This is a genomic window from Streptomyces sp. NPDC050504 (assembly GCF_044458065.1).
Lineage (GTDB): Bacteria > Actinomycetota > Actinomycetes > Streptomycetales > Streptomycetaceae > Streptomyces.
Genome location: NZ_JBITHO010000007.1, coordinates 264,109 through 376,434 on the forward strand (window position 1 = coordinate 264,109; position 112,326 = coordinate 376,434).

The 112,326-nt window shown below is 72.5% G+C and carries 100 protein-coding genes and 1 tRNA gene (2 of these 101 cut by a window edge); 40 read left to right on the top strand and 61 right to left on the bottom strand.

The features are described 5' to 3' along the window. The 5 genes from ACIBNE_RS27100 to ACIBNE_RS27120 all read right to left on the bottom strand — a co-directional run. Positions 1-614: the 5' portion of a helix-turn-helix transcriptional regulator gene (locus ACIBNE_RS27100; protein ID WP_399275906.1), read on the bottom strand. It extends 343 nt beyond the left edge of the window; only the first 614 of its 957 coding nucleotides appear in the window; the start codon lies at positions 612-614; its stop codon lies beyond the left edge, outside the window. 258 nt (positions 615-872) lie between these two features. Further along, the gene (locus ACIBNE_RS27105; RefSeq protein WP_399275908.1) at positions 873-1,253 is read right to left on the bottom strand and encodes an FKBP-type peptidyl-prolyl cis-trans isomerase; all 381 of its coding nucleotides are present in this window, start codon (positions 1,251-1,253) and stop codon (positions 873-875) included. A gap of 72 nt (positions 1,254-1,325) precedes the next feature. Further along, positions 1,326-2,285, bottom strand: a complete 960-nt coding sequence (locus tag ACIBNE_RS27110) for an FKBP-type peptidyl-prolyl cis-trans isomerase (RefSeq protein WP_399275910.1) — start codon at positions 2,283-2,285, stop codon at positions 1,326-1,328. 105 nt (positions 2,286-2,390) lie between these two features. Beyond that, positions 2,391-3,752, bottom strand: coding sequence for a Pup--protein ligase (gene pafA, locus ACIBNE_RS27115; RefSeq protein ID WP_399275912.1), 1,362 nt, complete (start codon positions 3,750-3,752; stop codon positions 2,391-2,393). A gap of 9 nt (positions 3,753-3,761) precedes the next feature. Then, positions 3,762-5,021, bottom strand: coding sequence for an MFS transporter (locus tag ACIBNE_RS27120; protein WP_399275914.1), 1,260 nt, complete (start codon positions 5,019-5,021; stop codon positions 3,762-3,764). Between the two features lie 118 nt (positions 5,022-5,139). Here ACIBNE_RS27120 and ACIBNE_RS27125 point away from each other — a divergent pair, with 118 nt between their 5' ends. Next, positions 5,140-6,141, top strand: a complete 1,002-nt coding sequence (locus ACIBNE_RS27125) for a LacI family DNA-binding transcriptional regulator (protein ID WP_399275916.1) — start codon at positions 5,140-5,142, stop codon at positions 6,139-6,141. Positions 6,142-6,265: 124 nt separating this feature from the next. Here the strand turns inward: ACIBNE_RS27125 and prcA are convergent, their stop codons facing one another. The 6 genes from prcA to arc all read right to left on the bottom strand — a co-directional run bounded on the left by prcA (position 6,266) and on the right by arc (position 12,208). Next, a complete protein-coding gene (prcA, locus tag ACIBNE_RS27130; protein ID WP_399275918.1) occupies positions 6,266-7,033 on the bottom strand; it encodes a proteasome subunit alpha in 768 nt (255 codons plus the stop codon). Between the two features lie 49 nt (positions 7,034-7,082). Further along, positions 7,083-7,925 (bottom strand): proteasome subunit beta, encoded by an 843-nt coding sequence (gene prcB / locus ACIBNE_RS27135; protein WP_399275919.1) that lies wholly within the window; start codon positions 7,923-7,925, stop codon positions 7,083-7,085. Then, entirely contained in the window at positions 7,877-8,194 is a 318-nt protein-coding gene (locus ACIBNE_RS27140; protein ID WP_399275920.1) for an endonuclease domain-containing protein, read from the bottom strand. Before ACIBNE_RS27140 ends, prcB begins: the two co-directional genes overlap by 49 nt. Positions 8,195-8,332: 138 nt before the next feature. After that, complete coding sequence (locus tag ACIBNE_RS27145; RefSeq protein ID WP_011027899.1) at positions 8,333-8,551, bottom strand: ubiquitin-like protein Pup; 219 nt, start codon at positions 8,549-8,551, stop codon at positions 8,333-8,335. A 129-nt stretch (positions 8,552-8,680) separates the two neighbouring features. Continuing rightward, on the bottom strand, positions 8,681-10,192 hold the full coding sequence (dop, locus tag ACIBNE_RS27150; protein ID WP_399275922.1) for a depupylase/deamidase Dop: 1,512 nt from the start codon (positions 10,190-10,192) through the stop codon (positions 8,681-8,683). A gap of 249 nt (positions 10,193-10,441) precedes the next feature. Next, positions 10,442-12,208 carry a proteasome ATPase gene (arc, locus tag ACIBNE_RS27155; protein ID WP_399275924.1) on the bottom strand — a complete coding sequence of 589 codons (1,767 nt, stop codon included), beginning with the start codon at positions 12,206-12,208 and terminating at the stop codon, positions 10,442-10,444. A gap of 240 nt (positions 12,209-12,448) precedes the next feature. On the opposite strand from arc, the gene ACIBNE_RS27160 reads away from it, so the two are divergent. Beyond that, positions 12,449-12,727, top strand: a complete 279-nt coding sequence (locus ACIBNE_RS27160) for a ferredoxin (RefSeq protein WP_399275926.1) — start codon at positions 12,449-12,451, stop codon at positions 12,725-12,727. A gap of 15 nt (positions 12,728-12,742) precedes the next feature. On the opposite strand, the gene ACIBNE_RS27165 is transcribed toward ACIBNE_RS27160, so the two are convergent. From ACIBNE_RS27165 to ACIBNE_RS27175, 3 genes are all read right to left on the bottom strand, one after another. Then, entirely contained in the window at positions 12,743-13,330 is a 588-nt protein-coding gene (locus ACIBNE_RS27165) for a hypothetical protein (protein WP_399275927.1), read from the bottom strand. Positions 13,331-13,521: 191 nt separating this feature from the next. Next, positions 13,522-14,421, bottom strand: a complete 900-nt coding sequence (locus ACIBNE_RS27170) for a tRNA (adenine-N1)-methyltransferase (RefSeq protein ID WP_399275929.1) — start codon at positions 14,419-14,421, stop codon at positions 13,522-13,524. Between the two features lie 61 nt (positions 14,422-14,482). Beyond that, a complete protein-coding gene (locus ACIBNE_RS27175) occupies positions 14,483-15,730 on the bottom strand; it encodes a site-2 protease family protein (protein WP_399275931.1) in 1,248 nt (415 codons plus the stop codon). A gap of 207 nt (positions 15,731-15,937) precedes the next feature. Between ACIBNE_RS27175 and ACIBNE_RS27180 the strand changes: the two genes are divergently transcribed. Next, on the top strand, positions 15,938-16,798 hold the full coding sequence (locus ACIBNE_RS27180) for a RecB family exonuclease (RefSeq protein ID WP_399275933.1): 861 nt from the start codon (positions 15,938-15,940) through the stop codon (positions 16,796-16,798). A 13-nt stretch (positions 16,799-16,811) separates the two neighbouring features. Next, on the top strand, positions 16,812-17,483 hold the full coding sequence (locus ACIBNE_RS27185; protein ID WP_399275935.1) for a response regulator: 672 nt from the start codon (positions 16,812-16,814) through the stop codon (positions 17,481-17,483). A 68-nt stretch (positions 17,484-17,551) separates the two neighbouring features. On the opposite strand, the gene ACIBNE_RS27190 is transcribed toward ACIBNE_RS27185, so the two are convergent. From ACIBNE_RS27190 to metH, 3 genes are all read right to left on the bottom strand, one after another. Beyond that, complete coding sequence (locus tag ACIBNE_RS27190) at positions 17,552-19,147, bottom strand: ABC transporter substrate-binding protein (RefSeq protein WP_399275937.1); 1,596 nt, start codon at positions 19,145-19,147, stop codon at positions 17,552-17,554. A gap of 526 nt (positions 19,148-19,673) precedes the next feature. Continuing rightward, positions 19,674-20,375, bottom strand: coding sequence for an HAD family hydrolase (locus ACIBNE_RS27195; RefSeq protein WP_399275939.1), 702 nt, complete (start codon positions 20,373-20,375; stop codon positions 19,674-19,676). Positions 20,376-20,472: 97 nt separating this feature from the next. Continuing rightward, positions 20,473-23,985, bottom strand: coding sequence for a methionine synthase (metH, locus tag ACIBNE_RS27200; protein WP_399275941.1), 3,513 nt, complete (start codon positions 23,983-23,985; stop codon positions 20,473-20,475). A gap of 239 nt (positions 23,986-24,224) precedes the next feature. Between metH and ACIBNE_RS27205 the strand changes: the two genes are divergently transcribed. The 6 genes from ACIBNE_RS27205 to ACIBNE_RS27230 all read left to right on the top strand — a co-directional run bounded on the left by ACIBNE_RS27205 (position 24,225) and on the right by ACIBNE_RS27230 (position 31,142). Next, positions 24,225-24,989: an IclR family transcriptional regulator gene (locus tag ACIBNE_RS27205; protein ID WP_399275943.1), complete on the top strand. Its 765-nt coding sequence runs from the start codon at positions 24,225-24,227 to the stop codon at positions 24,987-24,989. A gap of 239 nt (positions 24,990-25,228) precedes the next feature. Then, positions 25,229-26,005, top strand: a complete 777-nt coding sequence (locus ACIBNE_RS27210) for an MIP/aquaporin family protein (RefSeq protein WP_399275945.1) — start codon at positions 25,229-25,231, stop codon at positions 26,003-26,005. Positions 26,006-26,075: 70 nt separating this feature from the next. Next, positions 26,076-27,602 (top strand): glycerol kinase GlpK, encoded by a 1,527-nt coding sequence (glpK, locus tag ACIBNE_RS27215; RefSeq protein WP_399275947.1) that lies wholly within the window; start codon positions 26,076-26,078, stop codon positions 27,600-27,602. 5 nt (positions 27,603-27,607) lie between these two features. Then, positions 27,608-29,224: an FAD-dependent oxidoreductase gene (locus tag ACIBNE_RS27220; protein ID WP_399275949.1), complete on the top strand. Its 1,617-nt coding sequence runs from the start codon at positions 27,608-27,610 to the stop codon at positions 29,222-29,224. Between the two features lie 150 nt (positions 29,225-29,374). Then, positions 29,375-30,436, top strand: a complete 1,062-nt coding sequence (locus ACIBNE_RS27225) for an LLM class flavin-dependent oxidoreductase (protein WP_399275952.1) — start codon at positions 29,375-29,377, stop codon at positions 30,434-30,436. 34 nt (positions 30,437-30,470) lie between these two features. Beyond that, the gene (locus tag ACIBNE_RS27230; protein ID WP_399275954.1) at positions 30,471-31,142 is read left to right on the top strand and encodes a FadR/GntR family transcriptional regulator; all 672 of its coding nucleotides are present in this window, start codon (positions 30,471-30,473) and stop codon (positions 31,140-31,142) included. Positions 31,143-31,245: 103 nt separating this feature from the next. Here ACIBNE_RS27230 and ACIBNE_RS27235 read toward each other — a convergent pair whose 3' ends face one another. Further along, positions 31,246-32,022, bottom strand: coding sequence for an SDR family NAD(P)-dependent oxidoreductase (locus ACIBNE_RS27235; RefSeq protein WP_399275956.1), 777 nt, complete (start codon positions 32,020-32,022; stop codon positions 31,246-31,248). Beyond that, positions 32,019-33,425 (bottom strand): enolase C-terminal domain-like protein, encoded by a 1,407-nt coding sequence (locus tag ACIBNE_RS27240; RefSeq protein ID WP_399275958.1) that lies wholly within the window; start codon positions 33,423-33,425, stop codon positions 32,019-32,021. The genes ACIBNE_RS27235 and ACIBNE_RS27240 overlap by 4 nt, the downstream gene beginning before the upstream one ends. 291 nt (positions 33,426-33,716) lie before the next feature. Between ACIBNE_RS27240 and ACIBNE_RS27245 the strand changes: the two genes are divergently transcribed. Continuing rightward, positions 33,717-34,856 (top strand): PAC2 family protein, encoded by a 1,140-nt coding sequence (locus ACIBNE_RS27245; RefSeq protein WP_399275960.1) that lies wholly within the window; start codon positions 33,717-33,719, stop codon positions 34,854-34,856. Between the two features lie 178 nt (positions 34,857-35,034). Here the strand turns inward: ACIBNE_RS27245 and ACIBNE_RS27250 are convergent, their stop codons facing one another. Beyond that, a complete protein-coding gene (locus ACIBNE_RS27250; RefSeq protein ID WP_399275962.1) occupies positions 35,035-35,994 on the bottom strand; it encodes a superoxide dismutase in 960 nt (319 codons plus the stop codon). 249 nt (positions 35,995-36,243) lie between these two features. On the opposite strand from ACIBNE_RS27250, the gene ACIBNE_RS27255 reads away from it, so the two are divergent. Both ACIBNE_RS27255 and ACIBNE_RS27260 read left to right on the top strand, forming a co-directional pair. Further along, complete coding sequence (locus ACIBNE_RS27255) at positions 36,244-38,046, top strand: S8 family peptidase (RefSeq protein ID WP_399275964.1); 1,803 nt, start codon at positions 36,244-36,246, stop codon at positions 38,044-38,046. A 52-nt stretch (positions 38,047-38,098) separates the two neighbouring features. Then, positions 38,099-38,752, top strand: a complete 654-nt coding sequence (locus ACIBNE_RS27260) for a hypothetical protein (protein ID WP_399275966.1) — start codon at positions 38,099-38,101, stop codon at positions 38,750-38,752. Between the two features lie 95 nt (positions 38,753-38,847). On the opposite strand, the gene ACIBNE_RS27265 is transcribed toward ACIBNE_RS27260, so the two are convergent. The 5 genes from ACIBNE_RS27265 to ACIBNE_RS27285 form a co-directional block, all read right to left on the bottom strand. Next, positions 38,848-41,913, bottom strand: coding sequence for an NPCBM/NEW2 domain-containing protein (locus ACIBNE_RS27265; RefSeq protein WP_399275967.1), 3,066 nt, complete (start codon positions 41,911-41,913; stop codon positions 38,848-38,850). 103 nt (positions 41,914-42,016) lie between these two features. Beyond that, positions 42,017-43,246 carry a cysteine--1-D-myo-inosityl 2-amino-2-deoxy-alpha-D-glucopyranoside ligase gene (gene mshC, locus ACIBNE_RS27270; protein ID WP_399275970.1) on the bottom strand — a complete coding sequence of 410 codons (1,230 nt, stop codon included), beginning with the start codon at positions 43,244-43,246 and terminating at the stop codon, positions 42,017-42,019. Positions 43,247-43,369: 123 nt separating this feature from the next. After that, positions 43,370-44,194 carry an SCO1664 family protein gene (locus ACIBNE_RS27275; RefSeq protein ID WP_399275972.1) on the bottom strand — a complete coding sequence of 275 codons (825 nt, stop codon included), beginning with the start codon at positions 44,192-44,194 and terminating at the stop codon, positions 43,370-43,372. Further along, positions 44,161-44,748 carry a DUF3090 domain-containing protein gene (locus ACIBNE_RS27280; RefSeq protein ID WP_399275974.1) on the bottom strand — a complete coding sequence of 196 codons (588 nt, stop codon included), beginning with the start codon at positions 44,746-44,748 and terminating at the stop codon, positions 44,161-44,163. Before ACIBNE_RS27280 ends, ACIBNE_RS27275 begins: the two co-directional genes overlap by 34 nt. Positions 44,749-44,816: 68 nt before the next feature. Further along, positions 44,817-45,536 (bottom strand): histidine phosphatase family protein, encoded by a 720-nt coding sequence (locus tag ACIBNE_RS27285; RefSeq protein ID WP_399275976.1) that lies wholly within the window; start codon positions 45,534-45,536, stop codon positions 44,817-44,819. An 83-nt stretch (positions 45,537-45,619) separates the two neighbouring features. Between ACIBNE_RS27285 and corA the strand changes: the two genes are divergently transcribed. Beyond that, the gene (gene corA / locus ACIBNE_RS27290) at positions 45,620-46,612 is read left to right on the top strand and encodes a magnesium/cobalt transporter CorA (protein WP_399275977.1); all 993 of its coding nucleotides are present in this window, start codon (positions 45,620-45,622) and stop codon (positions 46,610-46,612) included. A gap of 75 nt (positions 46,613-46,687) precedes the next feature. Here corA and ACIBNE_RS27295 read toward each other — a convergent pair whose 3' ends face one another. Together ACIBNE_RS27295 and ACIBNE_RS27300 are read right to left on the bottom strand one after the other, a co-directional pair. Further along, a complete protein-coding gene (locus ACIBNE_RS27295; RefSeq protein ID WP_399275979.1) occupies positions 46,688-47,473 on the bottom strand; it encodes a ferritin-like domain-containing protein in 786 nt (261 codons plus the stop codon). Positions 47,474-47,699: 226 nt separating this feature from the next. Next, entirely contained in the window at positions 47,700-48,749 is a 1,050-nt protein-coding gene (locus tag ACIBNE_RS27300) for an LLM class F420-dependent oxidoreductase (protein ID WP_399275981.1), read from the bottom strand. 142 nt (positions 48,750-48,891) lie between these two features. On the opposite strand from ACIBNE_RS27300, the gene ACIBNE_RS27305 reads away from it, so the two are divergent. Both ACIBNE_RS27305 and ACIBNE_RS27310 read left to right on the top strand, forming a co-directional pair. After that, positions 48,892-49,875 (top strand): aldo/keto reductase, encoded by a 984-nt coding sequence (locus ACIBNE_RS27305; protein WP_399275983.1) that lies wholly within the window; start codon positions 48,892-48,894, stop codon positions 49,873-49,875. Beyond that, positions 49,872-52,226, top strand: coding sequence for an AAA family ATPase (locus tag ACIBNE_RS27310; protein WP_399275985.1), 2,355 nt, complete (start codon positions 49,872-49,874; stop codon positions 52,224-52,226). Before ACIBNE_RS27305 ends, ACIBNE_RS27310 begins: the two co-directional genes overlap by 4 nt. A 49-nt stretch (positions 52,227-52,275) precedes the next feature. Here the strand turns inward: ACIBNE_RS27310 and ACIBNE_RS27315 are convergent, their stop codons facing one another. Next, the gene (locus tag ACIBNE_RS27315; protein WP_399275987.1) at positions 52,276-52,956 is read right to left on the bottom strand and encodes a hypothetical protein; all 681 of its coding nucleotides are present in this window, start codon (positions 52,954-52,956) and stop codon (positions 52,276-52,278) included. 47 nt (positions 52,957-53,003) lie between these two features. On the opposite strand from ACIBNE_RS27315, the gene ACIBNE_RS27320 reads away from it, so the two are divergent. Then, the gene (locus tag ACIBNE_RS27320; RefSeq protein ID WP_399275989.1) at positions 53,004-53,192 is read left to right on the top strand and encodes a DUF5703 family protein; all 189 of its coding nucleotides are present in this window, start codon (positions 53,004-53,006) and stop codon (positions 53,190-53,192) included. A gap of 126 nt (positions 53,193-53,318) precedes the next feature. Here ACIBNE_RS27320 and ACIBNE_RS27325 read toward each other — a convergent pair whose 3' ends face one another. The 3 genes from ACIBNE_RS27325 to ACIBNE_RS27335 all read right to left on the bottom strand — a co-directional run bounded on the left by ACIBNE_RS27325 (position 53,319) and on the right by ACIBNE_RS27335 (position 56,020). Continuing rightward, positions 53,319-54,170: a chaplin family protein gene (locus ACIBNE_RS27325; RefSeq protein ID WP_399275991.1), complete on the bottom strand. Its 852-nt coding sequence runs from the start codon at positions 54,168-54,170 to the stop codon at positions 53,319-53,321. A gap of 142 nt (positions 54,171-54,312) precedes the next feature. Next, entirely contained in the window at positions 54,313-54,546 is a 234-nt protein-coding gene (gene chpH / locus ACIBNE_RS27330; protein WP_399275993.1) for a chaplin ChpH, read from the bottom strand. A gap of 142 nt (positions 54,547-54,688) precedes the next feature. After that, on the bottom strand, positions 54,689-56,020 hold the full coding sequence (locus ACIBNE_RS27335; RefSeq protein ID WP_399275995.1) for a M20/M25/M40 family metallo-hydrolase: 1,332 nt from the start codon (positions 56,018-56,020) through the stop codon (positions 54,689-54,691). Between the two features lie 185 nt (positions 56,021-56,205). On the opposite strand from ACIBNE_RS27335, the gene ACIBNE_RS27340 reads away from it, so the two are divergent. Next, positions 56,206-56,293, top strand: a tRNA-Leu gene (locus tag ACIBNE_RS27340). Between the two features lie 50 nt (positions 56,294-56,343). After that, positions 56,344-57,294 carry a pseudouridine synthase gene (locus ACIBNE_RS27345; RefSeq protein ID WP_399275997.1) on the top strand — a complete coding sequence of 317 codons (951 nt, stop codon included), beginning with the start codon at positions 56,344-56,346 and terminating at the stop codon, positions 57,292-57,294. A 51-nt stretch (positions 57,295-57,345) separates the two neighbouring features. On the opposite strand, the gene ACIBNE_RS27350 is transcribed toward ACIBNE_RS27345, so the two are convergent. From ACIBNE_RS27350 to ACIBNE_RS27375, 6 genes are all read right to left on the bottom strand, one after another. After that, positions 57,346-58,545 (bottom strand): GDSL-type esterase/lipase family protein, encoded by a 1,200-nt coding sequence (locus ACIBNE_RS27350; RefSeq protein ID WP_399275999.1) that lies wholly within the window; start codon positions 58,543-58,545, stop codon positions 57,346-57,348. A 22-nt stretch (positions 58,546-58,567) separates the two neighbouring features. Continuing rightward, complete coding sequence (locus ACIBNE_RS27355; RefSeq protein ID WP_399276001.1) at positions 58,568-59,134, bottom strand: TetR/AcrR family transcriptional regulator; 567 nt, start codon at positions 59,132-59,134, stop codon at positions 58,568-58,570. A 195-nt stretch (positions 59,135-59,329) separates the two neighbouring features. After that, positions 59,330-59,959: an MBL fold metallo-hydrolase gene (locus tag ACIBNE_RS27360; protein WP_399276003.1), complete on the bottom strand. Its 630-nt coding sequence runs from the start codon at positions 59,957-59,959 to the stop codon at positions 59,330-59,332. Further along, positions 59,959-61,044 carry an S-(hydroxymethyl)mycothiol dehydrogenase gene (locus ACIBNE_RS27365; RefSeq protein WP_399276005.1) on the bottom strand — a complete coding sequence of 362 codons (1,086 nt, stop codon included), beginning with the start codon at positions 61,042-61,044 and terminating at the stop codon, positions 59,959-59,961. Before ACIBNE_RS27365 ends, ACIBNE_RS27360 begins: the two co-directional genes overlap by 1 nt. Before the next feature lie 45 nt (positions 61,045-61,089). Next, positions 61,090-62,733, bottom strand: a complete 1,644-nt coding sequence (locus ACIBNE_RS27370) for an amidohydrolase (RefSeq protein ID WP_399276007.1) — start codon at positions 62,731-62,733, stop codon at positions 61,090-61,092. Between the two features lie 82 nt (positions 62,734-62,815). After that, entirely contained in the window at positions 62,816-64,375 is a 1,560-nt protein-coding gene (locus tag ACIBNE_RS27375) for an APC family permease (protein ID WP_399276010.1), read from the bottom strand. Positions 64,376-64,445: 70 nt separating this feature from the next. Between ACIBNE_RS27375 and ACIBNE_RS27380 the strand changes: the two genes are divergently transcribed. After that, positions 64,446-65,159, top strand: a complete 714-nt coding sequence (locus ACIBNE_RS27380; protein ID WP_399276012.1) for a TetR/AcrR family transcriptional regulator — start codon at positions 64,446-64,448, stop codon at positions 65,157-65,159. Positions 65,160-65,221: 62 nt separating this feature from the next. On the opposite strand, the gene ACIBNE_RS27385 is transcribed toward ACIBNE_RS27380, so the two are convergent. Both ACIBNE_RS27385 and ACIBNE_RS27390 read right to left on the bottom strand, forming a co-directional pair. Then, a complete protein-coding gene (locus tag ACIBNE_RS27385) occupies positions 65,222-66,679 on the bottom strand; it encodes an amino acid permease (RefSeq protein WP_399276014.1) in 1,458 nt (485 codons plus the stop codon). Positions 66,680-66,874: 195 nt separating this feature from the next. After that, on the bottom strand, positions 66,875-67,576 hold the full coding sequence (locus tag ACIBNE_RS27390; protein ID WP_399276016.1) for a FadR/GntR family transcriptional regulator: 702 nt from the start codon (positions 67,574-67,576) through the stop codon (positions 66,875-66,877). A 137-nt stretch (positions 67,577-67,713) separates the two neighbouring features. On the opposite strand from ACIBNE_RS27390, the gene ACIBNE_RS27395 reads away from it, so the two are divergent. After that, positions 67,714-68,232 carry a gluconokinase gene (locus ACIBNE_RS27395; RefSeq protein WP_399276018.1) on the top strand — a complete coding sequence of 173 codons (519 nt, stop codon included), beginning with the start codon at positions 67,714-67,716 and terminating at the stop codon, positions 68,230-68,232. A 12-nt stretch (positions 68,233-68,244) separates the two neighbouring features. Further along, the gene (locus tag ACIBNE_RS27400; protein WP_399276020.1) at positions 68,245-69,642 is read left to right on the top strand and encodes a gluconate:H+ symporter; all 1,398 of its coding nucleotides are present in this window, start codon (positions 68,245-68,247) and stop codon (positions 69,640-69,642) included. Here ACIBNE_RS27400 and ACIBNE_RS27405 read toward each other — a convergent pair. The 6 genes from ACIBNE_RS27405 to ACIBNE_RS27430 all read right to left on the bottom strand — a co-directional run bounded on the left by ACIBNE_RS27405 (position 69,628) and on the right by ACIBNE_RS27430 (position 76,596). After that, the gene (locus ACIBNE_RS27405; protein WP_399276022.1) at positions 69,628-70,248 is read right to left on the bottom strand and encodes a cytochrome b/b6 domain-containing protein; all 621 of its coding nucleotides are present in this window, start codon (positions 70,246-70,248) and stop codon (positions 69,628-69,630) included. The genes ACIBNE_RS27400 and ACIBNE_RS27405 overlap by 15 nt on opposite strands. Beyond that, entirely contained in the window at positions 70,190-70,909 is a 720-nt protein-coding gene (locus ACIBNE_RS27410) for a molybdopterin-dependent oxidoreductase (protein WP_399276024.1), read from the bottom strand. Before ACIBNE_RS27410 ends, ACIBNE_RS27405 begins: the two co-directional genes overlap by 59 nt. Positions 70,910-70,973: 64 nt before the next feature. Next, positions 70,974-72,512: an APC family permease gene (locus ACIBNE_RS27415; RefSeq protein ID WP_399276026.1), complete on the bottom strand. Its 1,539-nt coding sequence runs from the start codon at positions 72,510-72,512 to the stop codon at positions 70,974-70,976. Between the two features lie 81 nt (positions 72,513-72,593). Then, a complete protein-coding gene (locus ACIBNE_RS27420) occupies positions 72,594-73,535 on the bottom strand; it encodes a hypothetical protein (protein ID WP_399276028.1) in 942 nt (313 codons plus the stop codon). A 247-nt stretch (positions 73,536-73,782) separates the two neighbouring features. Continuing rightward, entirely contained in the window at positions 73,783-74,679 is an 897-nt protein-coding gene (locus ACIBNE_RS27425; RefSeq protein WP_399276030.1) for a TIGR03619 family F420-dependent LLM class oxidoreductase, read from the bottom strand. Between the two features lie 243 nt (positions 74,680-74,922). Beyond that, positions 74,923-76,596: an FAD-binding dehydrogenase gene (locus ACIBNE_RS27430; RefSeq protein ID WP_399276032.1), complete on the bottom strand. Its 1,674-nt coding sequence runs from the start codon at positions 76,594-76,596 to the stop codon at positions 74,923-74,925. A gap of 134 nt (positions 76,597-76,730) precedes the next feature. Here ACIBNE_RS27430 and ACIBNE_RS27435 point away from each other — a divergent pair, with 134 nt between their 5' ends. The 3 genes from ACIBNE_RS27435 to ACIBNE_RS27445 are packed head-to-tail and all read left to right on the top strand — an operon-like array spanning position 76,731 to position 78,003. Beyond that, entirely contained in the window at positions 76,731-77,285 is a 555-nt protein-coding gene (locus ACIBNE_RS27435; RefSeq protein ID WP_399276034.1) for an NUDIX hydrolase, read from the top strand. Then, positions 77,282-77,674, top strand: a complete 393-nt coding sequence (locus ACIBNE_RS27440) for a YidH family protein (RefSeq protein ID WP_399276036.1) — start codon at positions 77,282-77,284, stop codon at positions 77,672-77,674. The genes ACIBNE_RS27435 and ACIBNE_RS27440 overlap by 4 nt, the downstream gene beginning before the upstream one ends. A gap of 11 nt (positions 77,675-77,685) precedes the next feature. After that, on the top strand, positions 77,686-78,003 hold the full coding sequence (locus ACIBNE_RS27445; protein ID WP_399276038.1) for a DUF202 domain-containing protein: 318 nt from the start codon (positions 77,686-77,688) through the stop codon (positions 78,001-78,003). A gap of 76 nt (positions 78,004-78,079) precedes the next feature. On the opposite strand, the gene ACIBNE_RS27450 is transcribed toward ACIBNE_RS27445, so the two are convergent. Then, positions 78,080-79,015: an NADP-dependent oxidoreductase gene (locus tag ACIBNE_RS27450; protein ID WP_399276040.1), complete on the bottom strand. Its 936-nt coding sequence runs from the start codon at positions 79,013-79,015 to the stop codon at positions 78,080-78,082. Positions 79,016-79,155: 140 nt separating this feature from the next. Then, positions 79,156-80,445, bottom strand: coding sequence for an enolase C-terminal domain-like protein (locus tag ACIBNE_RS27455; protein WP_399276042.1), 1,290 nt, complete (start codon positions 80,443-80,445; stop codon positions 79,156-79,158). Positions 80,446-80,603: 158 nt separating this feature from the next. On the opposite strand from ACIBNE_RS27455, the gene ACIBNE_RS27460 reads away from it, so the two are divergent. Beyond that, entirely contained in the window at positions 80,604-81,635 is a 1,032-nt protein-coding gene (locus ACIBNE_RS27460) for a phosphotransferase family protein (protein WP_399276044.1), read from the top strand. 5 nt (positions 81,636-81,640) lie between these two features. After that, positions 81,641-82,858 (top strand): acyl-CoA dehydrogenase family protein, encoded by a 1,218-nt coding sequence (locus ACIBNE_RS27465; RefSeq protein WP_399276046.1) that lies wholly within the window; start codon positions 81,641-81,643, stop codon positions 82,856-82,858. 255 nt (positions 82,859-83,113) lie between these two features. On the opposite strand, the gene ACIBNE_RS27470 is transcribed toward ACIBNE_RS27465, so the two are convergent. Genes ACIBNE_RS27470 through ACIBNE_RS27480 form a run of 3 tightly spaced genes read right to left on the bottom strand, consistent with a single transcriptional unit; the run spans position 83,114 to position 86,353 of the window. Next, complete coding sequence (locus tag ACIBNE_RS27470; RefSeq protein WP_399276048.1) at positions 83,114-83,746, bottom strand: TetR/AcrR family transcriptional regulator; 633 nt, start codon at positions 83,744-83,746, stop codon at positions 83,114-83,116. 58 nt (positions 83,747-83,804) lie between these two features. Next, complete coding sequence (locus tag ACIBNE_RS27475) at positions 83,805-85,556, bottom strand: class I adenylate-forming enzyme family protein (protein ID WP_399276302.1); 1,752 nt, start codon at positions 85,554-85,556, stop codon at positions 83,805-83,807. Positions 85,557-85,579: 23 nt separating this feature from the next. Then, positions 85,580-86,353: an SDR family oxidoreductase gene (locus ACIBNE_RS27480; protein ID WP_399276050.1), complete on the bottom strand. Its 774-nt coding sequence runs from the start codon at positions 86,351-86,353 to the stop codon at positions 85,580-85,582. A 166-nt stretch (positions 86,354-86,519) separates the two neighbouring features. Here ACIBNE_RS27480 and ACIBNE_RS27485 point away from each other — a divergent pair, with 166 nt between their 5' ends. From ACIBNE_RS27485 to ACIBNE_RS27495, 3 genes are all read left to right on the top strand, one after another. Beyond that, on the top strand, positions 86,520-87,773 hold the full coding sequence (locus tag ACIBNE_RS27485; RefSeq protein WP_399276052.1) for an exo-beta-N-acetylmuramidase NamZ domain-containing protein: 1,254 nt from the start codon (positions 86,520-86,522) through the stop codon (positions 87,771-87,773). Between the two features lie 122 nt (positions 87,774-87,895). After that, positions 87,896-89,248: an erythromycin esterase family protein gene (locus ACIBNE_RS27490; protein ID WP_399276054.1), complete on the top strand. Its 1,353-nt coding sequence runs from the start codon at positions 87,896-87,898 to the stop codon at positions 89,246-89,248. A gap of 100 nt (positions 89,249-89,348) precedes the next feature. Beyond that, the gene (locus ACIBNE_RS27495) at positions 89,349-90,677 is read left to right on the top strand and encodes a serine-threonine protein kinase (protein WP_399276304.1); all 1,329 of its coding nucleotides are present in this window, start codon (positions 89,349-89,351) and stop codon (positions 90,675-90,677) included. Positions 90,678-90,726: 49 nt separating this feature from the next. On the opposite strand, the gene ACIBNE_RS27500 is transcribed toward ACIBNE_RS27495, so the two are convergent. Next, the gene (locus tag ACIBNE_RS27500) at positions 90,727-93,507 is read right to left on the bottom strand and encodes a penicillin acylase family protein (protein WP_399276056.1); all 2,781 of its coding nucleotides are present in this window, start codon (positions 93,505-93,507) and stop codon (positions 90,727-90,729) included. Between the two features lie 226 nt (positions 93,508-93,733). Between ACIBNE_RS27500 and ACIBNE_RS27505 the strand changes: the two genes are divergently transcribed. The 3 genes from ACIBNE_RS27505 (at position 93,734) to ACIBNE_RS27515 (ending at position 96,544) form a co-directional block, all read left to right on the top strand. Then, a complete protein-coding gene (locus ACIBNE_RS27505; protein ID WP_399276058.1) occupies positions 93,734-94,348 on the top strand; it encodes a hypothetical protein in 615 nt (204 codons plus the stop codon). 263 nt (positions 94,349-94,611) lie between these two features. Then, complete coding sequence (locus ACIBNE_RS27510; RefSeq protein ID WP_399276060.1) at positions 94,612-95,343, top strand: 3-keto-5-aminohexanoate cleavage protein; 732 nt, start codon at positions 94,612-94,614, stop codon at positions 95,341-95,343. 127 nt (positions 95,344-95,470) lie between these two features. Further along, on the top strand, positions 95,471-96,544 hold the full coding sequence (locus ACIBNE_RS27515; protein WP_399276061.1) for an RNA ligase (ATP): 1,074 nt from the start codon (positions 95,471-95,473) through the stop codon (positions 96,542-96,544). Positions 96,545-96,702: 158 nt separating this feature from the next. Here the strand turns inward: ACIBNE_RS27515 and soxR are convergent, their stop codons facing one another. After that, on the bottom strand, positions 96,703-97,167 hold the full coding sequence (gene soxR, locus ACIBNE_RS27520; RefSeq protein ID WP_399276063.1) for a redox-sensitive transcriptional activator SoxR: 465 nt from the start codon (positions 97,165-97,167) through the stop codon (positions 96,703-96,705). Positions 97,168-97,282: 115 nt separating this feature from the next. Between soxR and ACIBNE_RS27525 the strand changes: the two genes are divergently transcribed. Then, the gene (locus ACIBNE_RS27525) at positions 97,283-97,744 is read left to right on the top strand and encodes a MaoC family dehydratase (protein WP_399276065.1); all 462 of its coding nucleotides are present in this window, start codon (positions 97,283-97,285) and stop codon (positions 97,742-97,744) included. Positions 97,745-97,756: 12 nt separating this feature from the next. Here ACIBNE_RS27525 and ACIBNE_RS27530 read toward each other — a convergent pair whose 3' ends face one another. From ACIBNE_RS27530 to ACIBNE_RS27540, 3 genes are all read right to left on the bottom strand, one after another. Next, positions 97,757-98,446: a TetR/AcrR family transcriptional regulator gene (locus ACIBNE_RS27530; protein WP_399276068.1), complete on the bottom strand. Its 690-nt coding sequence runs from the start codon at positions 98,444-98,446 to the stop codon at positions 97,757-97,759. Between the two features lie 94 nt (positions 98,447-98,540). Further along, positions 98,541-98,831, bottom strand: coding sequence for a YiaA/YiaB family inner membrane protein (locus tag ACIBNE_RS27535; RefSeq protein ID WP_399276070.1), 291 nt, complete (start codon positions 98,829-98,831; stop codon positions 98,541-98,543). A gap of 73 nt (positions 98,832-98,904) precedes the next feature. Further along, entirely contained in the window at positions 98,905-100,056 is a 1,152-nt protein-coding gene (locus tag ACIBNE_RS27540) for an acyl-CoA dehydrogenase family protein (RefSeq protein ID WP_399276072.1), read from the bottom strand. 65 nt (positions 100,057-100,121) lie between these two features. Between ACIBNE_RS27540 and ACIBNE_RS27545 the strand changes: the two genes are divergently transcribed. The 3 genes from ACIBNE_RS27545 to ACIBNE_RS27555 are packed head-to-tail and all read left to right on the top strand — an operon-like array spanning position 100,122 to position 102,519. Then, positions 100,122-100,793 (top strand): TetR/AcrR family transcriptional regulator, encoded by a 672-nt coding sequence (locus tag ACIBNE_RS27545; protein ID WP_399276074.1) that lies wholly within the window; start codon positions 100,122-100,124, stop codon positions 100,791-100,793. Positions 100,794-100,807: 14 nt separating this feature from the next. Then, entirely contained in the window at positions 100,808-101,542 is a 735-nt protein-coding gene (locus tag ACIBNE_RS27550; RefSeq protein WP_399276076.1) for an ArsR/SmtB family transcription factor, read from the top strand. A 32-nt stretch (positions 101,543-101,574) separates the two neighbouring features. Further along, positions 101,575-102,519, top strand: a complete 945-nt coding sequence (locus ACIBNE_RS27555; RefSeq protein ID WP_399276078.1) for a DMT family transporter — start codon at positions 101,575-101,577, stop codon at positions 102,517-102,519. Between the two features lie 42 nt (positions 102,520-102,561). Here the strand turns inward: ACIBNE_RS27555 and ACIBNE_RS27560 are convergent, their stop codons facing one another. The 6 genes from ACIBNE_RS27560 to ACIBNE_RS27585 all read right to left on the bottom strand — a co-directional run bounded on the left by ACIBNE_RS27560 (position 102,562) and on the right by ACIBNE_RS27585 (position 108,779). Further along, positions 102,562-103,041 (bottom strand): VOC family protein, encoded by a 480-nt coding sequence (locus ACIBNE_RS27560; protein WP_399276080.1) that lies wholly within the window; start codon positions 103,039-103,041, stop codon positions 102,562-102,564. A 91-nt stretch (positions 103,042-103,132) separates the two neighbouring features. Then, on the bottom strand, positions 103,133-104,212 hold the full coding sequence (locus ACIBNE_RS27565) for a Zn-dependent alcohol dehydrogenase (protein WP_399276306.1): 1,080 nt from the start codon (positions 104,210-104,212) through the stop codon (positions 103,133-103,135). Between the two features lie 32 nt (positions 104,213-104,244). Then, positions 104,245-105,639: an aldehyde dehydrogenase family protein gene (locus tag ACIBNE_RS27570; protein WP_399276082.1), complete on the bottom strand. Its 1,395-nt coding sequence runs from the start codon at positions 105,637-105,639 to the stop codon at positions 104,245-104,247. A gap of 171 nt (positions 105,640-105,810) precedes the next feature. Then, positions 105,811-107,265 (bottom strand): CitMHS family transporter, encoded by a 1,455-nt coding sequence (locus ACIBNE_RS27575; RefSeq protein WP_399276084.1) that lies wholly within the window; start codon positions 107,263-107,265, stop codon positions 105,811-105,813. A 151-nt stretch (positions 107,266-107,416) separates the two neighbouring features. Beyond that, positions 107,417-107,992: a TetR family transcriptional regulator gene (locus ACIBNE_RS27580; RefSeq protein ID WP_399276086.1), complete on the bottom strand. Its 576-nt coding sequence runs from the start codon at positions 107,990-107,992 to the stop codon at positions 107,417-107,419. A gap of 223 nt (positions 107,993-108,215) precedes the next feature. Continuing rightward, positions 108,216-108,779 (bottom strand): hypothetical protein, encoded by a 564-nt coding sequence (locus ACIBNE_RS27585; RefSeq protein WP_399276088.1) that lies wholly within the window; start codon positions 108,777-108,779, stop codon positions 108,216-108,218. Between the two features lie 249 nt (positions 108,780-109,028). Here ACIBNE_RS27585 and hmgA point away from each other — a divergent pair, with 249 nt between their 5' ends. From hmgA to ACIBNE_RS27600, 3 genes are all read left to right on the top strand, one after another. Beyond that, positions 109,029-110,390, top strand: coding sequence for a homogentisate 1,2-dioxygenase (hmgA, locus tag ACIBNE_RS27590; RefSeq protein WP_399276090.1), 1,362 nt, complete (start codon positions 109,029-109,031; stop codon positions 110,388-110,390). Between the two features lie 50 nt (positions 110,391-110,440). Then, positions 110,441-111,190 carry a GntR family transcriptional regulator gene (locus ACIBNE_RS27595; RefSeq protein ID WP_399276092.1) on the top strand — a complete coding sequence of 250 codons (750 nt, stop codon included), beginning with the start codon at positions 110,441-110,443 and terminating at the stop codon, positions 111,188-111,190. 66 nt (positions 111,191-111,256) lie between these two features. Beyond that, positions 111,257-112,326 carry the 5' portion of a type ISP restriction/modification enzyme gene (locus tag ACIBNE_RS27600; RefSeq protein WP_399276308.1) on the top strand. It continues 82 nt past the right edge of the window, so only the first 1,070 of its 1,152 coding nucleotides appear in the window; its start codon is at positions 111,257-111,259; the stop codon falls past the right edge of the window.

Here is a 112,326-nt window from a genome sequence, read left to right on the forward strand (position 1 = left end):
ACCCGCTCGGCCCTGCGCTCGCGGTCCCATCCGGCGAGGTACCAGTGGCCCCGCCAGCACTCCAGCGTCCAGGGCTCGACCTGCCGCTGCTCGGGCTTGGCGGCGTTGCCCTTGCGGTAGTCGAAGGTGACGGGGCGCCGGTCGCGGCAGGCCAGCATCAGCGGCTCGAAGGCGGCCTCGTGGACCGGGATGCGCGGCTCGATGGCGCTGTGCTGGGTGTCGTACTCGTCGACCGCCTCGGGCATTCCGGCGGCGCGCAGCTTCTGCAGGGCGCCGCTGGCCGCGCCCGCGAGCCGGGCCTGCTGCCAGACGCGGGCGGCCAGGCCGAGGGCGGCGGCCTCCTCGGCGTCGAGGGTGATGGGCGGGAGGCGGTTGGAGTCGCGTCGGGCGAGGTAGCCGATGTCGCCGTCGAGGCTCTCCACGGTCTCGATGACCAGGCCGAGCTCGCGCAGGTCGTCCTTGTCGCGCTCGAACATCCGGTTGAAGGAGTCGTCGGACCCGGCTTCCAGGTACGCCTCTATGGAGCCCCGCAGTTCGCGCTTGCTCAAGGGGCGCCGCGTTCCGAGCAGGCACAGCGCAAGGTTCATCAGCCGCTCGGCCTTGGCAATCGCCATCGACGCCCTCTTTCTTCCTCGCTCTACGACCGTTGACCGTACCGCCCCGGGGTGTCGTGGCAAAAGCCAGGGGCAAAGGGTGGACGCCCCCGGGATCCCGCCGGGGAGCGCGGGACGGACCTCGGTGGAAAAGCGAGGGGGCCCGTGCCGGTTCAGGCACGGGCCCCCGGTCGGTCCCGGCGGCCGTGACGCGATCGGATCCGCGGCCGGAAACGGCCGGAATTCAGTCGCGAAACGGTCGGCCGGAGCCGTACGGCGTCAGCGCTTGGCCACGCCCACCAGGTCGCAGACGAAGATCAGCGTCTCGCCCGGGGCGATCTTGCCGCCGGCGCCGCGGTCGCCGTAGGCGAGGGCCGCGGGGATGATCAGCTGGCGGCGGCCGCCGATCCGCATGCCCTGCACGCCCTTGTCCCAGCCCTGGATGACCTGGCCGGCGCCGAGCTGGAAGTCCAGCGGGGTGCCGCGGTTCCAGGAGGCGTCGAACTCTTCGCCGGAGGAGAAGGACACACCCACGTAGTGGACCTTCACGAAGTCGCCGGCCTCGGCGACCTCGCCGTCGCCCTCCCAGATGTCCTTGATCTCAAGGTCGACGGGCGGCTCGCCGCCGGGGAAGTCGACCTCGGGCTTCTCGATGCTCACAGCAGTGTGCTCCTCATACAGTGAAACTGGACAACCGGGACAGTCTCGCATCCCGTGCGCGCGTCCGTGCGCTCAGTTGGCGGCCAGGATGTCGACGGTGAAGACGAGCGTCGACTTCGCGGGGATCTGGGCGTTGCCCTGGTCCCCGTACCCCTCCTTCGGGGGCACGACGAGCAGCACGCGGCTGCCGACCTTCTTGCCCTCCAGGCCCTTCTGCCAGCCCGGGATCACCTGGGCGAGCGGGAAGGAGGCCGGGGCGCCGCGCTTGTAGCTGCTGTCGAACTCCTTGCCGTCCTTCCAGAGCACGCCCTGGTACTGGACGGTCAGCGTGTTGGTCGCCTTGACCGCGGCGCCCGAGCCCTCGATCACGTAGTTCGAGACGAGCTTGGTCGGCGCGTCCTTCTTGGGGACGGTCAGCGAGGGGGCCTTGCCGTCGGTGTTGGTGCCGACCTTCGGCAGGTCGATGTCGTCCTGGGCGACCTCGGTGCCCTTGGCCGCGACCGGGATGGTCTGGCCCTTGACGATGTCCATCACGAACACCAGCGTGGCGTTGGGCGGGATCTCGCCCTGGCCCTGCGCGCCGTAGCCGAGCTCCGGCGGGATGGACACCTCCAGGCGGCTGCCGATCTTCTGGCCGTCCAGGGCCTTCTGCCAGCCCTCGATGACACCGCCGCCGCCGATGTTCACGTCGAACGGCTGGCCGCGGTCGAAGCTGTTGTCGAAGGGCTTGTCGCCGTCCCACAGCTGACCGAGGTAGTTGACCTGGGCCTGGTCGCCCTTCTTGAGCGCGGCGCCCTTGCCGGGGCTGATCACGCTGACCTTCAGCTCCTTGGGCGGCTTGCCCTCGCCCTTGGCGAGGGTCGGCTTCTCCCCGAACTTCGCGCCCTTGGTGATCGCGGGCAGTCCGTCCTTGCTCGTGGAAGCGGACGAAGCGGAGTCGGAAGCGTTGTTGTCGTCCTTCTTCTCGTCCCCGCAGGCCGCTGCCGACAGCAGCAGGAGCGGGACGACGAGCAGGCCTGCGAGTCGGCGCACGTGTTCCTCAGATCTCAGACATCACGGTGGTCGCCCGCCACTCTAGGGTGTGCGACGGGCCCCGCACGAGAACGTGCGGGGCCCGCGTCACGTTCCGCGGAGCCGCTACATGCCCGCGATCAGCTTCTCGACCCGGTCGTCGACCGAGCGGAACGGGTCCTTGCACAACACCGTGCGCTGCGCCTGGTCGTTCAGCTTCAGGTGCACCCAGTCGACGGTGAAGTCCCGCCGCTGCTCCTGCGCGCGGCGGATGAAGTCGCCGCGCAGCCGCGCCCTGGTGGTCTGCGGGGGCACCGACTTGCCCTCGAAGATCTTCAGGTCGTTGCAGATCCGCGTCGCCTGACCGCGCTTCTCCAGCAGGTAGTACAGCCCCCTGCGGCGGTGGATGTCGTGGTACGCGAGGTCGATCTGCGCGACCCTGGGGTGCGACATGGTCATGTTGTGCTTGGCCCGGTACCGCTCGATGAGCTTGTACTTCATGACCCAGTCGATCTCGGTGGCGATCCGGTCCAGGTCCTCCTGCTCGATCGCCTCCAGCGTGCGGCCCCAGAGCTCCAGGACCTGGGCGACCGTCCCGGTCCTGATGCCGCGGCGCTCGACGAAGTCGACCGCCTTCTCGTAGTACTCGCGCTGCACTTCGAGCGCGGACGCCTCGCGCCCGCTGGCGAGGCGCACCTTGCGCTGGCCCGTGATGTCGTGGCTGACCTCGCGGATCGCCCGGATCGGGTTCTCCAGCGTCAGGTCACGCATCACCGTGCCCGCCTCGATCATGCGCAGGACGAGGTCGGTCGCGCCGACCTTGAGCAGCATGGTCGTCTCGGACATGTTCGAGTCGCCGACGATGACGTGCAGCCTGCGGTAGCGCTCCGCGTCCGCGTGCGGCTCGTCGCGGGTGTTGATGATCGGCCGGGAGCGGGTCGTCGCCGAGGAGACGCCCTCCCAGATGTGCTCGGCCCGCTGGCTCACGCAGTACACGGCGCCGCGCGGCGTCTGGAGCACTTTGCCCGCACCGCACAGCAGCTGCCGGGTCACCAGGAACGGAATGAGAATGTCGGCGAGCCGGGAGAATTCTCCGTGGCGGGCCACCAGGTAGTTCTCGTGGCAGCCGTAGGAGTTTCCCGCCGAGTCGGTGTTGTTCTTGAAGAGATAGACGTCGCCCGCGATTCCCTCCTCGTGCAGGCGGCGTTCGGCGTCGACGAGCAGTCCTTCGAGAATGCGCTCGCCCGCCTTGTCGTGCGTGACCAGTTCGGTCACGTTGTCGCATTCGGGAGTTGCGTATTCCGGATGCGATCCCACGTCCAGGTACAGGCGGGCGCCGTTCCGCAGGAAGACATTGCTGCTGCGGCCCCATGACACAACACGGCGGAAGAGGTAGCGCGCCACTTCGTCAGGAGACAGCCGGCGCTGTCCCCTGAACGTGCACGTGACGCCGTACTCGTTCTCCAGCCCGAAAATGCGGCGGTCCATGACTGAACATTACGCCTGATGGCCTGAGCTGAAACCGGGTTCGACGGCTCGGCTTCGATCATTTTCAGAACCCGACCGCACGGTTTCCGCGGCGACGGGGGCCTTCAACACCCCTCCCGTGGCCAGCAGAACGAGCAGCGCCGCCACTCCCGCGGCCCCCGCGACCGCGAAGCCCCAGGCCGTGGAGCCCACTTCGACGGCGGGCCCGGCGGCCGCGGTCCCGACAGCGGCGCCGACGCCGAACGTGGTCACCAGCCAGGAGAACGCCTCCGTCACCGTGCCGCGCGGCGCGTGACGGTCCACCACCACGAACGCACAGGCCAGCGCGGGCGCCAGGAACACGCCCGACACCGCGGCGAGCACCGCCATCAGCGGCACGCCGGGCACCAGCGCGAGCGGCAGGTACCCCACCGCGAGCAGTCCCACGATCACCCGCAGCCGCCGCTCGGGCTCCCCGGCCCACTCGCGCGCCCCGTACACCACGCCGCCGAGCAGCGCGCCCAGGCTGAGCGCCGCCATCAGCGCGCCGTACACCCACTCGCGCCCGCGGTCGTCCGCGTACGCCACCCCCGCCACGGTGATCGACCCCAGCGCCATCCCCACGAAGAAGAACGACCCCAGCAGCACCAGCAGCCCCGGTGAGCGCAGCGCCCCCAGCCAGTGCGCCTCGCGCGGCGCCGAGCGCCAGGCCCTGGACGGCTCGGAGACCACCACGGACAGCGCGCCCAGCACGCCTATCGCGTTGACGACGACCAGCGCGGCACCCGGCGACCAGAGCGCGACGAGCACCGTCACGAGCAGCGGCCCGACGGTGAACATGACCTCCTGCGCGACGGCGTCCAGCGCGTACGCCCGGTGCACCTGATCCTCGCGGCCCAGCACGCCCGGCCACAGCGCCCGCAGGCCGCCCTCCAGGGGCGGCGTGAACAGGCCCGCGACCGCCACCGCGACGTACGCGGGCGCCACCGGGTCGATCCCCACCGCGCACAGCAGCACCATGCCGAGGCCGGACACCACGGCGGCGGGCAGCTGCACCCTGGGCTGCCCGAACAGGTCGACGGCCCGCCCGAGCAGCGGCTGGCCGACCGCGGTGGCCACTCCGTACACCGCGGCCAGCGCGCCCGCCAGGCTGTAGCCGCCGCCCTCCGCGCGGGTGAAGAGCACGATCGCGATCGAGGCGGTGGCGTTGGGCAACCGCCCGACCAGCGTCCCCGCGAGCAGCCGCGCGGCGTGCCGCGCCCGCAGGACCTCCAGGTATCCCGAAGCCATCGGGCTCCCGTCCCTTCCAGCGGCACGCCGTCCGGTGCCACACCTTTAGTGTTACGTATAACTTCCGAGGTCATACGTACCATGAGCGCTGTACCCAGGTCCATCCAGGAGGCCCGACTTGACCAGGCCCACCAGCCGTGACGTGGCGGGCGCAGCGGGCGTCTCGCAGGCCACCGTCTCCCTCGTGCTCGGGGGCAAGTGGCAGGGCCGCGTCTCCCCCGCCACCGCCGAGCGGGTCCGCGCCGCGGCCGGCACCCTCGGCTACCGGCCCAACCTCGCCGCCCGCAACCTGCGCCTCGGCCGCACCAGGACCGCACTGCTCGTGGTCCCCGCGCTCACCAACGAGTTCTTCGCCCGCGTCTACACCGGGGCCGCCGACCTCGCCGCCGCGCACGGCTTCGGCGTCGTGCTCTACCCCTCGCCCGACGGCGTCGGCCCCGCCAGGGACCCGTTCGCCTCGGCGGGCGCCGCGCTGGACGGCGTCATCGCCTCCTCGATGGCCGCGGGCGCCGTCGGGGAGCTGCGCGGCGCGGGGCTGCCGCTGGTCATGCTCGACAGCGACCCGGCCGACACCTCGTCGGGCGCGGCGGCCCACGTCAACCTCGACATCGCCGACGGCATGCGGCAGGTGACGGACCATCTGCTGGCCCTCGGCCACCGCCGCTTCCTGCACCTGGCGTCCGGCGTCCCGTCCTGGACCTTCGACGTCCGGGCCGCCGCCCTCGCCGACGCGCTGCGCGGCGCGCACGTCACGACCGCGCGCTCCGCCCACGACGTCCACGAGGCGAGCCGGGCCGCGCTCACCGCGCTCACCCTGTCGGGGCCCCGGCCCACCGCCGTGGTCTGCGACGACGACATCCTGGCCGCCGGGGCCTGCAAGGCGCTGCGGCGGCTGGGGCTGCGCGTCCCCGACGACGTCTCGGTCACCGGCTTCGACGACCTCGCGCTCGCCACCGCGGTCGAGCCCGAGCTGACCACCGTACGGCTGCCCGCCGAGCGCATCGGCGAGCGCGGCATGGCCGCCCTGCTGGCCGTTCTCGCGGACGAACGGCCCGATCCCGCTGTCCTGCCCGTGAGCCTCGTCGCACGCGCCTCCACGGCCCCGCCACCGCCCTCCTGACGCACCGGCGGCGAACCCGCGCCCGGCGGGCGCGCCGGGGCCCGGCGCCGCGCACGGAGAAGCCCCGGCCGCCCGAAGGCGACCGGGGCACGTGGGGAACGGCTCGGCGGGAAAGGCCCGGGGGCTACTCCCCGCCCTCCTCCGCCGTCTCCTCGACGTCCGACGGCGCGTCCGTCGGGGACGCCGCCGCGTCCTCCTCGCTCAGCAGGCGCGACAGCTGCCGGCCCACGATCCGCTTGAACTTGCGCTGCTGCGGGCGCGTGCGGTCCAGGACCGCGACCTCCAGCCGCTCGGCGGGGATCTCCCGGTCGCTGCCGTTGGGGTCGCGCGACAGCGCCTGTACGGCCAGCTTCAGCGCCTCGGCCAGCGTCATCCCGTCCCGGTGCCGCTGGTCCAGGAAGCCGCTGATCTGCTCCGCGTTGCCGCCGACCGCGACCGAGCCGTGCTCGTCCACGATCGAGCCGTCGTGCGGCAGCCGGTAGATCTGGTCGCCCTCGGGCTCGGCGCCGACCTCGGCGACGACCAGCTCCACCTCGTAGGGCTTCTCCGCGTTGCTGGAGAAGATGGTGCCCAGCGTCTGGGCGTAGACGTTGGCGAGCCCGCGGGCCGTCACGTCGTCGCGGTCGTAGGTGTATCCGCGCAGGTCCGCGTAGCGCACACCGCCGATCCGCAGGTTCTCGTACTCGTTGTACTTGCCGGCGGCCGCGAAGCCGATCCGGTCGTAGATCTCGCTGAACTTGTGCAGCGCGCGGGACGGGTTCTCGCCGACGAACACGATGCCGTCGGCGTACTGCAGCACGACCAGGCTGCGGCCGCGGGCGATGCCCTTCCGGGCGTACTCCGCCCGGTCGGCCATGGCCTGCTGGGGTGAGACATAGAACGGCGTCGACACCGGCTATCCGTCCCTTTCTGTCAGTGGCAAGAGGGTCATCGGAAGGGACTCAGAGCAGCGCGGCGCGCGGGCCGTCGGGGTTCTCAAGCCGCTTGTCGATGATCGACCGCGCGATCGCCGCGGTCTCCTCCTCGGACAGCCGCTTGAAGCCCTCGTCCGTGATGACGGTGACGATCGGGAAGATGCGGCGCGCCACGTCGGGCCCGCCGGTCGCCGAGTCGTCGTCGGCGGCGTCGTACAGCGCCTGCACCACCAGCGTGGTGGCCTGTTCCTCGGTGAGGTCGGCGCGGTACAGCTTCTTCATCGCGCCGCGGGCGAAGACCGAGCCGGAGCCCGTCGCCGCGTACCCCTGCTCCTCGGAGCGGCCGCCCGTCACGTCGTACGAGAAGATGCGGCCCTTCTCCTTGGCCGTGTCGTACCCCGCGAAGATCGGCACGACGGCCAGGCCCTGCATCGCCATGCCGAGGTTGCCGCGGATCATCGTGGAGAGCCGGTTCGCCTTGCCCTCCAGCGAGAGCTGCGCGCCCTCGACCTTCTCGAAGTGCTCCAGCTCCAGCTGGAAGAGCTTCACCATCTCCACGGCGAGACCCGCGGTGCCGGCGATGCCCACCGCCGAGTACTCGTCCGCGGGGAAGACCTTCTCCATGTCCCGGGAGGCGATCACGTTGCCCATGGTCGCCCGCCGGTCACCGGCGAGCACCACGCCGCCGGGGAACGTGACGCCGACGATCGTGGTGGCGTGCGGCGCCTCGATGTGCCCCTCGGGCGGCAGCGTGCGCGCGCCCGGAAGCAGCTCCGGGGAGTGATCGGACAGGAAGTCCAGGAAAGAGGACGACCCGGGCGTCAGGAAGGCAGCCGGTAGACGCCCGGTGCTACGAGTGTTGGCTTCCACACGTTTCCTTCCACGTAAGCGGCGGCCCGCCTCATGGCATCGGGCCGATCCTTGAACTGCCCCAGTGCCGCGTCGCAGCTGAAGCACAGTACGTCACGGACCCTACCCGTCTCGTGACAGTGATCCACATGCTCTGCCGGAGCGGTGGGGCAGATACAGCAAATTCGATGCCGCCCGGCAACCGTCCCGGCCAATTCGGCTGGCGGGAGGCCGTACTTGCGCCGGAAACAGCTGATCCGATTCCGCTCCCGCCGCACGTGCGGCTTCACTCCTCCGCACTGCGGGCAGCGCTCGCGCGCCCGCGGAACCCGTCCCTCATGGACTGGTTACCGGCAAAGGAGTCTCGCGGCAGCGTCCGCCCGCACCGCGAGCGCTCCTTCCCGAAAGGAGGGTTCGGACATAAAGTCCTATTCTCCACCCTTTTGAACAAATGACCTCACGAAATCCTCGGCGTTCTCTTCCAGGACGTCGTCGATTTCGTCGAGCACGGAGTCCACGTCGTCGCTCAGCTTTTCCTGGCGCTCCTTCAGGTCCTCCGAAGCCTGCGCGTCCTGCGCCTGCTCCTCGACCTCCTCGGTGGAGCGCGTCGCCTTCTGCTGTCCGCCGCCGGTGTCCTTGGTCGCCATCTACCTCACCCCGCTCAGATCGATGCACTTGATCAGACCCTACAAGTGAGGTCTGACATCCGCCCCGCACTTTCCTTCACTTTCCCAAAGCGCGGGGCACACCTCGATGATTCCCCCGCACCGGGCCTTTCAGCCGCCCGACAGGACCCGGACGAGGTCTTCCGCCGTGCGGCACCTGTCCAGCAGCGCCTTCACGTGGTTCCTGGTCCCGCGCAGCGGCTCCAGGGTGGGCACCCGCTGGAGCGAGTCACGGCCCGGGAGGTCGAAGATGACCGAATCCCAGGAGGCCGCGGCCACGTCGTCCGCGTACTGGTCGAGACAGCGGCCCCTGAAGTAGGCCCTGGTGTCCTCCGGCGGCGCCGTCTCCGCCCGTTCCACGTCCGCCTCGTCCAGCAGCCGCTTCATCCGCCCACGCGCCACGAGACGGTTGTACAGGCCCTTCTCGGGCCGCACGTCGGCGTACTGGAGGTCCACCAGGTGCAGCCGCGCCGCGTCCCAGTCGAGGCCGTCGCGCCTGCGGTAGCCCTCCAGGAGCTCCCGCTTGGCGATCCAGTCCAGCTCGCCCGCGAGGCTCATCGGGTCGTGCTCCAGCCGGTTCAGCACGTCCTCCCAGCGCGCGAGGACGTCCTTGGTCTGCTCGTCCGCGTCGGCCCCGAAGCGCTCCTCGACGTACTTCCTGCTCAGCTCGAAGTACTCCATCTGGAGTTGTACGGCGGTGAGCGTGCGGCCGCTGCGCAGCGTGACCAGCCGCTGGAGCGTCGGGTCGTGGGAGACCTGGTGCAGCGTGCGCACGGGCTGGTCGACGGCGAGGTCGACGTTGATGAAGCCGTCCTCGATCATGGAGAGCACGAGGGAGGTGGTGCCGAGCTTGAGGTACGTCGAGATCTCGGAGAGGTTCGCGTCCCCGATGATGACGTGCAGCCTGCGGTACTTCTCGGCGTCCGCGTGCGGCTCGTCCCGGGTGTTGATGATGGGGCGCTTGAGCGTGGTCTCCAGGCCGACCTCGACCTCGAAGTAGTCCGCGCGCTGGCTGATCTGGAACCCGTGCTCGCGGCCGTCCTGGCCGATGCCGACGCGGCCGGCGCCCGTGACGACCTGGCGCGAGACGAAGAACGGCGTGAGGTGGCGCACGATGTCCGAGAACGGGGTCTCCCGCTTCATCAGGTAGTTCTCGTGCGTGCCGTAGGAGGCGCCCTTGTTGTCGGTGTTGTTCTTGTAGAGGTGGATCGGCTGGGCGCCGGGCAGCTGGGCCGCGCGCTCGGCGGCCTCCGCCATGATGCGCTCCCCCGCCTTGTCCCAGAGCACCGCGTCCCTGGGGTTGGTGATCTCCGGCGAGCTGTACTCGGGGTGCGCGTGGTCGACGTAGAGCCGTGCGCCGTTCGTGAGGATGACGTTGGCCAGGCCGATGTCCTCGTCGGTCAGCTGGCTGGAGTCCGCGGCCTCGCGGGCGAGGTCGAAGCCGCGCGCGTCCCGCAGCGGGTTCTCCTCCTCGAAGTCCCAGCGGGCCCGGCGCGCCCGGTGCATCGCCGCCGCGTACGCGTTGACGATCTGGGACGACGTGAGCATGGCATTGGCGTTGGGGTGGCCTGGTACGGAGATTCCGTACTCCGTCTCGATGCCCATTACTCGCCGTACGGTCATGCGGCCCTCCTTGCCCGGCGGAGCTCCCCGGCGGGAGCGGCGCTCAAGTACCGCTGTTCTTCCGGTGCGTGTGCGGTGCCCGTCCCCGCACTGCGCGACTCGGCGGTACCGAAGAGCGTAGAACGCCTCTGCGCCGGTGGGGAGATCAATTGCGGCATTGCTCTGCTGTCGTGTGCGTACCGGTCCGGGGACGGCAGAAAACAGTCGGCTGCGGATGCCCGCGCCGGGCACCCGCAGCCGATCCGCGCCCTACAGGTACTGACCGGTGTTGGCCACCGTGTCGATGGAGCGTCCGGTGTCCGCGCCCTGCTTTCCGGTGACGAGCGTGCGGATGAACACGATCCGCTCGCCCTTCTTTCCGGAGATCCTGGCCCAGTCGTCCGGGTTGGTGGTGTTGGGCAGGTCCTCGTTCTCCTTGAACTCGTCCACGCAGGCCTGGAGGAGGTGGGAGACGCGGATGCCCTTCTGGTTGTGGTCGAGGAAGGCCTTGATGGCCATCTTCTTGGCCCGGTCGACGATGTTCTGGATCATCGCGCCGGAGTTGAAGTCCTTGAAGTACAGGACTTCCTTGTCGCCGTTGGCGTACGTGACTTCCAGGAAGCGGTTCTCCTCGGACTCCGCGTACATCTGCTCGACGACCGACTGGATCATGGCGTGCGCCGCGCCCTCCTTCGACCCGTTGTGCTCGGACAGGTCGTCCGAGTGCAGCGGGAGGGTGGCGGTGAGGTACTTGGCGAAGATGTCCTTCGCCGCCTCGGCGTCCGGGCGCTCGATCTTGATCTTGACGTCGAGCCGTCCGGGACGCAGGATCGCGGGGTCGATCATGTCCTCGCGGTTGGAGGCGCCGATGACGATGACGTTCTCCAGCCCCTCCACGCCGTCGATCTCGGCGAGCAGCTGCGGGACGATGGTGTTCTCCACGTCCGAGCTGACACCGGATCCGCGGGTGCGGAAGAGGGATTCCATCTCGTCGAAGAAGACGATGACGGGGGTGCCCTCGCTCGCCTTCTCCCGCGCACGCTGGAAGACCAGGCGGATGTGCCGCTCGGTCTCGCCGACGTACTTGTTGAGGAGCTCGGGGCCCTTGATGTTGAGGAAGTAGGACTTCCCCGCGGGCTGGCCGGTCACCTCGGCGACCTTCTTGGCGAGCGAGTTGGCGACGGCCTTCGCGATCAGCGTCTTGCCGCAGCCGGGCGGGCCGTAGAGCAGGATGCCCTTCGGCGGCCGCAGTTCGTGCTCCTTGAAGAGGTCGGGGTAGAGGTACGGCAGCTCGACCGCGTCGCGGATCAGCTCGATCTGGTTGCCCAGACCGCCGATCTTGTCGTAGTCGACGTCCGGCACCTCTTCGAGGACGAGCTCCTCGACCTCGCTCTTGGGCACCACTTCGTACACGTACCCGGACCGGGGCTCCAGCAGCAGGGCGTCGCCGGGGCGGATGGTGATGTCCAGCAAGGGCTCGGCGAGCCTCACCACCCGCTCCTCGTCGGTGTGCCCGACCACCAGGGCGCGCTCGCCGTCCTCCAGGATCTCCTTGAGGGTGACGATGTCCCCGGCGCGCTCGAACTCCATGGCCTCGACCACGTTGAGCGCTTCGTTGAGCATGACTTCCTGGCCGCGCCTGAGCTCTTCGAGCTCGACGCTTGGGCTGACGTTCACCCGGAGTTTGCGACCGCCTGTGAAGATGTCGCACGTGCCGTCCTCGTTCGCCTGCAGGAAGACACCGAAGCCGGCCGGCGGCTGCGCGAGCCGGTCGACTTCCTCCTTGAGGGCCACGATCTGGTCGCGGGCCTCGCGGAGCGTGTTGGCGAGCCGCTCGTTCTGCGCGGACACGCCTGCCAGGTTGGTCTGCAGCTCGACGATCCGCTCTTCGAGAATCCTCGTATGACGCGGAGAGTCGGCGAGCTTGCGGCGCAGGACGGCGATTTCCTGCTCGAGATAGGCAACCTGGCCCGCAGGGTCGTCAGACCCTCGCGCGGGCCGGATGCCGCGGTTGATGTCGTCGTCGTGGGCTGCCACGGTCCTCACCTCCTCCAAGGGGAGCTGGACGCTTCCTGACCCTACCTGGGTGGGTGTCGATTGAAACCCCTAGATCAAAAAGACGGTCGGGTGTGTCCGATCTTCACCCTTGCGCTCTCCCTCACGTCAGGGGAATACCCACCCTTCAACATCGGAAAGCGGGCGGTTGTATCGTCGAGTTGGTCAACACCCGTCAGGGCTGGCACCGATTGATACATCCGCGCAGGAACGGCAGGCGAAATGAACGAGGCTCTTGAAGTCTGGATCGACCAGGACCTCTGCACTGGCGACGGCATCTGCGCGCAGTACGCGCCCGAGGTGTTCGAGCTGGACATCGACGGTCTCGCGTACGTGAAGGACTCGTCGGACGAGCTGCTCCAGGACAAGGGAGCGACGACTCCGGTGCCGCTGCCGCTCCTCCAGGACGTCGTGGATTCCGCGAAGGAGTGCCCCGGCGACTGCATCCATGTACGACGCGTTTCGGACAGGGTCGAGGTGTACGGACCGGACGCGGAGTAGCGCGCGGGGCGTGGTTCAGACGCTCCGCGGCTCCGCGGCGGAGGAGCGGACGAACGCGCCGCCCCGCCACTGCCACTTGGCTGGGTCTCGACGGTCCGGGCAGCAGCGCGGCACGTCGGACGAGGAGTAGCCGAGGAGCGTCGCGCTGACCGAGCCGTCGCGCACGGCGAGGTCCAGCACGCCCAGCTTGTCCTCGGGGTCCACCAGCGTCGCCACGACGCGGGAGGGGGCCCCTTCGGCGTTCTTGGCGCGGGTCAGGACGTAGACGCCGGTGGGCGGGGTGCCCGAGCCGGCCTCGCAGCGGGCCGTGACCACGGTCTCGGGGGCGCCGTCGCCGTCGAGGTCGCCGGTCGCCCTGCCGGTGACCTCCGTCTTCGCGCCGCCGCAGTCGAGCGGGAAGACGGCGGTGGCGGGGTCGGGAGCGGGTCCGGGGGCCGCCACGATGCCCGCGCGGGGCTTCGGGGCGTCCGGGGACGCCTTGGCCGCGCCGGGGCTCAGGAGGGCGGCGAGGGCGACGACCCCGGACATCGCGGCGGCGGTGGCCAGCCAGTGCACGGGGCGGGTGACGGTGTGCGCGAGGTCCGGGGCGGCGGGGTTCTGCACGCGGGGGTCTCCTGTGAAGCGTGGTGAGCCTGCATCGTGCCACACGTCACACGCGGGGTGGAACGGGGGGTGCGCGCGAGCAGCGGGCGTGCGCTTCGGCCGCCGGTCCCCCAACAGCCGGACGCCGCCGCCCGGTTCCCCGTGGTGTACGGGAACCGGGCGGCGGCGTCGGTCGGTTGGCGGGGCGGGTGTCAGCCTTCGCGTCCGCCCTTGTTGGGGCCCTCGTAGTCCTCGCCGTACGCGCCCTTGGCGGGGCGGCGGCGGCGCATGGGCGGCTCGACGCCGTCCGCGAGGCGGCGGGCGGTGACCAGGAAGCCGGTGTGGCCGATCATCCGGTGGTCGGGGCGGACCGCGAGGCCCTCCACGTGCCAGTTGCGGATCATCGACTCCCACGGCTGGGGCTCGGCGAAGCAGCCGATCTCCCGGATGGACTCGACGGTGCGCGCGAGCTGGGTGGTGGTCGCCACGTACGCGCAGAGGATGCCGCCGGGGACGAGCGCCTTGGAGACGGCCTCCAGGCACTCCCAGGGGGCGAGCATGTCCAGGATCACACGGTCGACGTCGGTGTCGCTGAGGTTGTCCTGGAGGTCGCCCACGGTGAGCTGCCACGCGGGGTGCGGGCCGCCGAAGTAGCGCTCGACGTTGCCCCTGGCGATCTCGGCGAAGTCCTCGCGGCGCTCGTAGGAGTGCAGCATGCCGTGGTCGCCGATGGCGCGGAGCAGGAACGCGCTGAGCGAGCCCGAGCCGACCCCGGCCTCCACGACGCGCGCGCCGGGGAAGATGTCGGCGAAGGCCAGGATCTGCCCCGCGTCCTTGGGGTAGACCACGGCGGCGCCGCGGGGCATGGACAGGACGTAGTCGGGGAGCAGGGGGCGCAGCGCGAGGTAGGCGACATTGCCCGTCGTGCGGACAACGCTGCCCTCGGGAGCGCCGATCAGCTCGTCGTGCGGGAAGGAACCCTTGTGGGTGTGGAAGTTCTTTCCCTCTTCGAGCGTGAACGTGTAGTGGCGGCCCTTGGGGTCGGTCAGCTGTACCTGGTCCCCGACCTTGAAGGGCCCGCGTCGGCGGGCGGCACCGGTCGGTTCGGACATGTGGACAAGAGTACCGGCCCGTGGCGGGGGCGCCGACCGGGGGCGTCCGAGGTCAGAGCGGTCAGGAGGGGCGGGCCATGGCCTGGACGAAGGCGCGCTCGACGTCGGACGTGGACAGCACGCCGTAGATCTCGCCGGTCTCCTCGACGACCAGGTACTCGGTGGCGGGCGTGGCCTTGAGGCGGTCCAGCAGGGCCTCTCCGGCGAGCTCGGCCGAGATCCGCATGCCGTCGTTGAGGTCCTGGGCGAGGGTGCTGACCGCGACCCAGGGGCGGCGGTGCTCGGGGACGGAGACGATCGCGGCCTCGCGCACGACGGCGACGGGGTCGCCCTGGCCGTCGACCACGACGAGGGCGCGGGCTCCCGCCTCGTTGGCGCGGCGCAGCGCCTCGGAGAGCGGGGTGGCGGCCTCGACGGGGACGGCGCGGCGGGTGAGGCTGCGGGCGCGGAGCTCGGGGAGGTGTTCGCGCAGCCGGGCGACGCGCAGGCTGTTGCCCGCGCCGGTCCAGATGATCGCGGCCAGGATCGCGGCGAGCAGCGCGTCGGTGACGGTCTCCATGCCGCCGATGTCCTCGGTGGCGTTCCCCAGGGCCCCGGTGTGGGTGAGCATCGGCAGGCCGATGAGGACGGCGACGGCCAGCGCGCGGCCGACCCAGGCGGCGGCGATCGTGCCGGTCATGGGCTTGCCGCTGATCTTCCAGACGACGGCGCGGAGCATCCGGCCGCCGTCGAGCGGAAGGCCGGGCAGCAGGTTGAAGACCGCGACGATCAGGTTGGAGATCATCAGTCCGGCGAGCAGGACGCCGGGCACCGTGCCCGGCTCGACGGCCTGCATGCCGAGGTAGAAGAGGCCCGCGAGGACGAGGGACAGCAGTGGTCCCACGAAGGCCAGGACGAATTCCCTGCCCGGGGTGTCGGACTCCTTCTCGATCTCCGAGACGCCGCCGAAGAACTGGAGCTGGATGCGGCGCACCGGCAGTTTGAAGCGGAGCGCCGCGACGGTGTGGGCCAGTTCGTGGACGAGTACGGAGGCGTAGAAGGCGACCGCGAAGAAGAGGGAGACCAGGTAGCGGGCGCCGCCCAGTTCGGGCAGGACGCGGTCGAGCTGGCCGCCGAAGACCCAGGTGATGAGGGCCGCGACGACGAACCAGCTGGGGGCGACGTAGACCGGGACGCCGAAGGGGCGGCCCATGAGGATGCCGCCGCCGGGCTCTTCGGGCGGCTGCGGCTTGCCGTCGTGGGGGGCGGCGTCCGGGTCGCTTCCGTCCGGTCCGGACCGCGGCCGCCTGCTGTCGCCGCTCTCGTCCACGGGGTCCCTTCGGTCGTCGGTGGGGGTTTGGCACGATCTTCACGATCATGCAGTGTTCGTCGCTCTGCCGTCGATGGTATTCCGGCTGCTCCGCTCCGCTTCGCCTCGCCTCCCCTGTTTCCGCCCTCGCGACTCCTGCGAATTCTCCCGGGGGCGGGTCCTTCGGGCGGCTCCCGGGTGTCGGTGGCGGGCCGTAGGGTCTTGGACATGACCTCCGCGCAGCAGCCCTCCTCCCTGTCGCCCTCGCGGGCGAGCGACTTCATGCAGTGTCCCCTGCTCTACCGGTTCCGGGTGATCGACAAGCTGCCGGAGAAGCCGAGCGAGGCGGCCACCAGGGGGACGCTGGTGCACGCGGTCCTGGAGCGGCTCTTCGACAACCCGGCGGTCGAGCGGACGGTGCCGCGGGCGAGGGCGCTGGTTCCGGGGCAGTGGGACCGGCTCCTGGAGTCGAAGCCGGAGCTGGCCGAGCTGTTCGCGGACGATCCGGACGGGCAGCGGCTCGCGCGGTGGCTGTCGGAGGCCGAGGGCCTGGTGGAGCGGTGGTTCTCGTTGGAGGACCCGACGCGTCTTGAGCCCGCGGAGCGCGAGCTGTTCGTGGAGACGGAGCTGGACTCGGGGCTGCGGCTGCGCGGGGTGATCGACAGGATCGACGTGGCGCCCTCGGGCGAGGTGCGGATCGTGGACTACAAGACGGGGAAGGCGCCGCGTCCGGAGTACGCGGAGGGCGCGCTGTTCCAGATGAAGTTCTACGCGCTGGTGATCTGGCGCTGGAAGCACGTGGTGCCGCGCCGGTTGCAGCTGGTGTACCTGGGCAGCGGGGACGTCCTGACGTACGACCCGGTCGAGGCGGACCTGGAGCGGGTGGAGCGCAAGCTGCTGGCGCTGTGGGAGGCGATCAGGGAGGCCACGGAGACGGGCGAGTGGCGGCCCCGGCCGACGAAGCTGTGCGGCTGGTGCGACCACAGGGCGGTGTGTCCGGAATTCGGCGGCACTCCCCCGGTGTATCCGCTTCCGGTGCGCCCGAGGGAGGGCGGCGACGGGGACCAGGGCAGAATGGGGCCGGTCTAGCGAAGGAGTTCCCGTGGCGATCCGCGTCCTACTGGTCGACGACCAGCCGTTGCTGCGCACCGGCTTCCGGATGATCCTGGAGGCCGAGCAGGACCTCGCGGTGGTCGGTGAGGCCGGGGACGGCCTGCAGGCCCTCGAACAGGTGCGCGCGCTCCAGCCCGACGTGGTGCTGATGGACATCCGGATGCCGCGCATGGACGGGGTGGAGGCGACGCGCCAGATCACCGGCCCCGGCCGGGACGGGCCCGCGAAGGTGCTGGTCCTGACGACGTTCGACCTGGACGAGTACGTGGTGGAGGCGCTGCGCGCGGGGGCCAGCGGCTTCCTGCTGAAGGACGCGCCCGCCAATGAGCTGGTGCAGGCGATCCGGGTGGTCGCGGCGGGCGAGGCGATGCTGGCGCCGAGCATCACGCGCCGGCTGCTCGACAAGTACGCGGACCACCTGCCGTCGGGCGACGAGCCGGTGCCCGACACGCTGAACACGCTGACCGAGCGCGAGGTCGAGGTGCTGAAGCTGGTGGCGCGCGGCCTGTCGAACGCGGAGATCGCGGCGGACCTGTTCGTCAGCGAGACGACCGTGAAGACGCACGTGGGGCACGTGCTGACGAAGCTGGGCCTGCGGGACCGGGTGCAGGCCGCGGTGTACGCGTACGAGAGCGGTCTGGTGCGCCCCGGGGCGCAGTAGCCGACGGCGGGTGCCCCGGGGGGCGTGGGCGGAGGTCCGCCCACGCCCCCCGGCGTGTGCGGGGCGGCTCAGTCGCCCTTGCCGAGTTCCCAGAGCTGGAGGTCGGCCGAGGTGTTGACGGACCACTCGACGCCGGTGAGGCCGACGCGGCTGGCGACGTACTGCTTGGCCTGCCAGATCGGGAGGACCGGGACGTCCTGGGCGACGATGTCCTGGAGCTGCTCGAAGGTCTTGGCGGCGGCGCTGCGGTCGGCCTCGCGGCGGGACTGCGGGATGAGGACCTCGCGGACCTTCTTGTTCGCGTACGGCGTGTTGAGGAAGTTGTCCTTGTCGAGGAAGGGCGCGATGAAGTTGTCCGGGTCCGGGAAGTCGGGGAACCAGCCGAGGCCGTAGACGGCGTAGTCGCCGCGCTTCTGGGCCTCGCGGTAGCTCTTCCAGGGGGTGCCCTTGATGTCGGCCTCGAACAGCTTGGACGCGTTGAGCTGCTTCTTGAGCAGCTCGAACTCCTTGACCGTGGCGGGGCCGTAGCGGTCGGTCGTGTAGTTGAGCGTGACCTTGACCGGGGTCTTGACGTCCGCCGCGCGCAGCAGGTCCGCGGCCTTCTTGACGCTCGGCTCGCCGTAGCGCGTGTAGAAGGAGTTGGTGTGGGTGGGGATGGTGGTGGGGATCAGCGAGTAGAGCGGCTCGGCCGTCGAGGCGTACGTCTGGGAGGCGATCTGACCCCGGTCGATGACGGAGGCCATCGCCTGGCGGACCGCCTTGTCCTTCACGGACGGGTCCTCGGTGTTGAAGCCGAGGTAGCGGATGGAGAGTCCGGACAGCACGGTGAGCTTGACGTCCTCCCGGGTGGAGGTCCGCAGCGAGGTGACCTGTTCGGGGGACATGGTGCGGCTCATCATGTCGATTTCGCCCTCGTCGAGCGCCTTGCCCATGGCGTCCGCGTCGGCGAAGGAGCGCAGCTCGACCTTCTCGTTCCGGACCTTCAAGTCGCCCTTGTAGTGGGGGTTCTTGGTGAAGACCGCGCTGGTCATCTGGCCGTCCTCGACCTTGGCCTCCATGGTGTAAGGACCCGAGCCGTCGACCTCGAAGCCGTCGCGCAGCTTGTCCGGCAGGTAGTCGTCGCGGCTGACGATGCCCGACGTCGGCGTGGAGAGCTTGTACGGGAAGGTGGCGTCCGGCGCCTTGAGGTGGAAGACGACTTCCTTCTCGCCCTTGGTCTCGACGGTGTCGATGTTGGAGAGCAGGGAGACCGGGCCGTTCTCCGACTTGATCTTCAGTACCCGGTCGATCGAGTACTTGACGTCCTCGGGCGTGATGGCCTTGCCGCTGGCGAACTTCAGGCCCGAGCGCAGCTCGCAGCGGTAGCTCTCGTTCTCGGCGTCGCTGAAGCCGCAGCTCTCGGCCGCCTCGGGGACGGGCAGGCCGCCGCCGCGCGGTATGTGCATCAGCGTCTGGACGGTCTGGCGCAGGACGTTCCAGACGCCGGAGTCGTAGGCGTAGGCCGGGTCGAGCGGGGCGGGGACTTCCTTGGACGCGGACAGTTGGTCCGTGGTGCCGACGACGATGTCCTTGCCGCCGTCCCCGTCCGAGCCCCCGCAGCCCGCGAGCGCGGGCGCGAGCAGGCCGAGCACGGCCGGGAGCAGCACCATGGTCTTACGCTTCATGCTGGACGTTTCTCCCTCTTCCCCCACCGGGGGCACAGCTGGCTTGGCGCTCCGCCGCGGCCCGCCCGGTCGGGGCGGTGGGATCGGGCCGGTGTGGCCGTGGCGGCCGGGTGCCGAGGGCGATCGGTCCTGCGCGTGCGACGTGGTGGAGCGCGGGGCGCAGCGTGCGGTGCGGCGGAGTTCTCGCGACGAGATTAGTGGGCGGCGGCCCCCGTCGGGGAACGGGTCTCAAAGGCGCCGCGACCCCCGGGGGACGGGAATTGGTCGCTTGGCTCTTTCGCGTCACCGGAATGTTTGGGGTGGCGCTCGATGAATCGGGACACAAGGTCTCGGTTCTCGGCTCCGGGGGCGGTTCGGCGCGGGGCGGCGGGCCCCGGCCGCGAGCACGGTGGGTGACCAAGGTCACTCGCAGTCGCGGCGGCGGGGTCCGTCGTCGCAGGTCGCAACCGACCGATTGGGCCGGGTCCGGTGCCATCGGGCCGATTGCGCCGGTCCCGGCCGCAACGGCCCGATTGCGCCAGGAGCGTCAGATCAGGCCGCGCAGGAAGGCGAGGTCGACGGCTTCGAGGGAGTCGACGACGACCCGGCCGGGTGCGGCGGCGATGGGGGCGACGGAGGGCACGGCGACGACGCGGCAGCCCGCGGCCTCGGCGGCGGCGACACCGGTGGCGGTGTCCTCGACGACGGCGCAGCGGGCGGGGTCGGCGCCGAGCCCGGAGGCGGCGACGAGATAGGGGTCGGGGTGCGGCTTCGTACGGGCCACTTCGTCGCCCGCGACGGTCAGCCGGAAGTGGTGCGGGCCCAGCGAGCGGACGATGCGGTCGATGATCCGCCGGTGCGATGCGGAGACCAGGGCCGTGGGCACGGAGTGGGCGGCCAGTTCGGCCAGCAGCCGTTCGGCGCCCGGCATGAGGGGCACGTCGCGGCCGATGCGCTCCTCGAAGCGGGTGTTGAGCAGGACGGTGAGCTCGTCGACGGTGATGTCGGCGCCGGTCGCCTCGATGAGGTAGCCGGCGCTGCGGGTCATGGGGCCGCCGACGACGACGTCCCGCCAGGCCTCGTCGAGGCGGTGGCCGAGGTCGGCGAAGACCTCCACCTCCGCGTCCCACCAGAAGCCCTCGGTGTCGACGAGGGTGCCGTCCATGTCGAGGAAGACCGCCTGGAGCGCGGAGCCTTCGCCCGCGCCTCCGCCGGTACGGGTACTGGTCACGGGGACCGTGCTGGTCATCCGGGCACACCTCCTGAGGGACGAGAAGGCCGGCCGCCGCTCCCCGAGGGGAGGGCGACCGGCCTGCACTGGGCCGACCAGTGTACGTCCGGGGCGGTTAACGCGCGTTGAAGTATTTGGCCTCGGGATGGTGAATGACGATCGCGTCCGTCGACTGCTCCGGGTGGAGCTGGAACTCCTCGGAGAGGTGCACCCCGATCCGCTCGGGCCGGAGCAGTTCGGCGATCTTCGCCCGGTCCTCCAGGTCGGGGCAGGCGCCGTAGCCCAGCGAGAAGCGCGCGCCGCGGTACTTCAGCGCGAACATGTCCTCGACGTCGGCCGGGTCCTCGGAGCCGAAGCCCAGCTCGGCGCGGACGCGGGCGTGCCAGTACTCGGCCAGGGCCTCGGCCAACTGCACGGACAGGCCGTGGAGTTCGAGGTAGTCGCGGTAGGAGTTCGCCTCGAAGAGCTTGGCGGTCTCCTCGCCGATCCGGTTGCCGACGGTGACGACCTGGAGGCCGACGACGTCGGTCTCCCCCGAGTCCTCGGGGCGGAAGAAGTCCGCGAGGCACAGGCGGCGGCCGCGGCGCTGGCGCGGGAAGGTGAAGCGGGTGCGCTCCGAGCCGTCCTCGCCCAGCAGGATCAGGTCGTCGCCCTTGGAGACGCACGGGAAGTAGCCGTAGACGACGGCGGCCTCCAGCAGGTTCTGGGTGTGGAGCTGGTCCAGCCAGCCGCGCAGGCGCGGGCGGCCCTCGGTCTCGACCAGTTCCTCGTACGTCGGTCCGTCGCCTGCCCTGGCCTGCTTGAGTCCCCACTGGCCCTTGAACAGGGCGCCCTCGTCGAGCCAGGAGGCGTAGTCCTTGAGCCCGATGCCCTTGACGACGCGGGTGCCCCAGAAGGGCGGCGTGGGCACGGGGTTGGTGGTGGAGACGTCGGAGCGGACCGCGCCCTCGGGCTCGTCGACCTCCAGGACGGCGGTGTCGCGCTTGGCGACGCGGCGCTGCTTGAGCTCGGGGAGGGTCGCGCCGGGGACGCCGCGCTTGACCGCGATGAGCGCGTCCATCAGGCGCAGGCCCTCGAACGCGTCGCGGGCGTAGCGGACTTCGCCCTCGTAGATCTCGTGGAGGTCCTGCTCGACGTAGGCCCGGGTGAGGGCGGCGCCGCCGAGGATGACGGGGTAGTCGGCCGCCATCTTGCGCTGGTTGAGCTCCTCCAGGTTCTCCTTCATGATCACCGTGGACTTCACCAGCAGGCCCGACATGCCGATCACGTCCGCCCGGTGCTCCTCGGCGGCGTCCAGGATCGCCGAGACCGGCTGCTTGATCCCGAGGTTGACGACGTTGTAGCCGTTGTTGGACAGGATGATGTCCACCAGGTTCTTGCCGATGTCGTGGACGTCGCCGCGCACGGTGGCGAGCACGATGGTGCCCTTGCCCTCCGCGTCGGACTTCTCCATGTGCGGCTCCAGGTAGGCCACCGCCGACTTCATGACCTCGGCGGACTGGAGCACGAACGGCAGCTGCATCTGGCCGGAGCCGAACAGCTCGCCGACCACCTTCATGCCTTCGAGCAGGGTGTTGTTGACGATGTCGAGGGCGGGGGTGTCCTGGAGCGCCTCGTCGAGGTCGGCCTCCAGGCCGTTCTTCTCGCCGTCGATGATGCGGCGCTGGAGGCGCTCGTCCAGCGGCAGCGCCAGCAGTTCCTCGGCCTTGCCCGCCTTCAGCGACTTGGTGCTGACGCCCTCGAAGAGCTCCATCAGCTTCTGGAGCGGGTCGTAGCCCTCGGCGCGGCGGTCGTAGATGAGGTCGAGGGCGGTGTTGACCTGCTCCTCGTCGAAGCGGGCGATCGGCAGGATCTTCGAGGCGTGCACGATCGCCGAGTCGAGTCCGGCCTTCACGCACTCGTCGAGGAACACCGAGTTCAGCAGCACCCGGGCGGCCGGGTTGAGGCCGAAGGAGATGTTGGACAGGCCGAGGGTCGTCTGCACGTCGGGGCGGCGGCGCTTCAGCTCGCGGATCGCCTCGATCGTGTGGATGCCGTCCTTGCGGGACTCCTCCTGGCCGGTGCAGATGGTGAAGGTCAGCGTGTCGATGAGGATGTCGGACTCGTGGATGCCCCAGTTGCCCGTCAGGTCCTCGATGAGGCGCTCGGCGATGGCGACCTTGTGCTCGGTCGTGCGCGCCTGGCCCTCCTCGTCGATGGTCAGCGCGATGAGCGCGGCGCCGTGCTCGGCGGCCAGCTCGGTGACCTTCGCGAAGCGGGACTCGGGGCCGTCGCCGTCCTCGTAGTTCACGGAGTTGATGACGGCCCGGCCGCCCAGCTTCTCCAGGCCCGCCCTGATGACCGGCAGTTCGGTGGAGTCCAGCACGATCGGCAGCGTGGAGGCGGTGGCGAAGCGGCCCGCCAGCTCGGCCATGTCGGCGACGCCGTCGCGGCCCACGTAGTCGACGCAGAGGTCGAGCATGTGCGCGCCCTCGCGGATCTGGTCGCGCGCCATCTCCACGCAGTCGTCCCAGCGGCCCTCCAGCATGGCCTCGCGGAACTTCTTGGAGCCGTTGGCGTTGGTCCGCTCCCCGATCGCCATGTACGAGGTGTCCTGTCGGAACGGGACGGTCTGGTACAGGGAGGCGGCGCCCGGCTCGGGGCGCGGCTCGGGGCGGGAGGGCACGAGGCCCCGTACGCGCTCCACGACCTGGCGCAGGTGCTCGGGGGTCGTGCCGCAGCAGCCGCCGACCAGCGAGAGGCCGTACTCGCGGACGAAGGTCTCCTGCGCGTCGGCGAGCTCGGGGGCGGTGAGCGGGTAGTGGGCGCCGTCCTTGCCCAGGACCGGCAGGCCCGCGTTGGGCATGCAGGAGAGCGGGATGCGGGAGTGCCGGGCCAGGTAGCGCAGGTGCTCGCTCATCTCGGCGGGGCCGGTCGCGCAGTTGAGCCCGATCATGTCGATGCCCAGCGGCTCCAGGGCGGTGAGCGCGGCGCCGATCTCGGAGCCCAGCAGCATCGTGCCGGTGGTCTCGACGGTGACCGAGCAGATCAGCGGGAGGTCGAGGCCGCTGGCCTCCAGGGCGCGGCGGGCGCCGATGACGGACGCCTTGGTCTGGAGGAGGTCCTGGGTGGTCTCGACGAGGATGGCGTCGGCGCCGCCCGCGATCATGCCCTCGGCGTTCTGCTGGTAGGCGTCGCGGAGGGTGGTGTACGGGGCGTGGCCGAGGGTGGGGAGCTTGGTTCCGGGGCCCATCGAGCCGAGCACCCAGCGCTGCTGTCCGGTCGACGCGGTGAACTCGTCGGCAACCTCGCGGGCGATGCGGGCGCCGGCCTCGGAGAGCTCGAAGTTGCGCTCCGGGATGTCGTACTCGTTCAGGGCGGCGAAGTTCGCGCCGAAGGTGTTGGTCTCGACGCAGTCGACGCCGACCGAGAAGTACGCCTCGTGGACCGACCTGACGATGTCGGGGCGGGTGACGTTGAGGATCTCGTTGCAGCCTTCGAGGTTCTGGAAGTCCTCGAGGGTGGGGTCCTGCGCCTGGAGCATCGTGCCCATGGCGCCGTCGGCGACCACCACACGGGTGGCGAGTGCCTGGCGGAGGGCTTCGGCCCTGGTGCGGCTGTCAGCGGAGGGGGTTGGCGACGAGGCCATGGAAGAGCTCCCTGGGATGCGACGGCTGTCGGCTGTGCGGCCCCGACGGGAGCCGCATGCGGCCCAGGGTAGCGGTGCGGGGCCCCGTACGGGGGCGGAGGGCCGCGCCGCGAGACGGTCGGCAGGGGCGGGGCCGCCCGGTCACGGGCTGTGGGACCGTGGTCGCCGCTGTCACACTAGGTCGGCATGGACCGATACTGTTCAGCATTGTCGAACCGGTATGTGAGGAGGGTTGAGCGGTGGCGAAGAACATCCAGTCGCTCGAACGGGCGGCCGCGATGCTGCGGCTGCTGGCCGGTGGCGAACGCCGGCTGGGACTGACGGACATCGCCTCTGCGCTCGACCTCGCGAAGGGCACGGCGCACGGCATCCTGCGCACCCTTCAGGCCGAGGGCTTCGTCGAGCAGGACCCGGCGTCGGGCCGCTACCAGCTGGGCGCCGAGCTGCTGCGCCTGGGCAACAGCTACCTGGACGTGCACGAGCTGCGGGCGCGCGCCCTGGTGTGGACGGACGACCTGGCCCGCTCCAGCGGCGAGAGCGTCCACCTCGGGGTGCTGCACCAGCAGGGCGTGCTCATCGTGCACCACGTGTTCCGGCCCGACGACAGCCGCCAGGTGCTGGAGGTGGGGGCCATGCAGCCGCTGCACTCCACGGCGCTCGGCAAGGTGCTGGCGGCGTACGACCCGGTGGCGCACAGCGAGGCGCTGGAGAGCGAGCGCGGCACCTTCACGCCCCGTACGCTCACCGCCCCCGAGGAGTTCGAGCGGGTGCTGGACCTCACCCGGGCGCGCGGCTGGGCCTCGGACGTCGAGGAGACCTGGGAGGGCGTGGCCGCGGTGGCCGCGCCCGTCCACGACCGGCGGCGGATGCCGGTCGGCGCGGTGGCCATCACGGGCGCCGTCGAGCGGGTCTGCGCGGACGGCGACCTGCGGCCCGAATTGATCGCGGCGGTGCGCGACTGCGCCCGCGCGGTGTCCCGGGATCTGGGCGCCGGACGCTTCTGAGGCGGTACGGGTCCGGCCGTGGTGACTGGCCGGTAACGATCGAATATCCGGCCGCCGAACTCTTGACGCGGCATTGACCCGGGACGAAGACTGCCGTTCATCGGTCGGCATTGTCGAACACCTAACGGCAATACGCGCTAGAGTGTGACAACGCCAGCAGGCCGGCAGCGCGATCCCCGGCGGGACCGGGATTCCCCGGAGATCGCATTTCCCCTGGACGAAGGACAAAGGAGTCGCGGGTGTCCAGCTCCGACATCTTCATCGGCGAGACCATCGGTACCGCCGTGCTCATCCTGCTGGGCGGCGGCGTCTGCGCCGCCGTCACGCTGAAGCGCTCGAAGGCGCAGAACGCCGGCTGGCTCGCCATCACCTTCGGGTGGGGCTTCGCCGTACTGACGGCCGCCTACCTGGCGGGGGGCGTCTCCGGCGCCCACCTGAACCCGGCCGTCACGATCGGCCTGGCCATCAAGGGCGGCACCGAGTGGGGCGACGTACCGCTCTACCTCGCCTCCCAGCTCCTCGGCGCGATGATCGGTGCCCTGCTGGTGTGGGCCACCTACCTGGGCCAGTTCCAGGCCCACCTGACCGACCCGGAGCTCGTCGAGCGCTCGAAGTCGGTCGAGGCGCGCGAGAGCGCCGCCGGCCCCGTGCTCGGCATCTTCTCCACCGGACCCGAGATCCGGCACACCGCGCAGAACCTGCTGACCGAGGTCATCGCCACGGTCGTCCTGGTCCTCGCGATCCTCACCCAGGGCCTGAACAACGAGGGCAAGGGCCTCGGCGTCCTCGGCGCCCTGATCACCTCGCTCGTCGTGGTCGGCATCGGCCTCTCCCTCGGCGGCCCCACCGGATACGCGATCAACCCGGTCCGTGACCTCGGGCCCCGCATCGTGCACGCTCTGCTTCCACTGCCGAACAAGGGCGGCTCCGACTGGGGCTACGCCTGGATCCCCGTCGTGGGTCCGCTGATCGGCGGCGCCATCGCGGGCGGGATCTACGAACTCGCCTTCGCCTGACCGGGCCGCACCGCCCGATCGGACGGCACACCAGAGCCGTACGACACACCGAGACTTCCGGGAGCACACAGTGACCGACGCACACACCGCAGGGCCCTTCATCGCGGCGATCGACCAGGGCACCACCTCCAGCCGCTGCATCGTCTTCGACCGCGACGGACGCATCGTCTCCGTCGACCAGAAGGAGCACGAGCAGATCTTCCCCAAGCCGGGCTGGGTGGAGCACAACGCCACCGAGATCTGGGAGAACGTCCAGGAGGTCGTCGCCGGGGCCGTCGTCAAGGCCGGGATCACCGCGGCCGACGTCAAGGCCATCGGCATCACCAACCAGCGCGAGACCACCCTCCTCTGGGACAAGAACACCGGCGAGCCCGTCCACAACGCCATCGTCTGGCAGGACACCCGCACCGACGCGCTCTGCAAGGAGCTGGGCCGCAACGTCGGCCAGGACCGCTTCCGCCGCGAGACCGGCCTGCCGCTGGCGTCCTACTTCGCGGGACCCAAGGTCCGCTGGCTGCTCGACAACGTCGAGGGCCTGCGCGAGCGCGCCGAGGCCGGGGACATCCTCTTCGGCACCATGGACTCCTGGGTCATCTGGAACCTGACCGGCGGCACCGAGGGCGGCGTGCACGTCACGGACGTCACCAACGCCTCGCGCACCATGCTGATGAACCTCCACACCATGGAGTGGGACGAGAAGATCCTCACCTCGATGGGCGTCCCGGCAGCCGTACTGCCGGAGATCCGCTCGTCGGCCGAGGTCTACGGCGCGGCCAGGGGCGGCGTCCTGGACGGCGTCCCCGTCGCCTCCGCGCTCGGCGACCAGCAGGCGGCCCTGTTCGGCCAGACCTGCTTCTCCGAGGGCGAGGCCAAGTCGACGTACGGCACCGGCACCTTCATGCTGATGAACACCGGCGACCAGCCCGTCAACTCCTACAACGGCCTGCTGACGACCGTCGGCTACCGCATCGGCGACCAGAAGCCGGTGTACGCGCTCGAAGGCTCGATCGCCGTCACCGGCTCGCTCGTCCAGTGGATGCGCGACCAGATGGGCATGATCAAGACGGCCGCCGAGATCGAGACCCTGGCGTCCTCGGTCGAGGACAACGGCGGCGCGTACTTCGTGCCCGCCTTCTCCGGCCTCTTCGCCCCCTACTGGCGCTCCGACGCCCGCGGCGTCATCGCCGGCCTGACCCGGTACGTCACCCGGGCGCACATCGCCCGCGCCGTGCTGGAGGCGACGGCCTGGCAGACCCGCGAGATCACCGACGCCATGACCAAGGACTCCGGCGTCGAGCTGACCGCGCTCAAGGTCGACGGCGGCATGACCTCCAACAACCTGCTGATGCAGACCCTCTCGGACTTCCTGGACGCGCCCGTCGTGCGTCCGATGGTCGCCGAGACGACCTGCCTCGGCGCCGCCTACGCCGCCGGTCTGGCCGTCGGCTTCTGGCCGGACACCGACGCGCTGCGCGCCAACTGGCGCCGGGCGGCGGAATGGACCCCTCGCATGGACGCCGACAAGCGTGACAGCGAGTACAAGAACTGGCTCAAGGCCGTGGAGCGGACCATGGGCTGGATCGAGGACGAGGAGTAATCGACATGACCACCCTGCAGAGCGTCCCTGCCCTCGGGACGCACCCGGCCTCCGGCTCCACCCAGAGCCGCGCCGAGACTCGGGAGCAGCTTTCCAAGGCGACGTACGACCTCCTGGTGATCGGCGGCGGCATCCTGGGCATCTCCACCGCCTGGCACGCCGCGCAGTCCGGGCTGCGGGTGGCCCTGGTGGACGCCGGCGACTTCGCCGGCGCCACCTCCTCCGCCTCCTCCAAGCTCCTCCACGGCGGCCTGCGCTACCTGCAGACCGGCGCGGTGAAGCTGGTCGCGGAGAACCACTTCGAGCGGCGCGCGGTCACCCGCGACGTGGCCCCCCACCTGGCCAACCCGCTCACCTTCTACCTGCCGGTCTACAAGGGCGGCCCGCACGGCGCCGCCAAGCTCGGCGCGGGCGTCTTCGCGTACAGCGCGCTGTCCGCCTTCGGCGACGGCGTCGGCCACCTGCTCTCCCCGGCCAAGGCCGCGCAGGACGTGCCGGAGCTGCGCACCGACAACCTCAAGGCCGTCGCGGTCTACGGCGACGACCAGATGAACGACGCGCGCATGGCGCTGATGACGGTGCGCGCGGCCGTGGAGTCGGGCGCGACCGTCCTGAACCACGCCGAGGTCACGGGCCTGCGCTTCACCAAGGGCCGCGTCACCGGCGCCGACCTGCGCGACCGGCTCTCGGGCGACGAGTTCGGCGTGAGCGCCCGCCTGGTGCTCAACGCGACCGGCCCCTGGGTGGACCACCTGCGCAAGATGGAGGACCCGAACGCGGCGCCCTCCATCCGCCTCTCCAAGGGCGCGCACCTGGTCCTCAAGCGCACCGCCCCCTGGAAGGCCGCGCTGGCGACCCCGATCGACAAGTACCGCATCACCTTCGCCCTCCCCTGGGAGGACATGCTGCTCCTCGGCACCACCGACGAGGAGTACGAAGGCGACCCGCGCGACGTCGCCGTCAACGACAAGGACGTCACGCAGATCCTCGACGAGGCGGCGTTCTCGATCCGCGACCAGCAGCTGTCGCGCGACCTGATCACGTACTCCTTCGCGGGCCTGCGGGTGCTGCCCGGCGGCCCCGGCGACACCTCCAAGGCCAAGCGCGAGACGGTCGTCACCGAGGGCAGCGGCGGCATGCTGTCGATCGCGGGCGGCAAGTGGACCACGTTCCGCCACATCGGCCGCACGATCATGAAGAAGCTGGAGTCGCTGCCCGGCCACCCGCTCGGTGCCTCCGACGAGGACTTCGTGCCGGTGTCCGCGCTGCCGAAGCGGCTGCCGCTGCCCGGCATCGCCAACCCGCGCGCCGTCGCCCACCGCCTGCTGGTGGACGGCCCGGCTCCCGGCCCGCGCATGTCGGCGGACACCGCGCGGCACCTGGCCACGCACTACGGCTCGCTCGCCTTCGACATCGCGCGCCTGGCGAACGAGAACCCGGAGCTGGCCGAGCGCGTCCACCCGGACGCGCCGGAGATCTGGGCGCAGGTCGTGTACGCGCGCGACAACGAGTGGGCCGAGACGGCCGACGACGTGCTGCGCCGCCGTACGACGCTGACGATCCGGGGCCTGGCCACGGACGAGATCCGCGGCAAGGTCGAGGACCTGCTGAAGAAGAAGTAGCCGGTACGGAGTGCCGGTAAGGGGCGGTCGCCATGGGCGGCCGCCCCTTACTCGTGCCCGGGGCGCTGCCACACGGCGTACACACGGGCGCAACGTCCCGCGCGGACAGTGGGACCAAGTCGCCCAGCCGCGGGCCGGTAAGGAGTCGCCGTGAAGTTCCAGGTCCTGTCGATCATCAATCACGCCCCGCACCCGCTGACCGGTGAACTCGCCCCGGCAGCCGACCGGTTCGCCGACGTCGTCGCGGTGGGCGAGGAGGCGGAGCGGCTCGGGTTCGAGGCGTACGCCGTCGGGGAGCGGCACGCGGGCGCCTTCCTGTCGTCGAGCCCGACCGCGGTGCTGGGCGCCCTGGCCGCCCGTACCAGCAGGATCAAGCTCCTGACCGGGGTGACGGTCGTGGCGATCCTGGACCCCGTGCGGGTCGCCGAGGACTACGCGACGCTCGACCAGATCTCGCGCGGCCGGATCGAGCTGGTCGTCGGCAAGGGCGCGGAGGCCGGGCACTTCGACCTCTTCGGGCTGGACGAGTCCAGGCAGTGGGACCTCCAGAAGGAGAAGTACGAGCTGCTGCGCAGGCTGTGGCGCGAGGAGCACGTGGACTGGGAGGGCGAGTTCAGGCCCGCGCTCAAGGACGTCACGACCGTGCCGAGGCCCTACGCGGGCCCGCCGCGCGTCTGGCACGGCTCCGCCACCAGCCTCAACTCCCCCGAGCTGGCCGCCGAGCACGGCGACCCGCTGTTCACCGCCAACGCCATCCAGCCGCGCGAGGCGTACGCGAAGCTCATCGCGCACTACCGCGAGCGCTTCGAGGCGCACGGCCACGACCCGGCAGAGGCCCGGGTCGCCGCGGGCTCGGGCGGGCTGCTGATCGCCGACACGGCCGAGGAGGCGGTGCGGCGCTACAAGGACCTGTACGAGGCGCGGGTGCGGCAGAGCTTCAAGCCGCAGCTGGTCGGGAAGGCGGGGTACAACACGCCGTTCCGCACCATCGAGGACGCCATCGCGGGCGGACCCCAGCTGATCGGCAGCCCGCAGCAAATCATTGACAAGATTTTGGGCTACCACGAGCTGTACCGGCACGACCTCCAATCGGTCACCGTGGACTCTTTCGGGCTGTCCCGGGCCGAACAGGTCGAAACCCTCCAGAGATTCGCCGAGGAGATCGCCCCGATCGTGCGGAAGGAGGCCCCCACGACCCTCTGGGACGCATAATGAGGGCGATACATCCGATGTCTGGAGGTCGTCCATGGCTGTCACCGACGAGGCGATCGAGAAGATCAAGGAAATGATCGTCTCGGGGGCGCTGCGGCCGGGCGACCGGCTCCCCAAGGAGAGCGAGCTCGCCGCCGAGCTCGGCCTGTCGCGCAACTCGCTGCGCGAGGCGGTGCGGGCGCTGTCGCTCATCCGGATCCTGGACGTGCGCCAGGGCGACGGCACGTACGTGACCAGCCTGGACCCGCAGCTGCTCCTTGAGGCGATGAGCTTCGTCGTGGACTTCCACCGGGACGACACGGTGCTGGAGTTCCTGGCGGTGCGCCGCATCCTGGAGCCCGCCGCGACCGCCATGGCCGCGATCCGCATCGGGGACGCCGAGCTGGACGCGCTGGACGCCCAGCTCAGCGCGCTCGGCCCCGCGCCGTCGGTGGAGGAACTGGTCGCGTCCGACCTGGACTTCCACCGGGGCATCGTGCAGGGCTCGGGCAATTCGGTGCTCTGCTCGCTGCTCGACGGGCTGTCGGGGCCCACGACCCGGGCGCGCATCTGGCGCGGGCTCACCCAGGAGGACGCGGTGAGCCGCACGCTGCACGAGCACCGGGCGATCCTCACGGCGCTCAGGGACCGGGACGCGGAGGCGGCGCGGTCGTGGGCGACGGTGCACATCGCGAGCGTGGAGCAGTGGCTGCGCTCGACGCTGTGAGGGACCCGTGACCGGGGCCGTACGGGGTGCTCCCGTACGGCCCCTCGTACGGCCTCTCGTGCAGCCTCCCGTACGGCCCCGTACGGTCCCGTACGGGTTTTCCCTAGCGCTCGGGGCGCAGCCGCAGCCCCTGCATGCCGCCGTCCACCGCGAGCGCCGTGCCGGTGACGGACGCCGCCGCCGGGCTCGCGAGGTACGCGACGGCCGCCGCGACCTCGTCCGCGCCGACGAGCCGCCCCATGGGCTGGCGGGCGTCGAGCGCGGCGCGCTCGGCCGCCGGGTCGTCGGCCCGGTCCAGCAGGCGGCCGATCCAGGGGGTGTCCGCCGTGCCCGGGTTGACGCAGTTGACCCGGATGCCCTCGCGGACGTGGTCGGCGGCCATGGCGAGGGTCAGCGAGAGCACGGCGCCCTTGGTGGCGCTGTACAGGGCGCGCTGCGGGAGCCCCGCGGTGGCCGCGATGGAGCAGGTCTGGGTGATCGAGACGCGGCCCGGACTTTGCCGTGCGGCGGCGCGCAGGTGCGGCAGGGCGTGCCGGGCGGCGCGGACCATGCCGAGGACGTTGACGTCGATGACCCGGTGCCACTCCTCGTCGGTGTTGTCGGCGACGGTGCCGACGGCGCCGACGCCCGCGTTGTTCACCAGCGCGTGCAGGCCCCCGAGTTCGGCGGCGGCCGCGTCGACCGCCGCGCGCACGGCCGCGTCGTCGGTGACGTCGGCCTTGAGCGCGAGGACGCCGTCGGGGGCGCCTTCGGTGTCCCGGTCGAGCACGGCGACGCGTGCGCCGCGCGCGAGCAGCAGACCGGCGACGGCGGCGCCGATGCCGGACGCGCCGCCGGTGACGAGGGCGGCCGTGCCGTGGAAGTCCTGGGCGGCGCTCATGCGGGGATCTCCTCGTTCGTGCGCGGTTCGGCCCGACCGGCGTGCGGACCGGGCTCGTCGGTGTGCGGCTCGGCCCGGTTCGTGCGCGGACCGGGCTCGTTCGTGTGCCGGCCGGTCCGCCAGACCGGTCCATCGGGGTAGCGGTGGGCGGTCAGGGACTCGGGCCGCATGCGGGCGGAGAAGCCGGGCGCGGCGGGCGCGGCGTACCGGCCTTCGGTGACGACGACGGGCTCCTCGAAGTGCTCGTGGAGGTGGTCGACGTACTCGATGACGCGGTCCTCCCAGCTGCCGGAGACGGCGACGTAGTCGAACATCGCGAGGTGCTGGACCAGTTCGCACAGGCCGACGCCGCCCGCGTGCGGACAGACGGGGACGCCGAACTTCGCGGCCAGCAGCAGGATCGCCAGGTTCTCGTTGACCCCGGCGACTCGGGCGGCGTCGATCTGCACGAAGTCGACCGCGCCCGCCTGGAGGAGCTGCTTGAACAGGACGCGGTTGGCGCCGTGCTCGCCGGTGGCCACGGGCACGGGCTGCCCGGCGCGCACGGCGGCGTGGGCCAGGACGTCGTCCGGGCTGGTCGGCTCCTCGATCCAGTGCGGCGCGTAGGGCGCGAGGGCGGACATCCAGCGGACCGCGTCGGGCACGTCCCAGCGCTGGTTGGCGTCGACCGCGATGCGCACGTCGGGGCCGACCGCCTCGCGGGCCAGCCTCATGCGGCGCACGTCGTCGTCGAGGTCGGCGCCGACCTTGAGCTTGATCTGGCCGAAGCCGTCGGCGACGGCCTGCTTGGCCAGGCGCACCAGCTTCTCGTCGGAGTAGCCGAGCCAGCCGGGCGAGGTGGTGTACGCGGGGTAGCCCAGGGCGCGCAGCCGCTCGGCCCGCTCGGCGCGGCCCGGCTCGGCGGCGCGCAGGATCTCCAGGGCCTCCTCGGGGGTGAGCGCGTCGGTGAGGTAGCGGAAGTCGACGAGGGAGACCAGTTCCTCGGGGGTCATGGCGGCCAGGAACTCCCAGACGGGCAGGCCGGCGCGGGTGGCGGCCAGGTCCCAGGCCGCGTTGACGACGGCCCCCGCCGCCATGTGCATCACGCCCTTCTCCGGTCCGAGCCAGCGGAGTTGGGAGTCGTGCGTGAGGCGGGTGTGCAGGTCGGCGAGGTCGGCCGCGGTACGGGGGGCGGGGCGCCCCACGACGTAGGGGCGCAGCGCCCCGATGGCGGCGGCCATCACGTCGTTGCCCCGGCCGATGGTGAAGCAGAAGCCGTGGCCCTCGGTGCCGTCGTCGGCGCGGAGCACCACGTAGGCGGCCGAGTAGTCGGGGTCGGGGTTCATCGCGTCCGAACCGTCGAGCTCCGTCGACGTGGGGAAGCGGATGTCGTGGACCTCGAAATCCATGACGGTCGGACTCATGCGGTGCCCCCCAGGGAAAGAACAGCGAGAGAGAACATCGGACCTCTACGCGGTCATCGGATGTATTCCGATGTATAGCGCCGCACGAGCGCCAGAGTCCAGCGATTCGGCAGAATTTCTGGCCCACAGCTCGGATGAATCCGGTGGTCGGTGCCCCGCTGATGCCCCGCTTTCCTTCCGAATGCACCTGCGAACGGCAGGTTCACCCGGCCGTGCGCAGGGGCTGCGGCGGGGTGCCCGGTTGGCCGTAAGGTTGGGGCGTACGCAAGGGAACTTCGGAAGGAGGCCTGGGTGATCGAGCTCGACGGGGTTCCCGAGCTGATCGACCCGGTCATGGTGGCCGCGTTCGAGGGCTGGAACGACGCCGGCGACGCAGCCTCCACAGCGGTCGCACATCTGGACCGGGAATGGAAGGGCGAGGTCTTCGCGGCGCTGGACGCCGAGGACTACTACGACTTCCAGGTCAACCGCCCCACGGTCTGGCTGGACGGCGGGGTGCGCAAGATCACCTGGCCCACCACCCGGCTCTCCGTGGTCCGGGTCGGCGGCGACAAACCGCGCGACCTGGTGCTGGTGCGCGGCATCGAGCCCTCCATGCGCTGGCGCTCGTTCTGCAACGAACTGCTGGGCTTCGCCCACGAACTGGGCGTGGAGATGGTGGTCGTACTGGGCGCGCTGCTCGGCGACACCCCGCACACCCGCCCCGTGCCGGTCAGCGGCGTCACGTCCGACCCGGACCTGGCCCGCACCATGGACCTGGAGGAGACCAGGTACGAGGGGCCGACCGGGATCGTCGGCATCCTCCAGGAGGCGTGCACGCACGCGGGGGTGCCCGCGGTGAGCCTGTGGGCCGCCGTGCCGCACTACGTCTCGCAGCCGCCCAACCCCAAGGCCACGCTGGCCCTCCTGAACCGCCTGGAGGACCTGATCGGGCTGCGCATCCCGCTCGGCGAGCTGGCCGAGGACGCGCGGGCCTGGCAGCTGGGCGTCGACCAACTCGCCGCCGAGGACAGCGAGGTGGCGGAGTACGTGCAGACGCTGGAGGAGGCCAGGGACACCGCGGAACTGCCCGAGGCGTCCGGCGAGGCGATCGCCCGGGAGTTCGAGCGGTACCTGCGGCGCCGCGACGGCGGTCCCGGGCAGGGCCCAGGCGGAATCGCCACGGAGAGCGGCGACGGGGCGTCGTACCTGCGGGACACGTCGAGCGGCCGCACGCGCCCGCCGAGGCGCCCGAAACCGGAGACGGAGACGGAACCCGGGCCGGAGGCGGAAACGGAAGCGGGGCCGGAAGCAGGGCCGGAGACGGAAGCAGGGCCGGAAGCGGAAGCGCCCGAGGCCAAGGGCACGGATGCCACGGATGCCGCGGGCACCACGGACGGCGCCGCGGGCGAGGAGGGCGGCGACGCCCCCGAGGACCCGTCCGAGCACTGACCCGCACGGTCCCCCGCACGGCACAGGAGGGGGGGGGGGGGGCCCCCCCCGCGCCCCCCCCCCCCCCCCCCCCCCCCCCCCCGGGCCCCCCGGGGGCCCCGGGGGGGGGCCCCCCCCCCCCCCGGCCCCCCGCCCCTCTCCCGTACCGAGACGACGCGCACCGGACAGAAGCCCCGCGTCAGACCTGCGGCACGGACACCACGTCGTACTCCGTGTCCGGCAGCGGGTCCACGTCGAACCGCGCGTTCGGCAGGTAGATCCGGTCGCCCCATGCTGCGGCGGTCGTCGGGATCCGGAAGTTCCCCGGGTCGGTGATCCGGGTGACCGCCCGGCCCTTGGTGCCCGACGCGTTCAGCCGGATCACGTCCACGGCGTTCTGTACCTGCTGCACCACGTACAGCAGCCGCCCCAGCCGCAGCAGTCCGTCCGCGTTGGGCAGCTTGAGCGCTCCGATGTCGACCGCGCGCGCCCGACCCGTACGCGGGTCGACGCGCATCAGCCCGCCGCCGCCCGCCACCGTGTTGGCGACGAGCAGCGCCCGTCCGTCCGGGGTCCGCTCGATGCCGTTGGCCGTGAAGCCGGTTCCCTGCTCCCACTCGCCGGTCAGCGGCACGGTCGCGAGCTCGCCCGGCCTGCCGTCCTTGCCCACCGGCAGCCGGTACAGCTGGGGCTTGAAGGAGTCCGTGAACCAGGCGGCGCCGGGGGTCAGGATCACGTCGTTGACCATGGCCGCCTGTGCCGGGGCGTACTGCGCGACGTACGCGCCCGTGCGGACGTCGGCGACGCGGATCTCCCCGCTGTACCCGCCCGCGACGAACAGCCGTCCGCGCGCGTCGATTTTGAGACCGACGGCCGAGCGGTCGGGACCCGTCCCCCTGACCACAACCCGTCCGGTGCCGCTGGCCAGCGACGCCCGGTAGATGTCGCCCGTGCCGAGGGAGCCGAAGTAGGCGTACGGTGCCGGGCCGATGGCGATGCCCTCGGGCCTGAACCCGTTGGGCAGCGGGAACCGGGCGGGCCACGGGTCACCCGCGGTTCCGGCCGCGCGGGCGGTCCCGGCGAGCGGTGCGACCAGTGCGGCGCCGCCCAGGGCCGCCGCGCCCCGCAGAAGTCTTCGACGTGCGAAAGAACCGTGCATCGGTCCTCCTCCTTACGAAGAGCACTCGTGTCCAGTTGTCCCCCACCACCCCACCACACGCCCCCTCCCTCCGCAGTGTTTGGCCGAATTGCGGCGTGACATCGCTTTCAGGACGGAATGCAGGGGCTTCCCAAGCATCTTGATTTCAAACCCAGTTCACGCAAGCGGGGTGGACGGACCCGCGAACCGGTAGCAGGGTGTGCCCCGAAGAGCCGTAGGCACGAAGATCCGAAGGGAGCGGTCACCGCGATGACCGATCAGAAACTCCCCGGCCAGGGCCCCGGCACGGCGGGCCCGGGACCCGACGGAGCAGGATTCACCTACCAAGGAGCCGAACCCGAGCTGATCGTCGTCGCTCGCGCGGAACCCCGGCTGCGGGCGGGCGCGGAGGGCGTGCGGTCGGCGGCCGGCGCCGACGTCTCCGCCCTGAGCATGTTCCTGAGCGACCAACAGCTTTCCCTTGAGCCGCTGTTCGGCAACGAGGAGCGGCTGCGCGCGGCCGCTTCCCCGCAGGCCCCGCAGGCCTTCACCGGCTCCCCGGGCCCCGCCCTGCCCGACCTGTCGCTGTTCTACCGGGTGCGCGGCGGCGGGGAGAGGTCCCACGAGCTGACCGCCCGGCTGGCCGCGCTGCCAGAGGTCGACACGGCGTACGTCAAGCCGGGCGCCGTGCCCGCGACGATGCCGGGCCCCGTGCACCACCAGGGGCCGGGTGCCGAGTCCGGCGGCGCGGGCCCAGGCGAGGAGGCCAAGCGGCTCAAGGAGGGCGCGCCCGCGACGCCCGACTTCACCGGGCGCCAGGGCTATCTGGCCGCCGCGCCCGAGGGCGTGGACGCGGTGTGGGCCTGGCAGCGCCCCGGCGGCACGGGCACGGGCGTCTCCGTCGTGGACGTCGAGGGCGCCTGGCAGCTGAGCCACGAGGACCTGGTCGAGAAGCTGTCCGGGATCCTGATCGGCAGCCCGGTCCAGGACGTCGCCTGGCGCAACCACGGCACGGCCGTGCTCGGGGTCATCGGCGGCGACCGGGACGGCAAGGGCGTCACCGGCATCGCGCCCGGCGCCTCCTGCGCGGCCGCGTCCTTCCAGGGCGTCGGGACGGCGGCGGCGATCCACGCGGCGGCGGACCGGCTCCGGCCCGGCGACGTCGTGCTGGTCGAACTGCACCGGCCAGGGCCCCGGTTCGACTTCGAGGCGCGCGACGACCAGCGCGGCTACATCGCCCTCGAATGGTGGCCCGACGACTACGCGGCGATCAGCTGGGCGACCGCCAAGGGCGTCCTCGTCGTCGAGGCGGCGGGCAACGGAGCGGAGAGCCTGGACGACGCGGTGTACGAGCGCAGGCCCGACAGCTTCCCGGAGACCTGGCGCAATCCGTTCAACCCGTCGAACCGTTCGTCGGGCGCCGTCCTGGTCGGCGCGGGCGCCCCGCCGCCCGGCACGCACGGCCGCGACCACGGCCCGGACCGCTCGCGCCTGGCGTTCTCCAACTACGGCGCCCGGCTGGACGCCCAGGGCTGGGGCCGCGAGGTCACCACGACCGGCGGCTTCTGGGACCGGGCGGGCGACCTCCAGGGCGGCGCCGAGGAGATCGCCTGGTACACCGACACGTTCTCCGGGACCTCGTCGGCCTCCCCGGTCGTGGTGGGCGCCCTGGCGGCCCTCCAGGGCATCCTCAAGGCAGCGGGCCTCGGTCCGATGAGCCCCGAGCGCGCCCGCGAGGTGCTGCGCCGCACGGGCTCCGCGCAGCAGGACGCACCTGACCGCCCGGCCTCGCAGCGGATCGGCAACCGCCCCGACGTCAGGGCGGCGGTGGCCCTGCTGGTCCCCTCCACGATCGGCTCGGGACAGGCCGAGAGGTACTGGGACGAACTGCTCCCCTACCCCCGTGAGCTCCCGCCCCGCCTGCGGCTGTTCGTCGCGGGCGCGTGGCGGAACCTGAACCACCCCGCCCCCGACGTCCGCCAGGCGGTGCACACCGCCTTCGCGGGGGGACGGCCGGACGTACGCGTCTGGTACTCGGACGACGAGGTCGTCGGCCTGGTCGTCTCCGGCTGAACCGATCGGCCGGAAATCCGCTGGATGAGTCAACAGGGAAGGTGAACAGCGAATGAGCACCACCCCGCAGATGAGCCAGATGAGTCAGCTGGGCCAGTCGGGCCAGCAGGGCCAGCAGGGCCAGCAGGGCTACGGGCAGGCCTACGGCCCCCAGCAGTTCGCCCCGCAGCAGTACGGGCAGCAGCTCGGCCAGCAGGGCCCCAGCACTTCCCCGCCGCAGGGCATCGGCCAGCAGGGCATCGGCCAGCAGTACGGCCAAGGCATCGGCCAGCAGTACGGTCAGGGCATCGGTCAGCAGCAGCTCCCGCCGCACCTCCAGCAGCAGCTCCAGCAGCTCGGCCAGCAGCAGCCCTACCAGCAGCTGCTCCAGCAGCTCGGCCAGCCCCAGTTCCCGCAGCAGTACGGGCAGCAGATCCAGCAGGGTCAGCAGATCGGCCAGGGCCAGCCGCTGGTCATCCCCAGCTCGATCGACGCCCAGGCGCTCGTGAGCGGCATCGCCACCAAGTACTGGGACGTCGTGACGCCCCTGCCCGGCCAGCCGTCGATCCTCTACCTGTTCGTCAACAACAACTGGCGCCAGCTGGTCAACCCGAACGCCGTCACCCATGACGAGGTGCAGGAGGCGTTCGCCTTCGGCCACCAGGTGATCGGGTTCTACGACGACACCAACAGCGTGATCCAGGCAGTCGTGGTCAACAAGCAGTAGCCGCTCCTCCCGCGCAGAGGGCGCCGGGTGGGCAGTGCCCACCCGGCGCCCGGCCGTGCGGCCGTGCGGCCGTGCGGCCGAAGGGTGCGGCGGTGTCAGTCCGCGCAGTGGAAGCGCGCCGCGGCCCAGTCGCCGTGGTCACCGCTCTTGGACCCGTTGGTGTCCGTGACCTTCAGGCGCACGTGCCGCGCGCCGTCCAGCCGCACGTCCACCGGCACGGTCGCCGAGGCGCCGGTCAGCTTCGGCGAGGTCCACAGCACCTTGCCGTCGGCCTCCACGGAGAAGGCCGCCTCTCCATAGCCGTTGATCTCGTCGTCGATGCCGACGTCGGCGGTGAACGCGGTGCACTTCCCGCCGAGGTACACCTCGATGTCGGAGTCCGCGTGCACCCCGATGCCCTTCTCGTACGTCTTCCCCGCGAGCGTCAGCGTCCGGCCGTCGGCCGCGCCCGACTCCCCGTTGCTGCGGTCGCGTTCGGCCGGTCCGTACCCGTTGGCCGACTTGAGCCACACCAGGTCGCTCGCCCAGGCCTGTCCGCTCGGCGCGGGCGGCATCAGGGCGATGCCGAAGCGCTGCGTGGAGGTGCGCTCCTGGCCCGCGGAGCGGTACCGGGCGAGCGCGGTGAGCCGGGTGTCCCCGGCCGTCGCCCCCGCGTCGGGGACGACGCCGACCTCGACGCGGCGCGTGGTGCCCGCCGCGAGCCTCTCGACGACCGGCGCGTCGGTGACCCGCCAGCCCTCGGGAGCGGCGAGCGAGACCCGTACGCCCGTGGCGTCCCTGTCGCCCGCCGTCACGTCCACGGCGACCCTGCCCTCGGCGCCCGCGCCCAGTTCCTGCCCCGCCGGGACGGAGAGCGACGCCTGCGCGCCGGGCACCGCGCCGCCGACCGCCGCGGTGTCCTCCAGCTCCAGGGTGAACGCCCGGTCCGTGCGCAGCGGCGCGGTCTTGACCTTCACCACGCCCCCGCGGTCGTCGCGGTCGTACCACCAGCCCTGCGCGGCCCTGTCGTACGCGCCCTTCGACGTCAGCCTGGGCAGCTCACGCCCGCCCAGTTCGACCTCGCTGGGCGCGTCGCCGGTGTGCACGGTGAACTGGTAGGGACGGGCCTTCTGCTTGCCCGCGAACTGTCCGACGCTGGCGCCGATCCGTACGGTCACGTCGCCCGCCCCGCTCTTCGGGGCGTGCACGCGCGCCTGCTGCGTGGCGTACTTCCCGGCCCTGTGCTGCCGGGTCACGCCGTCGTCCTCGTACAGCGTGAAGTCCGACTTCCCCTGCGGGTAGACGTCCCAGGCGAGCGGCGATCCGGCGGTGCGGTCCGCGTACGAACGGATGCCCGGCCACATGGGCACGGCGGCGCCCGCCTTCACGAAGAGCGGCAGGGTGTCGAGCGGCGCGCTGTAGTGGTCGACGGTGGTCGGGCCCTGGTAGGTGCGCCCGCTCCAGTAGTCGACCCAGGTGCCCTTCGGGAGGTAGATGCCGCTGCGTACGGCGCTGTCCTGGTAGACGGGCGCGACGAGGAAGTCCTCGCCGCTGAGGAACTCGTACTTGGCGGCGTCCGTCGCCGCCTTCGGGTCGTCCGGGTATTCGAGCGCGAGGGGGCGGACCATGCCGACGCCGGTCTTGGTCGCCTCGTGCGCGTAGGAGTACTGGTAGGGCAGCAGCGACTCCTTCAGCTTGAGGTAGTCGCGGTTGATCGAGGTGTACGGCTCCCCGTACCGGAAGGGCTGCTTGTCGTTCGCGGCCCAGCCGTCCATGGTCATGGTCGTGCCGAGGAACATCTTCCACTGGAGGTCGCGGGTGTACGTCTTGGCGCTGCCGCCGAAGATCCCGTCGACGTCGCCCGTGGTGTAGGCGAGGCCCGACATGGTCGCGCCCGCGTAGGTCGGGATCTGCCAGCGGATGTACTCCCAGCTGCCCGACTGGTCACCGGACCACTGCACGCCGCAGCGCTGCGCGCCCGACCAGCTCTCCGGGGCCCAGGTGAAGCCGCGCGCGTCGCTGTTGGCCTCGATGCCCGCGTACGCGTCCTTGCAGCCGTCGAGGGCGAACTTGTAGCCGTCGCCGACCCAGGCGACGTCCAGCTTGGCGACCCGCTGTCCGGCCTTGACCTGGTCGGCGAGCTTGTCGATGCCGTCCTCGGTCCACAGGCCGAGCTGCATCTTGCGGTCGTTCAGGCCCTCGGCGGTCTCGGCCAGGTCCTCGTAGCCGCAGCCGTAGCCGTCGTTGACGAGCATCCAGCCGTTCGGCATGTCGTTCTCGACGTACCCGTCGGCGACCTTCAGCGCGTCCAGGGTGCGGCGCTCGCCCCGGTTGGCGTTGTGCAGGTAGCAGTCCGCGTCGCCGATCTCCATGCCGTAGATCGGCGGGAGGAAGGGCTTTCCGGTGAGCTTGGTGTACTGCCCGATGACGTCCTTGGCGCCGGTGCCGGCCGCGCCCGCGAAGTAGTAGGCGTCGAAGCGCCGTTCCTTCGCGGAGGTGGTGACGGGCTCGGCGAAGGAGTAGGTGTTCGGGGCGTAGGTGTTGCGGTAGACGCCGTACCCGGCCGACGAGAGGTAGAACGGCACGGAGTTGGGGTGGCCGCCGTCGTTCCAGTTGTAGTCGACGCCGACCTCGACGGTCTTGCCGCGGTGCGAGGTGTTGCCGCGCCCGTTCTGCATTCCGGCGCCGTAGAACTGCTCGTCGGCGCCGCGCGCGAGGGTCTGGGTGGTCTTGTCGCCGTCCCAGGTGAGGCCCTTGGCCTCGGACCAGAGCAGGCTGCCGTCGGCCCGGTGGAGCGCGAAGCGCAGCGGGGACTTGAAGGCCTTGAGGGTGACCTCGGAGGTGGAGAGCTCGTAGCGGTCGCCCCTGTCGCGCCAGCGGGTGGCGGGCGGGGCGCCCTGCGGGAGGACGATGTCGGTGCCGGTCGGGTCGGCGTACGAGCCGTCGGGGGCGAGTTCGATGCGGAAGGTCCCGGCGGAGACGAAGCTGACGCGCGCCTCGGCGGCGCCGGCCCTCAGCCGGTAGACGGGACCGTCCGCGGTGAACCCGGTGACGTCGCCGACGGTCGTGCCCGCGGGGGCGGCGGGGCCGTCGGCGCTCGCGGTGCCGGGGCCCGCGAGCGCGGCGCACAGCCCCAGGAGCGCGGCGACGGCGGCCGCTCTGAACCGTGTGGGTGATCTCATGGAGCCGTATCTAGCGGTACGGCACCGGCGGGGACCATGGACTGACGGGGTCCGCTCCTGGACTTACGTGCCGGGAGCGGACCCCGCCGGGGCCGTCGGACCGTTACAGCGCGACGCCGAGCAGCGCGTCCACGGCACGGGAGACGACGCCGGGCGCGCCCTCGTCCTCGCCGCCGCTCTCCTCCTGGAGCGCGGCCCAGCGGTCGACGGCGGCCAGGGCGCGCGGGGCGTCCAGGTCGTCGGCGAGCGCGTCGCGGAGCTCCTCGACCAGCGCGTCGGCGGAGGGGCCGTCGGGGCGGGAGACGGCGGCGCGCCACCGGCCGAGCCGCTCCAGGGCGTCTTCGAGCACCTGGTCGGTCCACTCCCAGTCGGCCCGGTAGTGGTGCGCGAGGAGGGAGAGGCGGATGGCCGCGGGGTCGACGCCGTCGCCCCGGAGCTTGGAGACGAAGACCAGGTTGCCCTTGGACTTCGACATCTTCTCGCCGTCGAGCGCGACCATGCCCGCGTGGACGTACGTCTGCGCGAAGGGGTGCTCGCCGGTCAGCGCCTGGGCGTGCGACGCGCCCATCTCGTGGTGCGGGAAGGCGAGGTCGGAGCCGCCGCCCTGGACGTCGAAGCCCATGCCCAGGTGCTCCAGGGCGATGGCCACGCACTCGATGTGCCAGCCGGGGCGACCGCGCCCGAGCGAGCCGCCGTCCCAGCTCGGCTCGCCCTCGCGGGCGGCCATCCAGAGCATGGGGTCGAGCGGGTTCTTCTTGCCGGGCCGCTCGGGGTCGCCGCCGCGCTCGGCGGACAGCGCCCGCATCAGCTCGGCGTCGTAGCGGGAGACCTCGCCGAAGTGCGGGTCGGCCTCGACGGAGAAGTAGACGTCGCCTTCGAGCTCGTACGCGGCGCCCGCGTCCCGCAGCCGTTCCACCAGCGGAACGATCTGGGGTATGGACTCGACGGCACCGACGTACTGCCGCGGCGGGAGCATCCGCAGGGCGGTCATGTCCTCGCGGAAGAGCGCGGTCTCGCGCTCGGCGAGGCCGGTCCAGTCGACGCCGTCACGGATGGCCCGCTCCAGCAGTGGATCATCGACGTCCGTCACGTTCTGGACATAGTGAACCTGCCGCTTGGTGTCGAGCCACACGCGCTGAACGAGGTCGAACGCGTTGTAGGTCGCCGCGTGACCCATGTGGGTCGCGTCGTACGGCGTGATGCCGCAGACGTAGATACGGGCGACGGGACCGGGGGTGAGGGTGACCAGACCGCCGGTCGCGGTGGAGTGGATCCGGAGGTCGCGGCCCTTGCCGGGCAGGGCGGGGACCTCAGAAGCGGGCCAGGCATGCATGTCATGAGCGTAACCGGATGCGGCTTCCGGATACGAACCGGATACCCGATCTTTGTCCGAAGACGCGCTCTTGCGCGCGAGTGCGCGGTGTGCCGGGGTGCTACACCGGCGGGTCGGCGGGGCCTACACCGGCGGCCAGGGGATCGCCGGCCACTCCCCCGAAGGCACCCGGTGCAGCCCGCTCCGCAGCAGCCCGTCCACCCGCTCCCGCAGCGCGACGACCTCCGCGCCGGTCAGCAGCTCCGCCAACCGGGTGGCGAGCGCCGCCCCCGGCTCCAGCTCCCGCGCGAGCCGCCCGAGCGCGACCACCGCCTCCTCGGGCAGCGGCTCCCCCGCCCACCCCCACAGCAGCGTCCGCAGCTTGTCGTCGACGTTGAAGGTCACCCCGTGGTCGATCCCGTACAGCCGCCCGTCGGGGCCCGGCAGCAGGTGCCCGCCCTTGCGGTCGCCGTTGTTGATGACCGCGTCCAGGACGGCGAGCCGCCGCAGCCGGGCGTCGTCCGCGTGCACGAGCAGCGCGGTGCGCCCCTCTGCGACCTCGGCCCTGGCCACCGCCTTCCAGCCGTCCCCGGGCCGCCCGCCCTCCGGCACGTCCGCGAGGGCCAGCAGCTCGGGCACCGCCCCGTCCGCGGGAGCCTCGATCCACAGCTGGACCGCGCCCTCGCCGTACGGCCCGTCGCGCAGGACGGTCGGCGGGACCAGGCCCCAGCCGAGCGCGTCGGACACCTCGTACGCCGCGACCTCGCGCTGCGCCAGGGTCCCGTCGGGGAAGTCCCACAGCGGGCGCTCGCCCGCGACCGGCTTGTAGACGCACTCGGCGCTCTCGTCCTCGTAGGACACCGAGCACAGCAGCACCGCGTTGGACGCCTCGCGGATCTGCCCGCGCACGGTCAGCTCGCCCTTCGTCAGAAGGGTCAGGAGCGCCGGTATCCGTTCTGGCGCGGGCATACGTGTCCTTCCGGGTCGAGCGGCAGGCTGCACAGCGGGCAGGGCGGGCGCCCCGCGTTCACTACGTCCAGGGCGCGCTTGGCGAAGGCCCTCGCCTGCGCGCCGGTGAGCCGCACCCGCAGCATCGGCGGGCCGTTCTCCTCGTCCTGCAGGAGCCGCTCCTCGGCCTCCGCCAGGTCCTCCTCGGACTCCGCGTCGAGCTCGACCAGCGCCTGGGCCTCGACGATCATGCGCTGTTCGTCGCCGTCCCAGGCCAGCGCCATCGTGCCGACCCGGAACTCCTCCTCGACCGGCGCGTCCAGCGGCGCGGTGTCGGCGATCTCGACGGGCGCGACGGCGGGCACGGACGCGTTGCCGCCGGTCCTGCGCACGACCTCGTCGAGCAGTTCGTCGATCCGCTCGGCCAACGCGGCGACCTGGGTCTTCTCCAGCGCGACGCTGGTCACGCGCGGTCCGGACGAAGCCTGGAGGAAGAACGTGCGGCGGCCAGGCAGCCCGACCGTGCCGGCGACGAATCGGTCCGGCGGATCGTAGAGGAACACCTGACGGGACACGTCCGGTTCTCCCTTGAGTCGTCGATGGGGCCGTCGGTTGACGGCCCGTCCACCCTACTGCGTGACGATCACGGTGCTCCCGCGCCGCCGCCCACCTCAGCCGCGCCGCCGTCCCGCCCCGCGCCCTTGCCGTGCGCCGCGCCCTGTTCCTTGTCGCGCGGAGCGAGGGAGGCGAAGTCGCCGGTGTCGCCGAGCCTCAGGAGGAAGGGTCTCAGCCGGGTGTAGCGGATCGCGGTCAGGGAACACGGGTCGACCGAGATGCGCTGGAAGAGGTCGAGGTGCATGCCGAGGGCGTCCGCGACGAGGGACTTGATGATGTCGCCGTGCGAGCACATCACGTACACGGCGTCGTCGCCGTGCTCGGCCGTGACGCGCGCGTTCCACTCCCGCACCGCGTCGACCGCGCGCGCCTGCATGGCGCGCATGGACTCGCCGCCGGGGAACGCGGCGGCGGACGGGTGCTGCTGGACGACCTCCATCAGCGGCTCGTCGGACAGTTCGGCGAGTTTGCGGCCCGACCAGTCGCCGTAGTCGCACTCGCTGATCCGCTCCTCGGTGTGCAGCGCGAGTCCCGGGCGGGCGTCGAGCAGCGGCCGCAGCGTCTCCCGGCAGCGCTGGAGCGGGCTGGAGACGGCGGCGGCGAGCGGCACCCCGGCGAGGCGCGCCGGCAGGGCGGCGGCCTGGGCGGCGCCGCGCTCGTCGAGGCGGACGCCGGGCATCCGTCCGGCGAGCACCCCTTCGGTGTTGGCGGTGGAACGTCCGTGGCGTACGAGGATCAGCGTGGCCATGCCCGCCAGCCTAGGCGCTGGCCCCTGGTTCCCGGCGGGCCGCCGGGAACCAGGGGGTGCGCCGCGCCCGCCGCCGGGGAAGAATGCACGCCGTGATTGTGGACAGTGCCATTTACCGGGACGGGCGCCGCACCGAGGGCCCCGACGACCTCTCCGACGCGCTCGGCGAGGCGCGGGCGACGGGCGACGCGTTCCTCTGGGTCGGGCTCCACGAGCCGACGGAGGACGAGTTCGAGCTGGTCAGCAGCGAGTTCGGGCTGCATCCGCTGGCGGTCGAGGACGCGCTGACGGCGCACCAGCGGCCGAAGCTCGAGGTGTACGACGACTCGCTGTTCATGGTGGTCAAGCCGGTGGTGTACGAGCCCGAGCACGACACGGTCGCCACGGGCGAACTGATGATCTTCCTCGGGGACTCCTTCGTGGTGACCGTCAGACACGGCGAGGGCGCGCCGCTGACCGCCGTGCGCAAGCGCCTCGAAGCCGAGCCCGACGTGCTCAGGCACGGCCCGACGGCGGTGATGTACGCGCTGTGCGACGCGGCCGTCGACCACTACGTGGACGTGGCGGGCGAGCTCCAGACCGACCTGGAGGAGCTGGAGACCGAGGTCTTCGCGCCGAACGGGTCGACGAAGAACACGGCGGCGCGGATCTACACCTTCAAGCGGCAGGTGCTGGAGTTCCGCCGGGCGACGGGCCCCCTGGCCCAGCCGGTGAACCGGCTGGCGGGCGCGGCTGGCGTGCCGTTCGTCCACGACCAGTCGCGGCCGTTCTTCCGGGACGTCAGCGACCATCTGACCCGGGTCAACGAACAGGTGGAGGGGCTCGACCGGCTGCTGTCCGACATCCTCTCGGCGCACCTGGCGCAGATGGGCGTGCGCCAGAACGACGACATGCGGAAGATCTCGGCGTGGGCGGCGATGGCCGCGGTCCCCACGATGGTCGCGGGGATCTACGGGATGAACTTCGACCACATGCCCGAGCTGAAGTGGGCGTGGGCGTACCCGACGGTGGTGCTGCTGATGGCGGGCGCGGTGCTGGGCCTGTACCGCCTGTTCAAGCGCCGCGGCTGGCTCTGACCGCGCCCGTCCCTTTCACCCGTCGACCGCGCCCGTCCCTTTTGTCTGCTGTCGGACGTTTGGGAGCGGTACCGCTCAGAAGGCCGGGGCCGCCGGGGCCGGGCCGCCCATCGGGTCGTGCAGCTCGGGCTGCTTCAGGGAGACCATCCGCCGCCAGCCGCCCGCCCGCTCGTACGCGTACATCGCGTTGATGCCCGCGGCGAGCGCCGCCGCCTTCGGTCTCGACCAGCCGAGGACGCCGCCGAGGTGGCCCATCACGGCGAGGCTGACGTCACGGTAGACGCGGACCTCGGCGCGGGCGCACTCGTGGAGGGTGTCCAGGATGGTCCTGCCGTGCCCTTCGGCGGCGAGGCGCAGCAGTTCCTCGTGGCAGTACGCCAGGTGGTTGTCCTCGTCGTGGCAGATCATCCTTATGGCCCGGCCGACGTCGGGGTGGTCGCCGAAGTACTTGACCAGCATGTCCATCTGGTCGGCCGCGCGCTGTTCGGTGACCCTGCTGTGCGCGAGGTAGACGATGACGTCGTGCTCGGTCAGCGGCTCCTCGCGGCGCAGCTTGTCGTGGGCGAGGCCGATGCCGCGCTGTTCGAGCAGCATCGTGTAGTCGGTGTCGGGCGGTACCGGCACCGGTTCGAGGCCGCGCTTCTTGAGCAGTGCGTTGAAGATCCGGCCGTGCTTGTCCTCGTCGGCGCCGTGCCGGGTGACCTTCGGGGCCAGGGCCGACATGCCCTCGGGCAGGAGGGCCGCGATCCGGCCGTTCTCCCAGCCGCCCTGGGCCTCTCCGCTGGCCGCGATGGAGCAGAAGAGCCGGAACGACGCGTCGTTGTCGATGATCTCCTGGAACAGGCTACGGGCCGAGAGCATCACTGCCACCTCCGAACGGGCCGGGCACGTATCCGCAAAGAATTAGTCAAGTGCGGTACGGGGTGACAGGCAACAGCTACGTCGGACTTCTCCGCCAAAAGGCGGATCGGAAGGCGCTCTTCCCGCGTAACCGGGGGGCGCGCCACGCGTTGTTCCCCGTGACGGCCGTGGCGGGGAAGACCCCCGAGCCCCCACCACGGCCGCTGATCTCCCGCCGGGGTCCCGGCTACGCCAGTCCGGCCCGCTCCAGCGCCTCCGTGCCCGCGCGCAGCGCGGTGATCCGCTCGTCGAGCGTGAAGCCGGCCGGGGCGAGGGTGAGGGTGGTGACCCCGGCCTCGGCGTAGCCGGTCATCCGCTCGGCGATCCGGTCGACGGAGCCGAGCAGCGTGGTCTGGTCGATGAGCTGGTGCGGTACGGCACCGGCGGCGCCGTTCTTGTCGCCCGCGAGGTACTTCTCCTGGATCTCGGCCGCTTCCTTCTCGTACCCCATGCGCTGGGCGAGCTGGTTGTAGAAGTTCTGCTTGGCGCTGCCCATGCCGCCGACGTACAGCGCGGTGTACGGGCGGAACATGTCGGCGAGTCCCCGGACGTCGTCGCCGACGGCGAGCGGCACGGTCGGGCAGACGTCGAAGCCCTCCATGGTCTTGCCGACCTTCTCGCGGCCCGCGCGGACGTGCCGGAGCGCGGTGTCCTCCAGGTGCTCGACGGAGGGGAAGATCAGCAGGGCGCCGTCGGCGATCTCGCCGGTCTGCTCCAGGTTCTTGGGGCCGATCGCGGCGATGTAGAGCGGGATGTACTCGCGCTCGGGGTGCACGGTCAGCTTGATCGGCTTGCCGGGGCCGCCGGGCAGCGGCAGGGTCCAGTGCTCGCCCTCGTGGGTCAGGCGCTCGCGGGACATGGCCTTGCGGACGATCTCGACGTACTCGCGGGTGCGGGAGAGGGGCTTGTCGAACTTGACGCCGTACCAGCCCTCGGAGACCTGCGGGCCCGAGACGCCGAGGCCGAGGCGGAAGCGGCCCTTGGAGAGCGAGTCGAGGGTGGCGGCGGTCATCGCGGTCATGGCGGGCTGCCTGGCCGGGATCTGGAAGATCGCGGAGCCCACGTCGATGCGCTCGGTCTGGGCGGCGACCCAGGTGAGCACGGTGGCCGCGTCGGAGCCGTACGCCTCGGCCGCCCAGCAGACGTCGTAGCCGAGCCGGTCGGCCTCCTGTGCGACGGCGAGATTGTCGGCGTCCATTCCGGCGCCCCAGTAACCGAGGTTGATCCCGAGCTTCATGGCCGAATCCCCTAACCGTCTACCCATGAGTAACGTCTCTCTGCCGCGGACTGTAGCGCGTGGGGGTACGGAGTTGTCCACACGTGCGGGTTTGTCCACAGCCTCACGCGCCGCACAGGCCGGGCCAGTAATCTCAGCGCCCATGGAGCAGAGGCATCTCGGCCGCACCGGCCTGCGCGTGTCCAGAATCGGGCTCGGCACCCTCACCTGGGGCCGGGACACCGACGAGCACGACGCCGCCGACCAGTTGAAGGCCTTCTGGGAGGCGGGCGGGACCCTCGTCGACACCGCCGACGTGTACGGCGGGGGCGAGGCCGAGTACCTGCTGGGGCAGCTCGTCGGCGGGTTCGTGCCGCGCGAGGACCTGGTCATCGCGACCAAGGCGGGCAGCGTGCCCGACCCCGACCGGCGCTTCGACGGCTCGCGGGGACACCTGCTGGCCGCGCTCGACGCCTCGCTCCAGCGGCTCGGCACGGACCACGTGGACCTGTGGCAGGTCCACGCGTACGACGTGGGGACCCCGCTGGAGGAGACGCTCCAGGCGCTCGACCTCGCGGTGACCAGTGGGCGCGCGCGGTACGCGGGCGTGTCGAACTTCTGCGGCTGGCAGCTGGCGAAGGCCGCGACCTGGCAGCTCGCCGCGCCCGGGACGCGCACCAGGCTGGCAAGCACACAGATGGAGTACTCCCTGCTCCAGCGCGGCGTGGAGCGCGAGGTGCTGCCGGCCGCGCTGGACCTGGGCGTGGGGCTGCTGCCCTCGTCCCCGCTGGGGCGGGGCGTGCTCACCGGCAAGTACCGGAAGGCCACGCCCGCGGACTCGCGGGGCGCGTCCGAGCACATGGCGCCGTTCGTCGAGCCGTACCTGGACGAGGTGTCGGGGCGGGTCGTGGACGCGGTCTCCATAGCGGCGGACGGACTGGCGGCGACGGCGCTCCAGGTGGCCCTGGCGTGGGTCAGGGACCGGCCGGGCGTGGTCGCCCCGATCGTGGGCGCGCGCAACGCGCAGCAGCTCGTGGCCGCGTTGTCAGTGGAGACGCTTACGCTTCCAGACGAGATCTGCCGAGCGCTCGACGACGTGTCCGCGCCCGTGCACCGCTACCCCGACCAGGACTGGAGCACCCTGTGAGTACGGACCGCGCCGAGGCCGCCCCCGAGGGGCAGCCCGCCCCCGAGGACCCGACGCCCGAGGCCGCCACGAGCGGGGAGGACACCGGGACGGCCCCCGAGGAGGGGGCCGCGGCCCGGGACGGGGCGCCGGAGGAGGACGGCTCCGACGAGGACGGCGCGGGGGACGCCCCGGTAGAGGGCGCAGCGCCCGATGCGGACAACGCACCCGACGCACCCGACGCTGACGCCACGGGCGGGGCCGGGGTCGAGGACGGCACCGAGGACGGCGCCGAGGACGAGGGGTCCACCGGTACGGACGGCGCCGCGTCCGGAACCGCTGTCGAGGCCGGTGGCGAGCAGTTGTCCGAGGCCCAGGCCGAGCTCGCCGCCCAGCGGGAGCTGCGGGAGCGCATCGCGCGCCGCAAGGCCGACAAGGACGGGCCCATCGCCGCGGGCACCGCGCTGAGCGGCACGGCCGCCGATCTGCTCGCGGCCGTGCGCGCCGTGGAGGGCGGTGGGAAGTCCACCGGGTCCTCCGTCTTCGACGCCCCCGCACCGGCCGCCCCCGAGCCCGCCGAGCGGGCGGTGCCCGCGTCGGCGCGTCCTCTGATCCCCGAGCCCTCGCGGGAGCCGGTCGCCGGGCCCGAGGCACTGGCCGCCGCGCGCGCCGCGCTCACCGCCGGCGGGGCGCCCGACGCGCTGGCGCCGCAGGCCGTCGCCGCGCTCGGCGAGCAGGCGGGCGACGTGCTGCGCGCCGACCCCTGGCAGCTGCTCGCCCTGGCGGGCGTGCGCCCCGAGCAGGCGGACGGCTACGCCCGCGCGCTGCTCGGCGCGGAGTGCGGCCCAGGCGACGAGCGGCGGACCGCGGCGCTGGTCGGCCACTTCCTGGAGCGTGCCGCGCTCCAGGGGCACACGGCGCTGGACGCGGACCAGGTGCGCGCCTCGCTCGCCGCGCACGCGGTGCCCGACCCGGACGAGGCCCTTGAGCACGCCGTCGCGGAGGGCGTGGTGCTGGCCTTCCGGGAGGACGAGGACGAAGAGGCGGCCGAAGGCGAAGCGGACGGCTACGACGAGGAGCGGCCCGAGGGCGAGCAGGGCGCCGTCGCGGACGCCGCCCCGGCCGCGCCCGTGCAGGTGCTGCTGGGACTCGACCGGTACGCGCTCGCGGAGGAGAGCCTCGCCGACGGCCTGGCCAGGCTGGTCAACTCCTGTGAGAGCGACGAGGAGTGGGGCGGACAGGACGGCGGGCTGGCCGGCGCGCTCGCGGCGAACGGCCTGGTGGTGCACACGGGCGGCGAGGCGGCGAGGGCCGAGGCCGCCGCGCTGGTCGGGGCGGCGCGCTCGCGCGGGCTGCGCGCGTGCGGCGCGGCCCACACCGCGAACGGCCGCCGCAGGCTCGCCGGGTCGCTCGGCGACGCGGCGGTCACCGTGGCCGGGCTGCTGTCGGGCGCCGAGGGCCCCGGACGGGACGGCGAGGGCGCGCTCGCCCTGGACCTGCTGGTGGTGCTGGACGCCCCGCAGCTGGACGTGGAGTCGGCCGCGATGCTGGTGGAGGCGCTGCCCGACGGCTGCCGCCTGGTGCTGAGCGGCGACCCCGGGGTGCTCGGGGCGGCGGGCGCGGGGCGGGTGTTCGGCGACGTGCTGGCTTCCAGGGCGTGCCCGCAGATCGCCTCGCGCGTGCCGGACCCGGGCCCGATCGGCGAGTTGGTCTCCGGAATCGGGATCGGTGAGCTGAACCGGGTGGAGGCGCCCGGCAGGGAAGTGGTGATCGTCCCCGTGCGCGACGCGGGAGAGGCGGTGCACCGCACGGTCCAGCTGGTCGCGGACTCCGTGCCGCGGGCGATCGGGGTGGCATCGGCGGACACCCAGGTGATCACGGTGGGCCACGGCGGTTCGGCGGGGACGCGCGCGCTCAACGCGGCGCTGAAACAGCGGCTGAACCCGGGCCCCGGCAGGTTCGGCGGCTTCGACCCGGGCGACCGGGTGGCCCATTCCCCGGCCCCCGGCCGGACCGTGCAGGCGACGGTGGTCTCGGCCGACGCGCAAGGGCTGCGGCTGGACTGCGAAGGCGAGCCCCTGGTCGTGCCGAAGGAGCGCGTCGAGGCGACGGTGCGGCACGGCTGGGCGCTCACGGCGCACCAGGCGGCCGGGATGCGCTGGGCCGCGGCGGTCGTGGTGCTGCCGGGCGACGCGGCGCAGGGGCTGAGCCGCCCCTGGGTGTACACCGCGTTCGGCCGGGGCGAGCGGCATCTGTCGGTGGTGCACGGGGTGGACCAGGAGCTGCCGCGCGCGGTGGCGGAGCGGCCGGCCCCGGAGCGTACGACGCGGCTGCGGGCGCTGCTGGAGGCGACGCCCGCGCCCGTGGCGTGACGGAGGCCGGTCCCGTCAGGAGCTCCCTGACGGGGCCGGCCCCGCCGGGTCAGTCGTCGGAGTCCAGGTCGTCGTCGAAGTCGTCGTCGTCGAAGACGGAGCTGACGTCGAAGCGGCACACCACTCGCTGCGGGTCCGCCTGGTCGAAGGGGGCGTTCAGCCACTCCCCCGGCTCGGGCAGGTCGTCGGCGGCCGAGACCCAGAGGGTGGAGTCGCCCTCCTCCAGGCCGAACTCCTTGTGCCGCGAGGCGATCTCGTCCGGTTCGTACTCGCCGAAGAGCACGCCCAGCGCGGCGTGGACGCTGGCGCCGACCGCCGCGGCGGCTCCCTCCCGGCCGCCCGGCTCCGCGCGGTCCGCGGGCTCGTCGGCCTCCAGGTCGGCGATGCGCTGGGCCTGGGCGAGCAGTCGCTGCGGCTCGGCGACCGCGTAGTCGCGGCGGATCAGCACGCTCAGTGCGTTGGGCTCCTCGGGCCCGTTGTACGGCGGCAGGGAGTCGTCGACGCCCGGGATCTCGAAGGGGGTCACCTCGTCGTAGCGGTCGTAGAGCCGCTCGTCGTAGACCTCGGCCGCCGCGGCGAGCGCGTTGAACGCGTCGTAGACGGCCGGATCGTCTTCTCCCGTGCGGTTCTCGACCGCCTGGAGGTGGCGGTCCAGCGCGGCTTTGACCGCCTCGACGGCGGCACGTACCTCGACAGCGGTGGGCTGCGCGGGAGCGGAAGCATCAGACATAGTGCAGACGCTATCCGTACAGGCCCTCTGCCCGCACAATAGATGCGATGCCGGAATACGAATTTGTCGATGTGTACGTGCCACGGGGCGTTTCCCGCAAGGAAGCGACCCGGCTCCTGACCGATCACGCCGAGTACGGACACTGGGAGTTGGACCGACTGAGGCTGCTGCGGGACGGCAGCCGCAAGGTACGGCTGAAGAGACGGATCATCCGCCAGGCGCGAGCGACCTGGTGAGTTCCGGAAACGACGGAGGGCCCCGCCGGTGTGGGGCCCTTCGTCGTGTGGTGCCGGGTGTCGGCGCGCCTCCCGGCGCGCCGCCGGGTGCCGCTCACGCGCCCGCGCGGGCGGTCCGCTCCGTGATCACGCGGACACTCGGGCCCGTCGGTAGAGCACGGCGCCCGCCAGCAGGAGTCCGGCGCTGGCCGGGATCGTCAGGCCGAGCGCGCCCGAGCCGGTGTGCGCGAGCTCGTCGGTGCCGGGAGGGACGTTCCGCGTGCTGGGCGTGTTCGGGTTCCCGGGCTCGTCGGGCAGGGCCGGGACGTCGGGCAGGTCGGGGGTGTTCGGCGCGTGGGGCGTGCCCGGTTCGCCGGGAGGGCCCGGCTCGTCGGGCGTGACGGGCACGTCGGGGACGTTCGGCCCGTGGGGGGTGCCGGGGTTGCCGGGCTCGTCCGGGGTGCCGGGCTCCTGCGGCTTGCCCGGCTCGTCCGGGGTGCCGGGTTCGTCGGGGGTACCGGGCTCGTCCGGGTAGTCGGGGCCGCCGTAGCCGTCCGACTCGTTGGAACAGTCGTTGCCGGTGACGGCGTTGCCGAGGCCGCCGATGGTGATGCTGTTCCCGCAGGCGTTGACCGGGGCGTCGACGGGCACCTGGACCTGGTTGCCGGAGAGGAGGCCCGGCGAGTCGGAGGTCTCGGCCTGCGCGGCGGACGCGGGGCCGCTGGACCCGCCGCCGTAGGAATCGTCCTCCGCGGGCGAGCTGTTGGTGCACTTGTTGCCCGCGGCGGGGTTCAGCAGCCCGACGCCGTTGACGGTGTTTCCACACGCGTTGACCGGGACGTGCACCGGGACCTGGACCGCGTTGCCGGAAAGGACTCCGGGGGAGTTCGCGGCCTGTCCGTTGGCGCCCGAGTCCGCCTGGGCGTTGCCACCGCTCAGGGCGAGCACGCCGCCTGCGGCGGCGATGGTGATCAGGCTCTTGCGCGCAACTTCTCGCATAGGTTCGTACCTCTTGCCTTCTGGCTACAGGAATGCCCCCGCGACTTGGACGCCCGGGAGCGGCATGCCCGACGGCCCCGGAGTGCATGGCGCGCACTCCGGGGCCGCCCGGGTTCAACCCCTCACGGGGTGAAGCGAAGCGTCACGAGTTGCTGCAGGTGTTCCCGAAGGCGGGGTTCAGCAGCCCGATGACGGAGACCGTGTTGCCACAGGCGTTCACCGGCACGTGGACGGGAACCTGGATGACGTTCCCGGAGATGACGCCGGGGGACTGCACGGCAGCACCCTGGGCGCCGGCGTCGGCCATGGCGACGCCCGCACCAGCGAGCACCAGACCACCGGTGGCAGCCGCAGCGGCGACGACCTTCTTGATCATTATTCCTCCTCGTAGACAATGCGATCCCAGCCGCGGACCGCAACACCTGTAACGAGGAGGGGTTAATGGGGCTACGAAACCGACGCCTCTTTCACTCTTCCCAGTCAAATGCGTACGTATAGCCGATTATTGGAGTTTCGTTTCAGCTCGCGTCGATGAAGCGGTCCAGCACGCGCGCGCCGAACTTCAGCCCGTCCACCGGCACGCGCTCGTCCACGCCGTGGAACATGCCCGCGAAGTCCAGCTCGGGCGGCAGCTGGAGCGGCGCGAAGCCGAAGCAGCGGATGCCGAGGTCGTCGAAGTGCTTGGCGTCGGTGCCGCCGGAGAGCATGTACGGGATGGCGCGGGCGATCGGGTCCTCCGCCCGCAGCGCCGTCTGCATCGCCTCCACGAGCTTGCCGTCGAAGTCGGTCTCCAGCGCCTTGTCGAAGTGCGAGCGCTCCTCGTCGATCTTCACCCGGGGGCCGAGGATCCGCGCCAGGTCCGCGTGGAACTCCTTCTCGTACCCGGGCAGGAAGCGGCCGTCGACGTTGGCACTGGCCCGGCCGGGGATCACGTTCACCTTGTAGCCCGCGTCGAGCATGGTCGGGGCGGCGGAGTTGCGCAGGGTCGCGCCGACCATCTTGGCGATGCCGCCGAGCTTGGCGAGCGTCTCGTCCATGTTCTCCGGGTCGAGCTCGGTGCCGAGCGCGTCGGAGAGCTCGTCGAGGAAGGAGCGCACGGTCTTGGTGACCCGCACCGGCCACTCGTACCGCCCGAGCCGGCCCACCGCCTCGCACAGCTCGGTGATGGCGTTGTCCTTGTTGGTCATCGAGCCGTGCCCCGCCGTGCCGTCCACGGTGAGCCGCATCCAGTGCATGCCCTTCTGGGCGGTCTCCACCAGGTACAGCCGCAGCTTCTCGTTGACCGTGAAGGAGAAGCCGCCGACCTCGCCGATCGCCTCCGTGACGCCCTCGAAGAGGTCCGGGTGCTTGTCGACCAGGTACCGCGCGCCGTACGTGCCGCCCGCCTCCTCGTCCGCGAGGAACGCCAGCACGATGTCGCGCGGGGGCTTGCGGCCGCTGCGCAGCCGGTCGCGCACGACCGCGAGGGTCATCGCGTCCATGTCCTTCATGTCGACCGCGCCCCGGCCCCAGACGCAGCCGTCCGTGATCTCGCCGGAGAACGGGTCGTGCGTCCAGTCGGCGGCGTTGGCCGGGACGACGTCGGTGTGGCCGTGGATGAGCAGCGCGGGCCTGGAGGGGTCCTCGCCCTCGATGCGGGCCACGAGCGAGGCGCGGCCCCGGTGGGACTCGATGATCTTCGGCTCCAGGCCGACCTCGGCGAGCTTCTCCGCGACGTACTCGGCGGCGGCGCGCTCGCCGGGGCCCGAGTGGTCGCCGTAGTTGCTGGTGTCGATCCGGATCAGGTCGCGACAGAGGTCGACGACCTCGTCCTCGCCGGTGGCGGTCCGGGCCGTGTTCGGCTCGCTCACGATGGTTCCTCCCGCTGCGCTGCTGGTGGGTCCCGTTCATCCTCCCGCGATCCCGCCGCGCGCCCAAGGGCGGCTGTCCCCCGTCATGCGACGTTCACGCAGGCCAGGGGGGTGATCGAGCACCCCCAGATGTTTGCTATTGTTTTCCACGTCGGAACGGCCCAGGCCGAAACGACAGACACCTTGTCCGGGTGGCGGAATGGCAGACGCGCTAGCTTGAGGTGCTAGTGCCCTTTATCGGGCGTGGGGGTTCAAGTCCCCCCTCGGACACCAGAGAAGGCCCCAGCGATGCTGGGGCCTTCGGTCGTTGTACGGAGGTGGCCGTGCGCCGTCGGAACAGGGTGCCGGACTCCCCGTTGCCGCAGCGGGACGGGGTGGATCCCGTACGGGTGCGGCTGCCCGCCGATCCCGACGGGGCCTGGGGCACGGTGCGGGAGCACCTCGTGGCGCGGTTCGCCGGGGCCGTCGGGGGCGGGCGGGTGGACGCCATGCTGAGCGAGGGGCGGTTCGTCGGGGCCGCGGGGCCGTTGGACGGTTCGGAGCCGTACCGCGCGGGGACGTACGTCTGGTTCCACCGGGACCTCGCGCCCGAGGAGCCCGTGCCCTTCGAGGTGGGCGTGGTCTACCGGGACGAGCGGATCGTCGTCGCCGACAAGCCGCACTTCCTGGCGACCACGCCGCGCGGGCGGCACGTGTCCGAGACCGCTCAGGCGCGGCTGCGGCGCGATCTCGGACTGCCCTTCCTCCAGCCCGCGCACCGGCTGGACCGGCTCACGGCCGGGCTCGTGCTGTTCGTGGTGGCACCCGAGGACCGGGGGGCGTACCAGACGCTCTTCCGGGACCGGCTGGTGCGCAAGGAGTACGAGGCCGTCGCGCCGTACCGGGCGGACCTGGAGCTGCCGGTGACCGTGCGCAGCCGGATCGTGAAGGAGCGCGGGGTGATCGCGGCGCGGGAGGTGGCGGGCGGCGAGCCGAACAGCGAGAGCCGGGTGGAGCTGGTGGAGCGGCGGGGGGCGTACGGGCGGTACCGGCTTGTGCCGCGCACCGGGCAGACGCACCAGCTGCGGGTGCACATGAACCGGCTCGGGGTGCCGATCGTGGGGGATCCCGTGTACCCGGTGGTGCGGGAGGAGACGGGGAAGGGCGTACCGGGCGCGGACGCGGAGGACTTCGCGCGGCCGTTGCGGCTCGTGGCGCGGAGGCTGGGGTTCAGGGATCCGGTGAGCGGCGTGGAGCGGGAGTTCGTTTCGGGGGCGGGGGTGGGGTTCCCCTAGCGGGGTGCGGGTGGCGGGCCGGGCTCAGGCGGGTCCGCCACCCGCGGCCCGTCAGGGGGTCTCGGGGGCGAAGGGGGCCTCGGGGGCGAAGGGGGCGTGCTCCCCGAAGACCCGGCCCGCGAAGTTCTCGGCGATCCTGTGGTGGCCCGCCTGGTCCGGGTGGATGCCGTCCGGCAGGGGGATCTCCGCGTGGTCCAGGTCGCCGTACAGGTCGCGGCCGTCCAGGTAGTGCAGGTTCGGGTCGTCCGCCGCGCGCCGCTCGACGATCCGGGCCAGCTCCTCGCGGATGACGGTGAGCGTCAGGCGCCCCGCCGCGCGCTGCGCCGGATCGCCCGTCGCCCTAAACTTCAGGGTGCCGTCGGTGAAGTCGGGCACGAGGGGGCCCGGGGTGTCCTCCTGGACCGGGCACAGGACGGGCGACACGACCAGCAGCGGCACGGTCGGATGGCCCTCGCGGACGGTGTCGAGGAAGCCGTGGACCGCGGGGCCGAAGGCGCGCAGGCGCATCGCGTCGCTGTTGACGATGTTGATGCCGATCTTCACGCTGATCAGGTCCGCGGGGGCGTCCCGCATCGCCCGCGCGGTGAACGGGTCGAGCAGCGCGCCGCCGCCGAACCCCAGGTTGACCAGGTCCACGCCGCCCAGGGCCGCCGCGAGGGCGGGCCAGGTCGCGGTCGGGCGGGTGGCGTTCGAGCCGTGGCTGATGGAGCTGCCGTGGTGCAGCCACACCCGGCGTCCGCTGTCGCGCGCCGCTTCGACGGGGGCGTTCGTGCGCAGGGCGACGAGTTCGGTGACCTCCGTGTGCGGGAGCCAGATCTCGATGTCCTTGTCGCCCCCGGGCAGGTCGGCGAACCGGGCGGTGCCGGCGGGGCCCTCGGTCAGCTCGGACGTCTGGGCGACCATGTCGGTGACCGTGAGCACGTTGCCCCCCGGCACGGTCGTGCCGGCCGCGAGTCGGCCGTCGACCAGCAGGTCGTAGACGCCGTCCGGGCGGGGCGGTGCGCCCAGGAAGGCGCGTTTGGTGGGCAGCGCGTCCAGCTCGATCGTGGTGGCCGCGGTGCGGAAGACCAGCCGTACGCCGGAGGGCTGGGCCTCGGCCAGGGCCAGTTGGCCGTCGGGTATCTGCCTGCGCGCGCCTGCGGGAAGCCGGTGCGGCAGCAGGCCGTGCGCGGTCGACTCCACGTCGAGGAAGCCGCGCAGCATGTCCGGGGTGACGGGGGTGGTGACGGTCGTGTCGCGCTCGGTGTTCATCGCCTCAGCCTGTCGGTAGGGGTCAGGTTCGTTTGCTCCGCAGCAGGGCGTCGAGGGAGTCCACGACCCAGGCCCAGGACTCCCGCGGGCCCGGCGCGCTGTGGTCGAAGCCGCCGGCCAGCTCCAGGTCGACGTAGCCGTGGACGACGCTGCCCAGCAGGCGGACCGCGTGCGTCCGGTCCGGTTCGGCCAGGTCGTAGCCGCGCAGGAGCGCCCGCGCCATCTGCGCGTGCCGCACCCCGGCGCTGGCCGCGGCCGTCTCGGGGTCGAGCCTGAGCCGGGCCGCCGCGTACCGCCCCGGGTGTTCCGTGGCGTAGCCGCGGTAGGCCTCGGCGAAGGCGGCCAGCGCGTCCCTGCCCGCGCGCCCTGCCAGGGCCTCGGCGACCCGGTCGGCGAGCTCGTCCAGGGCGTACAGGGCGATCCTCGTCCTGAGGTCCCGGGAGTTCTTCAGGTGCGAGTACAGGCTCGCGACCTTGACGTCGAACCGCCGGGCCAGCGCCGATACGGTCACCTGCTCGAAGCCGACCTCGTCGGCGAGCTCCGCGCCCGCCAGGGTCAGCCGCTCCGGGGTCAGCCCCGCTCTGGCCATGGCCTTACCTCCATCTCGCGAAGATGATTATGCGGTTGCCTAAAGCCTTTAGGCAACCGGGCAAGGCTTTCCGGGCGACCGGGACGCGGGGGCCGGGCGACCGGGACGCGGGGGCCGGTCACGTAAAAACGGCTGGTCGCCGCCCCGACGACCGTGTCGGGGCGGCGACCAGCCGCTGCTCGGGGCCGACCCGCGCTAGTGCCCCCTGGCCAGCCACTCCTCGCGGTGCGGGGCCTCGGCCCCGATCGTCGTCGAGGCGCCGTGGCCCGTGCGGACCTCGGTCTCCGCGGGAAGCGTCAGCAGCTTCTCGGTGATCGACTCGACGATCGTCGGGAAGTGCGAGAACGAACGGCCCGTCGCGCCGGGTCCGCCCTGGAAGAGCGTGTCGCCCGTGAAGACCGTGGCGAGGGTCGGCGAGTACAGGCAGACCGCGCCCGGGGCGTGGCCCGGGGTGTGCAGGACGCGCAGGACCGCGCCGCCGGCCTTCAGGGTCTGGCCGTCGAAGAGCTCGCCGTCCGGCAGCCGCTCCGGGTGGGTCTGCTTCCAGAGCGGGAGGTCGTCCGGGTGCAGCAGGATCGGCGCGCCCGTGGCCTCGGCCAGCGCGGGGGCCGCGTCGATGTGGTCGTTGTGGGCGTGCGTGCAGACGATCGCGCGCAGGGTGCGCCCGCCGAGGGCGGCGAGGATCGCGTCCGCGTCGTGCGCCGCGTCGACGACGAGGGCCTCCTCGTCGTCGCCGACGATCCAGACGTTGTTGTCGACGTCCCAGGTCCCGCCGTCCAGCGAGAAGGTGCCCGAGGTGGTCAGGTGGTCGATGCGCGGGGCCATCAGAGGACCACCACCGAGCGCAGGACGTCGCCCTCGTGCATGCGGGTGAACGCCTTCTCCACCTCGTCCAGCGCGATCGTCTCGGTGACGAAGGCCCCGAGGTCGATGCGGCCCTGCTGGTGCAGGTCGATGAGCACGGGGAAGTCGCGGGACGGCAGGCAGTCGCCGTACCAGGAGGACTTGAGCGCGCCGCCCCGGCCGAAGACGTCCAGGAGCGGCAGGTCGATGCGCATGTCGGGGGTGGGGACGCCGACCAGGACGACGGTGCCCGCCAGGTCGCGGGCGTAGAACGCCTGCTCGTACGTCTCCGGGCGGCCGACCGCCTCGATGACGACGTCCGCGCCGTGACCGCCGGTCAGCTCGCGGATCCGCTCCACCGGGTCCGCCGTGCGGGAGTTGACCGTGTGGGTGGCGCCCATCGAACGGGCCGTCTCCAGCTTGCGGTCGTCGATGTCCACCGCGATGATCTTCGCCGCGCCGGCCAGGCGGGCGCCGACGACCGCCGCGTCGCCCACTCCCCCGCAGCCGATGACCGCGACCGTGTCGCCCCGGCCGACCTGCCCGGTGTTGATGGCCGCGCCGATGCCCGCCATGACGCCGCAGCCGAGCAGGCCCGCGACGGCCGGGGAGACCGCCGGGTCGACCTTGGTGCACTGGCCCGCGGCGACCAGGGTCTTCTCGGCGAAGGCGCCGATGCCGAGCGCGGGCGACAGCTCGGTGCCGTCCAGCAGCGTCATCTTCTGCTTCGCGTTGTGCGTGTCGAAGCAGTACTGCGGACGGCCCCGCAGACAGGCGCGGCAACGGCCGCAGACCGCGCGCCAGTTGAGGATCACGAAGTCGCCGGGCGCGACGTCCGTGACGCCGTCGCCCACCGACTCGACGATCCCCGCCGCCTCGTGGCCGAGCAGGAACGGGAAGTCGTCGTTGATCCCGCCCTGCTTGTAGTGCAGGTCGGTGTGGCAGACCCCGCACGCCTGGATCTTCACCACCGCCTCGCCCGGACCCGGGTCGGGGACGACGATCGTCTCGATGCGCACCGGTTCGTTCTTCCCCGGCGCGACGACCCCTCGGACCTGCTGCGGCATGCGGGCTCTCCTTCTGCGACTGTCCCTGAGTTTCAGCAATACACCCTATGCGCCTTCCCCGTGCACCCTGCGGCCCCCTACGAACGTCTGCTCCACCCTGGTCAGTGCGATCTCGTCGGCCGGTGCCGCGTACGGGTCGCGGTCCAGCACCGCCAGGTCGGCCAGGGCGCCGGGGCGGATCGACCCGGTGTCGTCGAGGTGGTTCACGTACGCCGTGCCCGCGGTGTACGCGGCGAACGCGGCCGTCAGCGAGATGCGCTGCTCGGGGAAGAAGACCGGGCCGCCCTCGTCGGGCGCGACGCGGTTGACCGCCGTGTGGATGCCGAACATCGGGTCGGGGCTGCTGACCGGCCAGTCGGAGCCCGCCGCGACGGTCGCGCCGGAGCGCAGCAGGGCGGCGAACGGGTACTGCTGGGCGGCCCGTTCGGGGCCGAGGAAGGGGATCGTCAGCTCGTCCATCTGCGGTTCGTGCGCGGCCCACAGCGGCTGGATGTTGGCGGTGGCGCCCAGCTCGCGGAAGCGGGCGATGTCGTCGGGGTGGACGATCTGGAGGTGGGCGAGGTGCGGGCGGGTGTCGGTGCGGCCGTTGGCGGCGCGGGCCGCGGCGACCGCGTCCAGCGCCTCGCGCACGGCCCGGTCGCCCAGCGCGTGGAAGTGCGCCTGGAAGCCGAGGGCGTCCAGCTCGGTGACGTACCCCTTGAGCGCTTCGGGCTCGACGAAGCTCGTGCCGGTGTTGGCCGTGGCGCAGCCGCAGGCGTCGAGGTAGGGGCCGAGCAGCGCGGCCGTGCCGGTCTCGGCGACCCCGTCCTGCATGATCTTGACGGAGGTCGCGCGGAAGTTGCCGCGGCTGAACTTCGCGCGCCGCTCGACCAGTTCGGGGATCTGCTCGGCGCCGCGCTCGCGGTCCCACCACAGGGCGCCGACGACCCGGGCGGTGAGGGAGCCGTCGTCGTCGGCGGCCAGGTAGGTGTCGGCGGGGTCGTCCATCGAGCCGAACTTGCCGACGATGGCGTCCTGCCAGGCGGTGATGCCGTACGAGTGGAGGTGCGCCTGGGCGCGCAGCAGCGCCGCGCGCCGGTCGGCGGGGGTGGAGCGCGGGGTGAGCCGGGCGACCAGCTCCATCGCGCCCTCCTGGAGGAGTCCCGTGGGCTCGCCCGACGCGTCGCGCTCGATGCGGCCGTCGGCGGGGTCGGGGGTGTGGCGGTCGATGCCCGCGAGTTCCAGGGCGCGGGAGTTGGCCCAGGCGCCGTGGTGGTCGCGGTTGGGGAGGTAGACGGGGCGGTCGGGCACGATGCGGTCGAGGAGCTGCCGGGTGGGGCTGCCGCCCTCGAAGGCCTCCATGGACCAGCCGCCGCCGGTGATCCACTCCCGGTCGGGGCGGGCGTCGGCGTAGGCCCGTACGGCGGCGAGGGTGTCGTCCGCCGTACGGGTTTCGGTGAGGTCGCACTGCGCCATTTCGAGGCCCGCCGACACCGGGTGGACGTGGGCGTCCTGGAAGCCGGGGACGAGCAGCCTGCCCGCGAGGTCCACGACTTCGGTCCTCGGCCCGATGAGGTCGTGGACCTCGTCGTGGCCCACGGCGGTGATCCGGTCCCCGGTGACGGCCACGGTGGTGGCGCGGGTGCGGGCGGCGTCCAGGGTGAGGACGGGGCCGCCCGTGAGGACGAGGTCGGCGGGGGTGCGGGACATGTGCGGTCCCCTTTCTCTGTGCGGGGCTTGCTGCGTACGGGACTTCGGTACGGCGGAGTGGCGCGGACGCCGGGGTGCGGGGTCAGGCCGCCGTGACCGGGGGCGGGGCGTCGGCGGCCGGGACCGGGCGGCCGGTCTCGAAGTACGGGGACCTGCGCACCCACTTCGCCCAGGCCGCCGCGACGACCCCGCTGAGCAGCATGACGCCGGGGCACATCAGCATGAACCAGCCGTTGTCGGGGCTGACCTCGAAGTGGTCGGCGGAGTCGTAGAACGTCCAGGCGAGGTAGCCGCCGAGGCCGAGCAGGAAGACGGCGCTCAGGACGGGCAGGACGATCGCCCTGACCCCCTCGCCGAAGCCCTGCCGGAAGGCGCCCCTGAAGCGGGTGGCGGCGGCGAGCGCGGTGAGCGCGTAGTAGAGGGAGACGACGACGCCGATGGCGTTCACGGACGCCAGGATCAGGTCGCCGATCTTCGGGAGCACCAGCGAGAGGACGGCGACGGCGGCCGCGATGCAGCCGATCGCGATCGTGCCCGCTGCGGGGGTCCCGTACTTGGGGCTGATCCTGAGCCAGAGCGGGCCGAGCGTGCGGTCGCGGCCCATGGCGAACATGCCGCGCACGGTCGGGATCACCCCGGACTGGAGGGAGGCGACGGCCGAGAGGGTGAGGGCGATGAGCGGGAGGGCGGCGAGCGGCTGGTCCGCGAGGCGGTCGCCGAAGAACGTGAGGCCCTGGGCGCCGTTGACCGCGAGCTCCTCCTCGCTGAGGACCCGCTGGAAGGCGAAGGAGCCGAGCAGGAAGAGGCCCAGCATGGTGAAGAGGGTGATGAACCCGGCCTTGGAGGCGTCCCCGGGGTCGCGGATCTCCTCGTTGACGCTGAACGTCGTCTCGAAGCCCCAGTAGCAGAAGACCGAGATGAGCAGGCCCTGGGCGAGCGCCTGGCCGGAGGGGATGGAGAAGGGGTTCAGCCAGTCGAGGCTGAAGGGGTGCGTGCCGGCGAAGAGCCCGTAGCCGCAGAAGCCGAGCAGCACCGCGTACTCGAAGACCAGCAGCCACTTCTGGAAGGCGGCCGCGGTGTGCACTCCGGTGATGGCGGTGAAGGTGACGGCGACCAGGACGACGATGCCGATGGCCGTGGACTGGGCCGTGGAGTCCGGGTCGAGCCGCAGCCCGCCGAGCTCGCGCAGCCCGGCCTCGCCCGCGAGCTGGAGCAGGGCCGAGCCGGTGACGGCGGTGGTGTACGAGAGGAAGACGACCGTGGCGACGATGCCGATCCAGCCGGTGAGGAAGCCGAGCCAGGGGCTGAGCGTGCGGCCGACCCAGGTGTAGGCGCTGCCCATGTTGGGCTCGGAGCTGTTGAGCCGGGCGTAGGCGCCGGCGATGCCGAGGATCGGCAGGAACGCCAGCAGCATGATGATCGGCAGGTGCAGCCCGACGACGCCGACGGTGACGCCGAGGCCGATGCCGATGGAGGTGGTGGCGGCCGTGGAGGACGCGGCGATGGCGAAGCCGTCGGTGACGCCGAGGCTCCGCTTCAGGACGGGTGGGCCGTCCCGGCCCTCGGGTGGATCACTGCCGTAGGGAGTGCGCACGCTCGCTCCTTCGCCGGGGGGCCCGCTTCGGCCCCGCTGGCGGCACATCGAACTCCTCGTGTTCCCTGTGCGTCAACGCTGTTGTCATAAAGCGTACGGGTCCTTAGGGTGACGCCCCATGAGCGAGCGAGTCGTACCGGACGGGGAGCGGCGGCGGCGCCGGCCCACGAAGCGGGGCACGGTCCTGTCCGAGCAGCTGATCGTCGACACCGCGCTGCGGCTGATCCACGAGCACGGGGCCGCCGCGCTGACCGTGCGCAGGCTGGGCGCGGCGCTGGGCGCCGACCCGAGCGCGCTGTACCGCTACTTCCGGGACACCGACGACCTGCTGCTCGCGGTGGCGGACGAGCTGATCGGCCGGACGCTGCGGACGTGGCGGCCGAGCGGCGAGTGGCGGTCCGACCTGCGCTCGCTGGGCCTGCGCATCCACGCGGACTACCTGGCGCACCCCAGGGCGGCGCTGCTGACGTTCACCCGGGTCACGGGCCGGGCGAACGAGATGCGGTCGGTGGACATGATCCTGGGGATCCTGCGCGGGGCCGGTTTCCCGGACGCGGAGGCCGTGCGGATCTACCACGTCTTCGTCGACCAGACGCTGTCCTTCGCGGCGATCGACGCTGCGGCCTTCACGCTCCCGGAGGAGAACCGGGAGCTGGAGGAGCTGGCGTGGCGCGAGCGGTACGCCCGGCTGCCCGCCGGGACCCATCCGCACGTGGCGGCCACCGCGCCGGTGCTGGTCGCCGAGATGGGGCGCAGCGCCTATCCGGCGGCGCTGGAGATGATGCTGTCGGCCGCCGCGGCGCGACTGGCGCACCTGCGGGGGCCGGGCTGACGTACGCGTGGAGGGGGCGGCGTCCCGCGCGGGGAACGCCGCCCCCTCCCCCGTACGAGGTGCTACTTCGCGCGCTCGGCCGCGACCTCGGCGACCCGCTTGCGGACCAGGAACCAGCCGCCCACCAGCGCCGCCGCGATCAGCGGGAGGCAGTTGACGGTGGTGCGGCCGATGCCGCCGCCGTGCCACATCAGGAAGACCACCGAGACCAGGAAGACCAGGGTGACGATCTGGGTGTACGGGGCCCAGGGGAGGTTGTAGCCGGGGCGGCTGACCTTGCCCTCCTTGGCCGCGCGCCAGAACAGCAGCGAGCAGAGCATGATCATGCCCCAGGTGCCGAGGATGCCGATCGAGGCGAAGTTGATCACCAGCTCGAAGGCGTCCTTGGGCATCCGGTAGTTCAGGAAGACGCCCATCACGCCGAACGCCGCCGTGAAGAGCACGCCGCCGTAGGGGACGCCGCCCTTGTTCATCACGCCGGTGAACTTGGGCGCGGAGCCCGCCACCGACATGGAGCGCAGGATGCGTCCGGTGGAGTAGAGGCCGGAGTTCAGGCTGGAGAGGGCGGCGGTGAGGACGACGAGGTTCATGATGTCGGCCGCGCCGGAGACGCCGAGCTTGTCGAAGACCGTGACGAACGGCGACTGGTCGCCGGTGTAGGCGGTGTACGGCAGCAGCAGCGCGAGCAGGACGACCGAGCCGACGTAGAAGACGCCGACGCGCCACATGATCGAGTTGATCGCCTTCGGCATGATCTTCTCGGGGTTCTCGGTCTCGCCCGCCGCGACGCCGCACAGCTCGACGGAGGCGTAGGCGAAGACGACGCCCTGGATGAGCAGGAGCATCGGCATCATGCCGTTGGGGAAGATGCCGCCGTTGTCGCCCATGGTGGCCAGGCCGGGGGTGTGGCCGCCGACGTCGTGCTGGGTGACCACCAGGAAGATGCCGATGAGCATGAAGAGGACGAGCGCGGCGACCTTGATGATCGCGAACCAGAACTCCATCTCGCCGAAGTACTTCACCGAGATCAGGTTGGCGGTGAGCACGATCGCGAGCGCGATCAGGGCGAGGATCCACTGCGGCACGTCGCTGAAGAGCGACCAGTAGTGGGCGAAGACCGCGGCCGCGGTGATGTCCGCGACGGTGGTGGTCGACCAGTTCAGGAAGTACAGCCAGCCCGCCGCGAAGGCGCCCTTCTCGCCCATGAACTCACGGGCGTAGGAGACGAAGGCGCCGGACGACGGCCGGTAGAGGACCAGCTCGCCCAGCGCCCGGACGACGAAGAAGGCGAAGACGCCGCAGATCGCGTACGCGATGAAGAGCGAGGGCCCCGCGTCGCGCATGCGCCCGCCGGCGCCCATGAAGAGGCCGGTGCCGATCGCGCCGCCGATGGCGATCATGTTGATGTGGCGGGACTTCAGGTCCTTGTTGTACCCGTCGTCGCCCGCGTCTACGTGGGGGGAGCCCTTCGCCGGTTCCCCGGCGAGCTCGTCGGCCGCAGTCAGCGTGCGGTCACTCATGAAAATGGTTCGCCTTCGTGAGGGGGGGGTGGTGCGGTTCCGGCGGTCTCGCCGGTGGGCAGGGGTGGTCACCGGCGGCACGGCCGCGGGCACATAGTCCCGGGAGGAAAGGACTTTTGTCCGTGGCCAATGTCACGTAGAGACATATTTGAGGTAATTCTGAGGTGAATCTGAGGTTTCGCCGGGGTTGCGGAGCTAGGGAGCGAGGACGTCCAACTCCTGGAGCGCTCCGACCGCGATCTCCCGGGTGAGCCGCTCGGCCCGGACCGCGTCCCGTTCCCGCACGGCTTCGGCCACCTGGACGTGGAGCGTCACCGCCGCCGGGTCCGGGTCCTCGAACATCACCTGGTGGTGGGTCCGCCCGGTCAGCACCTCGGCGACGACGTCCCCGAGCCGGGCGAACATCTCGTTGCCCGAGGCGTTGAGCACGACCCGGTGGAAGGCGACGTCGTGCACGAGGTACGCCTCCAGCTGCCTGCCCCGCGAGGTGGCGACCATGCCCAGCGCGTGCTCGGTGAGCTCGCGGCACTGCTCGGGCGTGGCGTGCGCCGCGGCCAGACCGGCCGCGACCGGTTCCACCGCCGAGCGCAGCACGGTCAGCGAGCGCAGTTGTCTGGGCCGGTCGGCGCCCGCCAGGCGCCAGCGGATCACCCGCGGGTCGTACACGTTCCACTGGTCCATGGGGCGTACGGTCACTCCGACCCTGCGCCGGGACTCGACCAGGTGCATCGACTCCAGGACCCTGACCACCTCGCGCACGACGGTCCTGGAGACGTCGAAGCGCTGGGCGAGTTCGTCGGTGCGCAGGACGCTGCCCGGCGCGCACTCGCCCGCGGTGATGGCCAGACCGAGGGAGTCCAGCACATGCGTGTGGAGTCCCCCGGCCTGTGTCGTCATGGGCTCAGCGTAAGCGGATGCACGCGGACCGCAAAAACGTATGACTTTTAGATCACAGCTCCTTGAATAAGTCGTATCTCAACGGGTTTAGTGGCCTGACCGGAATCGATGTCGACGAGGACAGCGAGGCATTCCCCATGAGCACCACCCCCCAGGTCGTCGTCGTGATGGGCGTCGCCGGGACCGGCAAGACCACCATCGGTCCGCTGGTCGCGGACCTGCTCGACGTCCCCTACGCCGAGGGCGACGACTTCCACCCCGAGGCCAACATCGCCAAGATGTCCGCCGGCGTCCCCCTGGACGACGCCGACCGGGGCCCCTGGCTCGACGCGATCGGGCGGTGGGCCCACGGGCGCGCCGGGCTCGGCGGCGTCGTCAGCAGCTCCGCGCTCAAGCGGATCTACCGCGACCGGCTGCGGGCCGCCGCCCCCGGCGTGGTGTTCCTGCACCTGACCGGGGACCGCGCGCTGATCGGGGAGCGGATGGCCGCGCGCAAGGGCCACTTCATGCCGACCGCGCTCCTCGACTCGCAGTTCGCGACGCTCCAGCCGCTGGGGGACGACGAGGCCGGAGTGGCCGTCGACGTGTCCGGGACCCCCGAAGAGATCGCCGAAAGGGCCGCCGCCGCGCTTCGCGCGTCGGCGTCCGACAGTTAAGGAACCACCACCGTGACCAGTCTCAGCGTCGAGACCCTGGCAGCGGACGCCGCCGAACCGATCACCTCCGCGGGCAACGCCCAGCTGGGCATCGCCGTCCTCGTGGGCATCGCCGTCATCGTCCTGCTCATCACCAAGTTCAAGCTGCACGCCTTCCTGGCCCTGACCATCGGCTCGCTCGCCCTCGGCGCCCTGGCCGGGGCGCCGCTCGGCGCGACGATCGAGTCGTTCAGCGGCGGCCTCGGCAAGACCGTGGCGGGCGTGGGCGTGCTCATCGCGCTCGGCGCGATCCTCGGCAAGCTGCTCGCCGACTCCGGCGGCGCCGACCAGATCGTCGACACGATCCTGGCGCGGGCGAACGCGCGGACCATGCCGTGGGCCATGGTGCTCATCGCGTCCGTGATCGGGCTGCCGCTCTTCTTCGAGGTCGGCATCGTCCTGCTGATCCCCGTGGTCCTGCTCGTCGCCAAGCGCGGCAATTACTCGCTGATGCGCATCGGCATCCCCGCCCTGGCCGGGCTCTCCGTGATGCACGGCCTGATCCCGCCGCACCCGGGACCGCTGGTGGCCATCGACGCGCTCGGCGCCAACCTCGGCGTCACCCTCGCGCTCGGCGTGCTGGTCGCGATCCCCACCGTGATCATCGCGGGCCCGCTGTTCTCGCGGTACGCCGCGCGCTGGGTGGACATCCCGGCGCCGGAGAAGATGATCCCGGTCCGCCCGTCGGAGGACCTGGAGAAGCGGCCCGGCTTCGGCGCCACCGTGGCGACCGTGCTGCTGCCCGTCGTGCTGATGCTGGCCAAGGCGCTGGTCGACATCGTCGTGGACGACCCCGACAACGGCCTGCAGAAGGTCACGGACGTCATCGGCTCGCCGCTGATCGCCCTGCTCGCGGCCGTGCTCGTGGGCCTGTTCACACTGGGCCGCGCGGCCGGGTTCACCAAGGACCGGCTGTCCACGACCGTCGAGAAGTCGCTCGCCCCGATCGCGGGCGTGCTGATGATCGTGGGCGCGGGCGGCGGCTTCAAGCAGACGCTCATCGACGTCGGCGTGGGCCAGATGATCCTGGACTTCTCCGAGGACTGGTCGATCCCCGCGCTGCTGCTCGCCTGGCTGATCGCGGTCGCGATCCGGCTCGCGACCGGCTCGGCGACGGTCGCCACGATCTCGGCGGCCGGGCTGGTCGCGCCGCTGGCCGAGGGCATGTCGACGGGCGAGACGGCCCTGCTGGTGCTGGCCATCGGCGCGGGTTCGCTCTTCTTCAGCCACGTCAACGACGCGGGGTTCTGGCTGGTGAAGGAGTACTTCGGGATGGACGTCGGGCAGACGATCAAGACGTGGTCGGTGATGGAGACGATCATCTCCGTGGTCGGCATCGTCTTCGTGCTGCTGCTCTCACTCGTGATCTAGCTCCTTCCGCAACTCCTCGGTCCAGCCGGGGTGGTTGAGGTCGGCCCACCGGCGCTCGACCGATCCGGTGCGCATGCCTCGCCGTGCCTCCGGATCGGCGAGCGCCTTCGCGATGTGGCCCGCCAGCACGATGCCGACCGCGAGCGCCAGCCAGTCGTGGACGAAGGTGGAGCTGGTGCGCCAGAGCAGCGGGGTCAGGTGGGTGAACCACATCACCAGGCCCGTGCCCAGCATCACCAGCACCGCGCCCGCGAGCCACGACGCGTACGCCTTCTGGCCCCGGTTGAACTTCGGGGACCGCGCGCGGTTGAGGCGGCGCAGGTCGGCGCGGAAGGAGCGGGAGACCAGGCCCGCGAGGAACGGCGCGGGCACCAGGACGCCCGACCACTCGTGGACGGTCACCACCAGGGCGCGGCGGCCGACCAGTTCGGCGAGCTGGGGGACGTACAGGCAGGCCGCCGTCGCCACGCAGAGCAGCACCAGTGCCGCGGTCGTGCGGTGCACCCAGCGCTCGGGGCGGGTGAACCGCACGACGCGGGAGGGGTGTTCAGGTCGTCGGGGTGTCGCTGCGGCCGTTGGACCGGCCGACCCAGGCGTCGATGTCATAGCCCCGCTCCTCCCAGTAGCCGGGCACGACGTCCGCGGTGACCTCGATGCCGGAGAGCCATTTCGCGGACTTGTAGAAGTACATGGGCGCGACGTAGAGCCGGACCGGGCCGCCGTGCGCGTGGCCGATGTCCTCGTCCTTCATGCGCAGGGCGACCAGGACGTCCGCGCGGCGCGCCTGGTCGAGGGTGAGGCTCTCGCTGTACGCGCCGTCGAAGCACGTGAAGCGGACGGCGCCGGCGCCGGGCCGCACGCCCGCCGCGGCCAGCAGCGCGGAGAGCCGTACGCCCTGGAAGGGGGTCTTGGGCACGCGCCAGCCCGTGACGCACTGCACGTCCCTGACCAGGCGGGTCTGCGGCAGCGCGCGCAGCGCGTCCAGGGTGTACGTCGTGGGGCGGTCCACCAGGCCGGTGACCGCGAGCCGGTAGTCGGCCGCGCTCTTGCGGCGTACGGAGGAGGCGACCGAGTAGTAGCGGAAGCCGCCGCCGTTCGGGAGGAGCCCGGTCAGTCCGGTCGGGTCCTTGTCCGCGGCGGCTCCCAGGAACGCTTCGAGGCCGCGCTGGAGTCCGGGGGCGGCGACGATGCCGACCGCGCCCAGGCCCAGCGTGCCGAGCAGGACGCGGCGGCCGATCGGGGCCCCGTCGGGATGCTGTGGTGTCACGCGTCCGATTCGAGCACTCGCGGCGGCCCGGTGGAAGCCGTCGCGCGCGCCCGTCAGACTTTCGTCACATCCGGTCGGACTCCGCCGCCTTCTGGAGCTGGAACGCCTCGTTGCCCAGGCCGATGCGGCCGTGCACGGCGGGCCTGGCGCGCTTCAGCCACGCGCCGTACCCCAGGCCGACGACCAGCGCGGCGCCGATGATGCCGGGCAGCAGCCAGCTGAGCGAGGAGCCGGGGCCCGCGCCGACCAGGACGTCGAACTCCTTGACGGTGTAGACCGCGATGACGATCAGCGAGACGCCCGCGAGGCCGGCCGCGGCGAGCCGGAGCGCCTGCGGGCCCGCCGCGCCGCGCCGCACGAAGAAGGCGATCACCGCGAAGGACGCGGCGGCCATGAGCAGGATGACGCCGAGCGCGCCGATGTTGCCCATCCAGGTGAAGAGGTGCAGGACCGGCACGGTCGGGTCGCCAGCCCGCGTGTCGTCGGTGAGCGCGAAGGCCAGGACCACGACGACCGAGACGGCGCTCTGCAGGAGCGAGCCGGTCGCGGGGGCGCCGCTCGCCCGGTTCGTACGGCCGAAGGCCGCGGGCAGCAGGCCCTCGCGGCCCATGGCGAAGGCGTAGCGGGCGACGACGTTGTGGAAGCTGAGGAGCGCGGCGATCATCCCGGTGACGTACAGGACGTGGAGCACGTCGGTGAAGGCGCTGCCCAGGCGGTCCTCGGTGAGGCCGAAGAGGAGCCCGGGGCCCTCCTTGCCCGCGACCTCGGCGATCGAGCCGGGGCCCGCCGCGATCGACAGGGCCCAGGAGCCGAGCGCGAGGAAGAGCGCCGAGCAGCCGACGGTCAGGAACAGCACGCGGGGCACGATCTTGTGCGGGCTGCTGGTCTCCTCCGCGTACACCGGGGACTGCTCGAAGCCGACGAACGCGGCGATGCAGAAGCAGAGCGCGGTGGCGAGCCCGGCGCCGGTGAGGGTGTCGGGGTCGAAGGCGTGCAGCGAGCGGCCCTCGGGGCCGGGGTCGGCGATGGCCGCGAAGTCGAAGATCAGGACGAGGCCGCACTCGATGACCAGCAGGACGCCGAGGACCTTGGCGTTGAGGTCGATCTTGAGCCAGCCGAGCAGGCCGATGACCACGACCGCGCCGAGGGCCGGGACCCACCAGTCGAGGGTGATGTCGAGGTACGTGGCGAAGAGCCCGGAGACCTCGAAGCCGAGGATGCCGTAGACGCCGACCTGCATGGCGCTGTACGCGACGAGGGCGACGAGCGAGGCGCCCGCGCCCGCGGTGGGACCGAGCCCCCTCGCTATGTAGGCGTAGAAGGCGCCCGCGTTGTGGACGTGGCGGCTCATCTCGGCGTACCCGACGCTGAACAGCATGAGCACGGCGCCCAGGATCACGTACAGCAGGGGCTGGCCCGCGATGCCCATCACGCCGTAGACGGTCGGCATGACGCCGGCGACCGTCATCAGCGGCGCGCTGGAGGCCAGCACGCACAGCAGGAGGCCCGCGGTGCCGAGGCGGCCCGCGCGCAGCGCCTGCTCCTGGCCCTTGTACGTGCTGATCGCGCCGGTCGTTCTCGATTCGCCGAGTTGGCTGGTCAACGGACGTGCCTTTCGGTGGGTTCGGATTGCGCGCTTTCGGTGGGTCCGGGCCGCAGGGCCGTCATCCGGGTCGCACGGCCGTCACACGGCGCCGAGCGCCGCGTCGCGCGCGGCGACGAAGGCCCGGTAGGGGTCCCGGCCCGGATAGGACCAGGGCGCGGGGGTCGCGTGGCCCCCGATGCGGTGGAACAGGGCGGCCGCCTCGGCCGAGCGGCCCGCGCAGAACTTGGCGTGCGCCAGGAAGTTGAGGTCGATGCGGCTCCTGGGGTGCTCCTCGCCCTCCCACTCCAGCCACCAGTCGAACGCGGTCTTGAGGACCTGTCGGGCGCGGCGGCCCACCCAGTGGCCGCTGGCCGCGGGGTCGCCGTACTCGGCGCCCTCGGCGACCAGCACTCGGTAGCGCTCGGCGTGCGCGACGACCGGGAGGATGGCGAGCGGGGAGTCGGCGGGGGCCCGTTCGGCCGCGGCGGCGGCGAAGTCGTAGACGTCGAGGGCCGTCGTGCTCGACGCGGCTTCGGCGAGCCCGGCGACCATCAGGTGGTGGGCGTGGTGGTGCTCGGGGTGGCGCGCGCCGACCTCGGCGAAGAAGCGGACGGCCTCCTCGTGCGTGCCCGTCGAACGGGCCAGCAGGAGCAGCGCGAGCCAGGGCGTCGGATCGTCGGGCGCCAGCCGGGCCGCCTGCTCGCAGGCCGCGCGCGCCTTGTCGGGCGAGGTCTTGCCGCGCAGGGCGCGGAAGACGGTGGCGCAGGCGAGGAGCGCGGCGGCGTCGGGGCTGCCGGGCTCCGCGAGCAGCCAGTCGCGGGCCCAGCCGACCGCGGTCGGCGTCTCGGCGAGCGCGACGACGCGGTGGCCCCTGCGGTCCCAGTCGTTGCCCGTCGCCACGAGGAGGGTGCGGGCGCTGCCCCAGCGCCCCTGGACGAACTTGTCGCGTACGGCGGCGAGTTCGACGTCGTCGAGGGCGGGGTCGAAGGAGTGGTCGCCCTTCTTGCGGTTCCGACCGAGGAAGGGCGGAGGCGGGGACATCCGCGAGGATCCTTTGCAGCGCGCGGGTGGGAGGTGCCGGGCTCGGCGTGGTGCTCGGGTGGTGCGTGACGTGGTGCGTGGTGCGTGGCATCTGGTGCGTGACGTCCGGTGCGCGCTGTTCGATGCGCTCCGTAGTCGGGTGGTTCCTGCACGATGATCGCGCACAGCAAAGCGGTGGCCACCGCCCGACGTCAAGGCCCGGCTTCCCCCAACTCCCTTTCCACGATGCGGTCTTGGCTGAAAGTGATTAGTTTGCCGTGAAAAGATCCAACGCCTTGCCGCCGAGTTCAAGCGCCTCGTCCGGTTCGCGCACGGCCTGCTGGAGGTCGACGAAGGCGCCGTCCGCGCCCGAGTCACGTATGGCGAGAAGCAGTTGGCCGATTTCTTCGGCGCTCTGGCCGGGGGTCGCGTTGTACCGGATCTGCCGGCGCAGGGCGTCCGGGTCGCGGCCCGCGCCGTCCGCCGCCCGGCGCGCGGTCTCCCAGAGCGCGCGGTGCGCCTCGGGCGGGAGCGCGATCCCGACCCAGCCGTCGGCGCGGCGGCCGACGCGGCGCATGGCGGCGGGGGTGAGGCCGCCCAGGTACACGGGCGGGCCCGCCTGCTGGACGGGACGCAGGCCCACGTGCGCGCTCGGGACGCGCCAGTTGGGGCCATCGTGCGCGAAGGTCTCCTCGGTCCAGATGGCCCCGAGGAAGTCGAGGATCTCGTCGAGGTCGGCGCCGCGGCGGGCGAAGTCGGCGTTGACGGAGGTGTATTCGTCCCGCATCCAGCCGACGCCGAAGCCCGCGTCGAGGCGCCCGCCGCTGATGTTGTCCAGGGTGGTGAGGGAGCGGGCGAGCAACAGGGGCGGGTACCAGGGGGCGTTGAGGGTGCTCGTGCCGAGGCGGGCGGTGGTGGTCGCGGTCGCGGCGACGGTCAGGACGGCGAGGGGGTCGAGGAAGGTGGTGAACTCGCGGGGGTAGGGGTTCTCCGCGGTGTGGCCGGGATAGAGGTCGCTGGGGGCGACGGGGGTGAGGGAACGGTCGCCCACCCAGAGGGAGGTGAAGCCCGCGGCTTCGGCGTCGCGGGCGAAGGCCGCGATGCGGGTGGCGTGGTGGGGGGTGGCGTGGGTGCCGTACTGGGGCAGTGCGATGCCTATGTCCATGCGGACAGCTTGGGGGGCGGGGTGGGCGGGGGCCGCGGGGTTCCCGTCGTGAGGCGGGTCACAGCGGGTGGGGACGCGGGTGACGGGTCACAGGGGTGGGGACGCGAGTGGCGGGCCCGCTCGCGCCGAGTGGGTGCGCGCGGCGCGTGCCCTCCCCCGCGCAGTTCCCCGCGCCCCTCAAGGGGCGGGGTGTGAACCGCCCCCGCGCGGCGGAACCCGCACCGCCCCACCGGCCCTCGCCCCCTACCCCACCTCCCGCGCCGCCGCGCGGCCCGCCGCCCGGCCCGAGAAGATGCAGCCGCCCAGGAACGTGCCCTCCAGCGAGCGGTAGCCGTGGACCCCGCCGCCGCCGAAGCCCGCTGCCTCGCCCGCCGCGTACACCCCGGGCAGCGGCGAGCCGTCCGCCGTCAGGACGCGCGACGACAGGTCGGTCTCCAGGCCGCCCAGCGACTTGCGCGTCAGGATGTTGAGGCGCACGGCGATCAGCGGCCCCGCCGCGGGGTCGAGGATCCGGTGCGGCACCGCCGTACGGATGAGCCGGTCGCCCAGGTAGTTGCGCGCGCCCCTGATCGCCGTGACCTGGAGGTCCTTGGTGAAGGGGTTCCTGATCTCCCGGTCGCGCGCGGTGATCTCGCGCCGCAGCTCCGCCTCGTCGATGAGCGGGGTCGGCGTCAGCGCGTTCATCCCCCGCGTCAGCTTCGCCAGGTCGTCCGCCACCACGAAGTCCGCACCCATGTCCATGAACGCCTTCACCGGCGCAGGCACGTCCGCCCGCGCCCGCCCGATCACGTCGCGGACCGAACGCCCCGTGAGGTCCGGGTTCTGCTCGGACCCCGACAGCGCGAACTCCTTGCCGATGATCCGGCGGTTGAGCACGAACCACGTGTACGCGTACCCGGAGCGCATGATGTGCTCCAGCGTGCCGAGCGTGTCGAAGCCGGGGAACAGCGGCACGGGCAGCCGACGGCCCCGCGCGTCCAGCCAGAGCGAGGAAGGGCCGGGCAGGATGCGGATGCCGTGCCGCGCCCAGATCGGGTTCCAGTTCTCGATGCCCTCGGTGTAGTGCCACATCCGGTCGCGGTTGATGTGGTGCGCGCCCGCCGCCTCCGCGATGCCGAGCATCAACCCGTCGACGTGCGCGGGAACCCCGGAGAGCAGCTTCTCCGGCGGCGTGCCGAGCCGCTGCGGCCACTGCTCGCGGACCAGCTCGTGGTTGCCCCCGATGCCGCCCGACGTGATGACGACCGCCTGGGCGCGCAGCTCGAACGCGCCGGCCACCTCGCGGCTCGACGCCCTGCCCCGCTCGGCCCCGCTCGGTTCGAGCACCTCCCCGGTGACCGTGTCCACCGCGCCCGCCGTGGTCGACAGGCCCGTGACGCGGTGCCGGAAGCGCAGCTCGACCAGGCCGCGCGCGACGCCCTCGCGGACGCGGCGCTCGAAGGGCTCGACGACGCCGGGGCCCGTGCCCCAGGTGATGTGGAAGCGGGGCACGGAGTTGCCGTGGCCGCGCGCGTCGTACCCGCCGCGCTCCGCCCAGCCCACGACGGGGAAGAACCGCAGCCCCCGCGCGTGCAGCCAGGAGCGCTTCTCGCCCGCCGCGAAGTCGACGTACGCCTCGGCCCACTTGCGCGGCCAGTGGTCCTCCGGCCGGTCGAAGCCCGCCGTGCCGAGCCAGTCCTGGAGCGCCAGGTCGTGGCTGTCGCGCACGCGCAGGCGGCGCTGCTCGGGGGAGTCGACGAGGAAGAGCCCGCCGAACGACCAGTGCGCCTGTCCGCCGATGGACGCCTCGGGCTCCTGGTCGAGGACGATCACCTTGCGCCCCGCGTCGACGAGTTCGGCGGTGGCGACCAGGCCCGCGAGCCCCGCCCCGATGACGATCGCGTCGGCGTCGTACGCCTTGGCATCCCTGGGTTCCATGCGCGAATCTTCGGTACGCATCGGTAACACGTCAACCGGTGCGGTGGGGCGGGTCGCGCGGGGGGCGCGCGGGAGCGGCGCGGCGGGCCCCACCGGACGGCGGGTGACGTGCGCGGGTGGGGTTTGATGACTCCATGAGTGTTACGGACGAAATCCTGGACGTCGTCGACGAGAACGACCGCGTGGTGCGGCAGGCGCCGCGCGGCGAGGTGTACGCCAAGGGGCTGCGGCACCGCTCCGCGTTCGTCCTCGTGCGGGACGCGGAGGGACGGTTCTTCGTCCACCGGCGCACCGCGACGAAGCTGGTCTTCCCCTCGCTGTACGACATGTTCGTGGGCGGTGTGGTCGGCGCGGGCGAGAGCTACGACGACGCGGCGCTGCGCGAGGCCGAGGAGGAGCTGGGCGTGAGCGGGCTCCCCCGGCCCGTACCGCTCTTCAAGTTCCTCTACGAGCACGGCGAACACCGCTGGTGGTCCTGGGTGTACGAGGTGCGGTGCACGCTGCCGGTCGCCCCGCAGGCCGAGGAGGTCGCCTGGCACGGCTTCCTCGAACCGGCCGAGCTGGAGCGCAGGCTCGTCGACTGGGAGTGGGTGCCGGACGGACTGGCGGCCTTCGAGCGGCTGCGGGAGTTCGACGGGTTCGACGGCCTCGGCCCCGGCGGGTCCTGTCCCGGCGGACGCCACGCGTGAACGCCCTCGTCGAGAGCCTCCGGCTGTGGTTCGCGCCCGCGCGGATCAGGGACGAGGGCGACACCCCCGACTACCGCTTCTCGCTCGCCAACGAACGCACCTTCCTGGCCTGGCTGCGCACCGCGCTCGCGCTGATCGGCGGCGGCTTCGCGGTCGACCAGTTCCTGCCCGACCTGCGGTGGGGCGTGCGCGTCGGGCTCGCCGTCGCGCTGCTCGCCGCCGGGGTGCTGTGCGCGCTGCGCGCGGTCAACCACTGGGTGCGGTGCGAGCGCGCCATGCGCAGGGGCGACGACCTGCCCGTCTCGCGGTTCCCGACGGTGCTGAGCCTGGCGGTCGGCCTGGTGGCGGTCGCCATGGTCGTCGTCGTGGTGTGCGGTTGGGCGGGCTGATGGGGCCGGCCGTGGCGGCGGCCCGGCGCGATCCGGGGCTCCAGCCGGAGCGGACGCGGCTGGCCTGGCGGCGCACCACCCTGTCCTGCACGGTCGCCGCGGTGCTCGCGGCCAAACAGGGACTCCAGCACGAGGACCTCACCGGGCGCGCGGCCGCCGCCGTCGCGCTGAGCCTGCTGGTGTGGCTGGGCTTCCTGCTCGTCGCGCACCGCCGCATCCAGGCGCTGGGCGTCGCCGTGCCCCGCACGCTCGGCGCGCGCGGGGCGCTCACCGCGACGGCGTGCACGCTCGCACTGGCGGTGTTCGGGGGCGTCGCGGTGCTGTGGTGAGCGGTGCTCTGGTGGGCGGTCCTGCGGCGGGCGGTCCTGCGGTGGCCGGTGAGCGGCGGCCTGGGCCCCGGGCCGCTCAGGCCTCCCAGTCGACCGTCACCACGATCTTTCCGCGCGTGCGGCCCTCCGCGTTGAGCCGGTGCGCGTCCGCCGCCCGCTCCAGCGGGAAGGTCCGCTCGACGTGGACCGTGACCGCGCCCCGGTCGGCGAGGTCGGCCAGCGCCTTCAGGTCGTCGGCGTCCGGGCGCACGAAGACGTAGCGGCCGCCGTACGCGAGGACCTCGCCGTCCGCGATGGACGCGAGGCGCCCGTCCGGGGCGAGCAGGTCGGCGGAGACCTTGAGGGTGTCGCCGCCGATGGTGTCGAGCGCCGCGTCGACGCCGCCGGGCGCCAGGGCCCGTACGCGCTCCGCGAGCCCTTCCCCGTACGCGACCGGCTCCGCGCCCAGCTCCCTGAGGTGGTCGTGGTTGCGTTCGCTCGCGGTCCCGATGACGCGGGCGCCCGCGTGCCGGGCGAGCTGGACGGCGATCGAACCGACCCCGCCCGCCGCCGCGTGGACCAGCACGGTGTCGCCCGAGCGCACCGCGAGGGCCCGGTGGAGCGCCTGGTAGGCGGTGAGCCCGGCCAGCGGCAGCCCGGCCGCCTGTTCGAACGACAGGGCGAGCGGCTTGCGGGCGAGGGTGCGGACGGGGGCGGCGACGTACTCCGCGAAGGTGCCCCGGGACAGGAAGTCCTCGCGCACGTACCCCATCACCTCGTCGCCCACCGCGAACTCGTCGACGGACGCCCCCGGCTGGACGACGACCCCGGAGACGTCCCAGCCGGGCACCACCGGGAAGACGGCGTCCAGGACGCCGTCCAGGTAGCCCTCGCGGCACTTCCAGTCGACCGGGTTCACGGCCGCGGCCCGCACCTTCACCAGCACGGAGTCTGGGCCGACCTTGGGGTCGGGGCGCTCGCCGTACTCCAGGACGTCGGGGCCGCCGTAGCGGCTGTAGCTGATCGCCTTCATGCCACCGACCTTGGGTGCGGCACGGCACTCGCGCAAGCCGGGGCGCCCGGCGCGGGTTCGGACACCGGCTCCCCGGCTCCCGGCCCGGGTCCTGACGCCGGTTCTCAGGCGCCCGCCGGTTCTCAGGCGCCCGCCGGTTCTCAGGCGCCCGCCTCCCTCGCCCTGCTCAGCGCCGCCGCGTCGTCGCGGTCGTGCATCGTCCCGTCGTCGTCCTGCCACCGCTTGTGCAGCGCGGCGAGCGCGTCGCGGTCCAGCTCGACGCCGAGGCCGGGCGCGTCCGGCACGACGAGGCCGCCGCCGTCGAAGACGTGGCGCGCGGTGATGACGTCCTCGGTCTGCCAGGGGTAGTGCGTGTCGCAGGCGTGGTCCAGGTGCGGGACGACCGCGGCGGCGTGCGTCATGGCGGCGAGGCTGATGCCCAGGTGCGTGTTGGAGTGCATGGACAGGCCGACGCCGAACGCCCCGCAGATCGCGGCCAGGTCGCGGGTGCGCCCGAGGCCGCCCCAGTAGTGGTGGTCGCTGAGCACGATCCGCACCGCGCCCCTGGTGAACGCCTCGGGGACCTCGGCGAGCGTGGTCACGCACATGTTGGTGGCGAGCGGCACGTCGGTGCGGGCCGCCACCTCGGCCATCGCGGGCGTGCCGGTCGTCGGGTCCTCCAGGTACTCCAGGACGCCCGCGAGCTCGTGCGCCACGCGCACGGAGGTCTCCACGTCCCAGGCGCCGTTCGGGTCCAGGCGCAGGGGCCTGCCGGGGAACGCGTCGGCCAGCGCCCTGATCGCCGCGACCTCCTCGTCCGCGGCGAACACCCCGCCCTTGAGCTTGAAGGAGGTGAAGCCGTGCTCGCGGGCCAGGCGGCGGGCCTGCGCCACGATCCCGGCCGGGTTGAGCGCCTGCGGCCAGCCGTCGCTCCCGCCGCCCGCCGGGTGCTCGGCCCAGCGGTAGAAGAGGTACGCGCTGTACTCGACGCGGTCCCTGACCTTGCCGCCGAGCAGGGCGTGCACCGGCAGGCCGAGCGACTTGCCGAGCGCGTCGAGGCAGGCGACCTCGAAGGCGGAGACGACGGAGAGCATCAGCTTCTCGGCGTTCTGGACGCCGCGCAGGCCGCCCGCGTCGACCCGGGTGTCGTCGGCCGTGGCGGACGGGGCCCCCGGGCCGTCCGGGGCGCCGGACTCGGCCGCGAGCCGGAACAGGCCGTTCACGTCCGTGACCGAGCGGCCGGGGAGCGCGGCGGCCAGCGGAGCGGCGGCGCGGAGGTAGCGGGTGTCTCCGTAGGTCTCCCCCACGCCGTACTCGCCGCCCCGGGTGACGACTTCCACGATGAGGCGGGGCGTGTGGGGCTGGTGGACGCCCTGGGTGTTGAGCAGGGGCGGGTCGGCTATCAGGATCGGAGTGAGCCGCACTTCGTCGATCAGCAGTCGCGTATCCATACGTGAACTCTATTCAGAAACACGTCCGCTCGACCAGAGGCGGGCACCGATACCTTCCCGTCGCCCCCGGGCCGCTCCCCGGCAACCCCCTGGACGACATACCGACTGGTCGGTCATCATGAGCGGCGTCCCAACGGCACCCCCGGAGGAGCGAACACATGAGCCCGACCCCGCCACCCGGCCTCGATCCCGAGCGGCTGCGCGGCCACCTCGACCGCGAGCGCCCCGGGCTGGTGCGCGGCCCGCTGACCGCGCGGCTCATCGAGGGCGGCCGCTCCAACCTGACGTACGCGGTGGAGGACGGGACGGGCCGGTGGGTGGTGCGCAGGCCGCCGCTCGGGCACGTCCTGGCCACCGCGCACGACATGCGCCGCGAGCACCGGGTGGTCACCGCGCTGCGCGGGACCCCGGTGCCCGTGCCGGAGACCGTGCTGCTCTGCGAGGACGAGTCGGTGCTCGGAGCGCCGTTCTACGTCATGGAGTTCGTCGAGGGGACCCCGTACCGCGACGGAGGGCAACTCGCCGCGCTCGGCCCCGGACGCACCCGCGCCGCCGTCCTCGGACTGGTCGACACGCTGGTCGAACTGCACGCCGTAAAGCCCGACGCGGTGGGGCTCGCCGACTTCGGACGGCCCGACGGCTTCCTCGACCGGCAACTGCGGCGGTGGGGGAAGCAGTTGGACGCGTCCCGCAACCGCGAGCTGGCCGGGATCGACGAGCTGCACGCCACGCTGGGCCGCAGGCTGCCCGCCTCGCCCGCCCCGACGGTCGTGCACGGCGACTACCGGCTCGACAACGTCCTCATCGGGGACGCGTCGGACGGCGACCGGATCAGGGCCGTACTGGACTGGGAGATGTCCACGCTCGGCGACCCGCTCACCGACCTCGGGCTGCTCGTGATGTACAGCACCGACCTGGACCTGCCGCACTCGCCGGTCTCCACGACGGCTGGCGCGCCCGGCCACCCCTCCCCCGCCGAGCTGGTCGAGCGCTACGCGGCCCGGTCCGGGCGCGACGCGTCGGCCGTCGACTGGTACACCGCCTTCGCGTGGTTCAAGCTCGCGGTGATCCTCGAAGGCATCCACTACCGCTACACGCTGGGGCAGACCGTGGGCGCGGGCTTCGACCGGATCGGCGAACTGGTCCCCGTCTTCGTCGAGCACGGCCTCACGACCCTCCGGGAAGGCTGAGACACATGGACTTCGCATACGACGCACGGACCGAGGAACTGCGCGCCGCGCTCCTGGCCTTCATGGACGAGCGGGTGCATCCGGCGGAGGCCGTCGCCCGCGAGCAGCGCGCCGCGCTCGCCTCGCCGTGGGACACGCCCGCGGTGGTGGGCGAGTTGAAGGCCGAGGCGCGGCGGCGCGGGCTGTGGAACCTCTTCCTGCCCGACGCGCGGTACGGGGCGGGGCTGACGAACACGCAGTACGCGCCGCTCGCCGAAATCACCGGCCGCTCGCCGCAGTTGGCGCCGACCGCGCTGAACTGCGCGGCGCCCGACACGGGGAACATGGAACTGCTCGCGGAGTTCGGCTCCGAGGCGCAGCGCAAGCAGTGGCTGGAGCCGCTGCTCGCCGGGGAGATCCGCTCGGCGTTCGCGATGACCGAGCCCGAGGTCGCCTCGTCGGACGCGACGAACATCGAGACGCGCATCGAGCGCGACGGCGACGAGTACGTCGTCACGGGCCGCAAGTGGTACATCTCCGGGGCGATGAACCCCGACTGCAAGGTCTTCATCGTGATGGGCAAGACCGATCCGGGCGGCGCGGACGTCAGGCGCCAGCAGTCGATGGTCCTCGTGCCGAGGGACGCGGCGGGCGTCGAGGTCCGCCGCGCGATGAGCGTGTACGGGTACGAGGACCACGCCCACGGCGGGCACGCCGAGGTCCTCTTCGACCGGGTGCGGGTGCCCGCCGCGAACCTCGTGGGCGAGGAGGGCGGCGGCTTCGCCATCGCCCAGGCGCGGCTCGGACCCGGACGGATCCACCACTGCATGCGGCTGATCGGGACGGCCGAGCGGGCGATCGAGCTGATGTGCCGACGGGCCGTCTCCCGGACCGCCTTCGGCAAACCGATCGCCGCGCAGGGCGTGGTGCAGGAGTGGATCGCGGACGCGCGGGTGCAGGTCGAGCAGTTGCGGCTGCTGGTGCTGAAGACGGCGTGGCTGATGGACACGGTCGGGAACCGGGGCGCGCACACCGAGATCCAGGCGATCAAGATCGCGACGCCTCGGGCGGTGGTGGAGATCCTGGACCGGGCGGTGCAGGTGCACGGGGCGGGGGGTGTGAGTCAGGACTTTCCGTTGGCGGAGCTCTGGGCGGGGGCGCGGACGCTGCGGCTCGCGGACGGGCCGGACGAGGTCCATCAGCGGTCGCTGGCGCGGCGCGAGTTGAGGCGGTACGCGGAGTAGGGGCCGTTGCCCTTACGGGGTGCCGTTGCCCGGGGGCGCCGTTTCGCCTGCGGCGGGCGGTCCCCTACCCGCCCCTTCCCGAAACCCTGCCGGGGGCGGGGGCCGCTGCGCGGGGGCGGGTGGGGACCCGGGTGGCGAGCCCGCTCGGGGTGGGTGGGTACGTGCGGCGTGTGCCCCACTCTCGCGCAGTTCCCCGCGCCCCGAAAGGGGCGCGGGGTGGGGTGCCGCCCCTCGCGGCGGAACCCGCACCCGCCCCTACGGGCGCAGTGCTCTCAGGAGGAGGCCTGCCAGGTGGTCCGCCACTTCCTGGGGGGACAGGGGGCCGTCCGGGCGGTACCACGTCGACAGGTGGTGGACGGACCCGAAGTGGTAGTCCACCACCAGGTCCGCCGGGGTCTGGGCCGAGAACACCCCCGCCTTCTGCCCCTCCTCCACCAGCGACCTGAACCGCTCGTGGTACTGCCGCCGTTCCGCCCGCACCTGCCGGTTCTTCTCCGGGCTCAGGTGGTGCATCGAGCGGAAGAAGATCGACGCGTCGTCGAGGTTCTCGATCGTCGTCACGACCACGTCGGCCGCCGCGTCCCGCAGCCGCCGCTCGACGGGCGCGTCGGCGCCCGCGAAGGCGTCCAGCCGCTCCTGCTGGAGCCGCAGCACCCGGGCGTACACCTCCTGGAGCAGGTCCTCCTTGGAGCCGAAGTAGTGGTAGAGCGCCCCCTTGGTGACGCCCGCCGCCTCGACGATCTCCTGGACCGACGTCCGGTCGTAGCCGCGCTCGGCGAAGAGCCTGGTGGCGGCGGCCAGCAGCCGCTGCGGCACGGGTCCGGCGCCCTCGCGGCCGGTGCCCTCGGCGACGGCGCCCGCCCCTTCTCCCGTCGTCCCGGCAGACATCGCCGCCACCACCAGCCTTCCCGCTCCGTACCCGTACCCGTACCGTGCCGCCCCCGCCTCAGCGGGAACGCAGATCCCTCCTGAGGATCTTCCCACTCGCCGTCTTCGGCAGCTCGGGCAGGATCTCCACCTCCCTCGGGTACTTGTACGCGGCCAGCCGCTGCGCGCAGTACGCCGACAGCTCGTCCGGTCCCGCGGCCGCGCCGGGCCGCAGGCTGACGTACGCCCGCACCGTCTCGCCCCGGTACGCGTCCGGCACCCCGACGACCGCCGCCTCGCGCACCGCCGGGTGGGTGTGGAGGACGTCCTCGACCTCGCGCGGCCAGACCTTGAAGCCGGACGCGTTGATCATGTCCTTCTTGCGGTCGACGACGTACAGCCAGCCGTCCCGGTCCATGAAGCCGACGTCCCCGGTGCGCAGTTCGCCGTCGGGGAAGGTCTCGGCCGTGGGGCCCGGCAGCCGCCAGTAGCCGGGGACGACCTGCGGGCCGCGCACCGCGATCTCGCCCTGCTCCCCGAAGGGCACCTCGGCGCCCTCGTCGTCGAGGATCCGCACGACGGTGTCGGGCCCGGGGACCCCGACCGAGAGCGTGCCGGACACCGGGTCGACCGGGGCCTCCTTCCCCGGCGGCACGGCGGCACAGGGCGCGGTGCACTCCGTGAGGCCGTAGCCGTTGTGGAGGTACGGGCCGAAGCCCGCCCGGAACCCCTCCACCAGCGCGGGCGGCACGGGCGCCCCGCCCGATGCGACGATCCGGAACGACGAGAAGTGCTCGCGGGTCGCCCCCGGCGTCGCCGCGAGGGCCATGAACGCGGTGGAGGGCCCGACGGTGTAGGCGGGGCGGTGCTCGACGAAGGCGTCAAGGACGACGCCGGGGTGGAAGCGGTACGCGAGGACCAGGGTGCCCGCGTTGGCCAGGCAGGCGGCGAGTTCGCAGACCAGGCCCGTGATGTGGAAGAGCGGGGCGAGCACGAAGTACCCGGAGCCCTCGTCGAGGGGGAGGCCGCGGCGCTGGCGCTCCGCGTTGACCGTGATGTTGCCGTGCGTGTTCATGGCGCCCTTGGGGGTGCCGCTGGTGCCCGACGTGTAGCTGATCAGCGCGGTGTCGGCGGGGCCCTGCTCCCGGCAGGTCGGCGCGGGCACGCCCGCCCTCGCCACCTCCAGCAGGTCGTCGGCGTCGGCGGGCTTCGGCAGCCGCTCGAAGGCGAGGACCCGCTCGTCGTCGCGCGTCTGGAGGTCGCGCTCGCAGGCCGTGAGGGCGAACCGCACGGGCGTGCCGGCCGCCGTCTCCCGCAGGTACTCCTCCCAGGCGTGGTCCGCGCAGATCAGCACGGTCGCCCCGGCGTCGTGCAGTACGTGCCCGACCTCGCCCGCCTTGTACATCGGGTTGAGCGGGACGACCGTCGCACCGGCCTTCCAGGCGCCGAGCACGGCGAGCACGAAGTGCGGGGTGTTCTGGAGCATGACGGCGACGCGGTCGCCGCGCGCGACGCCGCGCGCGGTCAGGTGTCCGGCGACGGAGTCGGACAGCTCGTCGGTCTCGCGGTAGCTGAGGCGGCCGTCGAAGTAGACGAGCGCGGGACGGTCGGGGGCCCGCTCCACGGCGGCCCTCAAGAGGTGGACGACGCTGTCGGCCGGGTGGATCTCGGCGCGCTGGGCCTCGCTGAGCTGGGCGAGCCAGGGCTTGGCCGCATAGCCGCGGGGCGCGGGCCGCGCCTGCGCGGGCTCGGGCGCCGTCGGCACGGGCGCGGGCGCCGTCGGCGTCGGCGTCGGCGTCGGCTCGGGCGCCGTCGGCGTGGGCTCGGGCATGGGCTCGGGAGCGGACTCGGTGGTCAACAGCTCTCTCCTTCCCACTTCCGCTGGATGTGGTTCATGCCGCCCAGCCACTGCTCGGTGTCCGTGGCGCGCAGCCTGTAGTGCGCCGCGGTCTCGGCGTGCGGCAGCACCAGGAAGCGGTCGACGGCCATCGCGTCGAAGAGCGCGGCGGCCACCTGGTCGGGTTCGATCGCGGTGGGCCGCAGGACCAGTTCGCCCGCCGACCCCGCCGCGTCGAGCATCCGGGTGCGCACTCCCTGCGGGCAGATGGCGTGGACCTTCAGGCCGCGGTGCCCGTAGGTGACCGCGAGCCATTCCGCGTACGCGAGCGCGGCGTGCTTGGTCGCGCTGTAGGGCGCCGCGCCGATCATCGTGAGCAGCCCTGCGGCCGAGACGGTGGAGACGAACCGGCCGTCGCCGCGCTCCAGCCAGTCGGGGAGCAGCGCGCGGACCGCCCGTACGTGCGCCATCACGTTGACGTCCCAGGCCGTGGCCCAGACCTCCTCGGCGGCGAACGCGTCGCCCCCCGCGGGGAGTCCGGCGTTCGCGCAGTACACGTCGATGCCGCCGCCCAGCGCTTCGCGGGCCTCGGCGACGATCTCGGACGCGTCGCCCGGCACCGCGATCGCGCCCAGCTCGTCCGCGACCTGCCGGGCCTTGGCCGCGTCGATGTCGTTGACCACGACCTTGGCGCCCTCGGCGGCGAACCTGCGGGCCAGCGCGGCGCCGATGCCGCCGCCCGCCCCGGTGACGACCACGCCCGCGCCCCGGACGCCCTGGACCGTACTCATGGGGACCTGCCTCTCCACGACCACTCCGCCGACCCTCGCAGACTAACCAGTCGGTATGTGGTCGTGGAAGGGTCGGTGCGGATCGTTCCCGTGGCGCCTTCGGCGCGCTAGCGTGCGGGAACCGGTCCCCCTGGTCTCCACCGGATCCGAGCGCGGAGGTACGGAAATGAGCCTGTCCAGACGGGTACTGCTGGCCGCCGGCGGAGGTGCGGCGGGCACCGTGGGCGCACTGGCCGCCCCGGCGGCCGCCGGGACGAAGGGCCACGGGCGCCCGCGCGTGCGCACCGGTTTCGACCGGCTCGCCGCCGACGCGTACCGGCCGCTCGCCGGGCAGCGCGTGGGCGTGGTCACCAACCCGACCGGGATCACCGCTCGGGCCGGGCACGTCGTGGACGAGATGCACGCGGACGAACGGGTCGACCTGGTCGCCGTCTTCGGCCCCGAGCACGGCTTCCGGGGCACCGCGCAGGCGGGCGGCTCCGAGGGGCGGTACGACGACCCGGCGACCGGGCTGCCGGTCTACGACACGTACCTCAAGAGCGGGCAGCCGCTCGCGGACGTCTTCACCGCTTCGGGCGTCGACACGGTGGTGTTCGACATCCAGGACGCGGGCGCCCGCTTCTACACGTACATCTGGACGCTCTACGACTGCATGGCGGCGGCGCGCCTGGCGGGCAAGCGGTTCGTGGTGCTCGACCGGCCGAACCCGGTGACCGGGCGGGCCGCGCTCGGGCCCGTGCTGGACAAGGCGTTCGCGACGTTCGTCGGGCGCGAGCCGATCGCACAGGCGCACGGCATGACCGTGGCGGAGCTGGCGCTGCTGTTCAACGGGGAGTTCCTGGAACGGCCCGTGGAGCTGGAGACCGTACGGATGTCGGGGTGGCGGCGCGGCGACTTCTTCGACGCGACGGGCCTGCCGTGGGTGCCGCCGAGCCCCAACATGCCGACGCCCGACACCGCGCTGGTCTACTCGGGCACCTGCCTTTTCGAGGGCACCAACCTGTCCGAAGGGCGGGGCACCACACGGCCGTTCGAGCTGTTGGGCGCGGAGGGGATCGACCGGCGGTGGGCGGAGGCGGCGAACGCGCTCGCCCTGCCCGGCGTGCACCTGCGCGAGGCGTACTTCGCGCCGACGTTCTCCAAGTTCCAGGGGAAGACGGTCGGCGGGGTGCAGTTGCACGTCCACGACCGGGAGGCGTTCGATCCCGTACGGACGGGCATCGCGCTGCTGGTGACGGCCAGGCGGAGCTGGAGCGGCTTCGCGTGGCGCCCGGACAACTGGATCGACAAGCTCACGGGCAACACCCGGGTGCGCACGATGATCGACGCGGGCGCCTCCGTGGACGAGGTGACGGGGGCCTGGCGGGCCGACCTGGCGGCCTTCCGCGCCGTACGGAAGTCGTACCTGCTGTACCGCTGAGCCTCCCCCGCCGTCCGGCCGACCGGGGGTGTTCCCCGCCCGCGCACGGGGGTTGTCCCCCGGCGCGGGTGGGGTGCTGCCCGTCTGTCCCTCCCCCGGGCCCGGCCGGAAGGGTGGGGGACATGGAATCGCGCACACGACACCGTCTGCCCCTGCTCGGCCTGCTCACCGCCCTGTGCCTCGGGTCCGTCGCCCCCGCGGCCGGGGCCGCCCCCCGCGCCACCGACCCCGCCGCGTCCGACCCCGCCCGCGAACTAGCCCGCACCGCACACCCGTTGACCGATCTGCGTCCGCTGGAGCGGATCGTCGGCGATGCCAAGGTGGTGGGCGTCGGCGAGGCGACCCACAGCTCGTCGGAGTTCTTCAGGACCAAGCACCGGATATTCGAGCACCTCGTCGAGAAGAAGGGGTTCACCACCTTCTCCCTGGAGACCAGCTGGGGCGGCGGGCTGCTGATCGACGCGTACGTGCAGACCGGCAAGGGCGACCCGGCGAAGATCATGCGGGAGGCGCTGGACTCTCCGGTCTGGAACAACCAGGAGTACCTCGACCTCATCCGGTGGATGCGGCAGCACAACGTCCGCCACCCGGAACACCGGGTGCACTTCATGGGCAACGACGTCGGCTACGCGCCCTCCTCGCTCTTCGACCGGGTCGAGCGCTACGTCGCCGAACACCACCCCGCGCTGCTCCCCCGGTTCAAGGAGCTGTACCGGACGTCGCGGCCGAACGCCCCCACCGCCGACTGGATGCAGCGGTACCTGGAGAAGCCGCGGCCCGAACGGCAGTCGATGTCGGCGGACGTGAACCGCGCGCTGGCGCTGCTGGAGGGCCAGAAGCCCGAGAAGCCCGCCAAGCCGGGCAAGCGCGACAAGAGCGCCGAGGAGCGCGCCTGGGCCGTGCAGAACGCGCGGGCCATCGCCCAGGTCGGCACCCTGTACGCGTTCGACCTCGGCGAGGGGCACGTGCACCGGGCCATGGAGTACCGCGACAGGACCATGGCCGAGAACACGGTGTGGTGGCAGCGCACGACCGGCGACCGGATGGTCCTGTCCGCGCACAACGCCCACGTCGGCTACGAGACCACCGATCCCGTCCACTACCCGAAGGTCCAGGGCGCGTTCATGCGGGACCTGCTGGGCAAGGGCTACGTGACCGTCGGCACGACCTTCGGGCAGGGCTCGTTCAACGCCAACGACACCGAGCAGCCGGGCGAGCCGATGCGGAAGTTCACGGTCGGCCCGCCGGCGGCCGGCAGCAACGAGCACACCCTGGACCGGGTCTCGAAGCGCCCGTACTACCTGGACCTGCGCACGGCGACCGGTCCCGCGCGCGCCTGGCTCGCGGGCACCCGCCCCACGCGCACGATCGGCACGGCCTACCCGTGGCCGAACTCCGAGGCCCCGCACCGGCTGGGCACCCTGTACGACGCGCTGATCCACTTCCCCCGGGTCACGGCCGCGCACCTGCGCTGATCACCGGCGACACCGGGACGTTCGGGCTATGGCCGTCCCCCGCGTCCGGCGGGATGCTGAACGCATCCGCCGGACGCCGAGGGGGACGGTCGTGGACGCGATGAGTGTGGAGCCGTACCGGGAGATCACCTTCGACGCGGACGGCGATCCGGACGCCCGGCAGCGCGCCGCGCTGGACGGGCTCGACGTCACCGACCTGGTGGTGTTCGCCCACGGCTGGAACAACTCCAGGAAGATCGCCACCAGTCTCTACTCCCGCTTCTACGCGCCCTTCCCCGGGCTGCTCGGCGACGGCGGCGCGCGGGTCGGGTACGCGGGGGTGGTCTGGCCCGCGATGCGCTTCGCGGACGAGCCCATCCCGGACTTCGGGAGCCTCGTCGGCAGGGACGCGGAGACGGACCCGGACGCGCTGGACGCCGAGACCTGCCGGATGCTCGTCGAGCTGTTCCCCGGGGAGGCGCGGACCGTCGCGGAACTGGCCGTACTGCTTGCCGAACGACCCGAGTCGCGCGAGGCGTTCGACGACTTCGGGCGGCTGGTGCGCAGGCTCGTGGCGGTGCCCTTCGACTCGCCGGATGCGCGGTACAGGGCCGACGCCCAGCCGGACGCGCTGCCGCGGAGCGACCTGGCGATCCTCTCCGAGGACACCTTGAAGGTGTGTACGTGGTTCACGCAGGCCCTGGCGGACGCGGGCGCCGGGTCCGCACCGGAGCCCGCGCGGCCCGCCGCGCTCGGCGGCGGCCTCAAGAAGCTCTGGAAGGGCGCCAAGGAGCTGCTGCGCCAGGCGACGTACTACGCGATGAAGCGCCGCGCGGGGAAGGTCGGCGAGCTGGGGCTTGGCCCGCTGCTCGGGCGGCTGGCCCGCACCCGTCCCGGGACGCGCGTCCACCTCGTCGGGCACAGTCAGGGCGCCAGGCTCGTCGGCTTCGCGCTGCGCGGGCTGCCGGAGGGGGCGCGCAACGTGAAGTCCCTGACGCTCGTCCAGGGGGCCTTCTCGCACTACGCGTTCTCCGGTTCCGTACCGCACTCCACGCGCAGCCGCGGCGTGCTCAGCGGCCTTCAGGCGCGGGTCGACGGGCCCGTGGTGGGCTGCTACTCGCGGTACGACACGGCGCTCGGGGTGATCTATCCGCTGGCGTCCAAGCTCGCGGGCGACTCGACGACCGCGGCCCCCGCGCGGCTGGACCGCCGCTGGTGGGCGATGGGGGCCGACGGCATCCAGGCCGTGCCGGGGACGCCCGACCTCACGCTGGAGCGCGCGCTGCGCGAGGGGCTGCCCGCCGCGGGGTGCGTGAGCGTGGACACCGCGGCGGTGGTGAAGGACGGCGGGCCGCCGTCGGGCGCGCACAGCGACATCTGCCACGAGGAGCTGGCACGGCTCGTGCTGCTGGCGGGCCGGATCGGCGGCGTGCGAGACCACACCGGGTAAGGGGCGGGCGCCATGGCCCCTGCCCCTTACCCGGCTCCTCGCCCGGCCGCTACCGGTGCGAGGGGAACTCCACGACCTGCTGGTACGTGGGCCTGTTCTGCCAGTGGACCGTCTTGTGCTTGATGCCGCCCAGCGGCCGGTGCACGATCGCGTCCGTGCACCACTGGTCGCCCGCGCCGCAGCTCGCGTCGCCCGGGTAGACCGCGTTCGCGGGCTTGGCCGCGGCCGTCTTCAGCGTGGTGAGCAGCGCGTCGCGGCAGGCGCTCAGCGAGCCGTCGCCGCAGTAGGTCTTCGCGAGCCGCCCCTGGACCGGCTGCCCGAGCACCTGCCGCAGGTCCTTGTCGGCGAAGCCCCACCAGCCGTACTGGAAGGCGGAACCGCCGTGCGCGCCCGTGGGGCCGTGGTTCGCGGCGGGCGACTCGTCGGTCGCCAGGCTCGCGGTCAGCGCCCCGTACAGCTCGGCGCCGAGACCGGGTTTGAACTCCGCCTCGATCAGGAGCGGCCACCAGGCGTCCATGGTGCGGATCGCGTCCGCGTGCGCGTACGCCTTGGAGCCGGGCGCGGTCTCCTTGCGCTGCGCGCCCCCCGCGCGCCAGTTGTCCAGCCGCTGGATCGCCGTGCTCAGCGCCGGATCGGTGACCGGCTGCGAGCGCAGGACCTTCAGCAGCTCGGGCAGCAGCTGCTCACCGCGCAGGTCGGTGACGGCCGCCTCGGCCATCGCGCGGGTCAGGGAGGCCCTGGTGACGCCGCCCTCGGCGACGAGCTTCTTCACCCGCCCGTCGAGCAGGTCGCCGCGGTGCACGGAACCGAAGCCGAACGCGGCGGTGTTGAAGTCCTTGGCCTGCCGGTTGTTCCAGGAGACGTAGTAGTCCTGGCCGACGGACTGCGGGTGCTGCGCGAAGGGCGCGAGGCCCTGCCACTCGTACGCCTGCTCGGCCTTGACGGGCAGGGCGGCGTCGACGCCTTCGGCGCGGACGGGGTTCATGCCGCTGTTGAAGTAGGCGGTGGTGCGGGAGTCCGCGTAGAACCAGTTGAAGGCGTAGTCGACGTGCGACACGGCCTGCTGGAAGGAGGCGGCGTCCTTCGTCCGCTCGGGGTCGTTGAGCAGTTGGAAGCCGATGATCGAGTCGGCCTCGTGGCCGTAGGTGCTGCGCAGCGAGGTGTACGCGACGGGCTTGCCGCCGATCTTCGCGCGGTGCGTGACGATGCCGTACTCCGTGCGCCAGACCTGGAGGCGGTAGGAGCCCTTGGCCGTGGAGTCGGCGACGGTCGGCGCCCAGGCGTTCTTCTTCTCCAGCTTCTCCATCGGGGTGCAGACGCCCCGGTGGAGGTAGTGGACGTCGTCCTGGCACAGCTCGATCGCGTACGTGTCGGTGATGTCCTGGGCCGCCGACGTCGCCGACCACGCGAAGTCCTGGCCCCGGCCCATCTGGACGTACATCCCGACCCCGGCGAAGGCGACGCCTCGCGCGGAGATGCCGGGGCCCTGGAGCTCCTGGAGCATCATCAGCTGCGGTGCGAAGTAGCCGGTCTGCGGGCCGAACACGGCGATCGGGTTGCCGCTGGCGGTGTGCGCGCCTGAGACCATCAGCGCGTTCGACATGCCGCGCGGCTTCAGCGCGTCGGGCGGCAGGACCCCCCTGTCGTACATCCCCTGGAGCGGCTTGAGCGCCTCGGGCGCCCTGACCGGGGACTTGACGCCGGTGCCCGCCGATCCGGTGCGGTCGTACACCAGCGGCTCGGGGACGACGGTGCCCGGGTCGGGCAGCGCGGTGCCGCGCGGGTTCGCGGGCTTCTGCGCGTACGGGAAGGAGGTGCCGTCGTGGACGGTGAGGACGGCCTCCGGATCGTTGCGCTGGCGGAAGGACTCCCAGACGGCGGTGCCCTCGACGACGCCGTACTTCTGCTGGGCGGCGAGCAGCGAGAGCGCGGCCTGCACCTCGCCGCCGCCCCCGCCGCCGAACTGGCCGCCGACGACGGAGGCGATGGAGATCAGGTCGGTGAGCTCGAAGGGCCGGATCTCCCCGACGTTGGTGATCGAGTCGATCTTCCCGGTGAGGACGTACTCGCCGGGGAAGTACCGGCCGTCCTTGGCCTTGCGGGCGTAGGCGTTGATGCCGTCGACGTACGCCTGGGCGTCCGCCATGGCCTGCTCGCCGCGCGGTCCCTCCTCGGTGCGGATCCGCTCGACCTGCGCCTTGAGGTCGGCCTCGGTGTACGGGGCCATCGGCCAGAACTGCTGCTCCATGCCCTGGTTGGCGAGCGCGCCGCCCGCGAAGGAGGTCAGCTCGCCCCGGCCGATGTGCCGGAAGAGGTCCATCAGCCAGAGCCGGTCCTGCCCCGCGGCGTACCCGGCGCCGAACTCCGTGCCGTAGCGGGTGGTGCCCTTGACGTGCGGCACGCCGGTCCGCTTGTCGCGGGTGATGGTGACGTCCGCGCGCGGGCTGACGACGGACTCGACCTGGTCGTCGGGGACCCCGAAGGAGGCGTCGTTGAAGAAGTCGGTGAGCCGGTCGTCGGTGAGGCCGCTCTGCCCCGCGACGAGGGCGTTGTAGCGGTCGAGCTGGTCGTCGCTGTGCTTGGGGTGCGTGCCGAACGCCTGGTTCCCCAGAATCTCCACAAGCGTGGCGCTTCCGTTGGCGCCGGGCGGCAGGACGTCGGCGCACTGGCCGCCGCAGTGGTCGGGGACGGCGGCGGCCGCGGGTGCGGACGCGGCGGTTTCGGCCAGTGCGCCGGCCGGGCTGGCGGGGGTCAGCAGGGCGAGTCCCACGGTCAGCGCGGCGGCGGCTGCGGTGAGGACTCTGCTGGGTTTCACGGTGCGTCGTGGCATGCGTGCTCCTCCGGAGTGCGGCTGCGCCGGAGGTTACTGACGACTTGACCCGTCAGTAAGGTGAGCATGAGTCACCTTTTCCGAATCGCCACATCACGTGCGAGAGAGCTCGCTCAGGGGCCTCCGAACGCGGTGAATGAGGGCCATTCGATTTTCGATGGAGCCGAAACGGGCAGTCGTACGTCCATTCTTCGACGCCGAAGTACCAGCGATGGAGGTGGCCACGATGGCCGGTTTTCGGAGTCTTGCGAGACAGGTGCGCGATCCGGGGTGCGACATGGCGCTCCGGCGGTACTCACTGCGCAAGTGCCTGGAGCGATTCGCCCCCTATGGGCACCGGGCGACCTGGGACCACCTGTGCTCCAGGCACGGGATCGACCCGGAGGACAGGGCGCCCGATCCGGCGCGGCTCGTGGCCGCGCTCGACGAGGTGGAAGAGGCGCGGGCCGTCTGGCTCGCCTACGAGGCGGAGTTCGCCGCGCGCCGCAGGCGCGAGAAGCACCACGGGCTGCGGCGGCCGGGCTCCTTCGACGACTGGCACCGGCGCACCTGGGGCGGCAACGGGGTCGCGCGCTGCGACGACCCGGCCGTCCATCCGAAGGCGCCGCTGGCAGAGGTGCTGCGGCGGCTCATAGGAGCGCTGCGGGCCGAACCGGGAGAACGGTGCCCGGTGTGTGCGGAGTCCGGGATCGTCTGGCGCCAGGAGCTGTCCCACGAACCGTGGTACGGCCCGGTCTGCCGGAGCTGCGGGATCGTCGTGCCGCAGCCCGTGCTGACGTCCCGGGCGCTGGCCGCGGCCAAACGGGCGCGGCGGGGCGAGGTGCTGGTGTCGGTCGCGTGAGCCGTGTGACGGGACCGGGGGCGGGGGCGGGTGCCGATCGACCGGGCCGCGCGGCCCGCGGTGTCCCGAGCGGCGCGCGGTGTTCGAGGTGCGGTGCGTGAGGTGCGGTGCGCGGGGCGGGCGGTTGCGTGCGGTACGGGGGGCGCGGTGCGACGGTCCGCCTCGTCGCTGTCGGGGGCGGTGACCGAAGGGGCGGGCGGGCGGCGTGGGGCCGCCGCGCCTGTGCCGGGGGCGTTGTCAGTGGCGGGTGCCACCATCGGGACATGATCCAGGCATGCCTGAACGGGCAGCGCGGAGCGGGTGATTGCGCTGCCGTGCCGCTGTCGCCCGGTGCGATGGCCGAGTCCGCCGCGCTCGCCGTCGCGGCCGGTGCGGCGGAGGTGCACGTCCACCCCAAGACGCCGTGCGGCGGTGACACGCTCTCGCCGCGGGTGGTCGCGGCGACCGTGACGGCGGTGCGGGAGGCGGTGGCCGTGCCCGTCGGGGTGACCACGGGCGCCTGGGCCGAGCCCGACCCGGTGCGGCGCGTCGAGCGGGTGCGCGCCTGGACGGTGCTGCCCGACCTCGCGTCGGTCAACTGGCACGAGCCGGGCGCCGAGGAACTGGCGGCCGCGCTCATGGAGCGCGGGGTCGGCGTGGAGGCGGGCGTCTGGTCGGGCACGGACGGGGTGCGGCGCTTCCTGGCGTCCCCGCTGGCCGGGCGGGTCGCGCGGGTCCTCGCGGAGGTCACGGACACGGACCCGGCGACGGCCGCGGGCTCGGCCCGGCTGCTCCTCGCGGAGCTGGGGCGGGCGCACGGCAGACCGGTGCTGCTGCACGGGGAGGACGGAGGCGCGTGGCCCGTGCTGCGGCTGGCGCGGGAGCTCGGCCTCGACACCAGGATCGGCCTGGAGGACGTGCTGTTCCTCCCCGACGGGCGGCGCGCGGGGTCGAACGCGGAGCTGGTCGCGGCGGCGGACAGCGGGGCGGTGACCTGGCGGGGAGCGGCGCGATGACCGGGCCGTGACCGGGCGGGGAGCGGGGCCGTGACCGGGTAATTCGATGGCGGGCGGGGCGCCCCGCGGCGACAGTGGTCCGCGATGAGACACACCGGGAACACCCCCTGAAGCACTGGAGTCCGCCATGTCTACGCTGCGCGTCACCGCAGAAGTCCTGACCGTCCACGACCATCCGAACGCCGACGCGCTGGAGCTCGCGCAGGTGGGCCTCTACCGCGCGGTCGTCGCGAAGGGCGCGTACCGCAGCGGCGACGTCGCCCTCTACATACCGGAGCAGTCGGTGCTGCCCGCCGGGCTCATCGACGAACTGGGGCTGACGGGACGGCTCGCGGGCGGCAGGGCGGACCGGGTCAAGGCGGTGCGGCTGCGCGGCGAGCTGTCGCAGGGCATCGTGTGCAGGCCGCGCGCGCTGGCGGAGGTCGACCTGGCGCGGGCGGCCGACGAGGGCACGGACTTCGCGGAGCTGCTCGGCATCACCAAGTGGACGCCGCCGATACCGCCGACGATGGACGGCGAGGTGGAGCCGGCGGCGGACCTGCTGCCGTGGGTCGACATCGAGAACGTGCAGCGGTACCCGGGGATCTTCGAGCCCGGCGAGCGGGTCGTGCTCACCGAGAAGCTGCACGGCACGGCCTGCCTGCTGACCTACGTCGCCGACGGGGAGCGGGTGTTCGTCTCGTCGAAGGGGTTCGGTGCGAAGGGGCTCGCGCTGAAGGAGGACGCGCGGAACCTGTACTGGCGCGCGGTGCACGGCCACGGCGCGGCCCGGGTCGCGGCGCGGCTCGCGGAGGAGCTGGGCGCGACCAGGGTCGGGATCTTCGGCGAGGTGTACGGGTCGGGGGTCCAGGACCTGGCGTACGGCGCGGACGCGCGGCGCGAGGACGGGGTGGGGTACGCGGTGTTCGACGTGTCGGCGGAGGTCGACGGGGCGGTGCGCTGGCTGGACCCCGCGGAGGTCCTGGCGGACGGCGAACTGCCGCTGGTGCCGCGGCTGTACGAGGGCCCCTACGACGAGGCGGCGGTGCTCGCGCTGGCGAGCGGCGCGGAGACGGTGTCGGGGCGGGGGCTGCACCTGCGGGAGGGCGTGGTGGTCCGGCCCGCGGTGGAGCGGTACAGCGGAGTGGTCGGGGGGCGGGCGATCGCGAAGGCGGTGAGCGGCGCGTACCTGACGCGCAAGGGGGCCACGGAGTACGAATAGTCCGCCGGGCGCGGTGTTCCGGGGCGGTTGTCCCGAGGCGACGCGCCTTCTACGGGTCCCGTCGCCCGGGGCGGGCGTCTTCCGCCTGCGGCGGGCGAGCCCCCGCAGTGGCCCGCCCACCGGCCCGCACCGCTCCCCCGCCCACACCTCCGTCCCCGCTACTCCTTCGGGCGTTCCGCCATCAGGCGGGAGCCTGCCATGCGCGTGCCGAACACGTCGTCCGGGTTCGACAGGACGCAGGTCTCCATCGAGAGGCACCCGCACCCGATGCAGTCCGTCAAGTGGTCCCGCAACCGCCCCAGTTGCTTGATCCGCTCGTCCAGCTCCGAGCGCCACGCCTCGGACAGCCGCGCCCAGTCCTCCCGGTTCGGCGTCCGCTCCTCCGGCAGCTCCGCGAGCGCGTCGCGGATCGTGGCGAGCGGGATGCCGACCCGCTGCGCGGCCCGCACGAAGGCGACGCGGCGCAGCGCGTCGCGCCCGTAGCGGCGCTGGTTGCCCGCCGTACGACGGCTGCTGATCAGGCCCTTGGCCTCGTAGAAGTGGAGGGCGGACACGGCCGCGCCACTGCGCGCGGACAGCTGACCGACCGTGAGCTCGTGAATCTTCTCTGGAATCTGCGGCATTCCGCGAACCCTACTGGCAGTCCGTTGACGGAACGTTGACAGGACCTGCCCGCCCCAGCATGCTGAGCAAGCGCTTAGACACGTCTCCGGACGCTTCTACCGAGGGAGTTACAGCATGGGTGAGCCCAGGGTCTTCGCCTCCGCCGACGAGCTGCGCGCGGGCGTCGGCGAACAGCTCGGCCACAGCGACTGGCTGGAGATCGACCAGAAGCGGATCGACCTCTTCGCTGAGGCGACGGGCGACCACCAGTGGATCCACGTGGACCCCGAGCGCGCGGCGGCCGGCCCCTTCGGCCGGACCATCGCGCACGGCTATCTGACGCTCTCGCTGCTGCCCCTCTTCGTACCGCAGGTGCTGCGCATCGAGGGCATGAAGATGGGCGTCAACTACGGCACCGACAAGGTGCGCTTCCCCGCCCCCGTCCCGGTCGGCTCGCGGCTGCGGGCGAGCGCGGTCCTCACCGGGGTGACGGAGGCCGGGGGCGGCGTGCAGGTGACCGCGCTGGTCACCGTGGAGCGCGAGGGCGGCGCCAAGCCGGTCTGCGTCGCGGAGTCGGTGTCGCGCTACTACTTCTGAACCGCTCCCGGGCTACTCCCGAGCGCCCGGACCGCCGACACCGCCCGGATCACCGGCACCCCCGGGACCGTCGGCACCGCCCCGCGCCGCCACCATCCGCAGCACGAGCCCCGCGTACAGCTCGCCGACCTCGTCCGGCGTCCTGCGGCCCCCGGCGTTGAACCAGCGCGCGACGTCGATGCAGAGCGACAGCACCGCGAGGGTGGTGCCGGGGACGTCCGGGACGTCGAACTCCCCCGCCGCCACGCCCTCGTTCACGATCCGCCGCACCACCGCGTCGCTCTTGCGGCGCAGCGCCACGATCTCCGCGCGGTTCTCGGGGCCCAGCGCGTCCAGCTCGTACTGCACGACCCGCGCCGTGGTGTGCCGCTCGGCGTGCCAGCGGACGAAGGAACGGACGGCCGAGGCCAGCCGCTCGGCGGCGGTGCCCTCGGCGTCGGCCGCCGACTCCAGGACCGAGAGGGCCTTCTCGTGGCCGATCCTGCTGATCCGCAGCAGGAGCTCTTCCTTGGTCTTGTAGTGGATGTAGAGCGCGGCCGGGCTCATCCCGGCGCGCCCCGCGATGTCCCGCGTGGTCGTCGCGTGGTACCCGCGCTCGGCGAAGGCGTCGACGGCGGCGATCAGCAGCCGCCTGGCCGCGTCCGGGGCGACCTCGTCCCACGCCGCGTCCAGCTCGTCGGCCGCACCCTCCGCCGTGCTCATCCCTCGCCCCTTCCAGTCAGCAGGACGAACACCATACCCCGAAGGTGAGCAAGCGCTTAGGACCGGTGTCCGTCAGGAAGGATCCCGGGAGGATTCAGGAGGGGTTGCGGAAGGGGTCGTGCTCGGCGAGCAGCTTGTCCAGCCTGGCCTGGTCGACCCGGTTCGCGAGCCCGCCGGCCTCCTGCTTGTCCCGCACGACCTTGGAGAGGGTGAAGGCCGAGGTCGTGAGGTAGAGGACGGCTATCGCGAGGAAGGCACGGACCCAGGCGTCGGCGTCCAGGAAGTAGATCCCGAAGGCCGTCGCGCCGAGCGCGATCGCGAAGGAGGCGACGGCCTGGCCGTAGTACGCCCCGGTGTTCTGCTGCTTGACCGGTGTCTCACTCATGAACGGCAGCCTCCTCCCGGAACGCGGCCCTCACATCCGTACGGGTACTCATCCCGTACTCAGGACCCGTGCGTCAGAACGCCGAAACCCCCGTCAGGGCGCGGCCGATGATGAGCTTCTGGATCTGGCTGGTGCCCTCGTACAGGGTCATCACGCGCGCGTCGCGCAGCAGTTTGCCGACCGGGTACTCGTCGATGTAGCCGTAGCCGCCGAAGACCTGGAGGGCGTTGTTGGCGCAGCGGACGGCGGCCTCGGAGGCGTACAGTTTGGCCTTGGAGGCGGCCGTGGCGAACTCCTCGCCCCGGTCGATCAGGTCGGCGACCCGCCAGGTGAGCAGCCGGGCCGCGTCCACGTCGACGGCCATGTCGCTGATCAGCTCCTGGACGAGCTGGTACGAGGCGATGGGCCTGCCGAACTGCTCGCGCTCGGCGGCGTAGCCGACGGCCGCGTCCAGCGCGGCCCCGGCGATGCCCACGCAGCCCGCGGCGACCGACATGCGGCCCTTGGCGAGCGCGGACATGGCGATCGAGAAGCCCTTGCCCTCGGGGCCGAGCAGCGCGGAGGCCGGGACCCGTACGTCTTCGAGCGTCAGCTCGGCGGTGGCCTGGCCGCGCAGCCCGAGCTTGCCGTGGATGGCGCGGCGGGTGAGGCCGGGGGCGTCGGCGGGGACGAGGAAGGCCGAGATGCCCCGGTGGCCCGGGGTGTCGTTGGTGCGGGCGAAGAGCAGGACCACGTCGGCCCAGGTGCCGTTGGTGATGAACGTCTTGCTGCCGTTGATCACGTACGCGTCGCCGTCGCGGACCGCCCGGGTGGTCAGCGAGCCCGCGTCGGAGCCGGTGCCGGGCTCGGTGAGGCCGAAGCAGCCCAGCGCGTCGCCCGAGGCGAGGCGGGGCAGCCAGGTGCGCTTCTGCTCCTCGTCGCCCCAGGTCGCAAGGGTCTTGGCGACCAGTCCCAGGGAGACGGAGACGATGCCGCGCACGGCGGAGTCGCCGCGCCCCAGCTCCTCGGTGACCAGGCAGTACGCGAGGTGGTCGCCGCCCGAGCCGCCGTACTCCTCGGGGATCGTGAGGCCGAGGAAGCCCACCGCGCCGAGCTTCTCCACGATCGACCTGTCGACGCTCTCGGCGCGGTCCCACTCGGCGGCGTACGGGGCGACCTCGCGGCCGACGAAGTCCTCGGCGAGCCGCCGTACGGCCTTCTGCTCCTCGTCGAGCTCCAGGTCCATGCCCGGCCACCCCCTCTTTAACTAACACTGCTAGTTTCCCGCTGGCAGGCCCTACTATGTGCCGCATGGCCCGACCGCGCAAGCCCCTCCTCAGCCGAGACCGCATCGTCGCCACGGCGGGCTCCCTGGTCGACTCCGAGGGGCTCGACGCCGTGTCGACCCGGCGCCTCGCGGCCGAGCTGGGGGTCAGCGGGCCCTCCCTCTACAACCACTTCAGGGGCAAGGACGAGATCCTGGACGCGGTCGCCGACGCGGTCAGCGCCCAGGTCGACCTGTCGATGTTCGACGAGGACGACGGCCGCGACTGGCGCACCGCGCTGCACGACTGGGCCGTCTCCTACCGCGCCGCGCTCACCGCGCACCCCCACATCGTGCCGGTGCTCGCCCAGGGCCCCGGGCGCCGCCCCGCCGGGCTGAAGGTGGCCGACGCGGTGTTCGGCGCGATGGTCAGGGCGGGGTGGCCGCCCGCGCAGGCGACGCACATCGGCGCCCTCATGCGGTACTTCGTCATGGGCTCGGCGCTCGGCTCGTTCGCCCGGGGCTTCGTCCAGGACGAGACCGCCTACGACCCGGCGGACTATCCGCACCTGGGCCGGGCCCACCTCCTGGCCGCACACCGGGAGAAGGTCGACGAGGGCGCGTTCGAGACGGGCGTACGGGCCCTGCTGGACGGCCTCGCCGCGCAGTACGCACTGCTCGGGCACGAGACGGTTCGGGCCGCGCCGAAGGGTCGATAGGGCACCCTGGGGGCATGTCGTACGCCGCAGCCCACCCGACCCCGGCACAGGCCGCGTCCCCCGGCGCCCGCCTGGCGGCCTTCGCCGCGCTCTTCGCCGACGAGACCCGCGCCACGATGTGCCTGTCCCTGCTCGACGGCCGCGCCTGGACCGCGAGCGAACTGGCCCGTACGGCGGGCGTCGCCGCCTCCACCGCGAGCGAACACCTGGGGAAGCTGGTCGCGGCCGGGCTGCTCGCCGAGGAGCGGCAGGGCCGCCACCGCTACGTGCGCCTCGCGGACTCCACGGCCGCGGCGCTCGTCGAGTCGCTGGCCTCGCACGCGATCCCGGGCCGGGACCGCCCGCACACGCTGCGCGCGGCGAGCGCGAGCTCGGCGATGGCGCGCGGGCGCACCTGTTACGACCACCTCGCGGGGCGCCTGGGCATCGCGGTCACGGACGCGATGGCCGGGCGCGGACTGCTGCTCACGGAGACCGGCTTCGCGCTCACCGAAGCGGGCCTCGGGTGGTTCGCGGACCTGGGCGTCCCGCTGGCGACCAAGGGGCGCAGGCCGCTGGTCAGCGCGTGCCTGGACTGGACGGAGCGCAAGCGGCACCTGGCGGGCGTCGCGGGGGCCGCGCTCTGCGCGCACGCGCTGGAGGCCGGCTGGTGCGTGCGCATCGGCAGCGAGCGGGCGGTGAAGGTGACCGCGGAGGGCGAGCGGGCGCTGGGCGAGCTGCTCGGGATCGATGCGGAAATACTTCGGTGACAGCCGAAGTGTCGGTGACCTAGCATCGGGACATGGCCAACACCCCAGCCGCTCCGGCGGCCCCCGCCGCCTCCCGCACCTCGTCCCCCGGCATCGCCGCCGTCGCTGCCGCCGCCGTCTCCGTCGTGCTCTGGGCATCGGCCTTCGTCTCGATCCGCAGCGCGGGCGAGTCCTACTCCCCCGGCGCGCTGGCGCTCGGACGCCTGCTGAGCGGCGCGGTGGTGCTCGGCGCGATCTGTCTGGTCCGCCGCGAGGGGCTGCCGCCGCGCGCCGCCTGGCCCGGCATCGCGGTCTCGGGCCTCGTCTGGTTCGGGCTCTACACGGTGGTGCTCAACTGGGGCGAGCAGAAGGTCGACGCGGGGACCGCGGCGCTGGTGGTCAACATCGGGCCGCTGGTGATGGCGCTGCTCGCCGGGTGGCTGCTCAAGGAGGGGCTGCCGAAGCGGCTGCTGCTCGGCATGGGCGTGTCGTTCGTGGGCGCCGCGATCGTGGGCCTGTCGATGTCGGGCGACGGCTCGGCGTCCGTGCTCGGCGTGGTGCTCTGCCTGGTCGCGGCGGTCGCGTACGCGGCGGGGGTCGTCGCGCAGAAGCCCGCGCTGGTGCACGCGAGTCCGCTCCAGGCGACGACGTACGGCTGCGCGATCGGCGCGGTGGCGTGCCTGCCGTTCGCCGGGCGGCTCGTGGAGGACGCGGCGCACGCGCCGGTGTCCGCGACGCTGAACATGGTCTACCTCGGGGTCTTTCCGACCGCGCTCGCCTTCACCACGTGGGCGTACGCGCTGGCGCGCACGACCGCGGGGAAGATGGGCGCGACGACCTACGCGGTGCCGGCGATCGTGGTGCTGATGGCGTGGCTGCTGCTCGACGAGGTGCCGGGGTGGTTGACGCTGCTCGGCGGAGCGGTGTGCCTCGCGGGGGTCGCGGTCTCGCGCGGACGCGGCAGGGCGGCGGGAGCCTCACGGGGCGCGACGCGGTAGGGGTGCCGTTGCCCGGGTGGGCGCCGGAGACCGCGGCCCCGGCTACTCCCCCCGTGCCGCCGCCTCCAGCGTGGCGACCTCCAGCCTGCCCATCTTCATCATCGCCGCCGTGACCCGCCCGGCCACCGCCGGATCCGCGTCGCCGAGCAACTCGGTCAGGCGGCGCGGCACGATCTGCCACGACAGGCCGAACCGGTCCTTGAGCCACCCGCAGGGCCCCTCCTGTCCGCCGCTCGCGGTGAGCGCGGCCCACAGGTCGTCCACCTCGGTCTGGTCCTCGCAGTCCACGGAGAGCGAGACCGCCTCGGTGAACGTGAACTCGGGGCCGCCGTTGAGCGCGATCAGCTCCTTGCCCGCGATCTCGAACTCGATGGTGAGCACCGAGCCGGGCTCCCCCGGCCCCTCCTTGCCGTAGCGCGTCACGTCGATGATGCGCGAGTCGCGGAACACCGACGTGTACAGCTCGACGGCGGCCTCCGCCTGGCCGTTGAACCAGAGACAGGTCCTGATCTTCTGCGTCATGACGGTTCCCTTCGGGGTGGGCGCTTCTGCTTCCTCTCACAGATGCGGACCGCGCGCACCCCGGGAACTCATCGGTCGAAGCCGAAGGGGTTCAGAACACGACCAGTGCCCTGCCGCCCTTCCCCGCGAGCATGTTCTCGAACGCCGCCGGGATCCCGTCGAGCCCGATCCGCTCGGTGACCAGCGCGCCGAGGTCCAGCCGCCCCGCCCTGACGTGCTCGGCGAGCACGGGCAGGTCGGCCGCCGGGTCGGAGTTGCCGTAGACGCAGCCGGAGAGCGTACGGCCCCAGTGGAAGATCTCCAGCGCGTTGAAGGTCACCTGCTGGTCCTTGCCGCCGATGCCGACGACGGTGGTGCGCCCGCCGCGCCGGGTGGACTCCCAGGCGGTACGGATGGTCGCGGCGCGGCCCACGCACTCGACGGCCACGTCCGCGCCGTGGCCGCCGGTCAGCGCGCGGACCTCCTTGGCGGTGGTGTCGGACGCGACGACGTACTCCGTGGCCCCCGCCCGCCGCGCCAGTTCCTCCTTCGCCGGCGACACGTCCACCGCGACGATCGACGACGCGCCCGCGATCCTGGCGGCCTGGAGCGCGGCGAGGCCGACGCCGCCGGCGCCGAACACCACCACGGACTCCCCGGCGCGGACCCGCGCGCTGTGGTGCACCGCGCCGTACCCGGTCAGGACCGCGCAGCCGAGCAGCGCCGCCTGGTCGAGCGGGACGCCGTCGGGCGCGGGCAGCACGCAGTCGGCGGCGACCACGGTCTCCTCGGCGAACGCGGCGACGTTGAGCCCCGGATGCAGTTCGGTGCCGTCGGCGGTACGGGCGTGCCTGCCCGCGGCGCCGCGCAGCGCGCCCGCGCAGAGCCAGACCTCGCCGATCGCGCAGTGGTGGCAGGCGCCGCAGGCGGGCGCCCAGTTGAGGACGACGCCGTCGCCGGGGGCGACGTGGGTGACTCCCTCGCCCACGGAGACGACCGTGCCCGAGCCCTCGTGGCCGAGCACGGCCGGGACGGGCACCCGCATGGTGCCGTTGGACAGGGACAGGTCGGAGTGGCAGACCCCGGCGGCGGCGATCCTGACCCGCACCTGCCCGGGGCCCGGGTCGGGCAGCAGGATCTCGGTGATCTCCAGCGGGGAACCGACGGCGGGCAGGACTGCGGCGCGGACCACGTTCACGTACTCCTCGATCGGCGGGACGGGCATCAGAACTGGAGGGACTTGGTCTGGAGGTACTCGCTCAGGCCGTGCGCGCCCAGCTCGCGGCCCACGCCCGACTGCTTGTAGCCGCCGAACGGGGCGAGCGGGTTGAAGCGGCCGCCGTTGATGTCGACCTGCCCGGTGTCCATGCGCCGCGCGAAGGCGACGGCCTCCGCCTCGTCGGCGGCCCAGACCGCGCCCGCGAGGCCGTACACCGTGCCGTTGGCGATCCGCAGCGCGTCGGCCTCGTCCTCGTACCTGATGATCGAGACGACCGGGCCGAAGATCTCCTCCTGGGCGATCGTCATCTCGGGCGTGACGTCGGCGAAGACGGTCGGCGCGACGTAGAAGCCGGTCTCCAGGGGCGCCTCGGGGCCGCCCGCGACGAGCCGCGCGCCCTCCGCGACGCCCTTGTCGATGTAGCCGCGCACCCGCTGCCGCTGCTCGGCGCTGACCAGCGGGCCGATCCGCTCGCCCGGCACGTACTTGGCGACGGCGGTCGCGGCGAGCGCCACCGCCTCCTCGTACCGGTCGGTGTGGACCAGCATCCGGGTCCAGGCGCTGCACGTCTGGCCGGAGTTGGACATGACGTTGGCGATGCCGACGTTGACCGCCCTGGCGAGGTCGGCGGAGGGCAGGATCACGTTGGCCGACTTGCCGCCGAGCTCCAGCGCGACGCGCTTGACCGCGCCGCCCGCGACCGCGCCGATCCGCCGGCCGACGGCCGTGGAACCGGTGAAGGAGACCAGGTCGACGCCCGGGTGCTCGGCCAGCGCCTGCCCCGCGACCGGGCCGAGCCCGGTGACCAGGTTGAAGACGCCCGCGGGCAGGCCGGCCTCCTGGGTGGCCTCGGCGAAGAGCTGGGCGGTCAGCGGGGTGTACTCGGCGGGCTTGAGCACGACCGTGCAGCCCGCGGCGAGCGCGGGGGCGACCTTGGCGACGATCTGGTGCAGCGGGTAGTTCCACGGCGTGATCGCGCCGACGACGCCGACGGGCTCGGCGAGGACGGTGGAGTTGCCCACCTTCTCCTCGAAGGGGTACGAGGCGGCCAGCTCCGCGTACGAGTCCGCGACCAGCAGCGGCACGGACGCGTGCACCGCCCGGGAGAGCGCGAGGGGCGCGCCGAGCTCGGCGGTGACCGTCTCGGCGATCTCGTCCTTGCGGGCGGCGAGCGCGTCACGAAGGGCGGCGATGCGCGCGGCGCGGTCGGCGGGGGCGGTGGCCGCCCAGCCGGGGAACGCCGCGCGGGCGGCGCGCACGGCGGCGTCGACGTCGGCCGCAGTGCCGGCCGGGACGTGGGCGATGACCTGCTCGTCCGCCGGGTTCACCACGGGGAAGGTGTCGGTGCCGTACGCGGGGCGCCACTCCCCGCCGATGTACATGCCGTCGTGCGCGATCATCAGGTGCTCCTTCGGAGGGACCGGCTCGGGCCCGCGTCCGGAGCGGCCCGCCCCCAAACTAGCGCCGTTAGTTTTCTGGGTCCAGAGGGACTCCGGCGGAGCACGGCGGCCCCGCCCCGACCGCTCGGGACGGGGCCGCGCCGCTGTCGCCCGGGGCGGAGCCGGGCCGCGTCAGATGATCCCGAACAGGATCCCCGCGCCCAGGACCACCAGCGAGGTGAGCGCCGCCCACTTCACCGTGAACCTCGTGTGGTCGCCGAACTCCACCTTCGCCATGCCGACCAGCACGTACACCGCGGGCACCAGCGGGCTCGACATGTGCAGCGCCTGGCCGACGAGCGAGGCGCGGGCGATCTCCAGCGGGGAGACGCCGTGCGCGGCGCCGGCCTCGGCCAGCACGGGGACCACGCCGAAGTAGAAGCCGTCGTTGGACATGAAGTACGTGAGCGGGATGCTCAGCACGCCCGTGACGATCGCCATGTGCGGCCCCATCGCGTCCGGCACGGCCCCGACCAGCCAGTCGGCCATGTGCTCGACCATGCCGGTCCCGGTGAGGACACCGGTGAAGACGGCGGCGGCGAAGACCATCCCGGAGACGTTCAGGACGTTGTCCGCGTGCGCGGCGAGACGCTCGCGCTGCTCGGCCATCGAGGGGAAGTTCACGGTGAGCGCGAGGGCCGCGCCGAGCAGGAAGAGCACCGGGATCGGCAGCAGCTCCATGATCATCGCGGTGAGGAGAGCGACGGTCAGGCCGGCGTTGAACCAGTAGAGGCGGGGGCGCAGCGTGGGCCTGTTCGGGTCGAGCCCCTGGAACTCCTCGTCGCCCGGGGCGACGGCGGCGGACGCGCCGCCCGTGCCCATACCGGCGCCCGTGCCCCGGCGGCCGCCCTTGCCCGCGCCCGCTCCCCCGTCCTTCGTCAGCGTCTCGCTCCCGGCCTTGACCAGCACCGCACCCGACTCGCCCGCCCCGTCCGCCGCGTCGCCCGGCTCCAGCGCCTCGTCCAGCGTGAGGTAGCCGATGCGCTTGCGCTCGCGGCACCCGAGCACGTACGCCAGGAGGAACACGGCCAGCAGGCCGACGCCCAGCGCCGGGATCATCGGGACGAAGATGTCGCCCGCGTCCAGCTTGAGCGCGGTGGCGGCGCGGGCGGTGGGGCCGCCCCAGGGCAGCGTGTTCATGACGCCGTTGGCGGTCGCGGCGACACCGGTCATGACGACCAGGCTCATCCCGAGCCGCTTGTAGAGCGGATACATCGCGGAGACGGTGATCATGAAGGTGGTGGAGCCGTCGCCGTCCAGCGAGACGATCGCGGCGAGCACCGCCGTACCGACGACGATCCGCATCGGGTCCGCCTTGCAGAAGCGCAGGATGCCCCGGACGATCGGGTCGAAGAGGCCGACGTCGATCATCACGCCGAAGTAGACGATGGCGAACATCAGCATCGCGGCGGTGGGGGCGAGCTTGCCGACGCCTTCGATGACGTAGTCGCCGAGCTGTGCGCCCTGGCCGACCAGGACGCAGAAGAGCGCGGGGATGAGGACGAGCGCCGCGATCGGCGACATCTTCTTCATCATGATCAGGACCAGGAAGGTCGCGATCATGGTGAAGCCGAGGATGGTCAGCATGGAGGACACCTAACGTTCACCCTTGAACTCCCACCGGAGTCGGCGGTCCGGCTGACGTTAGGTGCCGCGTTCTGGCGTTAACAAGATGTTGACGCGTGAGCAATACGAGCAAAACAGCAGGTCAACGGTGTACGTGTAGGGCGCGGTGGCCTCAGTCGAGCGTCTGGGCCAAGTAGCTGTGCAGCAGCTTCCGGGTCTCCTCGACGAACTCGGGATCGCCCGACGGATCACGGCGGAAGGCGAGCTGGAGCACCGAGTCGGCCGCCTCGACCGCCACCAGGATCGTGCGGCGCAGCACCGCGTCGGGCGTCCGCCCGAGGTGTGCGCAGAACAGCGCCACCAGACTGTCCGCGAGCCGGTGGTTCGCGTCGTCCTCGGTGCCCGCGGCCTGTGCGGGCGCACCGAAGTTGACCAGTGCGAAGCCGGGCGTGGTCCGCTTCATCAGCAGGTACTCGTCGAGCGCGACGTCCGTCGCCCGGCGCCACTCGGCGGGCGGGACGGCGGCGAGCCGCGCGGTGACCCGCTCCGCGAACCGGTCGAGGTTGCGGTGGGCGAGCGCGTCCGCCATGGCGCGCTTGTTGGAGAAGAAGCGGTAGACCGAGCCGATGGGGACCTCGGCGCGGGCCGCGACGGCGCGGGTGGAGAGCTGTTCGTAGCCGGACTCGTCGAGCAGTTCGGCGCAGGCGTCGAGGATCCGGGTGAGCCGCGCCGCGCTGCGCTGCTGCACGGGCGCACGCCTGAGGCCCGCGTCGGGGCGGATGCCGGGGCGGGACGCGGGGATCGACCCGGACCGGGGACGGGGGACGGTCTCGGAGCGGGGGCGGGGAACGGTCTCGGACCGGGGCGCGATCACGGGAACGGAAGTGGAAGCGGAAGCGGGAAGGGAGACGGAAGCGGGAACGGGTTCGGGTTCAGGTCTGGCTTCGGGGGGCACCGCCCCATCATGCCCCTCACCCCCGCGCCGCCTCACCCCCTGTGGAGGCGGTCAGTTGGGCGGTGCCCTCCACCGGCTTGCCGGAGACCGCCCAGACGGTGTGGTCGTCGGCCGACAGACGTACCGCCAGGGTGTGGGTGCCCTTGGCGACCGCGTCACCCGGCAGGTGGAACCAGGGGCCGTACACCCTGGCCAGCGGGCGGTCGTCGATCAGCAGCCACGCGTAGCCGCGCCCAGGCCTGGCGGGGCCGCCTATGCTCTCCGGGGTGAACCGGAAGCCCTTCGGGGCGAGTTGGAGGTTCCAGCCGTCCTCCGAGTCCGGTTGCACGGTGAGCCGCACCTCGGGCGCCCCGGCCTTGTCGACCTGGCGCAGCCGGTGTCCCGCCGCGTCCCGGGTCTCCAGCAGCTTCCCCGCGGGACCGCTCGTCACCCGCCGCCCGGTCTCCGGGCTCCGCTCACTCCCCTCGGACTCCCCGCACCCGGCGGCCGCCAGCGCCAGTGCCACCGCCACGAGCGCGGCGCGCCTCGTCGGCGCCCACTCCCCGCGTACCGCCCGCCGCTGCCGCCCCGCCCCTGACACCCGCGCCCCCTCCCGTGGCCGCCGTCCGGCCACCGCCGCCTTCCGCCCCACCACCCGGCCCGCACACGGACCCACGGTCGAACCTGCCACACCCGGGGCGAGCGCTGCCACCCGGTATCCGCCGCGCCGGGTCCCGCCGCCCCGCGCGACCCGGTCCCGGCCCTTCCGGCGGGCCCCATTGACGAGCCGCCGAGGCAATCCTACGGTTGACCATAGGATTGCATTCGGCACCGGGAGCGGAGCGGACAGATGAGCGGCACAACGACCGGCGGATCGGCCACGGGCAGCGGCGCCGAGCAGGCGCGCAAGACCGCCGAGGCACTGACGTACTCCTCGGGCTTCGGCAACGAGCACAGCTCCGAGGCCGTTCCCGGCGCGCTGCCGCACGGGCGGAACTCCCCGCAGCGCGCGCCGCTCGGCCTCTACGCCGAGCAGCTGAGCGGCAGCGCGTTCACCGAACCCCGCGCGCACAACCGGCGCTCCTGGCTCTACCGCATCCGCCCCTCGGCGGCGCACCCCGCGTTCACCAGGATCGACAACGGCGCACTGCGCAGCGCGCCCTTCACCGAGACCGTGCCCGACCCCAACCGGCTGCGCTGGAACCCGCTGCCCGAGCCCGCGCCCGGCACGGACTTCCTGGCCGGCCTGTGGACGCTCGGCGGCAACGGCGACGCCACCCAGCGCACGGGCATGGCGATCCACGTGTACCACGCCAACTCCCCCATGACGGACCGGGTGTTCAGCGACTCCGACGGCGAGCTGCTGATCGTGCCCGAGCGCGGCGGCCTGCTGATCCGCACCGAGTTCGGCCTGCTGAGCGCGGAGCCGGGGCACGTCGCGCTGATCCCGCGCGGGGTGCGCTTCCGCGTCGAGCTGCTCGACGAGAGCGCCAGGGGGTACGTCTGCGAGAACTACGGCTCCCCGTTCGTGCTGCCCGACCTCGGCCCGATCGGCGCCAACGGGCTGGCCAACGCCCGTGACTTCCTCGCGCCGGTCGCCGCGTACGAGGAGACCGAGGGTCCGGTCGAGGTGGTCAACAAGTTCTGCGGCAACCTCTGGTCCGCGACCTACGACCACTCCCCGCTGGACGTCGTCGCCTGGCACGGCAACCACGTCCCGTACGTCTACGACCTGCACCGCTTCAACGTCATCGGGTCGATCTCCTACGACCACCCCGACCCGTCGATCTTCACGGTGCTGACCTCGCCATCGGACACCCCGGGCCTGGCGGGCGTGGACTTCGTGGTCTTCGCGCCGCGCTGGCTGGTCGGCGAGGACACCTTCCGCCCGCCGTACTTCCACCGCAACGTGATGAGCGAGTACATGGGCCTGATCGAGGGCGCCTACGACGCCAAGACCGCCGGAAAGGGGGGCTTCGTGCCCGGCGGCGGCTCGCTGCACAACATGATGTCGGCGCACGGGCCCGACCGGGAGACCTTCGACCGGGCGAGCGCCGCCGAGCTGAAGCCGCAGAAGATCGACGACGGCCTGGCGTTCATGTTCGAGACGCGCTGGCCCGTGACGGCGACCGGGCAGGCCGCGGACGCGGACCACCTCCAGCGGGACTACGACGCCGTGTGGCAGGGTCTCGAACGCAACTTCCGCCCGTGAGAGCCCGTGCCCGGCTCTGACGCCCCGCAGCACCCGTACGGAGAAAGCCCGTGACCGCCTTCGCCCCCGACTCGCTGGTCCTGAACCGCAAGCTGCCGCTCTGGTACCAGGTCTCGCAGTCGCTGCGCGCCTCGATACTGGGGCGCTCGCCCGACGCCTCGCTGCGGCTGCCCACCGAGGAGCAGCTGGCCGCGCACTACGGCGTCAGCGTGCTCACGATGCGCCAGGCGCTGAAGGAGCTGGAGGCGGAGGGGCTGATCAGCAGGCACCGCAGGCGCGGCACGTTCATCGAGCCGAGCGCGCGCAGGGGTGCTCCGGTGCGGCTGCTGGGCTCGGTCGACACGATCGTGGCCCAGCAGTCGGGCGAGCGGACCACGGTGCTCGGGCACGCGCGGGGCCCGGTCCCCGGCGAACTGGCCGAGCACTTCGGGGACGTGGCGGAGGTGGTGTCGTACCGCCGCCTGCGCCACGACGGGGAGAGCGGCGAGCCCACCAACTGGGCGGAGAACGCGGTGCTTCCCGAGGTGGCGGCCGCGATCGAGGTCGCCGATCTGGAGCGGTGGCCGATGACGAAGGTGCTGCGGGACGTGGCGGGGGTGCGGATCAGCCGGATCACGGACACGGTCGAGGCGCGGCTCGCCGACCCCGAGACGGCCGAACTGCTCCACGTGCCGCTGCTCTCGCCGATCCTGTACTACACGGGCGTCGTGTACGACGGGGCCGGCCGGGTCGTGGACGTGGCGCGGATCCGCTACCGGGGCGACCGGTTCTCGTTCTCGGTGACGCTCGAAGCGCATTGAGCGGGCCCCGGCCCTGAGTAGCATCGGGGCGTGAGCAGCGACGAAGCGCCCCTCCTCGACGATCTGATGCCGTGGTCGGTTGCCCCGCTGAGGCTGGGGCGGAGCTGGGTCATGGCCCCCGACGCGCGCTCGCTGCGGGCGCGCTGGGACGCGTTGACCGGCGCCGAACCCGTCGAGCGCGCGCGGCTGTTCGGGCCGAGCAGGGCGCGGGGGCTCGGTACTGCGGTGGCCGCGCTCCCCGGGCAGCGCACCGGCACCGGGCGGCTCGCGGGCGAGGGCGGGCCGTGCCCCGAGCCCGTGCGGGTGCTGCACGGCGCGTTCGACGAGCAGTGGCTGGTGCCCGACCACCGGCTTATCGACGTGGCCCGCCCGGAGTTGTGGCGCGTCGTCGACGGGACGCGTCAGCTCTTCGTCGTCGAACAGGGTTACGTGGCAGGCACCGGGACCGGCGGCCCCGCCCTGACCGTGACCGCGCACGTCCCGGACGGGCGGTCGCCCGCGGGGCGGCCCGGCCGGATCCGGCCGCTGTACCGGCGCCCCGGCGGGGTGGAGCCCAACGTGACGCCTGGGCTGCTCGCGTTCCTCTCCGGGCGGTACGGCACCGAGGTCGGCGCGGCGGAGTTCCTGGCGTGGACGGTGGCGGCGGCGCGGCCGTCCCCCGCGGGCTGCCGGGTGCCGCTCACCGCTTCGCGGGACGTTTGGCGGGCGGGCGTGGAGCTCGGCGAGCGGCTGCTGCGGGTGCACCTGCGGGGCGCGCGGGGCGGGGAGCGGCCCCGGCTGCCGGGCGGGCGGCGCCCCTACGTGCGGTCCGCCGTCCCCGCGCGGCCCGGGGAGCTGGCGTACGACGCGGAGTCCGAGACGCTGCTCGTCGGGGAGGGCGGCCGGATCTCGCCCGTACCGGCGGAGGCGTGGGAGTTCGAGGCGGGCGGGGTGCGGGTGCTGGACCTGTGGTTCGCGCGGCGCGTCCAGGAGCCGCCGGACGCGCTGTCCGCGATCCGGCCGTCGGCCTGGCCGCAGGAGTGGACGTCGGAGCTCCTCGAACTGATCACGCAGCTGGCGCTGCTCGCGGCGGCGCGAGGGGAACGGGAGGCGGTGCTCGGGGACGCGGCGACGATTCCGCCCGGGGAGGTGCCGGT

Excerpts from the sequence above, each read along its gene's own strand:
- ACIBNE_RS27420 (WP_399276028.1), bottom strand. The coding sequence starts at position 73,535 with ATGTCCCCGCCTCCGCCCTTCCTCGGTCGGAACCGCAAGAAGGGCGAC.
- ACIBNE_RS27195 (WP_399275939.1), bottom strand. The coding sequence starts at position 20,375 with ATGACCAGCACGGTCCCCGTGACCAGTACCCGTACCGGCGGAGGCGCG.
- ACIBNE_RS27500 (WP_399276056.1), bottom strand. The coding sequence starts at position 93,507 with ATGCCACGACGCACCGTGAAACCCAGCAGAGTCCTCACCGCAGCCGCC.
- ACIBNE_RS27535 (WP_399276070.1), bottom strand. The coding sequence starts at position 98,831 with ATGAGTGAGACACCGGTCAAGCAGCAGAACACCGGGGCGTACTACGGC.
- ACIBNE_RS27265 (WP_399275967.1), bottom strand. The coding sequence starts at position 41,913 with ATGAGATCACCCACACGGTTCAGAGCGGCCGCCGTCGCCGCGCTCCTG.
- ACIBNE_RS27550 (WP_399276076.1), top strand. The coding sequence starts at position 100,808 with ATGTCGTACGCCGCAGCCCACCCGACCCCGGCACAGGCCGCGTCCCCC.
- ACIBNE_RS27235 (WP_399275956.1), bottom strand. The coding sequence starts at position 32,022 with ATGAGCGCCGCCCAGGACTTCCACGGCACGGCCGCCCTCGTCACCGGC.
- ACIBNE_RS27380 (WP_399276012.1), top strand. The coding sequence starts at position 64,446 with ATGAGCGAGCGAGTCGTACCGGACGGGGAGCGGCGGCGGCGCCGGCCC.
- ACIBNE_RS27480 (WP_399276050.1), bottom strand. The coding sequence starts at position 86,353 with ATGAGTACGGTCCAGGGCGTCCGGGGCGCGGGCGTGGTCGTCACCGGG.
- ACIBNE_RS27495 (WP_399276304.1), top strand. The coding sequence starts at position 89,349 with ATGAGTGTGGAGCCGTACCGGGAGATCACCTTCGACGCGGACGGCGAT.
- ACIBNE_RS27255 (WP_399275964.1), top strand. The coding sequence starts at position 36,244 with ATGACCGATCAGAAACTCCCCGGCCAGGGCCCCGGCACGGCGGGCCCG.
- ACIBNE_RS27555 (WP_399276078.1), top strand. The coding sequence starts at position 101,575 with ATGGCCAACACCCCAGCCGCTCCGGCGGCCCCCGCCGCCTCCCGCACC.
- ACIBNE_RS27575 (WP_399276084.1), bottom strand. The coding sequence starts at position 107,265 with ATGCTGACCATCCTCGGCTTCACCATGATCGCGACCTTCCTGGTCCTG.
- ACIBNE_RS27170 (WP_399275929.1), bottom strand. The coding sequence starts at position 14,421 with ATGTCCGAACCGACCGGTGCCGCCCGCCGACGCGGGCCCTTCAAGGTC.
- ACIBNE_RS27355 (WP_399276001.1), bottom strand. The coding sequence starts at position 59,134 with ATGGCCAGAGCGGGGCTGACCCCGGAGCGGCTGACCCTGGCGGGCGCG.
- ACIBNE_RS27190 (WP_399275937.1), bottom strand. The coding sequence starts at position 19,147 with ATGAAGCGTAAGACCATGGTGCTGCTCCCGGCCGTGCTCGGCCTGCTC.
- ACIBNE_RS27510 (WP_399276060.1), top strand. The coding sequence starts at position 94,612 with ATGATCCAGGCATGCCTGAACGGGCAGCGCGGAGCGGGTGATTGCGCT.
- ACIBNE_RS27470 (WP_399276048.1), bottom strand. The coding sequence starts at position 83,746 with ATGTCTGCCGGGACGACGGGAGAAGGGGCGGGCGCCGTCGCCGAGGGC.
- ACIBNE_RS27425 (WP_399276030.1), bottom strand. The coding sequence starts at position 74,679 with ATGGACATAGGCATCGCACTGCCCCAGTACGGCACCCACGCCACCCCC.
- metH (WP_399275941.1), bottom strand. The coding sequence starts at position 23,985 with ATGGCCTCGTCGCCAACCCCCTCCGCTGACAGCCGCACCAGGGCCGAA.
- ACIBNE_RS27560 (WP_399276080.1), bottom strand. The coding sequence starts at position 103,041 with ATGACGCAGAAGATCAGGACCTGTCTCTGGTTCAACGGCCAGGCGGAG.
- ACIBNE_RS27505 (WP_399276058.1), top strand. The coding sequence starts at position 93,734 with ATGGCCGGTTTTCGGAGTCTTGCGAGACAGGTGCGCGATCCGGGGTGC.
- ACIBNE_RS27465 (WP_399276046.1), top strand. The coding sequence starts at position 81,641 with ATGGACTTCGCATACGACGCACGGACCGAGGAACTGCGCGCCGCGCTC.
- ACIBNE_RS27485 (WP_399276052.1), top strand. The coding sequence starts at position 86,520 with ATGAGCCTGTCCAGACGGGTACTGCTGGCCGCCGGCGGAGGTGCGGCG.
- dop (WP_399275922.1), bottom strand. The coding sequence starts at position 10,192 with ATGACCGTACGGCGAGTAATGGGCATCGAGACGGAGTACGGAATCTCC.
- ACIBNE_RS27305 (WP_399275983.1), top strand. The coding sequence starts at position 48,892 with ATGGAGCAGAGGCATCTCGGCCGCACCGGCCTGCGCGTGTCCAGAATC.
- ACIBNE_RS27375 (WP_399276010.1), bottom strand. The coding sequence starts at position 64,375 with ATGTGCCGCCAGCGGGGCCGAAGCGGGCCCCCCGGCGAAGGAGCGAGC.
- ACIBNE_RS27325 (WP_399275991.1), bottom strand. The coding sequence starts at position 54,170 with ATGCGAGAAGTTGCGCGCAAGAGCCTGATCACCATCGCCGCCGCAGGC.
- ACIBNE_RS27390 (WP_399276016.1), bottom strand. The coding sequence starts at position 67,576 with ATGACGACACAGGCCGGGGGACTCCACACGCATGTGCTGGACTCCCTC.
- ACIBNE_RS27260 (WP_399275966.1), top strand. The coding sequence starts at position 38,099 with ATGAGCACCACCCCGCAGATGAGCCAGATGAGTCAGCTGGGCCAGTCG.
- ACIBNE_RS27240 (WP_399275958.1), bottom strand. The coding sequence starts at position 33,425 with ATGAGTCCGACCGTCATGGATTTCGAGGTCCACGACATCCGCTTCCCC.
- ACIBNE_RS27145 (WP_011027899.1), bottom strand. The coding sequence starts at position 8,551 with ATGGCGACCAAGGACACCGGCGGCGGACAGCAGAAGGCGACGCGCTCC.
- hmgA (WP_399276090.1), top strand. The coding sequence starts at position 109,029 with ATGAGCGGCACAACGACCGGCGGATCGGCCACGGGCAGCGGCGCCGAG.
- ACIBNE_RS27570 (WP_399276082.1), bottom strand. The coding sequence starts at position 105,639 with ATGATCGCGCACGACGGCATGTACATCGGCGGGGAGTGGCGCCCCGCG.
- pafA (WP_399275912.1), bottom strand. The coding sequence starts at position 3,752 with ATGGACCGCCGCATTTTCGGGCTGGAGAACGAGTACGGCGTCACGTGC.
- ACIBNE_RS27230 (WP_399275954.1), top strand. The coding sequence starts at position 30,471 with ATGGCTGTCACCGACGAGGCGATCGAGAAGATCAAGGAAATGATCGTC.
- ACIBNE_RS27160 (WP_399275926.1), top strand. The coding sequence starts at position 12,449 with ATGAACGAGGCTCTTGAAGTCTGGATCGACCAGGACCTCTGCACTGGC.
- ACIBNE_RS27525 (WP_399276065.1), top strand. The coding sequence starts at position 97,283 with ATGGGTGAGCCCAGGGTCTTCGCCTCCGCCGACGAGCTGCGCGCGGGC.
- ACIBNE_RS27350 (WP_399275999.1), bottom strand. The coding sequence starts at position 58,545 with ATGAACACCGAGCGCGACACGACCGTCACCACCCCCGTCACCCCGGAC.
- ACIBNE_RS27370 (WP_399276007.1), bottom strand. The coding sequence starts at position 62,733 with ATGTCCCGCACCCCCGCCGACCTCGTCCTCACGGGCGGCCCCGTCCTC.
- ACIBNE_RS27475 (WP_399276302.1), bottom strand. The coding sequence starts at position 85,556 with ATGCCCGAGCCCACGCCGACGGCGCCCGAGCCGACGCCGACGCCGACG.
- ACIBNE_RS27275 (WP_399275972.1), bottom strand. The coding sequence starts at position 44,194 with ATGCCCGCGCCAGAACGGATACCGGCGCTCCTGACCCTTCTGACGAAG.
- ACIBNE_RS27300 (WP_399275981.1), bottom strand. The coding sequence starts at position 48,749 with ATGAAGCTCGGGATCAACCTCGGTTACTGGGGCGCCGGAATGGACGCC.
- ACIBNE_RS27180 (WP_399275933.1), top strand. The coding sequence starts at position 15,938 with ATGACCTCCGCGCAGCAGCCCTCCTCCCTGTCGCCCTCGCGGGCGAGC.
- corA (WP_399275977.1), top strand. The coding sequence starts at position 45,620 with ATGCACGCCGTGATTGTGGACAGTGCCATTTACCGGGACGGGCGCCGC.
- soxR (WP_399276063.1), bottom strand. The coding sequence starts at position 97,167 with ATGCCGCAGATTCCAGAGAAGATTCACGAGCTCACGGTCGGTCAGCTG.
- ACIBNE_RS27405 (WP_399276022.1), bottom strand. The coding sequence starts at position 70,248 with ATGACATCGACGCCTGGGTCGGCCGGTCCAACGGCCGCAGCGACACCC.
- mshC (WP_399275970.1), bottom strand. The coding sequence starts at position 43,246 with ATGCATGCCTGGCCCGCTTCTGAGGTCCCCGCCCTGCCCGGCAAGGGC.
- ACIBNE_RS27515 (WP_399276061.1), top strand. The coding sequence starts at position 95,471 with ATGTCTACGCTGCGCGTCACCGCAGAAGTCCTGACCGTCCACGACCAT.
- ACIBNE_RS27450 (WP_399276040.1), bottom strand. The coding sequence starts at position 79,015 with ATGAAGGCGATCAGCTACAGCCGCTACGGCGGCCCCGACGTCCTGGAG.
- ACIBNE_RS27285 (WP_399275976.1), bottom strand. The coding sequence starts at position 45,536 with ATGGCCACGCTGATCCTCGTACGCCACGGACGTTCCACCGCCAACACC.
- ACIBNE_RS27540 (WP_399276072.1), bottom strand. The coding sequence starts at position 100,056 with ATGGACCTGGAGCTCGACGAGGAGCAGAAGGCCGTACGGCGGCTCGCC.
- ACIBNE_RS27220 (WP_399275949.1), top strand. The coding sequence starts at position 27,608 with ATGACCACCCTGCAGAGCGTCCCTGCCCTCGGGACGCACCCGGCCTCC.
- ACIBNE_RS27455 (WP_399276042.1), bottom strand. The coding sequence starts at position 80,445 with ATGGATACGCGACTGCTGATCGACGAAGTGCGGCTCACTCCGATCCTG.
- chpH (WP_399275993.1), bottom strand. The coding sequence starts at position 54,546 with ATGATCAAGAAGGTCGTCGCCGCTGCGGCTGCCACCGGTGGTCTGGTG.
- ACIBNE_RS27460 (WP_399276044.1), top strand. The coding sequence starts at position 80,604 with ATGAGCCCGACCCCGCCACCCGGCCTCGATCCCGAGCGGCTGCGCGGC.
- ACIBNE_RS27250 (WP_399275962.1), bottom strand. The coding sequence starts at position 35,994 with ATGCACGGTTCTTTCGCACGTCGAAGACTTCTGCGGGGCGCGGCGGCC.
- ACIBNE_RS27365 (WP_399276005.1), bottom strand. The coding sequence starts at position 61,044 with ATGCCGCAGCAGGTCCGAGGGGTCGTCGCGCCGGGGAAGAACGAACCG.
- ACIBNE_RS27430 (WP_399276032.1), bottom strand. The coding sequence starts at position 76,596 with ATGGAACCCAGGGATGCCAAGGCGTACGACGCCGACGCGATCGTCATC.
- ACIBNE_RS27120 (WP_399275914.1), bottom strand. The coding sequence starts at position 5,021 with ATGGCTTCGGGATACCTGGAGGTCCTGCGGGCGCGGCACGCCGCGCGG.
- ACIBNE_RS27385 (WP_399276014.1), bottom strand. The coding sequence starts at position 66,679 with ATGAGTGACCGCACGCTGACTGCGGCCGACGAGCTCGCCGGGGAACCG.
- ACIBNE_RS27395 (WP_399276018.1), top strand. The coding sequence starts at position 67,714 with ATGAGCACCACCCCCCAGGTCGTCGTCGTGATGGGCGTCGCCGGGACC.
- ACIBNE_RS27320 (WP_399275989.1), top strand. The coding sequence starts at position 53,004 with ATGCCGGAATACGAATTTGTCGATGTGTACGTGCCACGGGGCGTTTCC.
- ACIBNE_RS27435 (WP_399276034.1), top strand. The coding sequence starts at position 76,731 with ATGAGTGTTACGGACGAAATCCTGGACGTCGTCGACGAGAACGACCGC.
- ACIBNE_RS27490 (WP_399276054.1), top strand. The coding sequence starts at position 87,896 with ATGGAATCGCGCACACGACACCGTCTGCCCCTGCTCGGCCTGCTCACC.
- ACIBNE_RS27530 (WP_399276068.1), bottom strand. The coding sequence starts at position 98,446 with ATGAGCACGGCGGAGGGTGCGGCCGACGAGCTGGACGCGGCGTGGGAC.
- ACIBNE_RS27545 (WP_399276074.1), top strand. The coding sequence starts at position 100,122 with ATGGCCCGACCGCGCAAGCCCCTCCTCAGCCGAGACCGCATCGTCGCC.
- ACIBNE_RS27315 (WP_399275987.1), bottom strand. The coding sequence starts at position 52,956 with ATGTCTGATGCTTCCGCTCCCGCGCAGCCCACCGCTGTCGAGGTACGT.
- ACIBNE_RS27295 (WP_399275979.1), bottom strand. The coding sequence starts at position 47,473 with ATGCTCTCGGCCCGTAGCCTGTTCCAGGAGATCATCGACAACGACGCG.
- ACIBNE_RS27360 (WP_399276003.1), bottom strand. The coding sequence starts at position 59,959 with ATGGCCCCGCGCATCGACCACCTGACCACCTCGGGCACCTTCTCGCTG.